Source organism: Oceanobacillus sp. FSL K6-2867 (genome assembly GCF_037963145.1).
Classification (GTDB): Bacteria; Bacillota; Bacilli; order Bacillales; family Amphibacillaceae; genus Oceanobacillus.
The window spans coordinates 1,499,459-1,614,801 of the sequence record NZ_CP150144.1 but is presented as its reverse complement, the minus strand read 5'-3'; the positions used below and the strand labels follow the sequence as shown (position 1 = coordinate 1,614,801).

Sequence of the window (115,343 nt, the reverse complement as noted above, 5' to 3'; positions counted from 1 at the left end):
ATGATATCCTTCAAGCTGTTCATAAAGTTATTTATGAGGTTCAGCACAATCATGTGGAATTAGAAAAGTTAGACGAATCGCTGTTCCAGCGGTTTTTATATACGAAGGAACTGCCAGATCCAGAATTAGTCATACGTACAGGCGGAGAGAAGCGGATGAGTAATTTCCTGTTATGGCAATGCTCGGCATCAGAGCTATACTTTAGTGATATGTACTTTCCAGATGTAGATAAGCAATTATTAGAGGATGCGATTGGTACGTTGCAGAAAAGCTGCTCTTTCGTTGAAAACATCCCCAAAACAGTGTAATGTTTTGGGGATGTTTATTTTAAATGACTTATATTTTTAGCGGAACCATACTAAAGGTCGGTTCCATGATATTTATAAGCTTTTCATCTGCATAAAAATCTGCAAGCTTTCCTTTGTATACGAGCTGAAAATTGCCTGTTTCCTGAATATCGTGAGGAGTTATTAAAGATACTGGCTTCGGGAAATCAAGAATATCACATTCCTTTAAAACAGATGCAACAAATTGCGAACAAAAAAATGCCTTTTCTCTGTTAATAGGCTTGTTTAAAATAACCCCAAATAAACCTAAGAAATTATAGCGATATTGCTCTTTTTCAGCTTCTATCTTTTGTAGAAATGCATTAATTTTTTGAAGCTGATCTTCATTAACTGTGCAGCTATAAATAGCTGCACTTGCATGCTTGAATAGACCTGATCGCATATTTTCCTGAACAAATCCACCAATGAAAGGGTTTCGAGGTTTTTTCCTGCCGAAACTATATGCATTTACTAACTGGGGATCAAAGGAAATGGATGCGTGGTTATATGGTTTTTTGGTATATGATTTTATTAATCTAGTAAAAACAGTTCCTGTATCGGTTAAAAGTATAAATAAATTCTTTTCGTTCATTATTAATCGCCCCTAAATTCATCATGAAACATTCAACTGCTGCCATCTTATAGACGAAATAAGCTATACATAAGTTTCACTTTTTATTGTTAATCTTTCTTAATAGTAATGCAGAATAGATAATTTCATAAGCAGCTTGAGAAATATTTCATCCTAGGTCTGAAGACGTATATACTTTAAATCCAATGCAGTGAACATAAACACGCCAAAGGCGAGCAGTTCTTCTGTAAAATTGAAATGTGCTCCCAGTAAAGGAATAATCCTTGTTCAATTGACATATGTATGTTAGAGTTGTAGATACTATAAACAGAAATGGAGGTTTTCCTTGTGGCAACTATCAGACTTCGAATCCGAGGATTGAACAATTAATTGAATATGTTCAGCTCTGCCTGTGCGCAGAGTAAATGGGATTGGTCTGCCTTTTCATAAGGAAAACTTTTATATGAGGTTGTTCAAAAGGTCCGGTAAAAATGACGCTTTGAGAGCAAATGACCTTCGACTAACTACCTTCACGTCCTGTGTCGAACGTCGAAGTCACCACATCCTGTGGAAGCCCGGTACGGGGAGCTACGCCGCTTCGAACTTCTTGGTCCTTTTTATCCTCCTTTTGACCACATATTATATACGGTTTTTTATACAGAAAAGAAGGGGAGTAGTCTACCTTCTTTTTTGCTGTCCAAAAAATGGCTGCTTTCGCAATTAGAAAATTAAATATCCCATTATAAAGCACAGGCAGGAGTCTATGCTTTATTAAAATTGGAGGAAATTAAATGAATAAAAAAGCAATATTAGTTGGCGTCAATACGTCAAAGCAAGAAGAAGAGTTTGCTTATTCCATGGAAGAATTGGGGAATTTAGCGGAAGCTTGTCATATTGATACGGTTGAGGAAATGAGGCAGAATTTGAATCGAATCAACCAAGGCTACTATCTTGGAACAGGTAAAATGGATGAATTGAAAGAAATGGTTGAAGCAGAGGAAGCCGATATGCTTATCTTTGATGATGAATTATCCCCTTCACAAATTCGGAATATTGAGGAAGCAACGGAATGTCAGGTTGTTGACCGCACGATGCTGATTCTGGAAATTTTTGCGAACCGGGCTAAAACGAGGGAATCCAAGCTTCAAGTTGAAGTAGCTCGCCTTAAATATATGCTGCCGCGATTAATTGGCAGCCGTGAATCACTTGGTCGTCAAGGCGGTGGATCTGGCTTGATTAATCGTGGGTCTGGTGAAACAAAACTGGAGACGGACCGTCGTAAAATTGAAGAACAAATCGCTAAATTAAACCGCGAGCTGGAAAACCTCGTTAATCAACGGAAAACACAGCGGAAACAGCGTGAAAAAAATGATGTACCTGTCGTCTCGCTTGTTGGCTATACAAATGCAGGAAAATCAACAACAATGAATGCTGTATTAGATATTTATCAGACGGGAACAGATAAACAAGTATTTGAAAAAGATATGCTCTTTGCAACGTTAGAAACCTCGGTACGAAAGGTTGAGCTGGAAACGAATCAAACCTTTCTGCTAACGGATACGGTAGGATTTATTAATAAGCTTCCACATCATCTTGTAAAAGCATTTCGCTCTACATTGGAAGAAGTTATAGAAGCTAATCTTCTGATTCATGTATTGGATATATCGAATCCGAATTATAAAGAGCATTGCAGGCTAACGAATGAAATTTTAACTGCAATTGGAGTTACAGATATACCGATGATCTATGCCTATAATAAAGCCGATCAAACGGAAATGAATTATCCAGTAGTTGAGAACAATCACATTTATTTGTCTGCCAAAAAGCGTACCGGTATTCGTGAATTACTCGATTTGATTAAAGTGAATGTTTTTAAAGACTATGTGATTTGTGAGTTGTTAATACCTTATTCTGAAGGACAGATTGTATCCTATCTAAATGACCAAGCAAATATTCTTGAGGAAGTGTTTGAAGAAAAGGGAACTAGGTTAAGAGTAGAATGTAAGCCTTCAGATGCAGAAAGATTTCAGCAATATCAAATCGATGAGGATAAATAATAAGAATTAAAATGAGAAAGTGGTGAATCACATGACATTAACAAACACACAAGTAGTTGATAAAGCAAGAGCGCATGGACTCTATATCACACCGGAATCTTTGAAGTACAATGAATCGGGCCTTGACTTTCAAGTGGTATTCGCAACAGATGAAAAGGGAGACCATTGGGTATTGCGCTTTCCGAGACGTAGTGATGTCATCCCATCTGCCAAACAAGAAAAGCAAATACTTGATTTAGTCGTACCTGAGATTGCTTTTCAAGCGCCGAAATGGGAGATTTTTTCCGATGAATTAATTGCTTATAAACTTTTAATTGGAATACCAGCAGGAACGATTGATCCAGAAAAGAAAGCATATGTATGGGAGCTCGATGAGAAAAATCTGCCTGAAGCGTACGTAGAAACATTAGGGAAGGCTATGGCTGAATTGCATCAAATAAATCATGAAAAGGTTAAAAAAGCAGGTTTAACGGTGCAAACAGCGGAAGAAATTAGAGATGTAATGCGTGAGAGAATGGGAAAAGTAAAGGCAACATTTGGAGTGAGTCAACCGCTTTGGGACCGTTGGCAAAAATGGCTTTCGAATGACTCGATCTGGCCGCAGCAAACTGCTTTCATCCATGGTGATTTGCACCCTGGGCATATTTTAATTGATGAAGAAGCTCGTGTGACTGGGTTTATTGACTGGACCGAGGCAAAAGTGGATGATCCAGCAACCGATTTCGTATCCCACTTAATGGCGTTTGGTGAGGATTCGCTTAAACAATTGATTGATGCATATGAACGCGCTGGTGGAAATGTTTGGCCAAATTTGTTTGACCATGTGGTCGAGCTTCAAGCAGCATATCCAGTTGGAATCGCTGAGTTTGCAGAGAAATCAGGTTTAGACGATATGATGGAAATGGCGAAGCAGTCGCTCGGAGTAGGCGATGAATAAAAAGAAACAAGGAAATATGTCCCCGCTAGTTTATACTGGCGGGGACTTTTCTGCATTCAGACAGAAGCTAATGTAATTATCTGTCATGAAATTCCTCCAGCTTCTGTTTGAAAATCTCCCTAAACATCTCTCTATCCTCATGGGTAAAAGCTTTCGGTCCTTTTGTACGTTGCCCACTTTTTCTCGCCATGGCACTTAAGTATCTCGTTTGCAGGAGCTGATCAATATTGTCATTCGTATAGACAAATCCTTTATGGTGCAACACAATACATCCTTTTGCAAGGCCAAGTGATGCTAATCCATAGTCCTGAGTAACGATGAAGTCGCCTCTTTCTGCAAGCTTCATAATGCGGTAGTCAGCTGCATCTGCACCTGAATCAACATAAATGGTTTCCACACCAGTGGGATTTTCAGCACGGGAAAAATGCGACAGGCTTGTGACTAAAATAACTGGAATTTTAAATATACCAGCCTCTTTCATAATGACATCCTTTACTGGGCATGCATCTGCATCAACATATATTTTCATTTTTTTCGCTCCTTAATTGATTGTGATAATAAGCGGATATCCTGTATTTGTCAACTAAAATATAATTTATTTTTTATAATAATATGCACTTTACAATAGTGTGCGACGTACACTATAATGAGTTTAGGAGTTGATAACATGAGCGATGAAAAAGAACACTTAGATAAATTAATGCAGGAATTGCGCCGGGGGACGATTACGATTGGGGTATTAAGTCAGCTTTCAAATCCTCAATATGGATACTCTCTCGTCACAATGCTCGCAGAGAAGGGAATTCAAGTTGAACCAGGGACATTATATCCATTGCTAAGAAGGCTGGAAAAACAAGGGTTGCTTGATAGTAAATGGGATACGAATGAAGCTAGACCACGTAAGTATTATCTGTTAAGTGAAACTGGGAAAAATGTGTATGATTTGCTTGTCGTTGAATGGAAAAACATCGTTGAAAGCTTGAATCATGTAATTGAAAATAAAGGAGATGGTGAAAATGGAGATGATTGATCGGTATATCTATGCGGTGACGCAAAAATTACGGCAGGAACAAAGGGAGGATATCGCAAAAGAACTGCGTGGTTTAATTGAAGATATGCTGGAGGAACGTGTTGGAAGTAGAGACATTAGCGATAAAGATGTTGAGGAGGTTCTACTGGAATTAGGAACCCCAAGAAAATTGGCAGATAAATACCGTGGCGCAAAAAAGTATCTAATTGGACCAGAGCTTTTTGATTCCTATTTGATTGTCTTGAAAATTGTACTTGTTACAGTTGCCTCAATATTAGGCGTGATATTTGTTGTGCAAACCATACTCGATCCTGTTTTGATACTCGATCATTTTGTTGATTTAATTGTATCGACTGTAACTGGAATTCCGATGGCTTTTGCCTGGACGACATTTGGCTTTGCACTGCCGGAGTATCTCGGTGCCTATCAAGCGAAGGATATCCAAATTGATACGGAATGGAAACCATCTGACTTGCCGCCTATACCAGATGAAAAACGACAAATTAAACGTGGAGAATCAATTGCCGGAATTATTTTTTACGCTATATTTATCGTCATTTTGGCATTTTCAAGTGATTATTTTGGTGTATGGGTATTTCATGATGGCTTTTCAGGAGTTGTTCCATTTCTAAATGAAAGAACATATGGTATGTATTTATTGTTTATCCTGCTTATATTTGGCTTTGGCATTATCAAAGAGTGTCTGAAGCTTGTCTCTGGAAAATGGACATATAAGCTAGCAGGGTATACGTTGATATTGAATGCAATCTCTATGGCTGTCATTTTGCTTATGGTTAGTGGACCCACCTTCTGGAACCCTGATTTTATGAATGAGTTAGCTCAAGCTGGTGTTGTCACAGCTGGCAGTGAGGAATATGAAGTCGGACAGAAAATCTGGGAACAATCTACATTTTGGATTTTCGTATTGCTTGTCATTGGATTAATTTGGGATGCGATAGATGGATTTATTCGAGCGCGAAAAAAATAGAGGAAGTGTATATTTTAAGACGCAGAATGGTTTATAGCCATTCTGTGTCTTTTACAATTTCCCTTTTATAGACGTAGAAAAGTCTTGACTCAACAAGGAATACATATACATATCATCAAATTTACCACAGGTAAATTCATAATTTCTCAGTAACCCTTCTCTCATAAATCCTTGTTTCTCTGCTAGCTTTATTGAAGCAATATTAGGTGGTTCTATTAAGGCTTGGATCCGTTGGAGCTTCAATTGTTCAAATCCGTAAGCTATTACAGCCCCAAGCGCTTCACTTGCAATACCCTTACCCCAATAATTTCTATGTAATTCGTAACCAATTTCACTTCGGTAATGCTGTGAAGCAATATTAAGAAAGCCGCAGCTGCCAATAACCACATCTTCTTCTTTTAATGTAATTCCCCATCTAATCCCTGTTTTTTGTTTTAAGGTCGATTGATACCATGAGATTTCATCAAAAGCTTCTTCTATTGTTTGAAAAGGATCAAGCCCGTAGTGTTTCATTACTTCTTTATCAGAAAGGTATTCCAACATGCTCGCTGCATCTGTTTCTTTAATTTCTCGTAATCTTAATCGGGTTGTTTCAAGTATTGGGAAGGAATTCATAGCAATATTCATGAAAATTACTCCTATTTTTATTTAGATTTAATAACTCTAATTTTACCATAATACTGAAAAATGTTACTGACTATATTGCAATTATCTAATTTAAGTAATATACTAAGTTACACGAGTAATGCACTAGTTTAGAGAGGGGGTTGCAGGATTGATTCTTAATGCGAATGGGTCCAAGCCAATCTATATTCAAATTTCTGAATGGATTGAAACGGAAATACTGAATGGCAACCTTACAAAAGATGATAAAGTTTATTCGCAATATAAGCTTGCGGAGTTATTTACCATTAATCCAGCAACAGCAGCCAAAGGATTAAACCTTCTGGCTGATGAAGGAATTCTGTATACGAAGCGAGGTTTGGGGAAGTTTGTGACAGCTGATGCACTCACAATCATTATGAATAAACGGAAAAATCAGACACTAAAAGGATTGCTTCAGGAGGTTGCTTTGGAAGCAGAGCGATTACATGTTACGGAAAATGAATTAGTGGAAATGCTTAGGCAAATTATGAAAGAGCGCAAGGGGGATTCGCGGTGAATGTAGTGGAGTGTAAAGATTTAACCAAAAAACAGGGGCAGCAAAACGCTTTAAATGACCTATCAATTACAATTAAAGAGAATACGATAACTGGATTGATTGGACGTAACGGGGCAGGGAAGACAACGCTTTTAAAAATTCTTGCAGGGTATTGGTATGAAACAGCAGGGGAAGTCCGCGTATTTAATGAACAGCCGTTTCAAAATCTCTTCGTATCTACGAATGCGATTTATGTGGATGACCAAATGAGTTTCTCTGGAAGATTAACCTTAGCAGAAATTTTAAAGGAGGCTGGCAGGTTTTACCCGAATTGGGATGCTGGGCTTGCTGAACGATTATTTGACTACTTTTCATTTCACCCAAAGCAAATACATGTTCACCTGTCGAAAGGGAAGAAGAGTACCTTTAATATGATTATAGGTCTGGCATCGAGATGCGCGTTGACCATGTTTGATGAGCCGACAACTGGAATGGATGCCTCCGTAAGAAAGGATTTCTATCGTGCACTGTTAAAAGACTATTTAGCTCATCCGAGAACAATTATGATTTCCAGTCATCATTTAGAGGAAATTGAAGATTTATTAGAGGATGTTTTATTGATTGAACAAGGAAAAAAATATTTCCATCTTTCCATGGATGATCTGAAGGAATATGCTGTTGGTCTAACGGGAAGAACTGAGATTATTGAACAGTGGACTGCAAATAAGGAAGTCATCTATAGCAGGCAGATAGGAAAGGATACAACGTATTGTGTTGTAAAGCGGGATTATTTTCCGTTAGAGCAGGCGAAACAGCTTGGGATAGAGGTATCCTCTATAGCTGCTAGTGATCTATGTGTCTACTTAACTCGTAAACAGAAGGGCGGTATTGATGATGTCTTTAAATAAAATGAGTTTAGGAGTGATTGTGAAAAAACAATTTCAATATAAACTGAAGGCATATGCTGGAGTTTTTAGCTCATTAGCATTCCTGCAGATCTTTGCGATTCTTTTTTCCCTGGGAGGCAATGGATCTAGTGGTTCGTATAATAATAACTTATCTATAAATACGATACTTTATACCAACACAAGTGTCATTACGTTAACAATGCTCTGGATTGTCATTCATGCGATTATGATAACGACGAAAGCAGAACGGGAGAATGGATTTACGTTTGTGTCCAATCAATTAAGCAATAATCTGTCAAATGCTCTATTTTTATTGTTGGCTAGTACTATTGGTGGAATCACTACTATTCTCGCAGGCTTTCTGCTGCGTGTTATTGTATATTTTTTCATCGATACGAATCCAATTATAGGAAACGGATTTACGTATCAGTTAAACGATGTGCTTATCGGAATCGTAGCTATGATATTGTATTTAATACTTTTGGGTTCATTTGGATATTTATTAGGAATGATTACACAGCTGCACCGCATGCTGCCGGTAATTGTACCTGTTCTTGTGATTGGGATTCTAATTACCATTGCACAAACCGAATCAGCTATAATTATTAGATTCAGTGAATTTTACTATCAAGAAACGAATGCACTGTTCTTTATCTTAAAAATTCTTGTAACGTCAATACTCTGTTTTCTTGGTGCAATCCTAATTTCGAGTCGATTGGAGGCGAGACGATGAGTGTTTCTGAACTTTTTCCAATCATTTTTTTGGTTTTTATAATAGCGGCAATCGCCGTAGTGGCCGGAAAGCTGAGTAAACGATTTACTGCTAAAAGAGGATATTGGATGCTTTTAGGATACTTTTTACTATTAATTATATCTGTTGGGGTTTATTATTTTTTTCCGGTTTCAGAGGTAGAGAATGTTGAGTCTAAGGATAACGATATGAACCGTGACGATCTATACAATGTGCTTTATGAAGGAGCACCTATTGAATCCTACCAAAAATATCTAGAAACGGAATGGGAATTTCCATATGAGAAAGATACGCTTTATATTGATTATTTAGGTGACGATATGGGTACGATAAATGTTGTCGTTGAAAGATACGATGGGAATACAATTGAAGCGGCTTTTTATCAAACACCCATTTATGTGAATGGTGAAAGTGTACAAGAATACATGAATCCGATCGATCTTCAACTGTACTCTGATCAGTTAGTAATTGAACTAGCTGAATCAAGGGAATTAAGATTTTCCTCCTTTGCAAAAGAGTTTCCGATGCAGCAGTTTACGAAGAAAAATGATAAATGGTGGAGTGGCTTTGAAATAGAGTGGGGAACTCAGCTGCTTTATTTGCGTATACCTAATGGAATTGAGACTAGCAGTAACTATGATATTTATATTGAATATTTAAATGTAAGTGAGTGAAAGACAAAAAACGTGATACGTATTGAAGTATCACGTTTTTGTTATTTTACTGAGAACTACAAATTTTGAATGTTTGGATACCTTAGTTATTTTAAACAGCCTTGTGGAATCAAAGTACGGGGGGCATTCTGTATGTCGCTAACCGGGCGCTTCCACTTTTGAGGTTTGCATAACAATTCATTTTGTTGTGTAAAAATACATTTAACGCTATAATATTCTCATTCAAATATTAAATGCAGAATGGAGCAGCATATGATCACAGCATTTCTTACTTATTTTCTATTAGGACTCGCACTCTCGCTAACACCGGGTGCAATGACTGTTCAAATGGTTCAGCAAGCGCTGCGAAATGGTTTTTTAAGTGGTTGGTTTGTGGGTCTGGGCGGCATGACCATTGATTTTACATTAATTGTGCTTATTTATTTTGGCTTCTCCCAATTTCTGACGTATCCATTGGTAGAAACCGTGATGTGGTTTGTTGGATTTGTATTTTTATTAATTATTGGGATTGATAGTTTAAAAGAATCGAAAACACCGGTTGACTTCAGTGGGACGGCACCGAAGAAATCGATGGCAAAAGCATATGCATCAGGTTTCTTTATGGCAATTTCCCCAGCTAATATTGTCTTTTGGATTGGAATATTTGGCCCATTGCTCATATCTTCTTTAAGTGATGGAGCAGGCACACACTTTGTTGTTGTTGCAGCAGGAATCCTCCTCGGTATACTTGTACATGATATTGGACTAATGAGTGTCATTCATTATACGAGGCGGTTTCTGAATCAAAAAATTCTAAAAGGTGTTTCCATCCTCGCTGCTTTTATTTTATTTGGGTTTAGCTTGTATTTTGGCTATGAGTTTATGAGTCAATTTTTATAGGAACTTAAAAAAATCTTGCTTCATATTAATTGAAGCAAGATTTTTCAAGCAGGCTTTTTTAAAATCCTAACCGCCCTGCGTATTCTACTGTTTCCCAGTCTTGTCTTATTGTTCTTCGTTGATTCTCTTGTAAGTCTTTGACAATTTTCTCGACGTTTACCTGCTGTTCATAATGCCACTGGAGAGCAATTGACATATAGAGCTCATTAAGCTGGGCAATAGATAATCCTTTTGTTTGCTTTGCTAATTCGTTAATCGTTGTTCCGTCTAAAAATTGTGTTAATCCTTTTTTATGCAGGTATTCATTTCGTAATGGTTCATCAGGCTGTTTGATCTCATAAGCACGGTCAAAACGTCCTGCTCGATTAATTAAGGCAGGATCGATTTTTTCTGGGTAATTTGTTGTCCCAATCAAGAAGATGCCTTCCTTAGATGTTGCACCGTCTAATGTATTCAGGAATACAGAACGTGCTTCTTCTGGCATAGAATCGATGTCTTCAATGATAAGAATCATCGGTGCCATTTTTGTAACAGTAGAGAAAACCTCTTTTATCGAGTAGCTGGATGTATACTCGGTAATCTGCCAATAAACAACTGGAGCGGCAACACTACCTGCGATGGATTTGACAAGTGTTGTTTTGCCATTTCCAGGAGAGCCATATAATAGAATGCCACGTTTATATGGGATGTTATAGGTTTTGAAAAATGATCCGCTCTTTAAGAAAAATTCATCGATGGAACGATAAATATCTGTTTTTACATCTTCCTCTAAAAGGATGTCTTCTCGTTTAATTTGATAGGTAATTTGTTCTCGTGAACGCTCTAAGCCATCCTCTGTATCGGTGAGCACATTAATACCATCAAGCATAAATTCCCTTTGCTTTTCAGTGATGAAGTTAAGGAAGCTTAGTAAAGCATCATCGTTCCTTGCGAAGGTGAATTCCCTTTCATATTCCATATGACTTTGATAGATAGGTATTTTGACGATAGCAACCTCATAGTTTGGAAAATAAAAAATATTATTTGTGAGAGACGGTTTAATCATGTATTTTTCTGTATCGTTATATGTAATAGCAGACGTACCGATAGCATCATAGACACTTGCTAAAAGCTCAATATCGGTCTCATTTCGGGAAAGGATTTGTTCAATTGTGTCATCTATTTCAAGTCCTTCTTCGGCTTCATAAAGCTTTAATTCAAAGCCAAGTTTTTCAATGAATAACTCTTTTACTTTGTCGATTGCAACTGCATAGTCATAGTAATGGGGAATCGTTACACTATCTGTATCACTGAATTTAATTAATGATGGATTTTTTTTCAATATAGATTTCCACTCGCCTTCTGTTGAGTCTGTATGTAATTCATTAAAAATTATTCTAATAGTTATCACCATCATCATACCATATAGCGGTGAAGCTGTAATGAAATTATTACCATTAATCTGAGATAAAACTCTGTTTTTATTTCGGCAGAAGATGGGTCTTTCTTTTGATTAATTGCAAAATAAAAAGGGCTCTAAAAAGCCCCCGATATACATTAGTCAAAGCTTGAAAACAAGTTATTCAATGCTTCACTCATGGATGGATGTGTGAAAATATTATCCTTTAATCGTGTGTATGGTAATTTAGCCTCCATGGCAATTCTCACGGTATTGATTAATTCGTGTGAACCTGCGCAAAATAAAGTACACCCTAAGATTTCATCTGTGTCCGGGTCAATAAGAGCCTTCAAAAGTCCGTCTGTTTGTTTGACAATACGAGCATAAGGAACACCTGCTGCAGGAATAGATGCTGCTCTATAGTTAATACCCTCTTCTTTAGCTGTCTTTTCATTTAAACCTACATGGGACAGAACAGGTTCAATGAAAACGGAATACGGTATATTTTTTCGTTGTTTTTTTGAATAAGAGCCATCATCAAATAGTTGATCACGAACAATACGAAAATCATCTAATGAAATGTAAGTAAACTGCGGACCACCATTAACATCCCCTAATGCCCAAATATGATCGGCATTTGTCTTCAGGTAATCATCTGTAATAATTGCTCCTTTATCATCCATTTGAACGGAAGTATTTTCTATCCCAAGTCCTTCTGTGTTTGGCTTTCTGCCGGTTGCAACAAGTAGGGCAGATCCAGTTATCTCTTTTGCTGTATCGCCCCTCTGATAAGTGACAGCAACGCCGCCATCTTTATTCTTAACAGATTTTACCCTGCTTTCTAGTTGTAAGGTAATTCCTTTTTCTTCAAATATCTTTTGTACTTTATCGGCAATATCACGATCATCATTCGGCAAGAATTCCTCAGAGCTGTCAATTACAGTAACCTTTGAACCGAAGTTTGCATACATCGAAGCAAATTCTAAACCAATATACCCACCACCGATGATAACAAGTTTTTCGGGCAGTTCATGACGCTCTTGGAGTGTTGTAGAAGTATAGACATTTTCTGTATCATCAATCCCATCAAGCGGTGGAATGATTGGAGATGAGCCGGTGTTTATAAAAAAATTATCCGCAGTTAGCTCAAGAGATTCAGAATCTGATCTAAGCCTGATTTTTTTATCATCGATAAACGTAGCTTTTGCGGTATATACTGTAACTGTTTCCTGATCATCAAGCATCTTAAAATTATTCTCTCTTAAAGTAGAGGTTAACTGATCCTTTTCCTGTATTGCTTCTTGGTAATAGTCCTCTTTGGATTCGCCGGACTTTGCTTGCTGTTCGGATTGAAAAGCAAGCGATTTTGTTGGGATACAGGCAATGTTAATACATGTGCCACCATATTGTTCAGCAGATTGCTCTATCATAGCAACTTGCTTTCCAGCCTTAGCAAGGGATGCTGCTAACGTTTTACCACCTTTACCAAAGCCGATAATAATTGCATCAAAATGTTCCATCAAAATCACCCTTTCATTAAACTATTACCCTAAAGGTTTGGAATTAAACAAATAAGTTCTTTTAGTAAACAGTTGGCGATAAAATTGATAAACTTTTCATAAAAGGGAGTGAGGCGCATGAAACGAAAAGTGATTATAAATGGATATGAAATTGATGGACTGCAATTTCATATGGAAAAACAGCCAAGCGGAAATCGAAAAGTGAGCTTTGATTTTAAAGTGACTAGTGAGGAATATCATGATATAACTACTTTGCTCTATAAAAATGATTTTATAGTTCAGATTCCTGAAGAGAATCTTGAATTTCGAGCTACGATTTATAATTATGCTACATCCATTACAAATTTATATGAAGCTGATGCCGTAGGAGATTTTCGTCTTGAATTAGTGGAGCAATCCTAGCTTTTTATCCGACAGCTTGCGTTAATTACAGGTCACATGCGATAATGTGTAAAAATGGAATAGGATGAAAATATGGCTAATATTGTGGAATTGAAAATAAAACCAGATTTTACTAAACACTATAAAAATAAATTTCCGTTAATTTTGAAAGATGCAATCACAAATCCAGGGACTTTGTCTGAGGAAGGAAAAATTGTTCATTTAGTGGACCAGCATGGACAGTTTTTTGCAAAGGGATACTATGGCAAGCAAAACAAAGGTCTGGGATGGATACTATCTTTTAATGAAAATGAAAAAATTGATACCGTCTTTTTTAAGCATAAAATACGAACTGCATTTAATAAAAGACAGTCCTATTATAACGACGAGAATACGAATGCATTTCGTGTCTTTAATGGAGAAGGCGATGGTATTGGCGGTTTAACAATTGATTATTTTGCTGGGTATTATGTAATCAGCTGGTACAGTAAAGGGATCTACTCCTTTAAAGACAAGGTTATTCGTGTGCTTGATGAGCTCGTCGATTATAAAGCGATTTATGAAAAGAAGCGCTTTGACACAAAGGGACAATACCTCGATGATGATGACTTCGTAAAAGGGGAACGGGGAGAGTTTCCAATTATCGTTAAGGAGAATGGTATAAACTATGCGGTTCATCTGAATGATGGTGCAATGGTGGGAATCTTCCTTGACCAACGCGGTGTGCGAAAAGCAATTCGCGATAAGTATGCAAAAGGAAAAAATGTCTTAAATACGTTTTCCTATACAGGAGCATTTTCCGTCGCGGCCGCACTTGGTGGTGCTGCAAAAACCACTAGTGTAGATCTTGCAGGGCGTAGTAAAAGTAAAACAATTGAGCAGTTTGCTGTAAATGGTATTGATTACGAACAACAGGATATTATCGTGATGGATGTGTTCGATTATTTTAAATACGCAAAACGGAAAGAACTGAAATTTGATTTCGTTGTCCTGGATCCGCCGAGCTTTGCTCGCTCAAAAAAGCATACGTTTAGTACAGCAAAGGATTATCCAGCTTTAATTCAAGATACATTAGCGATTACCGAAAAGAACGGCATTATTGTAGCATCTACAAATAACGCTTCTTTTGGAATGAAGAAGTTCAAAGAGTTTATTAATAAAGGATTCAATGGAATGAAGTATAAAGTTCTTGAAGAATTTTCCTTGCCGGCTGATTTTCAAGTAAACCGCAATTTTAATCAAGGGAATTACTTGAAGGTTGTCGTTGTGCAGAAATTAAGTTAGCTAAAAAACCTGCTTTGATTCGTTCAAAGCAGGTTTTTTAGGTGGTTGGACAGATAGCTGGCAAAGGGGTAATACATGGGAGTTTTAGTTTTTTTATAAAAAACAAGTCAGTGTTTAAATTTATTGAGGTTGCTCGTTCAGCGTTTGATAATGCTTATTCTGACATTGGCTAATTTATTATACTAACCATTATACATATATTAAAATGTGAAAATAATATAAAAACACTTGTATATTTATTCTAAATAATGCATAATAATTCATATACAAATTACAAGAGGATGTGAGTTTTATCATGACAATGGTTAAAGAAGCGGATTTGATAAAACAGGAGCTAAAGGGACGGGACTTTTTAACACTTGCCAATTATTCGAAGGAGGAAATTAACTATCTGCTGGATTTAGCGGATTTTATTAAAAAGCAGAAGCAAGAAGGTATTCCTTTTGAACCCCTAAAAGGAAAGACATTGGGAATGATTTTTGAGAAGTCGTCAACGAGAACGCGTGTGTCGTTTGAGGCTGGCATTTATCAATTGGGCGGTATGGGAATTTTCTTGAACTCAAAAGATATACAGATCGGCAGGGGCGAGACAATCGCTGACACGGCACAGGTTTTGTCTGGTTATTTGGATGGAATTATGATTCGAACATTTTCTCAAGATGTGGTTGAGGAGCTTGCAGCGTATGCCAGTATCCCTGTTATTAATGGACTGACAGATTTGTATCATCCTTGCCAAGTGCTTGCAGATTTGCAAACAATTAAAGAAGTAAAAGGAACATTGGAAGGCAAGAAGGCTGTTTATATTGGGGACGGGAATAATATGGCACATTCTCTTATGCATGGAGCCGCTAAAATGGGGATGGAGCTGGTGATTGCTGCACCTGATGAATATCAGCCCGATCCAGATGTCACAGCAAAGGCACAGGAAATAGCTGCTGAACATAATGCGAAAATTAGTATTGAAGTGGATCCTGCTGCAGCTGTTCAAGATGCTGATGTTATTTATACAGATGTATGGGCAAGTATGGGGCAGGAGAAAGAACAAGCAAAAAGAGAAAAAGATTTTGACGCATACCGTGTCGATGCAGCGCTACTGGCTAAGGCGAAAGCAGATGTTACATTTATGCATTGTCTGCCTGCTCACCGCGGTGAAGAAGTAACTTCAGAAGTAATTGATGGGGCACATTCTGTTGTTTTTCAACAGGCTGAGAATCGACTGCATGCACAAAAAGCATTGATGACAGCATTAATGAGCTAATACTTTAAAGAGGACTACCACCCTGAACTGCCCCTTGTCAAGTAGACAGTGGAAAAACAAAAAATGATTTAAGCGGCTTTAGTCCTGTATTCAACAGGGCTAAGACCGTTTAGTCTTTCTTGATATCTTTCATAGTTGTAAAAGCGAATATTCATCAATTGCTTTCGTGAGTTCCTCAAATGTCCCATACTTATGGAAGTAATACTTCTCGCATTTGAGAGTTCCCCAAAACGATTCCATTGGTCCATTATCAATGCATTTTCCTACACGAGACATACTATGTGTCATTTCCACTTCATCTATCCTTCGTTTAAACCCACCCTACGGGGAGCATATCACCCAGGTGGTCCTTTTAGTTTGCAGAAGTATCTTCTACGATAGTAAAGCTAAAGTGTGTAATCTTAATAACCCCTTTTAAGTTGTCAGTTCTAAAAAACGTAAGAGTATCCAATTTTCTGGATTGATTTCTGAAAATAAATACTATATAATTTTTTGTTATAATCAACATTTGCAAGAAATGTTCGAAAAATAAAAGGGGAGGAATGGAAAATGGCGACAACATCTGAGGAAATTTTACTATCTTATTTAAAGTCATACCGAGCATATGAGCCAGCTGTAATCTCAGGTCAACAAGCAATTACATTTCTAACCAATAAAACTGGATTACCACAGGTTTGGAAATGGGACGGCCAAACATCCGAGATCCAACAATTTATCGAGCTGCCGGACAGAGCGCTCACTGTAAATCATTCACCATCCGGAACGAAGACGATAATAGGGTCGGATATTAATGGGAATGAGAAACAGCAATTTTACTTAATCAGTGAACAAAGCGCAAGAGTAGAGGAGCTTGTCATCTCAAAAGAGCATTTCCATCATTTTGGCGGCTGGTCGCCAGACGAAACAAAAATCGCTTTCTCCAGCAATCGCAGAAGTCCAGGATATTTTGATGTGTATATTATGGATATTGCAACAAAAAAGGAAGAAGTAGTATATCCGTATGATGGTAATTGTACTCCGGTTTGTTGGACAAAGGATGGAAAAGGAATCATTTTAAGTATAGCAGAAACCAACATAGACAACTCCCTGTATATATTTGACTTGGAAACAAAAGAAATGACGAAGATTGGCAAAGAAAATATAAGCGCGAGGTATCATTCGATACAGCTGACAAAGGATGGAAAAAAGGGCTATCTTGTAACAGATGAAGGACGTGATACGTTAGCTATTCATTCCTTTACATTCGATAATCCTAGTGAATTGGAACAACTTTCGAAAATTGAAAAATGGGATATTGAAGAAATAAAATTATCTCCCAACGAAAAATTACTTGCATATACGGTAAATGAGGGGGGAGTTTCAAGACTGCGATTTTATCAAATAAAAGATAAAGCGATGTTTGAAGCGACAGGGCTTCCATTTGGTGTATACAGCTCTTTATCATGGATGGATAATGCAGAGCTTGTCCTAGAAATAAAAAGTGCGATTCTTCCAGGAGATATATGGTCAGCAGACTTAAAAGAGCAAAATACGAAGAGGCTTACTTATGTGGGTGAAAATAAGGACATTAACCATTTATGGACAGAGCCGGAATTATGTCATTATTCTTCTTTTGATGGGCTGGAAGTACCTTATTTCCTTTATGGTAAGAAGGAACACGAACAGCCCCTCATGATTTATGTGCATGGTGGTCCGGAGAGTCAGATTAGGAATGAATATAATCCTGTCATACAATTTCTAGCAGCTCAAGGCTATGCAGTAGTTGCGCCAAATGTACGGGGCAGTATGGGCTATGGAAGGAAATACGTGCAATTAGATGATGTACACAAACGGATGAATGCTGTTGCTGATTTAAAATGGCTTGTAGAAGACCTTACTAGAGAGCATGGTGCTAATCCAGGAAAAATCGCCATTATGGGACGTAGCTACGGAGGTTTTATGGTACTGGCGGCAATTACACACTATCCTGAATTATGGGCGGCGGCAGTAGATATTGTTGGTATTTCACATTTTAAGACTTTCCTTGAAAATACAGGTCCTTGGCGCAGGCGATTAAGAGAGAAGGAATACGGTTCACTGAAAGAGGACCTGGACTTTTTCGAAGAGATTGCCCCATTAAATCATACAGATAAAATGACAGCACCTTTGCTTATTTTCCATGGCAAAAATGACACGCGAGTCCCTGTCAGTGAAGCAGAGCAATTGCATAGGGATTTACAGAGACAAGGAAAAGAAGTGGAGCTCATTGTTTTCGAAGACGAAGGGCATCAAACAGAAAATATAAAGAATCAAATTGAAATGAATACGAAAATCGTTGCCTTTATGAAAAAGCACTTGCAATAGACGTCAATTATACTGGGGGAACAATTATGAAAAGAGTATCGAGAAATTGGCTGTACACATTTATTGCTATAACACTTATAAGTATCTTTCTTGCAGGCTGTGCTAGTGAACCAGATGAAGCGGGGGGTACAGAAAATGATGGGAAACAGCATGGTGGAGATTTAGTTATTGCTACGGTTTCTGACGCAATCTCATTAGATCCGGCTGGAGCAAATGATGTTCCATCGTTCGATATCCAATTTAATATTTTTGAAAAATTAATTAAGCACGATGAGAATATGGGTCTGGAGTCTAGCCTAGCAACAAGCTGGGAAGCGGTTGATGATACAACATGGGAGTTTAAGCTTCAGGAGGGAGTAACCTTCCATGATGGAACAACGTTTAATGCAGAAGTAGTAAAGGCGAATATTGGGCGTATTATTGATGAAGATGTGGCAGCTCCTACAGCCTATTTGCTCGATATGATTGATGAAGTAATTGTTATTGATGATTATACAGTACAAATAAAGACGGCATATCCATTTTCAGGTCTGCCAGCACATCTAGCACATTCATCTGGAGCAATGATCTCTTTAGAGCAAATTGAAGCAGATTATGCAGCGATGGAAGAAGGAGCGGATCCTGGAAGTGTCATTAATGAAAAACCAATTGGGACAGGATATTTTAAATTTGATGAATGGAGTCCTGGACAATATATCCGCTTAGTTAAAAATGAAGATTATTGGGATGGGACAGCATTACTAGACTCGGTCACATTTAAGGTTGTTCCTGAAGACCTTACTCGTATTGCTGAACTAAATACAGGTGATTCGCATGTCACTAATCAATTAAGTTCTTCTGATGTAGCACAAATTGAATCAACAGAAGGATTAGCGATGCTGCAACAAGGAAGTGTTTCCCTGGACTATCTTGGTTTTAATACACAAAAAAAGCCATTTGACGATGAGCGTGTTCGGCAAGCAATTACGATGGCAATTAATAAAGAACAGATTGTAGATGGTATTACGAATGGCTATGCTATTCCTGCTGCAGGGCCACTTGCGCCAAATGTATTTGGTTATAATGAAAATTTAGAAGGAATTGCCTATAATCAGGAAGAAGCAAAGAAGCTATTGGCTGAAGCTGGTTACGAAGATGGATTCTCCACTTCAATTTGGACCAATGAAACACGAGAACGACTGGATATTGCAACCAATATTCAGTCTCAGCTTTCAGAAATTGGGATTGATGTAGAGATTGAGATTTTTGAATGGGGTGCATATTTGGAGAAAATTGGAGAAGGTGAGCATGATATGTTCATTTTAGGATGGTCTAATGGAACAGCTGATGCGGATAACGGGTTGTATCCACTATTCCATTCTGAGAATATGGGACCGCCTGGAAACAGAACCTTTCTTGATCATGAGAATTTAGATTCTATCTTAGAAGAGGCACGGCAAACAATAGATGAATCGGAGCGGCTAAAATTATATAATCAAGCACAAGAATTGCTCGTGGAATTAGCCCCGATGGATTATTTGATGCATAAGGATTATTTATCAGGGCTGCGTGAAGAAGTAAAAGGATTATCAATGTTACCTACAAAATTCTTGCTTCTTAAAGATGTATATATTGAAGAATAGAACTTTAAGGGCTGGTGGAGAATTCCATCGGTCCTCTTTTTTAGCGTTTCAATATAAAATTTATACGTTGAAGCGTGTTTTGCCACCGCAATAAATAGGTTATAATGAACACTACAACTTAGCTAGAAGGAGTACGAAATACATGCAAACATTACAGAAGCTTTCCAATCGTCTTTTTTATCTCCCGTCATATCAAAAGACAGACCGGCCAATTTTAGCAGCTGTTGCGGGGGATAATCAAACATTGTTGATTGATGCTGGGAATTCATCCAATCATGCACAGCTATTTAAGGAGCAATTGGCTCCGCATAATATCACTGGAGATATTCTAGCCTTAACACATTGGCATTGGGATCATGTTTTTGGCTTACATGAAATGGACATGCCATCCATCGCTAATTATATGACTTATAATAATATAAAAGAGTTACAAAGATTTTCATGGGAAGATAAGGAGCTAGATGAGCGTGTCGAAGCAGGAATTGAAATTTCATTTTGTGCGGATGCGATTAAATTAGAGCTTGGGGAAGCGCGTGATGTTAACATCACGGATCCTACACTTATTTTTGAAAATCGAATGCAAGTCAATCTTGGCGGGGTCAATTGTATTATTGAGCACGTCGGAGGGGATCATTCACCAGACTCCAATCTTATTTATATACAGGAGGAAAAAGCGCTATTTCTTGGAGATTGTCTTTATGCAAATATGTATGCAGAAAAATGGCATTATACAATGGAAAAGATGGGGACGCTTTTAGAGAAGATAGAGACCTATGATGCAGAGTTGTTTTTCCTATCCCATCATCCAGCACCTTTATCAAAAGAAGAATTCGCAAGCTTTTTTGAATTACTGAAAACAAGTGCAGCATTAACAAAAAGGTATGAGGGGAGGCAGGAGGCGATTGTAAAAGCGATGACCTCACATTTTCAGCGAGAATTAACAGAAGAGGACTTGGAAATTATTGGTTATTTTGTAAATGGGTATGCTAAATAAGAAAAAAAGGAGAGCCTGGGGTTCTCCTTTTTGTGAATAAATAATACAAGGTATTCTCCTAAAGCAGTATTGGCGAATACCTTGTTTTTTAATTATTACTCTACAGTTAATCCTAGCATATCAATCATCATTACGCTCACATGATAATCCGGGAGTATTCCTTGCAATGGTTCAGCTATAGCTTGTCCTTCACCTTTTGGAGCAAAAGAAATCATCGTTGGACCAGCACCGCTAATAACAGTTCCATAGGCACCATGGAACTTCGCTTCATTACGAATTTGATCATAGTTAGGGATTAGTGCTGAGCGATACGACTCATGGAACATATCTTTTTCCATCATTTTTCCGGCAAGAGTGTAATCACCTGTTAATAATGCGGCCACAACAAGATTGCTGATTCCACTGGCTGCTGCGGCATGGTCTCTCGTATATGAATCTGGGAGAACCTGTCTTGCAGCCTCTGTTTTCAGTTCAGTATTGGGAATATAGATAACTAGATCAACATCTAATGCTGGTGCTTGAAGCCAATTGATTTCATTGCCAGTTAAGGTTGAGATAATAAGTCCACCAAAGAGTGCTGGTGCGATATTGTCAGGATGGCCTTCTATTTCTGTTCCATACTGAAGTTTATCTGCAGCGCTTAAATGGAGCTTACAGGCTTGGTTTGCGAGTTCAATACCAGCTAGAATTGCGGATGCACTGCTGCCCAATCCGCGTGCTAGTGGAATTTCGCTCGTTTCGGCAACCCTGCATACAGGTAATGTCGTATGGTGGCGTTCTGCAATTTTTGCGGCAATCTGATAAATAAAATGATCCGTAAAATTATCTGGAGAAGAAAGAGAAGGGGAGATGAACTCCCACTTCTCCGATTCTGTTACTTCTAATGTAAGATAAAGATTAACTGCTAGTCCCATAGAGTCAAATCCGGGCCCGATATTTGCTGAGCTTGCTGGTACGGAAATACGAAACGGTCTCATCGATTGACCAGCTCTTCTATATAATGCATTACGGCAGCTTCATCATTTTCTAAGGAAACTGGATTAATTTCCAATTGGTCAATAGCTGTTTGCGGATCCTTCAGACCATTTCCGGTTAAGACAGCGACAACCTTGCTGCCTTTTTTAATGGTTCCTTGCTTGCATTGCTGAATAACACCTGCAATGGATGCGCAAGAGCCTGGCTCTGCAAAGATACCTTCCTTGCTTGGTAAGAGTTTAAACGCATTAAGGATCTCTTCATCGGTTACAGACTGGATGAGTCCGCCAGATTCTTCTTTCGCATTTACTGCAAGTTCCCAGCTGGCAGGGTTGCCGATTCGAATCGCCGTAGCGACGGTTTCCGGTTGTGTAATGACTTTGTTTTGAACGATTGCAGCAGCACCTTCTGCTTCAAATCCAAACATTTTTGGCAGGCCAGTTTGCTTTTCCTCGTGATATTCTTTAAAACCTTTCCAATAGGCACTGATGTTTCCAGCATTGCCGACTGGTATCGCCAGAATATCTGGGGCAGCTCCAAGCTGATCACAGACCTCAAATGCTGCCGTTTTCTGTCCCTCCAGACGATATGGATTAACAGAGTTTACTAAGGTAACTGGTGCTTTTTCGCTAACTTTTCGCACCATTTGCAAGGCATCATCAAAGTTGCCATCAATTTCTACAATTTCTGCACCGTACATAACAGCTTGGGCCAGCTTGCCAAGTGCAACTTTGCCTTTGGGAATCACAATAATTGCGCGAATACCTGCTCGTGCAGCATATGCTGCAGCCGCTGCAGAAGTGTTTCCAGTAGAGGCACAAATAATGGATTTGCTTCCTTCTTCGATTGCTTTTGCTACTGCTGCAACCATCCCTCTATCCTTGAATGATCCGGTCGGATTGGCTCCTTCGACCTTTCCATATAATTCAATTCCTAATTCCTCTGACAGTGTCGGGAAATGAATAAGTGGTGTATTCCCTTCCTGCAGAGTGAGTGCAGGTGTTTGATCGGTAACTGGTAAATATGCTTTGTAATGACTTAGAAGTCCTTGCCAGCTCATGAAATAGCATCTCCTTCAACTTTGTAATAGCTTTTTACTTCCAAAACAGCATCAAGACCTTTAAGCTTTTCTAAGGCATGCTGGAAGTTTTGGAGTGATGTTTGGTGTGTAATGAAAATAATTTCAGCTACTTCATCCTTGTTAACAGGTGTTTGTAAAATACGTTTAAAGCTAATATCCTGATCGTGGAATAAAGCCGAAATGTTTGAGAAAACTCCAGCTTCATCTTTCGCATAGAGCCGTACATAGTACTGTGCATAACGCTTATCAGGTGTTTTTAATTCTTTTTCGAAATGAGGTTCAACAAACTGATTTCCGGTTACACCTAAACGCATATTTTTAATAACCGTAACGACATCAGATACGATTGCGGTTGCTGTTGGCAAGCTACCAGCACCTGGACCATAGAACATTGTCTCGCCAACTGCCTCTCCATAAACATAAACAGCGTTAAATTCATTTTTAACAGCTGCAAGCGGATGACTTTTTGCAAGTAATGTCGGCTGTACATTGACCTCCAGCTCATGATTATCAAAATTTGCATAACCAATCAATTTCATCGTGTAGCCTAGTTTATCACCATACTGCAAATCTTCTAATGCAATTCCTTTAATCCCAGATACTTCAACATCCTCGAGATCTACTGGCGTTGAAAATGCAAGTCTTCCTAGAATTGCCATCTTTCTGGCAGCATCAAGGCCCTCGACATCTGCAGTAGGGTCTGCCTCTGCGAAGCCAAGCTCCTGTGCTTCTTTTAATGCATCCTCGTAGCTGACCCCTTCACTATCCATTTGTGTTAATATGTAATTTGTTGTACCATTGACAATCCCCATTACTTGTTGGATGCGGTCGGATGCAAGTCCATCGACAATCCCGCGTAGAATTGGGATCCCGCCGGCGACACTAGCTTCATAGTAGAAGTCGCTTTTATTACGCGTAGCAGCATCCTGTAATTCTGGACCGTGCAATGCTACAAGGTCTTTATTCGCTGAAACAACATGTTTTTTAGAAGCAAATGCTCTTAAAATATAATCCTTTGCTTCTTCAACACCACCCATTACTTCTACAATAACATCAATTTCCGGATCGTTTAAAACGTCATCCGGATTTGTTGTAAGAAGATCTTCCTCTATATCAACATCACGGGATTTCTCCAAGTTTCGAACTAATACGCGTTTTACCTGTACATTACAACCCAGTTGATGTGCAAGCTTTTGCTGGTGGTTTTCAATCAGCTTAATTACACCAGAACCTACAACTCCTAACCCTAAAAGACCAACAGTAACTTTCTCACTCACATAATCACCTCGTATTTAGCCCTTCTGGAAAGAACTAATTTGTATATTTAATTCATTTAAACACGAATACTAAAGTATAGCAATAGCGAATTTTGAAACAATTCAATAAAGCGTTTTCAAGAGTCTATTAATGTTGAAACCATATATCTATTATTAGAAATCCATAAAACGATTATAACATTATTGAAGGTATGATGAACAAAAATGTGGATTGAACAATAAACTAATATATATCACCCGGTGATGAGGAGGAGTAACATGAGTGAATCAATTGCAGGTGCAATTTTTCTTATTTGCTTATTAATTGGAATTACTGTTGGATATTTCATTGGGTATGTGGAAATAGGTGGCTCCATCGGACTTGGACTTGGCTTAATCAGTTTGCTTTTTTGGCGAAAAAAAAAGCGATATAGATGAAACTAATTAAACTTCTATCCGTATTGAAAATCATATAGGATAGAAGGGGGCATGGACATGCAGCCATTGAAATATACGTGCAAAGATGTTCTTTTTTTTTCCAAAAGTCATAAAATGATTGTTTATGACAAAGATGGACAGGAAATCGGTGCTGTCATTCGAACACATGAAGAGGAAGTAAGAAATGAAACGGTTCGAAAAGGGTCTTTCTATGCATTTGAGGATGAGAATGAAACACTGCGGAGTTCTATCAGTGTGAAAAAGCAAGGCTGGAAAAGTCTTGAAGGATATAGCTACCATTTATATGATTATCAGAAGGATCAAGTATATGATATCCAAGATGTGAAATGGGCTTCCACCATTTACTTTCATATTAAAGGATCCATTCAGGCAATTAAGTTTGAAGCTTATCAGGATTGGGATGGATCCCTCATATTGAAAGCAGATAAAAAGAAATATGCTGCTATCAGTTTTAATGAAATCACATTTAATGTAACCTTTAAGGTGATGGAGAAACCTAATGATCTTTTAATTTCGCCAGCATTCTTGACGCAGATTTACTGTATGTATCGTTTGTATAATATGGAGAGTAAGGTGATAGAGGAGTTGCTGTTTTAAGAATTATAGTTTTAATGAAAGTTGTTTTAGATAGGAAATTGAAATCCAGCACGAATCAATTTTTCCATAAAATTAAGATGCTTGTCCTCGCTTCCTTTTATCTATTTAAAGGAAGCGAGGACGTTACAATTCAAATAAACGCTTAGCTAATCTCCTGACAAGCAAAATGATAAAACTGTAAAGCCTGCTCACTTGAAGCAAATCCCGCTTGTGCAGAGTGAGCACTTCCGCCACCCTTGCCATTAAATGCTTTAAGATGTTCTTTGAAAAAAGCACCACATGAGAATGTATGGGGACCGTTATGTGCAAGGATAACTTTGTTTTCTGCTGTTGTTGCAAACAGAATAGTTAACTGGTATTCTGTCGCAATTTTGGCAGCTAATTTTTGCATATCCTTTAAAGATTTATTCGAGAAAACGTGGGTAAGAACAGATCCATCTACATTAGAAAGGAGCTCTTTTGTCAGATACATATCATGCTCCTCTTTCAATTCCGAAAGCTGTGATTGCAGCTGTTTATGCTCTTGCTCCCATTTCTCGAAGCGATCAAGGATATCCTTCTTACCGGTATTAAACCTTTTCGATAGCGTGTCCGTAATATGAAGTGTTGCCTCGTAGTCAGCTAATGCACGATATCCGCATTTGAAATAAATTCTTGTTGCTCCCTTTATTTTTTCAGCATGAAATAATTTAATTAAACCAATTTCGCCAGTTCGAGACACGTGTGTGCCACCACATGCATTGTATTCAATTCCTTCAATCTCAACGATGCGGATATTTTCCGTTACTTTTGGCAATTTCACTAATGGGATTTCCTTTAATTGTTCATTGGTAACAAAGTAGGTCTGTATTGAACGATTTTGATAGATCTGCTTGTTTACTTCAGTTTCAACTGCTTGCAGCTGTTCTTTAGTTAATGCCGTCTGATCAATATCAATTGTGACATCTTCTACTCCAAGATGAAAGCTTATCGTATTAGCCTGAAGAAGCTCCCTGAATATTGCTGATAATAAATGCTGCCCGCTATGCTGCTGCATATGATCAAATCTTCGTTGCCAGTCGATTGTGCAAGTGATTATTTCCTGCGTTCTATCTGGCAGCTTTTCTATTTTATGCAGGACTACATTTTCTTCTGTAAAAACGTCAAGAACTGGAATTCCATTGATATTCCCTAAATCACATGGCTGACCGCCACCGTGAGGGTAAAACGCCGTTTCTTCTAAAATGATAAATAAATCTTCATCATGCTCAATTGTGTTAGCTATGTTTGTATTCCATGTTGTTATATAGGCTGAGTTGTAATAAAGTTTTGTTGTCATAATTTATTCCTCTCATTTACTATGTTTTATATGGATGATATGTAATTGATCTTATGATACCATTAATCATCTCATATCCTGTAACGCTTTCCTTGAAAAATCGACTAAGGAAAGAAGGGAGATGATCAACATGTTTCGTATATTTGTGATTTTATCTTTGTTATTAACTGTAGTTGCAGGATGTGCAACTAGTTATTCAAAAGAACAGGCGGAAAATGGAGAAGAAGCAAATCATTTTACTTCTCCGCCACAGTTAACCTTAATAGTTGATGGTGAATCATACGCTGTTGCTCAGGGAGGGTATAGCTGGTCATATGAGAACTCAGACGGCACAACTGTCAATGTGGAGGCAGACTCTATGTCTCCTAGTGAAATGGTGCATGATGGAAATCCAATTGAAGTGGATGAAGATACAGAAATAACGCTGCAGTTTGAAATGGATCCTACCGATTATAAAGTTAAAATCTGGGATAAAGATAATACTGTGAAGGCAGTGTATGATAAAATAGATCTATCAGAGTACAAAGGAAATGTCATTTATGAAGTTTCTGCAAACTGGGAGCAAGGTTCAGCTAGCTATGCGTTCTTGCTTTATATAAGGTAATTAATCGTAAAACTTCGCAGAGACAGATACTTAATAGAGTGGTGATAATATGCAGAGGCTACAATATGAGGCTTCATGGGATAAGGCTTTGCCAGCTAAAGACCGTGAAATAATTGAGGCTGTTTTTCAAGAAACGAAACAATCTGGTAATCAAGCAGTAGCATTTACGCAATTGTGGCAGGCGATGAACTATAAAGGAGAATTATTGGTAACCGTAATCGTTCATAATTTTACGGATAATCCGTTCTCTTTTCAAATGGAACCAATTTGCTATGTTGAAAATAGTGAGCTTGTTGCTGCTAAGGAATTTACAATTCCTGCACTGACAATAGAGGCGGAAACAAGTATGCCATGGGCGTTCATATTTCCAGTAGAAAGCTTGAAAGCTCAGCCTGTATTAGAGGATGGGAGATTAGAATTCATCAATGCCTATTGATGAATTAACTTTAACTCTATTTTAAAAGCCCAGAAACAGCTCGTTTGCGTGTTTCTGGGCTTGCTTTATTGGGAAGCGGCTGTGTCACGTCTTGTTGCAAACATTGCAGTTACAAGTCCAAATGCAATGATAAAGCCTCCGACAATCGCATTATATTCGATGCTGACACGATCAACGACAATACTGCCGATAAATGATCCAACCGCAATACCAAGATGCAGTGATGAATTATTTAAGCTGATCAGAATATCCGAATTTTTTGGTGACAGTTCAATTAAATAGCTCTGCATCGGTGGTGTTATTGCCCAGCTCATGCTTCCCCAAACAATCATAACGAAAAAGAAAAATGGTACAAAGAATGTTGAGAATGGTACCGCGATAATCGCGATGATAAAAATGATAATGACAGAAAGAATCGTACGCTTCGTCCCAAAGTAATCGGCGAATGTACCCCCGATTGCACCCCCGCTAACAGCTGCAATACCAAACACTAAATAAACAATACTAATCCATATGCCTTCCAGTCCCATTGTTACTTGAGAAAATGGAGTGAGATAAGTATACAGTGTTGTATGCCCTGCAAGTACAAGAAATGTAGTAGCATGCGCGAGCAGTACCTTGCTGTTTTTCAATGTACGCAGCTGCTGGCCGATGGAAACCGCACCTTGGACAGGGGTTATTTGTTTCATGAAAAAGTAAACACCAGCCATGGAACACAATGTTAGGATGGCAATCATAATAAATGGGGCACGCCACCCGAATGTATTCCCAAGCATTAATCCAAATGGGATGCCAAGCACAAGTGAACCGCTAACCCCCATATTCACAATCCCAATCGCACGCCCGCGGTATTGCGGCTCGACAATTGTGGAAGCCATTGTCACGCATAATACAATGAGCAATGATGCACTGGCAGCTGATATAATTCTACTAATGAATAGAACACTATAAACAGGACTGAAAATGGCAAGAACATTGCTTAAAAAGAAAATAAACAATGTAATCAATGTCAGTTTTTTTCGTTCTATCTTTGCGGTTAGAAATAATAATATTGGTGAGGCTATTGCAAACACAAGTGAAAATATCGTGATTAACAGTCCGGCTTGCCCAACGCTAACCTCCAAGCTTTCAGCAACTAAATCCAATATACCGCCTATAATTAATTCGACCATTCCGACGACAAAAGAAACAATCGTTAATAAATATACTCGTTTGTCCATATATTTACGCCTCTCTATTAAAACTGCAATAGTACAATATTAGCTTCTATTCGACATCACTGCAAGGGGAAATAACATTATCTCTATTTTTCTCGGAACACTTTCTTCGTAATAACGAAAAGTGACAGTCCCGATTGGGTTTGTTATACTTATGGTACCTCGTATTGGTTAAAGGAGGAGAAATTTGTTGAGTGGTCAAGCAAGGTTGGACAAAGAAGCAATGCGTGTGCTGAAGCTTACTAGCAGAACGTTTTATATACCGATTAAATTATTAAATCCAACATTACGCAAAACAGTTGGATCTGCTTATCTATGTATGCGTGCAATCGATGAGATAGAGGATCATGAACAGCTGGATGCTGAAACTAAGCAACGGTTGTTGTTAGAAACAAGTGCTTTATTACAAAAAGAGTTTGATTCACAAGCTTATGAAGCATTGATAACCCCATATAAATCAAAATTACCAGAAGTGACCTTAAGACTTGGCGACTGGCTTGAATTTTGCCCGGCTGATATTGTTGATAAAGTAAAAGCATCAACAAGTGAAATGGCCGAAGGTATGGCGAAATGGGTTAAGAAAGACTGGGAAGTAAGAACAGAAGAAGATTTAGATGACTATACATATTATGTAGCTGGTTTGGTTGGCGTTATGCTCTCCGATATTTGGACATGGTATGACGGAACTGAAACTGACCGTGATCTGGCAATTGGCTATGGACGAGGACTACAGGCGGTCAATATTTTACGCAATAAAGATGAAGATGCCGAACGCGGTGTGCGATTTTTTCCAGACGGATGGAGCCGGGGAGATATGTTTCGATACGCAGAGGGAAATCTTGCAAAAGCAGATGATTATATGAAGCAAATCGAAACAAAAAACATTACATTATTTTGCAAAATACCATTATCATTAGCGAAGCGAACACTTAAAGCATTACAGAGCGGCAAAGAAAAAATGACTCGTGCTGAAGTAGAATCGACAGTGGACGAGATTATAAATGAATAATGTTGTTTTGGAAAGAATGACAGCAAGCAGCAATATGCTCGCAGCAGTCATTCTTTTTTTATTATGTAAAGAATTGCTATTAGTCAACAGTAAATATAAATTCGTCCTGAAGTGTTGAAAATAAATTAGCCTAATATTATTTGCGTAAATAATAAATGAAACCTATAATAGTGAACTGTGTTAAAAATATGAGCAAGTTGGTGGAATACTAGTCATTGGTTGTTCTGTAGATAGATATTAGGTATTGTAATCAAATTCCATCCGACGGTCTTTAATGACAAAACGGATTACTATATTATAGACGCTTGTTCCTAACAAAATTAGGAGGAAAACGTGGATACAAAAAAGAAGAAACTAGATTGGCCGGTATTTATTGCAAGTGGAGGGTTTCTGATTCTGTTTATCTTATTATCGTTATTTGATAATGAGATGGTAGATGGTGCGGTGAATACATTATTTGCTTATTCTTCAGACCTTTTCGGTGCGTATTGGCAAATATTATTGCTTGGGAATTTTTTCATTGGACTAGGGTTAGCTATCTCAAGGTATGGGAAAGTTAAATTAGGTAAAAAAGATAAACCAAAATATAGCAATTTTGGCTGGGTTTCTATGATTTTAGTTACTCTATTGGCAAGCGGCGGTGTATTCTGGGCTGCCGCGGAACCGATGTATCATTATATGTCTGCTCCCCCATTAGTCGGCGGTGGGGAGTTTAATAATATAAATGCTGCATTTGCTCAATCATTTATGCACTGGGGATTTACCGCTTGGGCAATCCTAGGTACACTTTCGGTTATTGTAATGATGTATGTACACTATAATAAAGGCTTACCACTCAAGCCTAGAGGATTACTATATCCAATTTTTGGTGAAAAGATCTATCATAATAGTGTGCTTGGTTCGTCGGCTGATATCTTTTCCATTATTGCAACAGTTGCTGGTACATTGGGACCGCTTGGGTTCTTAGGATTACAGATATCTTATGGGCTGAATCATTTATTCGATGTACCAAATACATTAACTGTAAGCATTATTGTTGTGCTGGTACTTGTATTGATTGCTGCGATATCAGCTGCTACAGGGGTGGATCGAGGGATTTACCATCTGAGCAATTGGAATGTCAAATTTACAATTTTTCTAGCAGCTTTAATACTCGTTATTGGTCCTACAATGTTTATTATTGATGCATTTGTAGGTGGCACTGGCTTTCATTTGCAAAACTTCTTCACAATGACCATGTATCGTGGAGATGAGGGCTGGCTTTCAATATGGACGATATTTTTCTGGGGGTGGTTTATCGGTTATGCCCCTATGCTGATTGTATTTATTAGCAGGATATCTCGTGGAAGAACGATTAGACAATTAATCATAGCTGTATCTATTATTGCTCCTTTAGTTAATAACTTTTGGTTTTCAATTGTAGGTGGTACAGGTGTATTCTTTGAAAATGAAAATGCTGGCTCTATCTCGACTGCTTTGAATGAGGGTGGAATGCCAGCTGCAGTAATGGCCATTACTGACCAACTCCCAATGGCAACACTAATGGGGTTAGGATTTTTGGTTGTATCAATTATCTTTGTTGCAACAACAACCGATACAATGGCTTATACTGTAGCAGCTACACTAGAGGGAAATGATAATCCCAAACGCTGGTTACGTGTTTTTTGGGCATTAATCTTTGGTGCTACTACCGTAGTAATCCTATCGATTGGTGAGGATAGTATTGCATCGATACAGAACTCAATTGTTATAACAGCAGTTCCAGTTTCACTTCTGTTATTGCCGCCATTGTGGAATGCCCCAAGAATAGCGAAGAAAATGGCACTAGAGCAAGGACTGATCTGGCAGCGTGAAATGAGAAAAAAAGTAGATAAAAAAGATGAATAACGAAATGGGCCATTTAGCTTTCCGTATAGGAAACAAAATGGCCCTTATTCTTAGTCTTGATTTTCCATATATGTTAGGGAAACCTTAAGGTTTGCATTTTTCTCACGAATCCGATCGAGTAAGTCTTTATCGTTCACTGCATTTTTACTGCGGATGGCATAGGTGTACATAATCATTGTTCCAAGATTCGTTGTCTCAACCTGGCGCAATGCATGACTAATTGTGAATTGCTCAAAAACATCATCCAATAGATTTTCGTGGTTTAAGTTTTCTGGCACAGTCACTTTTAAAATCTGTGAATCTTTTCCTTTCCCATATTCGAATTTATAAAGCAAGTAGAATATGATACTGGCAAAAAAGGTTAACATAATCGCCAAATCAAATTGGTAGAGGCCGCTCGTCATGCCAACCGATAATCCGAAGAAGATGTAGGCGATATCCTTTGCATCTGTAACCGCACTTCTAAAGCGAATTAAAGAAAATACTGCAAATAATCCGAATGCCACTCCAGCATTTCCGCTTACAACATTCATGACAACGGATACAACGACACTCATTATAATAATCGTATGGACAAAGTTCTGTGAGTAGCGATCTCCGGTAAATGTTAGCTGGTATACCTTTGTAATAACAATACTAAGGATTGTAGCGATTGCCATCGCTAATAGACTCATAAATATTGGTGATTCATTACCATTAATTTGAAATAATGTTTCCATCTTAAATTCCTCCTACTGTAACATTTTCTTTAGCTGCTCCAATTGGGAGTGCTGGATTTTTTAGCAATTCCAGACTGGTGCAAAATTTTGAAGCACTTCTTTGTTCGCAATTGAAATGCTGCAAAATGCGAGTAAGCCACAGTGGAACACTGTCATTCACTTTTACTTCAAGTACAACGAGATTGGAATCGATAAAACTCGCTCCATATGAACCATTCTCCAAGTAAAGATCATCATTTCTGCATCTCAGATTAAAATCAAAAGTAATCCGCAACTCGGGGTCTGTTATGCAATGCAGTGCATGGCGATCATAGCTGACAACCATTTCAGGCTCTAAGCGATATAAATGACGAAAATAATCAATTTCACGCAAAACTTGTATATTCGATCCTTCATAATTATCAATACAAGACTCCTGACGGTTAATATAGCGGTAAGCTTCGGACAATGAAAGAAGCATTCGTCTTTTATTGACAACCTTTTTATGTTTTTGTTTCACTTCGAAAAATGCAATTCCGTGAATGTCGATATTATCGTAAACTCGCAAACGAAGTTTTTGCCGATACTTCAGTTTGTTCTTTGTTTCGAAGTAAATTTTGTGGTCATCACTTTCGAAGTATAGGCTCGTAACAGTGTACTTTCCATCCTCACCAAACTTATCAGGCCGCATATAAGGTGAGATTTGCTGAATTAGTTGTTCATATTGTCCAATTGTGATTAAATATTTTTGCTCTTTCCTTCTAAAAATTTCAATTGCCATATATTCCATCCTCCTTACTTGAAACCTATTCTATAATTCTTCTATAAGATACCAATGTGAAAGGGATTAGAAATAGATGAGAATGTGATGTGAATCTGAAGTTTGGAGAGGTTCTGTTATTTATCAGTGTGCATAAAATGATAGGTAAGGATTATCTGATAAGATTATAGAGTCATCTAGCTGAAGCAAAACATTTTAATAAAGCAAAAAAGCCACTCCAAATTACCTCGGAGCGGCTTTTAAAATTAAAGTGATGTATTTTCTTCAATTGCATTTTTGTCATTAAATGTTTTCAGGTTTAAATTCTTTAATATACGTGATGTTAATGTTCCGGAAACCATACTTCCATTAACATTTAAAGCTGTACGTCCCATATCGATAAATGCTTCGATTGAAATTAACAGCCCAGCTAATGCGACTGGCATTCCCATAGAAGAGAGAACGATAATTGCGGCAAAAGTTGCCCCACCACCAACACCAGCAACACCAAATGAGCTGATACCGATAATGAGAACCAGTTGGATAATAAATCCTGGCGAAAGAGGATTTATTCCAATTGTTGGCGCAATCATGACAGCTAGCATGGCAGGATAGATTCCTGCACAGCCATTTTGCCCCATTGTTGCTCCAAATGAAGCTGACATATTGGCAACACCTTGCTCAACACCAAGTGAATTCCTTTGTGCTTGAATATTCAAAGGAATTGTTCCTGCGCTGGAGCGTGATGTAAATGCAAAGCCTAATACTGGAATTGCTTTTCTTAAATACGTAAACGGATTTAAGCCGAATACGCCGACTAAAACTAAGTGAAGAATAAACATAGTCAGCAATGCAACATAGGAAGCAATAACAAATTTACCAAGCTCCAGGATACCTGCAAAATTGGTGCTTGCTACTGTATTTGCCATTAATGCTAATACCCCGAATGGAGTTAAGCGTAATACTAATGTTACGATACGCATGACAACGGCATAGACAGCATTAACCATCTTCGTGAACATCTCTGCTTGTTCCGGATTTTTTCTGCGAACACCCAGTACTGCAATCCCGACAATAATAGAGAAAATAACAATAGCAATAACGGATGTTGGTCTTTCGCCTGTCATGTCCAAGAAAATATTAGATGGAATGAAATTTAGAATTCGTTGTGGGGCCGATTGCTCTTGTACATCCCCTAACTGTGCTTCTAACGATGTGGCACGCTCTGACTCTGCTTGCCCCATTTCAATTTGATCAGCATTCAGGTCAAACACGACTGCTGTTCCAATTCCGATTAAAGCGGCAACCATTGTAGTAGAGATCAGGATTCCGATAATCCACGCAGACATCTTACCAAGTTCTGCGGTCCTTTCCAAGTTAATAATGGATTGAATGATGGAAACCATAACAATTGGCACTACAATCATCATGAGGAAACTAATATAGCCTCGCCCAACAATATTGTACCATTCCGTTGTTTCTGTCAAAACTTCGGAGCCAGCACCATATATTAATTGTAATACTGCCCCGAGCACGATTCCTGCCCCTAAACCAGTGAATACGCGCTTTGTAAAAGAAAAATGCTTTTTCTGCATCCATATTAATAAACCGATAAGTGCCAGCAGCACAACTATATTTAATAGAATATAAATAGAGTCCATTTTGATAAACCTCCTTATTGGTATTTTCTTGTTTGTGAATAAAACTATACAAAAATACTAATATTATGCTTGTTTATTATTCCGATAATATTAGTATGACTTAATTAAGATACACTCGTTTAAGAGAAGTGTCAAGAAATTAATTTATAGTGGGTTTATCATACATTAGCATACTCCATTTAACTATGTAGTGAGCAAGCAATCAAGCTTACCCACTATGCTGAGCTACCTCCAGTTTTTCTGGAATAAAGCTTTAATGGAAATATAGAGAATTGCAAAGGCAAATACGATGACAGCAATTGCTCCTACAGCAATCAAGAAATTGACGATTGTTGTCGAAGTAATAAATGAAGACGCTAACGTCGTTACAACAATTAATCCAAAACCAGCCAGGATTGCTGTAAGAAAAAGTAAAGCAAGTTGATTCATCATCATCCCTCCTTTATTTAAAATATGAATGAAGTAGGGATATGGTTTATGTTTTTTAATAAGTAAAAGAATGAAGAAGGAAAAGACCGCTGAGGATAAGCGGTCTTTGTGACTAGTAACATTGAAAAGATTGAATTTGATTGAGGTCAATACCGAAATACACCCATCTGAAACCGGTCCATCTGAATCCGGCAATTGAATTTCTGCCAACAAATGTTGGGAAGAACCAAAAAGCGTCTCTTCTTAACCAAATATAGGTGAACCGGAATAAACAGCCGCGGATGCCGCCTGGATCAACCGCGAATGTTTGGAACTGTGATTGTTCAGGTGTGAAATTCGGAGGTGGAGAATTGGGTGGTCCGGCCTGTTGTCCGCCACCACCAGGGAATCCTCCAGGACCTCCAGGGCCGCCTGGTCCCCCGGGAAAACCACCGGGGCCACCACCAGGAAATCCTCCAGGACCTCCAGGGCCGCCTGGTCCCCCAGGAAAACCACCGGGACCTCCAGGACCTCCAGGAAATCCGCCGGGAAACCCTCCGGGGCCACCTGGACCACCACCAGATCCAGGGCCAAAAATCTGACCAAGTATATTCCCCGGAAGATTAAACTGTCTTTCATCCTCATCTTGCGGTGGCTGATATGGATTATTATGATAATTCATCTATTCTTTCCTCCCTTTTCTACTCATAAAAAATTGCTCCCTTTACTATATGGGGAATTCGTCTAATGTGGGATTGATTTCATAAGATTGGGCGGCTTATTCGTTTATTCAGAAGGAATAAATAGTTGCTGCTATACAACACTATAAAAATGAACTGTTTGCTCTGTTTTTAATCCATAAAATTATACTTAAAAATTGCTTGTCATGATAAAACAACAATGGTAATATTAAAAGGTTGTCAAGAGGCAGTGGATAAAGCAAACAACAGATCAGGCCAGAATAACCAGGCTGATTCTGTAATTATAAACAGGTATGAGCAAAAAAATTAGTAAAGGAGTTTTTCTATGGCGGATCACAACAATCAACAAGAAAAATATGAATATCTTGCTGATAATCCTAATGTGAAGGTTATGCCAATTATGCTTTCGTTAATTATTGGAGCTTTCTTTGCAATATTAAATGAAACTTTATTAAATATAGCGTTAACAACATTGATGGCTGAATTTGGTGTAACCCTAACAACTGTGCAGTGGATGGCAACAGGATTTATGCTAGTTATGGGAATTATTATTCCTGCATCAGCTGTATTAATGCAATGGTTTACAACACGTCAGCTATTTTTAAGTACAATGATCATTTTTACAATCGGAAGCACAATAAGCGCGCTTGCTCCGAACTTTCCAATATTGCTTGTAGGACGACTGATTCAAGCAGTTGGTACAGGACTCTTGATGCCGATTATATTTAATGTGTTCCTGTTAATTTTCCCGCCGCACCGAAGAGGGAAGGTGATGGGACTAGTTGGTCTAGTAATCATGTTTGCACCGGCAATTGGACCAACCTTATCTGGAGTAATTGTTGAATATTTGGGATGGCGGTTTTTATTTATTTCCGTAATTCCTTTTGCGCTTTTTTCGATTGCATTTGCATCTAAATACTTGGTGAATGTATCGGAAGTGACAAAGCCGAAAATAGATATCATATCTCTTGTATTTTCAACAATCGGATTCGGCGCAATCGTCTATGGGTTTAGTTCCGCTGGGGAAAGTGAAGCTGGTTTTTTAGATCCTAAAGTATATACAGTGATTATAATTGGCTTTATTGCAGCGGCACTGTTTACTTGGAGACAATTGAAGCTGGAAGAGCCATTGATTGATTTGCGTGTATTTCGTTATCCAATGTATACGCATGGGATATTAATGTTCTTAATCATTATTATGGCTATGTTTGCTTCAGAGATTATTTTACCAATTTACATGCAAGGCCCCCTAGCGTTAACAGCTGCTTCAGCAGGGTTAGTTCTTCTTCCAGGCAGTATTCTGAATGGTGCAATGTCACCAGTGATGGGTGGACTTTTCGATAAATTTGGTCCGCGTGTATTAATGATTCCGGCAACACTTGTTTTATGTGGAACAATGTTTATGATGAGCAGATTAGATTTAAACACACCTGTATGGGTAATTATTGTCGGTTACATATTACTTATGTTATCTGTTTCTGCAATAATGATGCCTGCTGAGACAAATGGGCTAAACCAGCTTCCAAAGCACTTATACCCACACGGTACTGCAGTAATGACAACATTGCAGCCTGTTGCAGGTGCAATTGGGGTATCTGTTTTTATCAGCATTATGAATGCAAGACAAAATGGTTTCTTGCAAAATGTAAGCAATCCTGCAAATCCTGATACAATCAGAGAAGCAATGGTAGCTGGTGTAGAGCTTGTTTATTTTATTGCTTTTGCAATATCCATTATTGCTGTAATCATGGCATTTTTCGTTTATCGTGCTGCCCCGAAGGAATCGGAAGAGGAGCCAGTTAAAGAGAATTAATAAGTTGAAGGAAAAAATAAGCTTTTATTCTGAGGGATTCAGAGTGGGGCTTATTTTTTTATGGTTTTTAATGATTGCTCACTATCTACTATCTTTACATGAATGATATGTTGCTGTATATTATAAGTGAGTAATCACTCACTTATAATATAGGCGAGGTGAAATGGATGAGTAAACGAAAATCATGTATTTCGATTCAACATGTGTATAAGAAGTTTGGTAAGCATGTGGTGTTAAAGGATATCAATCTTGAAATTGAAAAAGGTGAGATTTTTGGACTTTTAGGTCCGTCTGGTGCTGGAAAATCAACTTTAGTAAAAGAATTAGCTGGACTGGATATTCCAACGTCAGGGGATAATTATATCTTTGAAGAAAAAATGCCAACCCTCAAATTAATGGAGCGAATTGGGTATATGGCTCAATCGGACGCGCTTTACGAAGACCTGTCAGCAAATGAAAATTTACAGTTCTTTGCAAGCTTATATGGGTTAAAAGGCAAAAAGAAAAAGGAAAGAATTAAGGAAGTGATGCAGCTTGTTGACTTATCAGATCATTTAAATAAGCTCGTATCCAATTATTCTGGTGGAATGAAAAGAAGGCTGTCACTGGCGATTGCACTTCTTCATGAGCCAGAAATTCTTATTCTGGATGAGCCAACAGTAGGAATTGATCCTGTTTTACGAAAGAGTATTTGGGATGCTTTTTATGACTTGAATAAGAAAGGGACAACAATAATCGTTACAACCCATGTGATGGATGAAGCGGAAAAATGTGACCGGCTGGGACTTATGCGAGATGGAGCAATGATTGCTGTCGGCACGCCAGAATCATTGCGAAATGAGACAAATACAGAAACGATAGAACAAGCATTTCTTGTTTATGGAGGTGCGACATCATGAGAGTAATTGCATTAACGAAAAGGATTTTACAGCAGCTCATACGGGATAAGCGGACATTGGGATTGCTTATCTTTGCGCCGATTTTAGTCCTGACTATGCTTCACTTGGTTTTTAATGGAGATGACTATGTACCGAAAGTGGGATTAGTAGAAATTCCTGAAGCTATTGTTGACCAAATTGATGCGACAGATGCTGAAGTAACCATATACACGAATGAAAATGATGCGCAGCAAGCTGTCCACTCTGAGGAAATTGATGGTTATATTTTACTTGATGATGCCACTACTCCAGCTGTCTTTCTTGAAGGTAGTGACCCAAGTGTGAATAGTGCAACATTGAGATGGATCCAATCAGCATTTGATTCACTGAAGCAGAGTGAAGGTGATGCACAACATGAAATTGATTATTTATACGGCTCAAGTGATATGGGTTCATTCGATTATTTTGGCCCAGTACTGCTCGGATTTTTTGTGTTTTTCTTTGTCTTTATTATTGCTGGCGTTTCGTTTATTCGGGAGCGGACAACAGGTACGCTGGAGCGGCTGCTATCTACACCATTGCGTAAATGGGAGATTGTAATGGGGTATGTTCTTGGATTTGGAATCTTCACGATTATTCAATCAGCAATTATTGCATGGTATGCTATTTATGTACTGGATATGATGATGGTAGGAGCATTTATTTATGTGCTTTTAATTACATTATCACTTGCACTCACAGCACTAACATTAGGGATACTCATTTCTTCATTTGCGAACAATGAATTGCAAATGATTCAATTTATTCCGATTGTTGTTATTCCGCAAATATTCTTTTCCGGTCTTTTTAATTTAGAAACAATTTCCGATTGGCTAAGCTGGGTTGGTCCGTTTACACCCCTTTATTATGCAGCAGATGCTCTGCGGGACGTTATGGTGAGGGGACATGGCTGGAATGAAATATATTTAAATTTAATTATTCTGTTTGGCTTTTCACTGCTATTTATGCTATTAAATGGCTTGACGCTCCGTAAGTATCGAAAAATATAAATTATGCTTTTCGTTGCTACCTGTGACACTTATTCGATATGATGTTAGATAAGAGGAATGTTTAACTTGATAAGAGGCGAAATTTGATGACAAATAGTGAAACGAAATTAACTAAAAAACAAATAGCGATATTAGAGGCAGCAACAGAGTTATTCGCAGAAAAAGGCTATGCAGGTACTTCCACGAGTGAAATCGCTAATAAAGCAGAAGTTGCAGAGGGGACAATTTTTAAACACTTTAAATCGAAAAAGGGGCTTTTGTTATCGATTGTTTCACCGATGATGGTGAGGCTGATTGCTCCAATGGTAAAAAAAGATATGAACAAGGTTCTTGATCAGGATTTTGAACGTTTTCAAGACTTTATTCGAGCAATGATTGAGAATAGAAAAGAATTTATTAAAAAAAACCTGCCCCTTTTACGGATACTGATTCAGGAAATTCCTTTTCATCCAGAGTTAAAGGAGCAGTTTATTGAGTATATCGGCAAAGATATTTTTGGTAAACTCAGAAACATTGTTGAACATTACCAGGCTAAGGGCCAGCTTATAAAAACCCATCCCGATACAATCATTCGAATCGTTGCCTCGTCTATTTTTTCTTATATTATCGCACGATACGTTATTATTCCTGAGGGAGATTGGAACGATGAGGAAGAGGTTGATCGAATAATTCAAGTTCTGGAAAATGGGATTGTGCCAAGGGAATAGGCGTTTCTAGCTTTTAATCCTTTTCTATGGGAAACGTAGAAAAGGATTTTTTATGTTCTGTCGTAAGCAGTTAAGGCTAATTTATTTAGCTGACCACTAATTATTAACTAAAAATAAACTTTTGCGTTGTCGTTAATAAAGTGACTTATACTTGAGTTGGAGAAGGGGAGGACCTATGGCAGAACAAAGCAAAATTCTTATCGTGGAAGATGATTATGAAATTGCCTCGATTATGAGGAATCACTTAGCTAGAGAAGGATTTGAAGTGACTTGGGCATCAACTGGGGTAGAAGGCTAGGAGGATTTCAAAGAGGATAATTATACCTTAGTGCTTATTGATCTTATGATGCCAGAGATGGATGGTTTTACATTATGTGAACAGATTCGATTAGAAAGTGATATACCATTATTAATTGATAGTGCTAAAAGTGAGGATGAAAGCAAGATACGAGGATTAGGTCTTGGTGCGGATGATTGTCTAACAAAGCCGTTCAGCCTGAAAGAATTGGCTGCTCGGGTACATTCTCACCTAAGAAGATACCAGCGCTATACAAATAAACATTATAATGAGCAAGTCTTTCATTATAAACATGGGCTGGGCGTTGATTTTTTAATGAAGCTGTATTTTTAGATGAAGAAATTCTCTTTCTAACCGCCAAAGAGCGGGAAATTTTGTTTTTTCTTGCTAAGAATCCATTTATTACGTTTGAAAAAGAAAAAATTTATGAGCATGTATGGCAACTGATGAATGTTGATGGCAATAACACAGTAACAGTTCATATTAAAAGCTTTCGCAATAAGCTGAGGGATACTATTTTTTTCTATTTATAGTGATTGTTTCCTGTTTGTTGATGGGGATGACTTATCAGGAAAAGTGTTAACTTGATAGTTTGCTTCCTTTGTTAGGTTACGGATTAAAGAATATCCCAGTAGTTAGACTCTGGGATATCTTCTCCTAAATAGTTTTCACAGCTCCAGCAATATCCTCTGCCTGTGTAACCACAGAAATAAATGAAACTCCATCTGCCCCAGCTTGCAGAACAGAGCTCGCATTCTTCGTATTGATCCCACCAATACCGACAATTGGCAGCGTTGGAAATTGGGTGCGTAATGTCTGAATCCATTCCAAACCAACAGCCGCTTTTGCATCTGTTTTGGTTGTTGTGGGAAAAATTGGACCTGCACCAATATAATCGACAAGATCTAGTGGACTTCTTTCAACTTCACCCATGTTAGAAAGGGAGAGTCCGATGATTTTAGTTGGAAAAGCCAGACGCAACTCCTTTACCGATTGATCGTCCTGACCAACATGAATTCCGTCCGCATCCAGTAATTCAACAAGCCGGGCATCATCGTTTACAATAAACGGAATCTCGTACTGTCTGCAAATGGCTCGTAACTGCTTGCCTAATTCCAGTTTCGCATTACCATTAAGTGATGCAGGTCCCTTTTCGCGGAATTGAAATGCTGTGATTCCAGCTTTGGCTGCAGCTTCCAGTATTTTTGCTGGGTCACGATTACAGTTTTGACTGCCCATAATAAAATATTTTCGTAAAAATAACATTGCTTATTTTCCCTCCAGTTGTTCTACTTCAAGTGAAAGGGCATCGATGAATGGCGCAACAAATGTCCCTGAGCCATTTACTGATGGACTAGCGGCTGCATGGGAGGCGGCTAATCCGTAAAATTGAACAGCTGTCAATGCTTGCTCTTCAATTGGGTCATCGGTTGTTAAACAGGCAGTCAGTATAGAGCCTAGCAAACAACCAGCTCCTGTTACTTTAGCTAAAGTTGGGTGCCCCGTATGATTTAGGATACAGGACTCTCCAGTACAAATAATATCTGTTTTACCGGTAACAACGGCAGTCGTTTCGTACGCCTTTGCTACACGCTGAGCAATTTCTTCTGCATTACCATCTCCGATAGATTCTACGCCTTTTGTTTGCCAAGGGATATCGGCTAGATATGCTAATTCACCTGCATTTCCTTTGATAGCAGTAGGCTTTACCTCTTTTAAAATTTGTTTAACAGCAGCTGTCCGAAATGTCGTTGCAGCAACACCTACTGGGTCGAGTACAACGGGAATTCCTTTTTCATTTGCCTTTTTACCAGCAAGTATCATTGCATCTAGATCGTTTGCTGTTAAGGTACCAATATTTATTAAAAGACCATCCGCAATAGAAGCCATATCCTCTGCTTCCTCTTCGGCTTTTGCCATTACGGGAGCGCCGCCAAAGGCTAATAGACCATTTGCGGTAAAATTCATCACAACTTGGTTCGTTAAATGATGAATGAGTGGTGTCTTTTCCCGTACGCTTTTAATAATTTGTGAATTCATGTTTAGCACCTTCTTTCCGTATTGCCCAATGGTTTGTTGGACCACTTCCAGATCCAAGATCGAAGGAATGCTTAATTGCCGCAGTGACAAATTCCTTTCCATTTTTAACAGCGTCATACAAAGATAATCCTTTACTTAAATAGGCAGTAATTGCAGCTGCATACGTACAGCCAGTTCCATGCGTGTTTTTTGTATCAATTCGCTCTGCTGAGAAGCTGTGTATGTTTGAGCCGTCATACAGGAAATCAATTGCTTCGCCTTCTCTGTGCCCGCCTTTGATTAGGGCAGCGCCAACACCGAATTTCTTAACAAGCAGCTCTGCGGCCTGTTTCATATCAGCTGTTGTTTCAATCGGTTCTTCAATTAGAAATTCCGCTTCTGGAATATTTGGAGTTACAAGTGTGGTGAGTGGTAAAAGCTGCTTGCGTAAATAATCACGTGCCTCTTCTTCTATTAAAGCATCTCCACTCGTCGCAACCATAACAGGGTCCATGACATATGGAACTTGAAGGGCTGCTATTTTTTTCTGGATAACTTCCATCATATCTTGATTGGCGATCATTCCGGTTTTTAGTGCGTGAATAGGCATATCGGAAATCACGGAGTCCAGTTGCTGTTCAATAATTTTAAGTGGTACATGGTGAATTGCTTGAACACCTGTTGTATTCTGGGCTACAACCGAGGTAATAACGGACATTCCATAGCTTTGCAGCTCTTGGAATGTTTTTAAATCAGCGTGGATACCTGCTCCACCGCTTGGATCTGTTCCGGCAATTGTAAGTGCACATGCTACTTGTTTCATTGGTTATACACCGTCCTATTGAAAGATTTCTCACATGTAAGTGTTATTTTTATTAATCCTTGTATAAATCGTGCAATTTAATGACGAATTAAACGTTTACTTGCAACTCTTGAAACGATAAATAAGCCAATCAGGGAACCAGTAATACTACTAACTAAAAAAGGTGGGATAAAGGCAAATGCTCCGGCAGAGCTTCCCATAAAGATAGAAGCAAATGGTACAGCGAAAAGTGCACCGAAAATCCCGCTTCCAACGCCTTCGCCAACAGCAGCCAGTGCATTTTTTCCGGATTTTTTATAAAGGTAGCCTGCTAAAAAGGCACCAACCATTGCACCTGGAAATGCTAATAATGTACCTAGCCCGAGCATATTGCGAAGTAAGCTGATCATAAAAGCGATAACGACGGCTGGTCCTGGTCCGAGCGTAACTGCTGTCATGACATTAATTGCATGCTGAACAGGATAGGCTCTAGCGATTCCAGCGGGAAACCATAGCAATTGAGCAGTAATCGTGCCGATTGCAATAAATACAGCCATGGTAGTTAATAAACGTGTTCGATTCATCAGTTCCTCCATTTCTGGGGTAATACAAAAGGCAGTGATATAAATCAGTGCACTTCTGTACAGCAAGTCCTGGTCACTGAATTTTGGAATTCAGCTGCGGCCGCGTTGCTGGAATTGGACGCAAAAAAAGCTAGATCCATTGGGACCCAGCTTGATACGTGTGAAAAATAGTTTGGACATATGTCAGACTACTTCCCTCCGCTGGCATTAACCAGATCAGGTCCATAAGAGTCGGGAATTGGTACGCTTCCCTCTCAGCCCATATTTTGGGCACCCCTAGTAGTTTAAATAACGATATACATTTGAATTCAACTCTAAGCTTAACAAATTTTTTAACTTTTGTCATTATTAACATGGAAAACATGGTATAACTAATGTAGTCTGCTATACAGAAGAGTTATAAAAGTAACATACTGAATACTGTTATAAACAAATGTTTTACACAGTCAGTTGCCCATAGAGGATAATTACATCATCAATTCCTACATCCACAAAAGACGGAATAATGAAAGGCTGATAAAATGACAATTTTAACAATGAAAAATATAGAAAAACATGAAAAAGATACACAGCTGTTTTCCGCTTTTAATTTAGAAATTGCTGAAGGACATATTACAGCAATTTATTCATCACTAAATGTTCGGAGTACGCTTTTAAATATGATTCTTGGAAAAATCCCTGTGGTAAATGGGGAAATTCGGGTTAAAAATGTAACCATTGCAGAAGACAAACGGAGATTTTTGAACAACCTTGGCATTTGTTTTTTTGAAGAAGGGATGTATGAGAGATTAACGGTTTCTGAGTATTTACGTTTTTTTAATAAACTATATGAAGTGGAACTGGAGTTAGAACAAATTATCCATTTAACACAGCTGCAAGAAAAGAAGAATAAAAGAATTAGAGACTTAACATTTTCGGAGATGAAACGTGTGCAATATGGACGTTTACTAATTCAGGCACCTTCTTTATTTGTTTTTGAGGAGCCGGACTTGAATGTAGACATGGAAACAAAACGTGTATTTATTAATATCACGAGAAAAATACAAGAAATAGGCAAAAGCATACTTATATTAACTGGAAATATGGAGAGTGCTGTTACGGTCGCTGATTGTGTTTATCGGCTGGATGAAGATGGACTACGAATTATTGAGACAGAAACAGAGGAAGATGCAGCAGAAGAAAAGGATACAGAATTAATTCCAGCAGAAGAAACAGATAATGAGAAAGGTCCAAAGCCAATTCAATTGAATAAAATTCCAACGAAGGTCAATGACAAAATTGTTTTATTTGACCCACCCGAGATTGACTACATTGAGAGTAATGATGGTCAAGCAAATATTTACATAAAAGGAGAAGCATTTCCAAGCTCACTCACCTTAACCAATTTAGAAGACCGCTTGCAGCATTTTGGATTCTTCAGATGTCACCGATCCTATATTGTAAATTTACAGAAGGTTCGCGAGGTAATTACATGGACCCGAAATAGCTATAGTTTGATTTTGGATGATAAGGAAAAGTCACAAGTGCCACTTTCAAAAACAAAAATGGCAGAATTAAAAGATCTGCTCGGCCTTAAATAAGCTCCGTTCATTGGAAAAAGCGGAAAATCAAGGCTTACTAATTAGATAATTCACTGCAAAATATACTCCATTCACCTTGAAAAATACTCTTTTCATTAGAAATATGCTGTTTTCACTTCATTTTCCATTTAATCTAGAGTCACAAACAAAAGTGATTTACGGGGAGGAAGAATTTTGGAAAACATTATTGAAGTGAAATCATTAGCAAAAATTTTTGGCAATAAAGCTGCATTGGAAGATGTAAGTTTTCAAGTGAAAAAAGGAGAGACATTTGGTTTTTTAGGTCCGAGTGGTTCCGGGAAGACGACAACAATAAAAATTCTCACTGGACAATTGATCCAGACCTCTGGAGATGCTTCTGTATTTAATATACCAGCAGCTTCCTTAAATAAGCCATCCTATCGAAAAAAAATTGGGGTTATTACAGATAATAGCGGGTTATACCAACGTTTATCAATTTATGACAATTTGAAACTATATTGCGATCTTTATGATGTACCAACAAAACGAATTAATGAAGTCCTTGGGATGGTTAACTTGACGGAGGATACGAAAAAGGTAGTTTCAAAGCTTTCCAAAGGAATGCTGCAGCGTGTAACGTTAGCAAGAGCTTTCCTGCATGAACCGGAATTGTTGTTTTTAGATGAACCAACATCTGCTTTAGATCCCGCAAACTCCAAGCATATTCATGATGGACTCCGCAAATTGAATGAAAAAGGAACAACGATTTTTCTGACTACACATGATATGAGCGAAGCAGAAGCACTATGTAAACGCGTTGCATTCCTGCATAAAGGGAAAATCCAATTGCTCGATGAGCCAAGAGTGCTGCGCAGACAATTTTCGGATACCTCTGTAACAGTTGAATTAAAAGATGGCCGGAAGTTAAATTTACCAGGTGGATCAAAAGGCGCGGATGAAATTTATAACTATTTATCAACCGATCAGATTGTATCCATTCATTCAAATGAACCAACATTGGGAGATATTTTTGTAGAAGTAACAGGGAGGGAATTAGTATGACTTTTTCAATGAAGCGTGTAATTGCAATTTTCCAAAAGGATATGAAGGATTTATATAAGAATATGTATGTCTCCACAACAATTCTGATGCCGCTCATTTTTGCTTTCTTCTATAGTAGGATGGAAAATATTACGGTAGAAGTTCACTTTTTAGTAATTAACTTGACCTTATCGCTTGTAACAGCATTCCTGCAATGTTCGATTATAGCTGAAGAGAAAGAAAAGAATACACTGCGTGGACTGATGCTTTCACCAGCAACTATACCGGAAATCCTTGGTGGCAAAAGCTTAGTAACCTTTATTTTATCTGCAATAACAATTATTCTTTGTACAATGATAATGGGTTATGAACCTGCGAATATAGGTATTATAGTAATTGCGATTGTTATTTCCAGTTTGTTTTACATTGCTTTAGGAACACTGATGGGATTAGTCTCTAGAACCGTTATTGAAGCTTCTGTACTCATTTTACCAGTTATGTTTATTTTCGGTTTTGGGTCGATGTTCCAAGCGCTTGTGGAAGAGTATCCTATCCTTTCTGTCATTGATTATTTACCAAATATTCAATTGATTGAGCTAGCCAATGCTGTTGAAGCAGGATCAGGTTTTGGTGATGTACTTGGAAACTTAGGTATCATTGTAGCTTGGGTGATTGCAGGGATAGTTGCAACCGTTATTGTATTTAAAAAACGGGAGCTGGATGAGTAAGTATAAGCTGCAGTGAATACTCACTGTTATTTATAAAATAAAGAACAGCTTATATGGTAAGTTTGCTAAAAAATGGTTCCAATCATTAGATGGATGATCGGAACCATTTTAGGCTGCTTTGGGCTGATTTTGGGGACAGGCAAAGTATAAAATCTACTTAATCCTCCTGAGTTTTCGACCAATTAAACTAGACCTCCATTTCTATTAAATATTTATTATTTACAAAAATGACGTTTTAGTAGTATAATAGAAAAGCAATTTATATGCATCGCTTAATCTTATTGTAAGAACGGGGGACCCAATCATTACTGCGGAATTCCGCGTGGGGTGAATCCTATTTTACGGAGGGGCTTACTGTTTCCATAGTCCTAACCCGAAAGCTAACCTCGTCAGCGTTTAAAGGAAACATAAGAGTATATGATATCGTGCGAATTGACACAACCCGTGTCTTTTTTTGTTCGTCAATTCCCGTTTTTAGTCAAATCGTCTTTGTTTCCCTTGCCTAGGCACTCACAAATAACTAACAAGAAGGTAGGGTAATCAATGAAAAAGTTTAAATTAAGTTTGGCCAATCAAATTTTTATTGGTCTAATTTTAGGTGTTATTGTTGGTGGTATCTTTTACGGAAGTGAAACAGCTCAAAGTGTTTTACAACCATTTGGTGATCTGTTTCTTCGTTTAATTAAAATGATTGTTGTTCCAATTGTACTATCTAGTATTATTGTTGCAATTGCTGGTGTTGGAGATTTGAAATCTGTTGGTAAGCTGGGCGGTAAATCGTTAGCTTACTTTATTGGTATGACATTGGTTGCAATTGCGGTCGGCTTAATCTCTGCTAACATATTCCAGCCTGGTACCGGACTGAATATGGAAAGCCTGCAGCAAAGTGATATTTCAGGCTATGTCGAAACTTCAGAAGAGCAAGAAGGTAAATCGATAGCAGACACGCTTTTGCATGTAGTACCTACAAATCCAGTACAGGCGATGGTTGAAGGGGACATGCTGGCGATTATCTTCTTTGCTGTTGTTTTTGGTCTTGGAATCGCTGCAATTGGAGATAAAGGTAAGCCAGTACTTCGATTCTTCGAAGGTACAGCAAATGCTATGTTCTATGTTACAAACCTATTTATGAAGTATGCACCAATTGGTGTATTTGCTTTAATTGGTGTAACGATCTCTAAATATGGTTTTACCTCGTTGATTCCATTAGGCAAGTTAGCCCTTACTGTTTATGGAACAATGATTTTCTTTGTCATTGTTGTGTTAGGTTTGATGGCTAAAATCGTTGGATTAAATATCTTTAAATTATTAAAGCTGATTAAAGAAGAATTAATTTTAGCTTTTTCAACATCAAGTTCGGAAACTGTGCTTCCGAGAATTATGGACAAGATGGAGCAGGCTGGGAGTCCAAAACACATTGCTACCTTTGTTATCCCAACGGGTTACTCTTTTAACCTGGATGGATCAGTTTTATATCAAGCAATTGCTTCGCTGTTTATTGCACAGATGTTTGGTATAGAATTAAGTATTTGGCAGCAAATTACATTGATGTTAGTCTTGATGGTTACATCTAAAGGAATGGCTGGTGTACCAGGTGTATCATTTGTCGTGTTACTAGCTACATTTAGCACGATTGGCCTTCCTGCCGAAGGGTTAGCGTTTATTGCTGGTATTGATCGTATTCTTGACATGGGACGTACAGCGGTTAATGTTGTAGGGAACTCATTAGCAGCACTGGTAGTTGCTAAATGGGAAGGTCAATTTAACCCTCCAGTTAAGGAACATGAAGAAATAGCAGATCAAGCGATATAATATATTTAAAAAACACTCACAATGCTAGTATATGCTGTGAGTGTTTTTTAAAAGTAAATTAGTAGCAAGAAAAAAACACTTGATAGCATAGGCGTCAAGTGTTTTTAATATATGGAGCATGCGGGGCTCGAACCCGCGACCTCTTGCATGCCATGCAAGCACTCTCCCGGACTGGTTGGTTTCACTACCGTAATAATTATGAGGCTCTACAACCTTCTTTTAAATTAAAAAAACTCCTCTCATTCTGTTATTAGAATAAGTAAGAGTGTTAAGATGTGATCGAGAACTTAGTTATTTAAATTATTAATTTTGATGTTTGGTCAAGAGTGGAGCTGACGGGATTCGAACCCGTGACCCCTTGTCTGCCAGACAAGTATTCTCCCACTGAACTACAGCCCCGTGATAAAATTAAATAGGTAAAATTCGTAATGCAACTTTATTATATAATTTTGATGGTATTGCAGCAAGTTTTTTGTTATAGGATAAGTAAAAATATAATATTTAAATACAATTATTTACTATAAAATAAAATATGACCATTATCTTTAATGTGGAAAATAGGGATGTAAACTTTGAATTAACATTTTGTATTTAATATCATTCAGAATTCCTTCCTATACATCAGATTTAAATCTGATTTAATTTTCGTTTTTAAAAAGAGTTTTTTCTGAAAAAGTAGTTTAGTTAGTGTAAACTGAATTTATAAAAATGCTTGAAATAATATATGGAGTTTGTAAAAAAGTACACTTAAACTAACTGCAGAAGAGTTTAATAAGCAATATTAAACTACTTTTAACCGATTTCAATTGACAGAAGTAACTGAAGAAAGGGTGAGAAACATCAGTCCTAATAAAGTTATTAGTAGTATATTACTCTTGATAGGTTACATTATTTTAATTCTTATTTATTCTACTGTATGGACTGAATTTTATATTCATCTTCCAGAATTTGAACCACTGCCAGTTGGTATATTGCAACAATACTGAATACAAATTAAATATGCCATTCTCGTAGGGATTATAATATTTACCATTGTTCTTATATTAAATAGGAAAGTTGTTTGGAAGTTGTCTATATATTTATCTGTTTTAGGATTAATAATTTTGACAGTCCCATTTATGTTATATTACTTACTTGAACTTTATTCGTTCTTAATAGATATGAGCAATTGAATCGTTATTTCGCTATAGGGTGCTTTAATACAACAATCCAGATCGTCATTATGGCGATCTTTTTTACTAAAGGGCAGAAGAGTTTAATTAGAATAGTGTTTATTAGGGGGGTGATTAAATGAAGGTTTTAGAGAAAATTATTGTTGCTGTACTTTCCTCGATAATCCTTTCTCTATCTTTAGCTTTTTTGATGTATACACCAGTAGCTGAACAACAACCAGGCGTTGGATATTCTTCTATTATATATTTGATTTATTCATTACCTGTATATTTAATTGGTGGTGGACTATATTCTGCCTTCGTAGACGTATATATAGAATCAATACAGTTTCGTAATAAATTTATTAAATATATTGTTGGTTTTTTTGTATACGGGGTAGGTGGTTTATTAATTATGGGATTATTATTCTTATTCGATAGTAATCCCTCATTGTTAGATATATTTAAAGTATTAATATTTGGTGCATTGGCAGCTTTATTATTCTTCCACATATCTATTATATTGAAGAAAGCCTTCGGATTTTTAGATGAAAATTAGTCTCCTTTTTACTAAATGATGCAGTAATGGAGTAGAGTACACTTTTTCTGAAACGGGCACGATTTTTGAAACAAAAACTAGGAGAGGAGTTAATATTTTTGATTCTTTTTGCGGAAATTTTACGTGTGATTTCTTATGTAATACTTATTTTTTGTTCCGGAATCTATTTAAGGCATTTAGAGAAAGCAAAAAAGCATCGAAAACTTACATCTCTTGAGTTGACAATGTACATAGCTATACAGTTTGCATATGTTCTTTTTACAATCAGTTTACTAATTGGGCTATTTCTTAGATAGAAGTTGATCAGCTAACTTTTGCATTTTTTAAAATGAAGTAGTTGGGCAGTGGATTGAAAATGGGGTGACATTATGTTTATTATTCTTATTTTTATTATTCTAATCGTATTTTTATTTGATTTAACAAAATTTAGAGGACAAAATCAAAAGCTAATTGAACAAAATGACCATATCATTAGTTTATTAGAAGATATAAAAAATCATGGAAAATTAAAGTAGTAGATATTTCCTTCTTCAAGTATTTGGTGCCTTAGGGTAAGAAAAGGAGAGAAAATAATTTGAGTAATGATAGTTCCTCAAAATTAGCAAAGTGGAGAGAAAAATATGGAGCGATAGTTATTGCATTAAGCTGTTTATTAAGTGCAATCACAATATGGGGGGGTAATTGGATTCTTACAGGCATTTTAGTATTAGGTGTTTTGATATGTGGAACGATAGGAGTTTTTGATGTAAAGCGAGCTATAACGAAAAAGAATTAAAAAAAGTTTTCTCTATGTAGAAAAAACCTAAAATAAAGACTTTGTGAATTTTTATACTTTATATAGTTCCCTACCAAAATCCCTACCAACTTATTTTTTTGTAGGGATTGTTTATATAGGTTTTCGGATTATCGTGTGGAATTAATTTAGATTCAAAATACTTTTCATTACCTAAACGCCCTTTTAATTGATTAGTTGTACTAGGGTTTATAGGATAAGTACACTTTTGTTTCTTCATGGATAACATGTTTAAAGAGGAGAGAAAATAGTGAATTTACGTTTTTTACAATCAACTTTTTGCTATATCATATGATTCTAAAATACTATTTTGTTGTTTTGTTAGTTCTTATGTAATAAATTTGCGATATATTTACATTTTTTTAATAGTAACGTTTCGTCTCTTATGTCATATTTAAAGGGAAGCTGGAGAGAATTTTGTCATAAAGTGAAACTTTATTCAGTGGTTCTTTTCCACTGAATAGCAGTTGAACAGAATCAGGAATTTATGGGCTGTTTACCCCCGTTCATTATACTTTATTAGTTTTCTCAATCGTTAGAGGGGGATTACAGCCCGTTGATACGTGATAAGTCCTCGTATCTAGCAAATAATATCCTAAGAGATGGAGGATCGTGATGAAAAGTGTTGCTTTCAGAAAAGTTTTCAGTATATTCCTTATTTTGGTAATGCTATCAGTAAACCATTCACCTGGCTTTGCAACAACTGTATCGGCGCAGAGTGATGAAACGGCAGCAAAGGATTTATTTATTTCGGAGTATATTGAAGGTAGTTCCTTTAATAAGGCAATTGAAATTTATAATGGTACAGGAAGTGCAGTAGATTTATCGAGCTATCAAGTGGAGCTGTATAGTAATGGCGCTTCTTCGGCAAGCCAGACCCTAACACTTTCTGGGACACTTGAAAACAATGATGTGCTTGTTCTTGCCCACCCTAGTGCAGATCAAGCAATTCTGGATCAAGCAGATGAGGAAAATGGATCGGTTATCAATTTTAATGGCGATGATGCATTTGCGTTGAAAAAAGGTGAAGCGCTCATCGATGTGCTTGGTGAAATTGGCGTTCGTGATAATTTTGCCGCTGACGTTACGTTAGTAAGGGATGCATCAATTACTGCACCATCAGAAACATATAATCAAGAACACTGGAATGATTATGCAAGCAATACATTTGCATATCTTGGCAGCCATACGATGGATGGTGCTGGGGAAGTCGTTCCTCCAGAAGAACCGGAAGAACCTGCTGTTCCTGATGAGGTATCTTCAATCGGGGACGCACGAGGATTAAGTGACGGTACGAATGTAACGGTAGAAGGAATTGTAACAGTAGATAATGCTGCAATCAGTAACGGAGCACAGTTTACGACATACATACAGGATGAGACTGGCGGTATTAATTTGTTTTCATATGAACAAGGGGATTTACCTGATCTTGTAAAAGGTGATCGAGTACAAGTTGTTGGGGAGCTGGCTAGCTATAATGGTTTAAAAGAGATTGTGCCAGCTTCAATCGAAGTATTAGAGTCAGAACAAGCATTGCCGGAAGCACAATCAATAACCTTGGAAGATCTTCAAGATCCGGCAATTGCAGAATCGTATGAAGGACAGCTTGTGCAAGTGAATGGTTATATTAATACTATTCCAGATAGTCCAGCTGGCGGTGGATACAATGTGTCACTAGTTGATACTGAATTCAATGGAACAACATTGCGTATAATGGAAAATGCGCTTGATATTTCTCAAGTGGAGTCTGGTTTATGGTATGACATTACCGCAATTGTAAGTCAATATAATACGTATCAGCTGATCCCTACTGAACAGGAAGATTTGCAGGCAACTGCTGATCAGCCAGACCCACCGACTTCTGCTGGCTACTATGAAACGACTGTAGAAAGCGTAACAGATGGGGATACAATCCGTGTTGCATCTCCTGTGTTTGGAGAAACGAGAGTACGCTTTTTGAATATGGATACTGCAGAAACGTATGCAGCGAAAAATAAAGATCCAGAACGAGCGGAAATCAATGAAAATCAAAAATATTATGGAGATCTAGCGGCAGATTATATACGTGAACTGATTCAGCCTGGTGATGAAATTTATTTAAAGGTTGGAGATGAGCCAACAGATGATTATGGGAGAATTTTAGCAGAAGTAATTCGCAAGGAAGATCAATTAAATGTCAACCTGGAAATGGTCGAGTCGGGCTATGCATCTACTTATTTTCTTGCGCCAGTTGATGAAGAAGCATATCCAGTATATCAACAAGCCGTGAAAGAAGCGAAGGATGCAGGATTAGGAATTTGGAATCGAGAAGACCCTCTATTGGAGCTTCCGTTTGCATTCCGCGCGAACGATGATCAAAAAGGGTTTTTAAGATATGTTGGAAACTCAGAAACAATGGAGTATGTAGAACCGAATAGTTGGGAAGACGTTCCTGTTGATAAACGTATTTTCTTTACAAGTGCAGAGGAAGCAGCGTCCTATGGCTATACACCATTTGTCGAGGAGGAAGCTCCAGATGTGGGTGAGGACGTAATAGAACTTCAGCTGCTAAGCTTAAATGATTTACATGGAAAAATTGATCAGGAATATTCGCTCGACCCGGATGGAGATGGCGCATATGACATGTATGGGCGTATGGACTATACAACAGCAGCAATGAAAGAACGGGAAAATGAAAATACGTTAATCGTCCATGCCGGAGATATGATTGGTGGAAGCTCTCCGGTTTCAGGATTGCTTCAGGATGAACCAACTGTTGAAATTATGGAAGCAATCGGATTTGATGTTGGAACCGTTGGAAACCATGAATTTGATGAAGGATTAGATGAATTGCTTCGAATGGTAAATGGTGGTGACCATCCAGAAGGTAAAGGTACAGAAGGGTATGCTGGAATGAGCTTTCCAGTACTTTGTGCAAACTGTGTTTATGATGATACAGGAGATCCCTTTTTAGATGCATACCATATTGAGGAAGTAGATGGTGTTAAAGTTGGATTTATTGGTGTTAACACAGTTGAGACAGTAAATATGGTTATGCCTGCTTCGTTGGAAAATGTAGCATTTACAGATGAAACGGAAGCAGTGAATGCTGCGGCGGCTGAACTGACAGATCAAGGTGTGGAAGCAATTATTGTCCTTGTCCATCTGCCAGCCTATCAAACTGGTGATGCTGTTACAGGGGAAGCAGCAGACCTGGCGAATAGTATTGATGATGCGGTAGATGTCGTTTTTTCAGGACATAACCACGTTGTTAATAATGCGGTTGTGGATGATAAATTAATTGTCCAAGCATCTGAGTATGGAAAAGCTTTTGCGGATGTTGATCTCGTTATTGATCGTGAGACAGGGGACATTGTAGAAAAGGAAGCAGAAGTTGTATTTGTAAAGCAAGCTGATTATACGCCAGATGAAGAAGCAGCGGGAATTTTAGATACGTATGCAGAGCGGATTGCGCCGATTATTAATGAAGTGATTGGCTATAATGCGCAGGATTTAACTGGCAGCTATACAAATGACGGTGATCATGGACTGGGAAATCTTCTTGCGGATGCGATGAACTGGTCGATGGAAAGTGACTTTGCTATGATGAATGGCGGGGGAATTAGGGACAGCTTGCTTGCTGGCGAAATTACATGGGGCAATCTGTATAATATTCAGCCATTCGGAAACACATTAATGACGTTGGAGGTCACAGGCGCAGACCTTTACCCGATTATTAATGAACAATTGTCTCCAATTTATGGACCGGATTATAGTGTAGCTGGGTTGCATTATATATGGAACAAGGAATTGAATGAAGTTGTAACAATTACTTTTCCGGATGGGACACCAATTGATGAAGATGCGGTTTATACATTAACAGTCAATAATTATATGGGGACTTCGGAAGGCTCTATAAAGGATTTAGGGAAAAACCCAATCATGGGACCTGTAGACATTGATGCAACAGTTGATTTTGTTAAGTATTTAAACAGCACAGAATCAAATCCAATTGTATATGAAGCAGAGGGCAGAATTGCGGAAACGGATGAAATTCCAGGAGATTCGGAAGAGCCAGGAAACCCAGGAGAGAACCCTGATCCAGAAAATCCGGAGAAGCCCGGCGATGACGATAAAGAAAATCCAGATCAAGATAAAGACGGAGATGAAGAACAGCCAGGAGATTCAGATAAAACGATAACAGTTAAACCAATTGTTCAAAAAAACCAAGCGACTCTTGGTGACGATGCGCTAGATACAATTGCGGACAATGGAACAGTTATTATTGATTTAAATGAATCAGCAGACCTAAGCATGATAGAAATTATATTTAGCAGTGAACAAGTAAAGGAATTGAAAGCTAAAAATGCAGTTCTTCTTATTGAAAAAGGAGATGTTTCATTAGAAATTCCAGCTTCCGTATTTGCAAATGGGAATGAAGCGGTAACGATTGTAATTGAAAGACTCGATGCGGTAGCAGATGCGCTGAGCAATGCTTATGATTTTGCTATTATACAAGGAGATCAGCGAATAAGTGAGTTTGCAGATGCGATAACTTTAACATTCCAAGTAGATGCAACGCAGGTAGAAAACAAAGAAAATGTGAAGCTATTTTATCTGAATGAAGCTGATAATCGCTGGGAGGTTATTGGTGGCAATTATGAAAATGGTAAAATAAGTGCAGGAACGAATCATTTCAGTACATTCGCCGTTTTTGAATTAGATGCTTCTACGGATGATGAAAACGAAAAGGGTGTTCTTGGTGACCAAAATACGATTGGTGGTTCAAATAACTCGAACGGATCGACTGATACGGGAATCGGAAATATATTACCGAATACAGCAACGAACATGTTTAACTATGTAATTTTAGGAGTGATTTTAATCTTAATTGGTGGTGCTATCTATCTTAGTAAACGAAAAAAAATGGCACAGTAAATGAAACTAGCGACTTCATAATCAGGGGGCTTAATCGTTTAAGTATGATTAAGCCCCTTATATTTTTGCATAAGATTTCTATTTGTATACCAATTCCAGCATAGAATAAACGTCCAATGTTTACATATCCCTTCCAGTTAATATAATATGGTTAGTATGAAAAGGGGGGACCTTTAAGATGAGAGAAACAAAAATGAATCAAGATGATTATCAATTTAAGATTGCAAATAGAGAAGCATTGATTGGAATAGGAATTGTCATTTTTAACTTTATTTGGTGGTATGGTTTTGCTTACGGCCTAGGAAGCAAAGACCCTGCTGAATATACTTATGTTCTTGGGTTACCTGCTTGGTTTTTTTATAGCTGTGTACTTGGCTTTGTTATTATGGTGCTATTGATTTGGCTCGTTGTAAAAATGTTTTTTACAGAAATTCCGTTAGATGAATTAGATGATAAGGAGATTTAATAGCTATGAATTGGCAAGCTGTTTTACCATTAGTGCTATTTTTAATTGTTGTTTTTACGGTTGGGCTTTGGGCAGGAAAATATGTAAAGCGAACCGATTCTTTTTTACAGGAATACTTTCTTGGGGGTAGAAGCTTAGGCGGCTTTGTACTAGCAATGACATTGGTAACGACGTATGGAAGCGCTAGTAGTTTTCTAAGTGGACCGGGAGCGGCCTATAATCAGGGGCTTGGATGGGTGCTTCTTTCCACCACTCAGATTGCTACAGGTTATTTTGTATTAATGATTCTTGGGAAGAAATTTGCGATTGTAACACGTAAATATAAAGCGGTGACAATTGTGGACTTTTTAAAAAGCCGTTATGAATCTAAATGGGTAGTGCTATTGTCTTCATTAAGTATTTTAATTTTCTTATTTTCTGCGATGTCTGCCCAATGGATTGGCGGTGGACGTTTGATTCAATCCCTAACAGGACTATCCTATATTGCGTCATTATTTATATTTTCGGTATCTGTACTCGTATACGTTATTATTGGCGGTTTTCGGGCTATCGCAATAACAGATGCAATTCAAGGAATTGTGATGTTTGCGGGGACGCTAATTTTACTCATTGCAGTTATTATTGCTGGTGGAGGAGTGCCAGCAATAATTGCGGATCTTGCAGCGGAAAACCCAAATTTAATTACACCGTTTGGCGCAAATGCTGATTTAACACCTGCATATGTATCCTCGTTCTGGGTGCTCGTTGGCGTAGGTGTAGTTGCGCTTCCGCAAATCGCTGTGCGTGCAATGTCTTATAAAAATTCAAGGTCGATGCATCGTGGAATTATTATCAGCACAATCGTGGTTGGCTTTATTATGCTCAATATGCACTTAATTGGTGTCTTTGCAAGACCTGTTATACCTGGTGTGGAAGTTGGAGATACAGTAATGCCCCTACTTGCACAAACTGTATTGCCAAACTGGTTGTCTGGTATTGTTCTTGCGGCTCCGATGGCTGCTATTATGACTACTGTAAATTCATTATTATTACTAGTCAGCTCTACGATTGTAAAAGATGTTTATTTAAATTACATAGAACCGACCGCAAAGGAAAAAAAGGTGAAGCGTTTAAGTATGTGGGTAACTGCATTGCTTGGTATCGTTGTGATTGTGATGTCCTTAAACCCACCAGACCTGGTTATCTGGTTAAATCTATTCTCAATGGGTGGTCTTGAAGCAGCGTTTATTTGGCCGATTGTTATGGGGTTATATTGGAGAAAGGGGAATAAATATGGTGCGGTTGCATCTATGATTTTTGGGGTGACAAGCTATATTCTATTTGAATCTTTCTATCCACAGCCATTTGGAATGCATTCTGTTGTAACATCTATTGTTATCGCATTTATTGCATATGTTGCTGGCAGTCTAGCCTTTAGGGAAAAAGATTACTTATAATTTTGGTTGAAATACCAGCCTTGAAGTGCTGGTATTTCTTATAAACAGCACCACACCTCCCAGAAACAGCACCACACCTCCCAGAAACAGCACCACACCTCCCAGAAACAGCACCACACCTCCCAGAAACAGCACCATCCATTTCTCAATAAAAAGCTCTCCTGCAGCTATTAACTAACAGGAGAGACAACATTATACCTGCATTCTATCTTTTGCAAATTGTATAAAGTATTCCAATGACTTTTCATTACTCAGTGACCCTTTATTGACAACTTGTTCAACCGATTTACCCATTAATATTTTTTTAATAGGTATTTCCAGCTTTTTCCCGTTAAGTGTTTTGGGTATTTCGCTGACTTGATAGATTCCAGTTGGTACATGACGCGGTGAGCATTGTGTACGAATTTGTGTTTTAATACGCTTTACTACTTCTTCTGTTAATTCAGTTCCGTCTTTCATTACGACAAAAAGTGGTGTAGCTGAATCCCCGCCCTGATTTGGAATATCGACTATTAAACTATCAGCAACCTCTTTTACTTGATCGACAGCTCGGTAGATTTCACTCGTGCCAATACGAACACCGCCACGGTTAATTGTTGCATCTGAGCGACCGTAGATAATACCGGTATGTCGATTTGTAATTTTTAGATAGTCACCATGACACCAGATTCCTGGAAATACATCAAAGTAGCTTTCGTATAGTCGAGTGCCATCAGAGTCATTCCAGAAATAAACTGGCATAGAAGGGAACGGTTCCGTTAGTACAAGTTCTCCAATTGTATCTATTTCTGGCTTTCCTTGATCGTTAAAGCTCTCTACCTTAGCACCAAGTCCCATACACTGCAGTTCTCCTGCGTATACTGGGAGAATTGGTGCACCTAAAATAAACGCAGAGCACACATCTGTTCCTCCGCTGACAGAAGCAATCCATAGATCGTTTTTAACGTGGCTATAGCACCACTCGAATGCTTCGGGGGGCAAGGGAGAACCAGTAGAACTGATATTGGATAAGTATGTTAAATCAAACTCTTTTCCCGGCTCAAGATTATCTTTCATACTTGCTGTAAGAAAGCTGGCACTTGTGCCAAAAGCAGTCATTTTTGTCTGTTCAGCAAATCTCCAAAGCCACTTATTGTCTGGATAAGATGGGCTTCCATCATAGAGGATAATTGTACTTCCAGTAAGCAGACCGCCGACAAGGAAATTCCACATCATCCAGCCAGTCGTGGTAAACCAGAAGAAACGTGAGTTCTCATTTAGGTCCATGTGAAATGTTGCAGCCTTTAAATGCTCCAGCAAAATACCGCCCTGGCTTTGAACGATAGGTTTCGGCTTTCCTGTAGTCCCTGAAGAGTACAGGACCCATAAAGGATCATTAAATGGAACATGCTCGTACGTTAAGTCTCCACCACTACTATTTGTAGTTGCCTCTGACCATTGAATTGTTTTTTTTAGCTTGCTAAAATCGGCTTGTTCATTCAAATATGGAATCGTGATGGTGGCTTCAATTGTTGGTAATGCTTCTTGAATGTTCGCTGCAACTTGCATGCGGTCGAAATTCTTTCCATTGTAGCTGTAGCCATCAATTGTAATCATCACTTTTGGTTCGATTTGTTTAAAACGATCAATCACACTTTGTGTGCCAAAGTCTGGAGAAGCACTTGACCAAATTGCTCCAAGGCTCGCTGCCGCCAGAAAAGCTACAACTGTTTCATAAATATTTGGCATGTAGGCAACAATTCGATCGCCCCTTTGAACGCCTAATTTCTTTAATGTCTGTTGTAAAGCAGCTGTATCTTTATATAATTGTCCCCATGTCATTTCCTGTGTAGCTCGATGTTCCGACGCATGGATAATAGCGGGTTTGTTTATATCCCGATTTCTGAAAATATGCTCCGTGTAATTAATTGCAGCGCCGGGAAACCATTTCGTACCTGGCATATCACGAGAGGTGAGGATTGCATCATAGGATTGGGTCGCACTAATGCTAAAATATTCCCATTGGGACTCCCAAAATGCTTCCAAATCCCGGACAGACCATTCCCATAAGGAATGATAGTCATCGAAGGAAAGCCCTTTTTCTTTCTTTAACCAATTTATATATTGATACAGGTTTGATTGCTTTATTCTTTGTTCGTCCGGCTTCCATAATAGCGTACCTTCTTTAACGCCTTCCACTTGATCCCCTCCTGAAAATTAAGATGATTACTATTATTATATGAAATCGCTTTCCTTGTGTAAAGAAACTATAATTCTATGTTATATTACGAGGATGTATATGAATAAAAGCTGATTGGCACATATGGCTCAATCAGCTTTTTTGTGTGTAGCTTGTGTCATTTGATGCCAGACAGATCCTTTTGCTTCCTCTCCGCCTTGAATTCGTTCCAATGCAAGTTTGATTTGCATTCGTACTTCGAATTCAGGATCATCTGCAGCAGCTACTAGAGCTGGAATGGCGGTTTCATCACCTAGTTCATATAAGAACATAGCTGCACGCCAGCGTACAATTCGGCTAGGGTCCGAGAGTGTTATGATCATCTCAGATGTTGCTTCTTTGAAACCAAGATCAGAAATACAATCTCCAGCAGTACGTCTAACTGTGACAGACTTGTCTTTTAAAGCCTTATACAGATAAGGGAGCACTTCTGGTTCTTCGATCATTCCGAGATATGCTGTCGCGAGTCTTCTAATGGATGACTTTTCATCAATTAGCGCTTTATCAAGTAGTGGCAAATCATCTGGTGTTGGATCGAATCGGTCAAGTGCCGCATAGCGTACCTTCCAATCTGGATCATCAAGGATTTTAAGTGATAATTGCTTTTTCGGTTTTGACTCTTCCAGACTTGCTTTTTCTTGATCCTCAAACGCGAGCTTTACCAGCCCATCCAAACGTTCTTGATCATAGCTCGCAGAAAGCTCTTCAACGATCTCTTCTTCTATTTCTTCCATTGTTCCATACCTTGGATGCTGTTCAATCCATTTGCGCTCCATTATTACATTTGGCGAGGCAGGGGAGGCTTCCATAATTGCTTGGCTAAAACGTTCAGGAAGACCAACTCGTTTTTCCTCTGAATCCTCTTCTAATTTTACTTGCATCGGTATGCGGCGAAACATTTGAATAAAGACTTTAATTTCACCAAATCCATCTTCTATTTTCTGCTGCATGTTTGATGACAGGTTTTCAGCCGCTTCCTCTGTCCCTAAAACCCCACGAACTTTCGGAAGCAATTCTTCCCAAGAAGTTTTGGGGTTTCGTGCTAATGCTATAAAATCAACGACCCGATAAATATTTTTGACACCTTCGATAGCAAAAAGCTCTTTGACATAGCTTGGTGCATCCTCAAGGCTGTCTTTCTCGCTGTAATTATAATTTTCGCCTGCAGGCAGGGTTTCATTGACGTTTATTTTCATAGAGTGTGGACTTGGTGTAGGTTCGATAGATACAATTTTCATTTAAAACACCTCGATCAGAACAATTATGCTTCTGCTAGCTTATCAGCAAAAGCTTTCATATATGCTGGTAAATCTGGTGGACGGCGACTGGAGATGATATGTCCGTCAACGACAACCGCTTCATTACTCCATGTTGCACCTGCATTTGTCATATCGTCTTTTATTCCTGGAGTACTTGTTACATGCTTGCCTTGTAAAATGTTTGCAGAAATGAGTACCCAGCCCGCATGGCAAATCTGTCCGATAGGTTTTTTGGCTTTATCCATATCACGGACAAATTTCAGCACCTCTGGATAACGTCTTAGTTTATCTGGTGCCCAGCCGCCAGGTACAAGAATGGCGTCATAATTTTCTCCCTCAATATCGGAAAATGCAAAAGCAGATTCAGCAGGAACCCCATATTTACCAATATATTTGTGATTGGCTTTCTCACCTACTAGATCAACTTGCGCACCTTCCTCTTGAAGGCGTAAAATTGGATACCAGAGCTCGAGATCCTCGAAATCATGTTCAACAAGTGCAATTACTTTTTTGTCCTTTAATCGCATGTAGATCCCTCCATTTCATATTATAATCAGTGTAACAGAGGTTGCGTATCATTTCGATTATCAAGCATTATTTCAAATTGAAGCAGATTTTTGAATTCAATTAATGCTCACGTGCATTTTCATTTCTTTTTTTTAATTCCTCATTTAAAGAAGTCTCAAGTCTCTTATAGTAGAGGTAATACCCCGTGCCAAATATGGCATAAATAGCAATAAATGCTAGAAGGCTTCCTATTACTGGCCAAAAACCAAATGGAACCCAGCCAACGGAAAAGGCAATTGAAAAATAGAAAATAACAGAGACGCTAAAATGCACGATAGTTCTTTTTATATAACTCCATTCATTTCCCATGTAAATAAAAGAAGACAGTCCAAAATAAACACCGATCGTCATACTGGCAAGCATATGCATCCATACCTCTGAGACGGAGGTGGAATGATTGTTAACAACAATAATGGTTAAGGCGATAAATGTAAAAATACACGCAAATCCTAGTCCGATCATCGTTCTTTTAAGAATTTCAATTATCATTTGACTGACCTCCATTCATCAGTTTTTCTTTAATGGGTGCGACATATTTTCTTGTGATATAAGCCTTATTCCCTGAACGAAAGTAGACACAAAGATTACCATTGAAGGATAATTCGAAGCGTTCAATATGATTCAGGTTACCAATTACAGATTTTGAAAAACGCATATAATCGTACGGGGCTAAAATCTCTTCTGCTTCATACAATTTCATTTTTAGTTCCAATTGGCGGTTTGCAAGGCTTGCGTATACTCTGCGTTGTTCTGCATAGATAAAATCAATTTCTTTCGGATCAAGCAAGATTGTTTGGTCAGATTCACTGGCAAATAATCGAGGGGTTCTACGTTTTTTAATGACTTTTACAATTTCCTCCAGTTCTTCTGTCCATTCTTTTGTATGGATCGTTATTTGCGTTACCTCATGCTTATCGTCAATATCGATATTAATTTTCAAGTGCCATTCCCCCTTTGGCATATGGATACTGTTATTATATAGCAAAAGCAAGAATGGCGAATTATATTTACATGCTCTCTTGCTTTTTCCGAACAAATGCAGAAATTGCCATGAATCCTATTAAATAGCCGCTTAAGACAAGAACACTTTTAAAACTTGGGGCATTTCCGCGAATAATATCCCATGCGCCGTTTCCGAAATGATAGGATGGGAGCCATTCCGCGAGGTTTTGCAGGAAAGTAGGGAAAATATAGATGGGAAACCACATCCCACCAAGAATAGCTAATGCTAAATAGAGAATATTGCTAACACCGCTTGCAGTTTCAACTTTCCCCATCGCGCCTACAAGTGTTCCGATGGCGAGAAATGGCAGAGAGGCAACCAAAATCCATAATCCAGAGAAGAACCATTGGATGAACGTTAACGAGACACCATTGATCAAATAACCCGCAACAAAGATTAGAATTATAGAAAACAGATGCATAACCGTTTGCCCAAACATCTTAGCAGTAAAATAAGCCCAAGCTGGTAATGGCGTGATTTTCATAAAGGAAGACCAGCCCTGTGTGCGTTCTTGCACCATACGAATGCCAAAAGTCATAATGGCTGATCCCATAACACTGAATGCAGTCATTGACATTAGATAATGTGCTTGCCAGAGCTCTGTATCTGGAACATCGGTATTCACAATGTTGGTAAAAATAAAATAAAACACAATTGGCATAAGCAGGCTCCAAAATACAAAATATGGATTACGGAAAATGCGAAGCACCTCTGCTTTACATTGCATTGTAATGCTGTTCATTTATTTCTGCCTCCTCATTTTGTTTCGTTAAATATTCAAATACCTCTTCCAATCGCCCTTGTTCAATTTCGATGCTTCTTGCGTTTAAATCAAGCTTGAAAAGTGCTTTAAGAACGGCATCTGTGTCTTCTGTTACGACGTAAATTCGTTTATCTTTTTCATAGCACTGGCTAACTGTCGGGAGCGATTGTAATTGTTGGATCGCTTTATCTGTGTCATCTGATTGGAAGGAAACATTTCGGATAGCAAGCTGTTGCTTAATCGTATTTGGGTGTCCGTCCGCAATAATTTCGCCACGATTAAATAGGATAATTCGCTCCGCTGCATCGTCTGCTTCTTGTAAATAATGTGTCGTAAAAATAATTGTTTTTCCTTTTTTCTTTAATGCATTTACTTTTTCCCAGAATAATCTCCTTGCAGTAATGTCAAGCCCGACTGTTGGTTCATCAAAGAAAATAAGGTCTGGATTGCCGGTAAGCGCTAGAGCAAAACCAACCCGCCGTTTTTGACCTCCTGATAATTTGTCGGCCCATTTGTTCAAGTCGTCCTTCTCTAATCCGGTTAAAGCAATTAATTCCTCCATGGAGAGCGGGGAAGGGTAGTAGCTGCGAAAGAGGGCAATAACCTCATGAACCTTTAATTTATCAACGACACTTACATCTTGAAGCATCGCACCTATTTTTTCACGAGCGGCAATATGCTTCGGGTTTTTATTGAATAAGTGAATATATCCGGCAGTAGGTTCGATTAATCCAAGCATCATGGAAACAATTGTTGTTTTTCCTGCACCATTTGGTCCCAGGATTGCTACAGTAGATCCCTTTTCGATGGAAAAAGAAACATTATTAACTGCTGTTGTCTTACCGAATTTTCTTGTTGCGTGCTGCACTTCAACAACGGTATTAGACATGATATCTCCTCCAGGTTTTTGATTTTGATTTATTACCGGAAGTATAGCAAGAATAATCTTTTATGAATTCTGAACTGAACTAACATGATCTGTTTAATGTATGAGTGAACAGATTGCATGTATGAAAGTTTGTTGAGTGGGGGGAGAAGGGTTGTTGAATAATATGGAGCTATGCTTAGAGTACTGTACATAAAAAAAGACCTAGCGAACTGCTAGGCCTTGGTAATTCAGTCTGTGAAAAGAGGCAGTTTCTCAATAAATAAAATATCATCACGATTTGCTGCATCACCTTCAGCTAGGATTGCGGCTTTTGCGGCAACATTTCCACCAGCCTTTTCTACTAATTCCTCTAGAGCTTTTAAGGATTCACCGGTGCTTATTACATCATCAATTAGAGCTACGCGCTTTCCTTTTATTTGCGCCACATCCTCTGTGTCCAAGCATAAGGTCTGTGTTTTTTGTGTTGTAATTGATTCAACTTCATGGATGATAGGATTGTTCATATACGGCTTTATGCTTTTTCTGGCGACAACATATTTTGCCATGTTTAATTGTTTCGCAACTTCATATATAAAAGGGATTCCCTTTGCCTCTGCTGTAACGAGAACATCAACCTCTGGCAATTTATCTGCAATTAATGGTGCAGTCGCAGCAACCATTTCTGTATCACCTAAAATAACAAAGCTTGCTATTTTTAAATTATCTTTAATTTGAATAATTGGTAAGTCACGTTTTAAACCAGCAACTTTAAGTTCATATGTATCCATTTGAATTCACGCTCCTGCAATTTATTTAAATACCAAAAATACCTAATAGCCATTCCATGATTACGCCTGCTAGCAGACCGAAAAATGGATCGGAAATGGCGGTTATAATCATCGTAATACCACCGACAATATTAGAGCCCGCAGCATCCGCTGAAAGTGCTGCCTCGGCGTTGCCAGGTAGTGTAACGATTGCTCCAAGCACAAATAGAAATCCTGCAATTGAAGAACTCGGTACATACTTTCCGATTTTGGGAAGCAGTTTAAAAATAAGGATAAAAGCCATTAGTGCCATCATCAACACACCAGCCCATACAGCATGCGGTGCACTGGCTGTCGCGGATATAATTACTTCAACTGGTCCGCCGCCGTATAAAGCGGATGCCATATCTGCTAAGCTGCTAATGATGGTTAATGTATCTATATTTACATCTTGTGAAGCAATTTCTCCATTAATTTTTCCGAAAGCAATATTAGCGCCGATATTCAAACAAACTAAAGCTAAGGCACCACGGATTACCATTAGATTTAACGTTAATTTTTGCAATTTAAAACGGTCATCGATTTTCTGTTTTAAATGATCGGGAGTATCTTTTTTCATAAAATAATAAACAATACTTGAAAGAATAACTGAAATTGTAATTGTGTATACAAGATCCTTTGTTACAATGTACACGACAAGTGCACTAATAAATGAAGATATACCAATTAAACGGTCTTTCCTTGCCATATCCCAGGCAACTTTTGCAAGCATAAAGCCAACACCGGCCATCATTCCATTTGTAATTACTGGACCAATCCAGGAAACGATTTGTTCCATAAGACCAAATAAGCTAATAATAATTAAAATAAATGCACCGTAGAAGATCATTGATAACCGTTCACGCATATTATTGCCCATTGTTCCGGCAACGGTTATTGTCTCTGCTTGGAATGATACAACAGCAACATTGCTTGTCATGGCATTTCCGAATGCGCCAATAATAAATGCTAACGCAGTCGGTACGGAAGCAAATCCAAACGTTAGAGCTAGTAATCCTTGTGGGAGTCCGTTAAGCACACCACTGATTGCTGCTAGAATATCTTTAAGTATAAGTTCCATCTTGCTGCTCCTTTTTTCCTCAAGTTCATGAATGGTGGCTGTTCCCATAAAAAAAGCCGTTTGAAAAAAACGGCCATTTCATAAGAAGCACCGTTCATAGTAGAGTAATTTACGGTTACTCCGTAGAGACTCTCAGACCATATTACTGAGATTATATGAGGTATTTTTTGTAATTCACGTACGATAATTTAATTATATTATAAAACGTATGATTTTTGAATGATAGAAGAGGAAAAAAATAATAATAATAATTTTTGTTGGGTTAATTACATATTATAAAGGGATAGAAATGAAACTAAAATAGACCGCAGCACATTTTATTGTGCTGCGGTCTATAGTTTTCTTAGGAACCAAACCATTTCTTTATTTTTCCGAGAAAGCTCTTCGGCTGTTCTTTCGTTTCCGTTACTTTCTCATCTGGCTGCTCATCTTCAATAAAGATATTCTCTTTATCAATGGCGTAATCATAAGTGAGTACGGCCCCGATATTTGTATCACTTTCATTATTCGTAATGGTTGTATACGAAATATTATATTTATTGGCAAGTCCTTTTTCTTCTTTTAAAAAACGGAAAGGAACATGACCATTAATAAGCAATGTTGCTTTAGGGTTCTCTTTGATAGCTTCTTCCAATTTATGAAGGCCGGAATCGGACATAACTTGTCCAATTGTTAGCGCTAAAACGATTCGTTCTCTAAGCGTGCCTAGAAACTGTATTCTTTCATGATCTTTTGGTAGCCGTGTCCCGTACATTCCTTCTGTTAAATAATCATCGATGCTTTTGTTAGTCATTGCCTTTTCATCCTTTAGAAATGTTATGTTCTACTTATAATGTTATAACATTCTCATCAAAACTTCCAATGTTTACAGATGGAAAGCCAGTAAATGCTAACAAAATTAGACATAGATGTGACTTGGGAAATTGCTGCTACTTCTTTGCACGTTTATCAGCAGCGCGGCTTCTTGCTTGAGCTTCTTTGTCTTCAGCATCTGCTAGCTCTTCGGAAAACTCAACATCGATACCATCTGATTTTTGATTTTTAGGTGTTTGAGCCAAATAATTATTGTGCTTTTTTTTATGATCATCTCTACCCATTCTGTTCACCTCGTAATTGTAAGATTAGTGTGTGTAGTTCTAAAAAAGAGGATTGCTGCAGGAATACGGCAACAATATATCAAGGCCCCTATAATAAAAAGCTTGAGAGCCTTGAAGCCAATTAATGCTGCATTGGATTCTGAACGGGAGCATAGCTGTTCATATAAATTTGCATCTCTTCTTGCTTTAATTGTGGTACTTGATAATACTGGCGTTTATTTTGGTATAAGAATATTTCGTAAGCCATTTCGACAAGATTCGGAATGCTGTCAGCAAACACTCTTCTTAATACTGGGTTAGTTGTTTCCAGAGCAGTCATTGTAAAAGCAGAAGCAGATGACTTTAAATTTGCCATCATAAAACTAGAAATACATTGATCATTCAATTCTGTCACTGCCTGTGCAGGTGTTTTAGGCTGAGTTGGCTTCATCCCATAAAGCACATTATTGCTATCTGACATCATATACGTCTGGGTTTTTTGGGATGGTTCTTGTCCTGTACTTAGGGCTTCTACAATCGTATTGTACATTTGAGTAAGGAATGTCTTATGCTTTTGCAGCATTGTTTTTAATTCAGGATCCTGAATATGCTGTTCATAAAGCAGACCTTGTTCTAAACCGCCAACAAGACCTGAAATTGCTTCATGCGCATCAAACATTTCGTGACCACCATGGCTTTGCTGATCAGGCATTTGTGATGAGCCTTGGAAATTTTGATTCTGCTGTTGATTAAACAATTAAAAAAACCTCCTTTTATTTGGTGCAAATGTGCTGTCCCAGGTTTATCTAAATTGAAGAAATAATAATGCACATTATACATCTGTATTTTTAACAGGTTTACTATACTTATTCGCTTTCATTTCGTCTTTTTATATGAAATCGAAGGATAATTGTTTAAGTTGCATTAGAGAGCATGCTCTAGTAAAAAATGATGTGAAAGAGGGAATTTTGTGATAATATGAACGTAAAAGTATGTGCTTACATTTTCCGGAGGGGGAAATTTTATGAAGCAAAGAGATCCAATTCGATTGGATGATCGTATTCACTTAATTGATGGATTTGACTTAGATGTAGCTAACCGGACAGGAACTTACGTTATCAATGAAGAGGCGTTAACACTGGTTGAAACTGGACCAAGTCCATCGGTGAAGTATATTAAAGCCGGATTAGCAGCGCTTGGACATTCGCTGGATGAAATAAAGTATATTATTGTTACCCATATTCATCTGGATCATGCTGGCGGAGCCGGTTTATTGCTAAAGGAGTGCCCGAATGCAACCATCATTGTGCATCCGCGTGGGGAAAGGCATTTAATTAATCCTAAAAAACTTGCTGCAGGAGCAAGAGCAGTTTATGGTGACAGCTTCTCTGAATTATTTGAACCAATTGTACCTGTGCCTGAAGATCGATTGCTTGTAAAAGGTGAAGGGGACTCCTTGGAAATAGGGCCGAATTGTACATTGGAATTCTGGGATACACCTGGGCATGCGAAGCATCATATTAGTATTTATGATCCTGTGAGCAATGGAATGTTTACTGGCGACACAGTAGGTGTTCGTTACGAACAGCTCGTACCAAATGGTGTTGATTTGTTTTTGCCTTCTACTTCTCCAAACCATTTTAATCCGAATGACATGGAGAACTCCATTAAGCGAATTCGCGACAAAAACCTTGACCGTATTTACTTTGGTCATTTTGGGATGACACAAAACATAGAAGAGGCATTAAACCAGACTCTAAATTGGCTTGATGTATTTATGGAGGTTGGGGAGCGGACAGTACTTGAAGGAAAAGGCTATGATGTAATTTCACAGCGATTGCTCGCTAATATCCGTGAACATTTAAGAACGAAAGGGATTCCTGATGAGCACGAGGTTTATATTTTAATAAATCTCGACCTGCAGGTAGGATCTCTTGGTATCATTGATTATTTTAAAAAACTAACGCAATAAATGTAAATAAACGGCATGGCATCATTCTATTATGATGCCATGCCGTTATAATTTGTGGCTTAAAGTTACATTTTACGTTTTCAGTTTCTGCAGTTGTCTGATAAACGGCTACCAGTGCTGTGCTCCAGTTCTCCTGTTTTCATAAATGTTAAAATAAAAAAGAATACAAAGCTTATTAATAATACTGTTCCACCGATAATAAAAAAGCTTGTTGTAAATGTGTCCCCGATATTAAATGGACGTACGAAATAAAGCCACATGCCAATCGTTAAACCGAAAGTGCCAACAATTGTTGACCACACATGGATTGCTGCCAGCATTCGATTTGCTGGGGTGAATAGTTTATAAAAAACTGCAAAAGCAAACAAAGACAACCAACCGACAACCAGGATATGTGCGTGAACCGTTTTAAATTCATATCCACCTGCACCTGCCATATGGGAGCCGATAACTGCTCCAAGCAGTGCGAAAAAAGCTGAGAAACGTAATAATATTGTACTGTAATGTTTCACACTTATCTCTCCTTTGCGCTGTATTTAGTGTACAAACAGAATGTGAACAGCGTATGAACAGACGGTTACAGTATTTAATCGGCACTTAGGAAAATTATCCCTTTCAAAGAAGACTTGTCGAATGTGAAATCTTCTACAGGTTGTTTAATTCCAGCACGATTGGACAGTGATCACTCCCCATGATTGACGTATCTGCTCGTGAATCCCTCAGAACTGGAACGAGTCTCTCAGAGACGATAAAGTAATCAATCCGCCAGCCAACATTTCTTTCGCGAATCGTTTTCATATAGGACCACCAAGTGTAAATATCTGTTGTGTCAGGGTGAAAGTGCCGTAACGTATCAACAAATCCTGAACCAAGTAAACGAGTCATTTTCCCGCGCTCTTCTGTTGTAAAGCCGGAATTTCCATGATTGGTTTTAAAATTTTTCAGATCGATTTCTTGGTGGGCCACATTGAAATCTCCACAGTAGATAACAGGTTTAACTGCATCTAATTCTTTTAAATAGCTATATAATTCATCTTCCCATTCCAGTCGATATTCAAGTCTGCTCAAGTCTCTTTTGGCGTTTGGAGTATAAACGTTTACTAAAAAGAATGTCTCAAATTCCAGTGTGATAATTCTGCCTTCATCTTGAACCTCTTCGTTATTTAAGCCATATGTGACCCGAATCGGCTTTTTCTTCGTGAAAACTGCTGTCCCCGAGTAGCCTTTTTTAACAGCATAATTCCAGTACTGCTCGTATCCTTTTAAATCAAGATCGATTTGACCTTTCTGTAATTTGGATTCCTGAATACAGAATATATCAGCATCTACCTCGTGGAAATAATCAAGAAAACCTTTCTTAACACATGCACGAATACCATTAACATTCCAAGAAACAACTTTCATCGCAAATATTCATTCCCTTTGTTTAATCTGTTTTGTCTATTTTACCATAGGGAGTTATACAACACGGTTTTTTTGACAGAAAATAAGGTGGAATGTCATACGGTGTTGAATAATATTTCCCAGGAAATAGTCTACAAAAGCTTGTCGAAAAATAGTTATTGACAGTTTATGTGTATGAAGCATATAATACACGATAGAGCGTATCAACCACTTAATACACAATTTTATTGTTTGTGTATTAAGTGGTTGATACAGGTTATGAACTTAGGAGAAGTATAGGAGCGTGTGCTGATGAATGTAAGCTTTAATAAACGGGATCCCGTATATCTGCAGGTTGTTCGCCAATTTAAAGAAAGGATAGCAACAGGATCATTTGAACCCGGACAAGAGATTCCATCACGGCGTGAGTTAGCCAATCAGTTAAAAATAAATCCAAATACTGCACAACGAGCATATAAGGAAATGGAGGAAGAAGGATTGATATATACGGAAGGCAACAACCCAAGTAGGATTACGAAGGATGAACATGTACTTGCTGCGGTTAGAGGAGAGTTGCTTGAGGAAGCGGTCGATTCTTTTATTACATCGATACGACGCATCCAAGTTCCTTTTGATGAGCTTGTAGAAGTAATGAAAGAAAGTTATCAAAGACAGAGTGAGGAAGAAGGGGGGAAATAAGGTGATTGAAGTTAAAGATATTACGAAAAAGTTTGGCCGAAAACAAGTGCTGAGGGGTGTAACATTTACTGCCGCCAAGGGAGAAATTACATGTCTAATTGGCATTAATGGCGTTGGGAAAACAACGATTTTAAACGCCATTATGGCATTAACACCGATCAACAGTGGTCAAATCCTTATTGACGGGGCAAAAATCAATAAGAAAAGCTATGAAAAAATTACGTTTATCCCAGATGCAATTACCATGCTTCCGCAAATGACAATTGGACAATCGATGCAATTCATGCAGGATTTTTACGAGAGCTGGAACCAAGAGCGAGCAACGGAACTGCTTGGATTTTTTAAATTAAAACCAGAAGAAAAAATTTCGAGTCTTTCAAAAGGGAACACTGCCAAAGTAAATCTCCTTTTAGGCTTAGCATTAGATGTTGATTACCTTTTAATGGATGAGCCTTTCTCTGGAATTGATATTTTCAGCCGTGAGCAAATCGCTGAGGTATTTACAAGTCATTTAGTAGAAGATCGCGGGGTTATCATTACAACACATGAGATTAATGATATTGAGCATTTAATTGATCAGGTAATTTTATTGGATGATGGTATTGTGGTAAAAGCATTTAATTCCGAAGAGGTACGTGAAAATGAAGGAAAATCAGTTGTTGATGTGATGAGAGAGGTGTACCAGCAATGAATAGATATGTAAAGCTTTTAAATTTTGAGCTTGGTCGTTTTATGAAGATCTATATCGCTTTAATTGGAATAACGATTGTTTCGCAACTTGCTGCAGTAATTGTTGTCTCTAAAAGCTATTTAAATAATGCCAATCAAGCGATGAATGTAGACCATATGTCAATCGAGACGTTTATTGAGCAGTATGGGAGAATGTCTTTCAATGATGTCACCAATTCAATCTTGTTTGTCGGCCCAATCGCACTTTGTATTGTAACGCTATTGATTTATTCACTTTTTATTTGGTATCGTGATTGGTTTGGCAAGAATACGTTTATTTATCGGCTGCTTATGCTGCCAACTGCACGTTTAAATGTATATCTGGCTAAGGCTTCAGCAATATTTCTTTTCGTTCTAGGGTTGGTTGGTTTGCAGATCATATTATTACCGTTGGAGCGCATGGTTTTACAATGGATGGTACCAATTGATTTGCGCTGGGATTTATCGATTAATGAGATGATTCGTAACTTTGATCGTTTGGGAATTATGTTTCCGTACTCAATTGCAGAATTTGCCATCCATTATGGTCTCGGTTTTATGGCTGTGTTTGTACTTTTCACAATCATTATGTTTGAGCGCTGCTATCGTTTAAAAGGGATTTTATTAGGTATTGGATATGGAGCACTAGCTCTGATTGTATTTTTCTTACCGATATTCGTCCAGGAATTTATGCTTTATAACTATTTCTATCCAGAAGAGCTGTTTATGCTTATGTTAGTGACCGGATTACTTGTTACGGCTGGATCCATATGGATGAGCAATCATTTATTAACAAGAAAGATACGGGTTTAAGGAGGGAGGATCAGGATGAAACGTTATTGGAAGTTAATTTTACTTGTTAGTTTCATTGTGCTTGTGATTGGGGCATTCTATATACAAACAAGTACAGCTACAAGCAGATTGCCGGAATTTGTTTTTGAAACCGTAAGTGGGGACGAAAAGGAGATAGAGAAGCTTACTCTAGAGGCTAGTTTTATTCAAGAGGGCATAGGTGATTCATTTCAGCTGAACGCTGATGGCACAACATATTGGGGTGAATATACTTATTTTGAACGCATGTTAGGAGTAAATCAAAGCCCTAAAATGGAGCGACTCCAGAAAGACTACAGGGGTTTCATGCGTGGCAAAAGTATGACTCCGTATCATTTCTATGAGGATGAAAACTTGCTCGTATATGTCAATTTAACATGGGATACAATGAATGGCTATCAACCGAATGATTTTGAACTTGATATAGGCATATTAGACAAAGTGTCGAAAGAGGAGACTTCTTTTCAAGCGCCTATTCCAGTGAATAAAAATAGCATGATTTATTCGATGGACGTAGAGGGAATTCATATCATTGATGGACAATTAAAAGTTATATCGCGTAACTATAGCTATGATAAGCAATCGGAGAAAGATATTACAGCTTACCAAGTTTATCTAGTCGATATTGCAGCAGAAACAATTCAAAGCGAAGCTATCATTACAGCGAAAGAAGATGAAGTTTCATCCAACCAATACAGGGAAATTCGAATAGTCGATAATAAATGGGAGGATATCCAGCAGCCAATGGAACAGGTTGTATTTGGAGAAGAACTTATAGAGGAAAGTGTCATTGATGAATGGGAGTCAACCTATGAAACGATCGATCGTGAACTCTTTCATTACAACTTGGTGACAGGGGAAAAAGAGCAAATAAAATTACCGAAAGGGATTTCAAATAATGCATTTCCATATACAGCGAATGATGAAATGATTTATTTTACAGAAGATGTCGAAGGGAAACTGGAGATAACTTCTTTTAACATGGAAAATGGAAAAATCGAAGCGAAGCAAACGATAGCAATTCCGGAAGTCACCGATGAACTAGGTTATATGTATAAAATATATGGCGAGAAGGTGTATGTTGTTCCTGCATCAAAACTTCCAAAACAGGATCTGTCTTTGTACATTATTCATTTAAGAACAGGAGATACACTATACGAAGGAAAGATTACAATGAAGAATCCAAAGAAACAGGATATCGATTACGATCTGGATATCCATTCAATCGAATTGGATGAATAATGGGGGACTTATTTTGATTACAGTAAAACAATTAAGCCATCATTTTGTACTAGGCAAGAAAAGGCAGGAAACAACGTTACCAGTTCTTCAGGATATCTCATTTCAAGTGAATGAAGGTGAAATAGTAACGATTGTTGGAAAAAGTGGTTCAGGAAAATCTACGCTACTGAATTTGATTAGTGGCTTTATTCGTCCAACAGAGGGCGAAATCTGGATAAATGATCAGAGAGTGAGTGACTTATCGGAGTCTGGATTTGCAGATTTTCGTTTAAAGCATATGGGATTTATTTTTCAAAGCTTCCAGTTAATTCCCAGTATGACAGCTTTTCAAAATATTGAATTGCCATTAATTTTAAATGGTGAAAGTGAATCATCACGCAAGGAAATAACGCTTGCTATTCTGGAGAAGGTTGGCTTAATAGAATTCGCCGATCATTATCCAAGTGAGTTATCTGGTGGTCAGCAGCAACGTGTCAGTATTGCGAGAGCATTAGTATTAAACCCACCGTTAATCCTCGCTGATGAACCAACCGGAAGTTTAGACAGCGAAACAGAGGCAGAGCTGCTGCAATTGATTAAACAGCTCAATTTGGAAATGGGGATCACATTTCTTATCATTACCCATGATGACGAAGTAGCGGCAATTGGTGACCGAACCATAACGATAAGTGACGGACGAATTGCAGAGGGGGTTAGATCCCAATGAAAATAAAAGATCAATTTCGCTTCGTTCTGCAGAATCTTAAAAAGAATAAAGTAAGAACAGGGATGACTATTCTAGCAACGGCAATGGGATGTGCCTTCCTTATTGTTTTAGCATCTGTTGGATATGGGCTGCAAGAGAGTATTATTAAAGAGACGTTGGAACAGCAAATTGTTACAGAAATTGATATCCATGGACATCTAGAAAAGGATGGTAACTATCGCTCCCTAACGATGGAAGATATTGATTACTTAGAGTCTATTGATAATGTTAATGCTGTAACACGGAAAAATCAACTGCGTCAATTTCCGACTTTTTCCCTGGATGAATATGGATCAGAAACAACTGCTGTATCAGCACATTTTCCGTCTGAGGTAGATGCGGGGTTGGAGCTTGATAAAGGAAGGCTGCCGGAAAAGCCGAATGAAGTAGTTGTAGGCTATCATTTTCTGGATTATTTTGTACAGGATGTGAAAGGTGAGGATATATATGATGAAGCATCTGGAGAAATTAAAGGGGAATATCTGTATCAAGACAATTTAATTGGACAAACGTTAAATATGACAGTGAAAAGGAATTTAGAGGTTGATGGAGAGGAAAAGGCTGTACCGCTTACTGTTGTTGGAATTTTAAAAAAGCCAACGAAAGATTGGATACAAGATCAGAATGTATATATTTCTGGTGAGGTTTTTACTGATGTGGAAGCTTATACCGGAGCACCTGGTGGAGAATTAGGTGTTGATGGAGACCAGCTTGATTCAGCAACTCTCAATGCATTTGATGAAGTAAAAGTGTATGCAACGAACCTGGAAGCAGTTCAGGTTATTGTGGATGAACTAGACGATGCAAATTATGCTTCATATTCTGTTGTTAGTGAGATGAAGCAGATCAACATGCTGTTTACAATCATGAAAGCAGGCTTAATTCTAATCGGTACAATTGCGATTCTTATTGCTTCAATTGGTATTTATAATACGATGACAATGGCGGTAACAGAACGTGCCCCAGATATTGGTATTATGAAGGCAATTGGTGCAAATCCCAAGACAATTAAACAAATTTTTCTGCTGGAAAGCAGTTATATCGGAATTGTTGGAGCGTTCATAGGTACCTTAGTAGCTTACGTGGTCAGTTCCTTAGTAAATATAGGTTTGCCAATTATTATAGAGTTTGCCTTTCAGGAAGAGCTGCCAGAACAACTGCAATTTTCGATGATACCTGTTAGCCTTGTTCTCATTTCTGTGGGAATTTGCTTGCTTGTGACGATTTTATCTGGTTTGCGCCCAGCAAACCGTGCCACAAAAATTGATGTTTTAATGGCAATGCGAAGAGAGATATAGCAATATGTAAAAATGTGCTTGAATCGTTAGGATTCAAGCACATTTTCATAAATTCTGCGTATCTTTTCTTCTAATAAATCCAAATGTACAATTCGTGCTTCCCGTATATATTCTTTTCCATCTACAAAAAACAATAGAACAGGGATGGTAAAGATTGAAAAACGTCCAGCTGCCATTTGAACTTCCTCTACATTAATATGAGCTGTATTTATTTGTGGATAGGATTCCATCAATTTTTCAACCTGTGGTAATAGCCCATGACAAACACTGCAATTTGGCCGGGAAAAATATAGGAAAGAAAGCTGGTTTTCTGTTATAAATCTTTCTGCATGTTCGATGGTTTTAATTTTCATAAATTCGCTCATTGTAATAAACCTCCGTCTGCCTGTCTTTCTTAAAGTATAGCAAGAAAAAGAAGTTTTTTCATGATTAGGTTTAATAATAGTGCTGAAAGGAAATGAAAATAAAAAGAGACAATGAGGTGAGAAGTCAATGCGCGATAAAGATAAACGTTCTACCAGTAATGAGAAGCCGAAGTGGAATGAAGAGAGAAGAACGAAGCTGGATGAACAGGAAGAGCAAAAGTTTGTGGATGATATACCGATGGAAGATTTAAAAATAGAAACACACGACGAAAAAAAGAAGACGAAAACGAAGGACGATTCCCAAAGTGAAAGAAAGTATAAACGGAAAAACATTACGGAGAATTCAGAATGAAAGACCCTAAGCCGATGCTCAGGGTCTTTTTGTTGCTGCGGTAAAAACCTTTCTTTCATATACTAACATGTACAAGAATGATGGCCCGGTGGTAATGGTCTAATAGGATCTAAGCAAGTGATAGCGCAAAAGCATTCTAAATCTAGTGTGATACAGATACCAGTTTTTTTGAAGTCTACTGTATGATGATGAGATTTACTTTCAAAGAAATCAACTAGTTTTTCTCCTTTATGCGTTACTGGAATACAATGTTCATTTACAGGCTGTAATAATTCAACCTCGACACAGCAGCTGTGTGGAATAAATCGTATAGCCCGCAAGACTGGTGTTTCGATTGCAGCAAATGTATCATAATCATGATGGCATCCTTTTTTTTCTTTTTTATGAACACCGCTTGCAATAAATGGTTTAAGGCTGCCTTTGTTAAATAGAACAAATGGAATGGTTGTGTTCATATTTTTGCTTTTAGAATGTGATGAAAGTAATTGTTTAATAGAATTTTCACAGCTGCTGCTGCAGTGTTTGTTTTTGTCTCTATCGGATACTTCTTTCTGTGCACAGACTATCTTTCTTACTACTTCACAAACACAATTATGATGATTGCATGGATGGGGATTATGACTCATGAATTGTCGCTCCTTTCTCTGTTGCTGTATTTACTATCAAGATATGTTGATACTCTCGCGATGCCTGTATAATAGTCTAATAAATTTTGGGAAATGAAAATTGTACGGATGAAGTAGGGTAGATGCATAATAAGCTCGTGATGGAGAAGGGAAATTTTATGTTAGAAGGTATAATTTGTGGGAAGGCTGTCGGATTGAGAGTGAATGTGTCGATAAATCCCCCCTAACGAATTATTAGGAGGGATTTTTTAAATAACATGTATTTAAAAGTTTAAAAGTGAAAATCAACTTGTTTATTCTCTTGTGACTCATAGCCTTTCATATATTTAATTCGTCTTTGTGCTGAAGATTGGCTTACTTGTTCATCAGCATGGTAAGAAGAGCGTACCAATGGACCAGACTCACAATGTGAGAAGCCTTTCTCGAGAGCGATTTGTTTCAATTCTTCAAATTCATCTGGATGGTAATACTTTTCAACGTTTAAGTGCTTTTTCGTTGGTTGTAAATATTGTCCAATTGTAACGATATCCACATTATGGGCACGCAAATCATCCATTGCCTCGATGAGTTCCTCTTTTGTTTCTCCCAGTCCGACCATAATACTGGATTTTGTAGGAATAGCTGGTGCAATTTCTTTCACACGTTGAAGCAGCTGTAAGGACCGGTCGTATCTTGCGATGGCTCGAACGCGTTTTGTTAATCGTCTAACGGTTTCAATATTATGATTGAAAATATCTGGTTCGCTATCCATCAGCGTATGTAAGCTTTCATAATCACCTTTCATATCAGATGGCAGAACTTCTATCGTACAGCCTGGGTTCTGATGACGAATTGCCCGGACAGTATTGGCAAAAACAGCTGCTCCTCCATCTTCCAGGTCATCACGCGCAACCGCTGTCACAACAACATGTTTTAGCCCCATAATGGAAACAGAGTCAGCAACTCGCTTTGGTTCACCCAGGTCAAGCCCGCTTGGAAGACCTGTTTTCACTGCACAAAAACGGCAGCCCCGAGTACATGTATCGCCTAAAATCATAAACGTGGCTGTTTTTCGTTCGCTCCAGCATTCATAAATATTGGGACATTTTGCTTCTTCGCATACTGTATTCAGTCGTTGATCACGCATTAAGTGCTTTAGTTTTTTATAGGATTCATTTGTGTTGATTTTGGTTTTAAGCCATTCTGGTTTACGAATATGTTCTGCCTGTTTAGCCAATGCTAGCACGCTCCTTATTTTGAGTTAGATTCCATGCTTTCGATTCATATTTTGATTGTGCTAATTGCTGTACTTCTTGCCATTGGGTTTCTGTTAATTGCAAAGGATGGAGCTCAAGATTTAAACCTTTCTTGAAACCCGCTTTAAATGCTTCCGTTAACATGTCATAATGATACTTTCGATTTGTCAATTGATTAATTGTGACGGCTTTTTTGAAAAAAGCGTCTCGACTCCGTTCTCGTAAACGTTCGGAGGAAAATAAGAATAAATCAAAGAGCATCTCTGTATCCATGCTCATTGGAATTGAGCCATGCTGCATAAGTACGCCTTTTTTTCTTGTTTGAGCATTTCCAGAAAGCTTTTTCCCTTCTACAACCATTTCGTAGAATGCAGGTTTTTCAAAACATATTGCTGTTCTGCCTCTGGCCTTTTCCCTGTCTGGAATTGCGTACTCAGCGGGGATGCCTAAGTTGTGATAACCTTCAAATACCCCTTTGGATAGTACGTGGTATGCTTCTTGAACGGACACAGGAATATCTGGGTCATTCTCTGAAATAACAAGGCTGTACGTTAATTCATCGTCATGAAGCACTGCACTGCCACCGGTTAATCGTCTGACAAATTGGCATTTATGCCGTTCTATTGCATCGAAATCAATCTTTTTGTCAACCTTTTGAAAGTAGCCGACAGATAAACTAGGTGCTTTCCAGCCATAAAATCGTAATGTTGGTGGGATTTTACCTTCATGATGCCAGTTGATTAAGCACTCATCAAATGCCATATTCCACGAAGCATCCTGAAAGCCGGTATTAATAAAAGCCCAATGTTTCTTCAATGTAGACACCTCCGATGAAAAGAATACCTTTTTGAGAGCTGCTAGATGCTGAGATATAAAGCGTCAATGCTGCAGTGAGCGCTTACGATTCTTTATTTAAAAAAGACTGCATCAAATAGAATGCAGTCTTTAATAAATTTATCCATCGATAACATATTAGATCCATTTTCGACTGCACATTCCCCACGCTAGTATTACCTAGTTCGGGTTCAAAGGGTCAGGCGCGGAACGTCTTTCTCAGCCAAGCAGCTCCCCTAGTGCGTATTTATTTATTCGAATTACATGCTAAGCTTACTGCTTATTGTAATAATTGTAAAGATAAATACAACAATTAGCGTTAAGAATTTTTATACTAGTTCGTATTCACGTACAAACTAACCTGATATGTGTGTTTTACCGAACTTTATGCATGTTTGTTTGAATGCTTCCTTTTATTAGCTGCTGGATGTTTTTTCGTTTTCCCTCATGCAGCAGCTGAACAATTTTACTTCCAACGATGACACCATCACATGCTTCTGAAAGCTCCTGTGCCTGCTCGGAATTTGAGACACCGAACCCTGCAAGAACAGGGATAGAACTATTCTTCTTAAGAAGTTTCAAATAATCATGCACTTTCATATCGTGTGATTCACGCTCTCCTGTTGTCCCTTTAACAGCAACCGCATAGAGAAACCCTTCTGAACGTTTTGCTAATTCTATTAAGCGTTCTTCTGAACTTGTCATTGCTGCAAGGCGAATAAAAGCAATGCTCTGATCATATAAAGCACCAGCTACAATCTCTTCTTCTTCCATCGGTATATCAGGTATAATGACGCCATCAACCCCGGCTTCAAAGCAATCCTTGGCAAATTGGTCAACCCCGTATGCTAGAATTGGGTTTAAATAAGTCATGATAACAATAGGAATTGAACGATTATCCTTAAAGGCTGCTAGTTTTTTTATAACTGTTGCTAGAGTTGTTCCATCCTGTAATGCACGGATACCAGCCTCTTGAATAATTGGTCCATCTGCAACAGGATCGGAGAAGGGGATACCAACTTCAATTGCTGCAGCCCCACAATCTTGTAGGAAGTGTATTGTTTCTTCTAAGTGATTGAGTCCGCCGTCCCCAGCCATCATATAAGGAACGAAGATTTTCTCATTCGCATTTATTCTGTCCTCCAGTATACGTTCTAACTTTGCTTTACCCATTACATGTTCCCTCCAATCCTGTTTTTTACCTGTTCGACGTCTTTATCTCCACGTCCTGATAAGCAAACGACGATATTGTCTTCTTGTGGCATTTCTTTCGCAAGCTTCATTGCATATGCAATTGCATGTGCGCTTTCTAGTGCAGGAATAATTCCTTCTGTTTTGGATAAAAACTGGAAAGCTTCAAGTGCTTCATCATCTGTAATGGATGTGTAATTCACCCGATTTATTTCATGCAAGTGACTATGCTCAGGCCCAACACCAGGATAGTCAAGTCCGGCAGAGATAGAGAAGGCTTCCTCGATTAATCCTTCTTTATCTTGGAGTAAGTAAGTTAAAGTACCATGCAACACACCGACTTCGCCGCCAGTTAGAGTTGCGGCATGCTGATTTGTTTCAAGACCAGCGCCTCCAGCTTCTACACCGAATATTTTTACATCTGTATCCTCAATAAATGGATAGAACATCCCCATTGCATTACTGCCGCCACCGACACAGGCGATGATTGCATCTGGCAGTTTACCAGTTTGATCGAGGATTTGTTTTTTTGTTTCTTTCCCGATAATAGATTGAAGATCACGAACGATCTTCGGAAATGGGTGCGGACCAACAACAGATCCGATAATATAGTGGGTATCATCGACATGATTAACCCAGTAACGCAATGCCTCATTAACAGCATCCTTCAAAGTTCCACTGCCTTGAGAAACTCCACGCACTTCAGCACCTAACAATTCCATACGAAACACATTGAGCTTTTGACGACGGATATCTTCTTCACCCATAAAGACAATACATTCTAGCCCAAGTAATGCACAAACGGTTGCTGTTGCGACACCGTGCTGGCCCGCTCCTGTTTCAGCAACAACCTTTTTCTTGCCCATTCTTAAAGTTAGCAATGCCTGCCCAATCGTATTGTTAATTTTATGTGCACCTGTATGGTTTAAGTCCTCTCGTTTCAAATAAATATTAGCACCACCAAGTGCTTTGGTGAGTTTCTCTGCATAATATAATGGTGTTTCCCGCCCGACATATTGCTTTAAATAGTAGTTTAGCTCCTGGATGAATTCAGGATCCTTCATTGCCTTTTCATAGGCTTCTTCTAATTCGATGACTGCTGGCATTAATAGCTCTGGAACAAACTTTCCTCCGAATTGGCCATACTTTCCAGCCTCGTTTGGCATGGTATAGATTGACATTTATGACACCCTTTCTTTTGTTTTTGCATTTTTTATAAATTTTTCTATTTTATTTAGGTCCTTCTCTTTATTTGTTTCCACACCGCTGGAAACATCAACGGCAGCAGGGCGTACGGTGCTGATCGCTTTGGCCACATTGTCCGGAGTAAGCCCGCCTGCCAGCATGATTTTTTCACGATTGATGGATAGCTGATCAGCTAGACTCCAATCGAAGGCAATTCCGCTTCCGCCTCTTCGGGAATCTACGAGACTATCAAGCAAATAATAGTCGCAAGGATAAGTACGAATGGAAGTTAGTGTATTTTTGTTAACAGGAAATGCTTTAATAATTTCATATGGCAGTTGCTGAGCGATCGCGGGAGGCTCATCTCCATGCAATTGAATCGTATTTAAGCCGACCATCTGGGCAATCTCCTTCATCGTTTCGGCAGCTTCATTGACGAAAACACCAACTTTTTTAATGGAAGAAGGGATAGAGTTTGCAATAATCGCAGCTTCCTCGGGAGAGATTTGCCTCGAACTCCTGGCAAAAACAAAACCGATATAATCAGCTCCAGATTTTACTGCAGCAGCAGCTGCCTCCTTTGTAGTAATGCCGCATATTTTGACGATCATTTAGTTCACTCCTCTTACTGGCAGGGGAATTTGCAGCTGTTTGAATGTCTCATCTACATTGTCTGATCGCATCAGTGTTTCGCCGACAAGGACGACATTTGCTCCTGCATCAGCAGCCCGCAATACATCCTCATTTGTCTTCATTCCACTTTCACTAATCAGAATCGTTTCTTGTTTTGTTATCAGCTTTGCAAGCTTATCGGTTGTCTCAAGGTTGACTTCAAATGTTTTCAAATTCCGATTATTAATGCCGATAATTTCTGGATCTACTTTCAATGCCCGCTCTAATTCTTCTTCATTATGAACCTCGCAGAGTACTTCTAGATTATGGCTCGTTGCATAGTTGTATAACTCAGTAAATTGTTCTTTGGATAAGGCGGCAATAATAAGCAAAATAATGTTTGCCCCGGCAGCTTTCGCATAATCAATTTGAACCGGATCAATGATAAAGTCTTTACATAGAATTGGAATAGCTACAGCTTCTCGAACAGCTCGTAAATCGTCCATTGAGCCATTGAAAAAAGGTTCGTCTGTCAGTACAGAAATAGCAGCGGCACCGGACTGTTCATATTGCTTCGCTTGTGTAACGGGATCCACCGACATATGAATCGCTCCTTTTGATGGGGAGGATCGTTTAATTTCAGCAATAATATTCATATGTGCTGCACCTTTTACCCTGCTTTTGAAAGTAGGAACTGGAGAATGATTCCTTTGCTCAATTGTTTTTGTTTTCAATTCTGCAACTTCTTTTGCTTTTTCGGTTAAAATTTTTGCTAAGAAAGTCATTTAATACACCCCACTTGGAATTTTTTTGCTGTATGCTACTAAATGCTGTAAACGTTCTAAGGCTGCACCTGATTGGATGCTTTCTCGTGCTAATTCAATTCCATCCTGAGGACTGTTTGCTTTGCCATTTGTAAATAAGCCAAGTCCTGCATTTAATAAAACTGTATCCAAGTATGGCCCGGGGGTCCCGTTTAAAACAGATTTGAGGATTTCTGCATTTTCCTTCGCGTTCCCACCGCGGATACTTTTATTTGGATAAACGGATAAGCCAACCTCTTCTGGATGGATGGTTGTTTCAGAGAGTTTCCCATTCTCGAGGATAATCAAGTGATTGTCTCCAGCCAGGGAAGCTTCATCCATTGAACCAGCACCGTTAACGACAACAGCTCGACGTCTGCCTAATTTCTTTGCAGCTTCAGCGATAATGGGCAGTAAATCTTTACGGTATACACCGATCAGCTGGGTATCAAGCTCAATTGGATTTGTCAGTGGGCCAATTGCATTGAATATTGTTGGCAGTCCCAAATGCTTCCGAACGACTGAAAAAGGGCGAAGTGCTTCATGAACATGTGGAGCGAATAGAAATGCAATTTTATTTTCTGCAAGCATTTCACTGACATGGTCGTTGGAAAATGAAAGGGAGACACCTAGATGTTCCAGGACGTCGGCACTTCCAGTTTTGCTGGAGATGCTTCGGTTTCCATGCTTTGCAACTGTAACGCCAGCCCCTGCGATAACAAATGCAGAGGTGGTACTAATATTAAAACTGTTGGACCCATCTCCACCGGTACCACAGTTATCCATTGCATCTTGGATTGGACTCGTTTGGAAGGAGGACTTCTCCCGGATTACTTCAACAAGTCCAGCAATTTCATCTGCGGTTTCTCCTTTAATCTGTAACGCAGTTAGAAATCCAGCAATTTCGGATTCAGTCACATCGGTTGTAAAGCAGTAATTTGCAGCATCCTTCATTTCTTCTGCTGTTAAATGTTCACGATTCATCAATTTTTTAAGATACGGTTTCATTTGTTAAATACTCCTTTCTGATTTCTTTCATAAAGTTTTGAATCATTGTTTTTCCTGATAGTGTACCGATCGATTCTGGGTGGAACTGCAGGCCGTAAAGTGGAAATTCTCGGTGCTTGAGTCCCATAATCTCTCCATCCTCAAGTGCATGGGCTACAACCTCAAGTTCTTGCGGAAGTGAGTCACGATCAACTACATAGGAGTGGTAGCGCATGACTTCAATTGGGTTTTGCAAACCTTTGAAAGCCCCAGCATTCTGATGAGCCACGAGAGAGGTTTTGCCATGCATAATTTGCTTTGCAGGAACGACTTTTGCTCCTAATGCTTCTCCAATAACTTGATGGCCGAGACATACTCCTAATATTGGAGTAGATTTGTAAAAGTGTTTTATGAGATCAATACAAATACCTGCTTTGTCTGGTAAACCAGGTCCAGGAGAAATAATAATCGCTTCCGGTTCCAGCGTTTCAATTTCGGCAATGGGAATTTTATCATTGCGAATAACCTGGATTTCAAGGTCTAATTCCGAAAAATATTGATATAGGTTATATGTGAATGAATCATAGTTATCAATTAAAAGAATCAACTTTCTGCACCTCCATTAGTGATCTTGCTTTATTTAATGTTTCCTGATATTCATTTTCCGGTATCGAATCGTACACAATACCTGCACCTGCTTGTAAATATGCTTTCTTATTTTTAAGAATAAGCGATCGAATTGTAAGGGCAATATTCAAGTCATGGTTAAAGTTTATGTAACCAATTCCGCCACCATATGCGCCGCGTTTTTTATCCTCAAGGTCGTTTATAATTTGCATCGCCCTTATTTTAGGGGCTCCGGAGACTGTGCCAGCAGGCAGGCAGGAAATAAGAGCATCAATTCCAGTTAAATGCTTCTTTAATTTTCCTTTAACTTCAGAGACGATATGCATCACGTGCTGATATTTCTCGATTTTCATGTAGGTCGGAATCGTGATGCTGCCGATTTCACAAACGCGGCCAAGATCATTTCTGCTTAGGTCAACAAGCATCCGGTGCTCCGCGATTTCCTTTTTGTCGGCAAGCAGTTCTTCCATCAGTGCCTCATCCTCTTCCGGTGTGTTTCCACGTGCTCTGGTACCTGCAATCGGATTTGTAATAATTTCATTACCAGTCGTTTGAATTAAACTTTCTGGGGAAGCACCTAAAATTACATAATCTTCAAAGTCGATAAAAAACATATATGGTGAAGGGTTTGCTGTTCTGAGCTTTTCATAAAAATAAAAAGGAAATTCAGGATGCTCATCAATCGTCGCTGTCATACGCTGTGATAGAACCACTTGGAAAATATCGCCTTCTTTAATATGCTTTTTTGCTATTTTTACTTTTTCTTGAAAGCTTTCTGAAGTCGTTTCTGCTTCGAACTCAATTGGACTGAATCTCAGTTTGCTATGAATTTCCGTGTTGTTTAATGATTTCTCTAATGACTCAATACGTGCATCTAATACGGTTTCCGGCTGATTATCCAGATTCATAGCAATCAAATAAATTTCATTATCTGTATGGTCAAATACAATAACATTTTGATAAAGCATGAAATGAATATCAGGCATATTCAGGTCATCTGGCAGGGACTTACCAATGTCTTCAAATTGCCGAATTGAATCGTAGCCGATATAGCCAATGGCTCCCCCGAAAAAAGGGAGTTGCAAGTCTGTTTCAAATTTAGGCATATGCTTTTTGATATGGTTGAGCGCATGTTCTGGCTGGATTTCAATCGTGTTTTTTTCACAGTGATGAACTGTTGTTTTATTTCCCATACCAACAATTTCTTGGTAAGGATCTACACCAATAAAGGAATATTTTCCCTTTTGTTCATGTTGGAACGTGCTTTCCAGCAGGAATCTTTTTTTACCTGCGAGATTTTTGAATATGTGTATCGGAGTTAACCCAGCAGCATCTATTTTCTTATACGTATAAGCTTTATTGGTTACCTGCATTCTGTTCATTCCTTTCTATTTTTGAAAATAAAAAAATCCTCTATAAACACAAATCGAATGTGTCTATAGAGGACGTATGTGACCGCGGTGCCACCTCACTTGAAAGAAAAACCTTTCATCTTTTTCGGATACGGGATGCCAACATTGCAGCTTAACTTCATCCGATATCCTATCCGTATAACGGCGGAATTCCGTGTTTCCATACTCAAATGTTCAGGAAACCTCTCGTAAGTCCATTCAACAACAATCCACGTACTGGAATTCCACCTGCACCAGCTCTCTGGAACGCTTTAATTGCTGCCTACTCCTCTTACTCAAAGATTTAGGTATTTAGTTTATTAGAAACGCAAAAAAATCCCTTATCCAAAAAAGGACGAGGGACCGTGGTACCACCTTTATTAGCTGAAAACAGCTCACTTTAGCAATATCAAGCAACCATGCTTGATATCTGTCTCTTGTAACGATGAGACATTTCGCCAAAGCCTACTGCAATTGGTTCGGTTTGGAAGCTCAGAAGCCCATTCATCTAAACGATCACACTGGTTTGCACCAACCACCAGCTCTCTAAAGTGTCAAAATAGATTACTATTCTTCGTCATTGCTTAAGTTGATTTAAGTTATTGGAATCAATACTAGAATAGTTTGAAATAAAAGTCAAGGGTTATTTCTGACTTTTTCTTTTTATAAATCGTATTTGAAAGAAACTCCGGATTAGTGCAATTACGGTATGTGCGTATACCCGCTCCGGAAACACACTCCGCTTTTCGCGGGTGTCCCGGCGCTCTTCGAACTCCGTTCTTCAGAGTCTCACTCTGGCCACGTATCCCGCAGGAGTCTGCGTGTGTTACCTCCGCTAATTTTGCTTTGCTACATTCCACAGTAGTAACATAAACAAAGTTTTCATTTTAACCAGTCCGGGTGAGCGGAAGGCGGTGACTCCTCGAAAATAGGATGTAAATGCTGACGAAGCATTCCTTGTCCTGTGGGAACAGCACGTGTCTGAAGACTCGCAGGAAGTGGTTTTCTTCCGGAGAGGCTGAAGCCGTGCCCACGGAAAGCATCCGCCCGAAGCAATCCCGGACGGCGGGGCTTACTCATACCTTAGCAGTTAGTTAGAAGTTTATATATATTATATAGTCAATTAATTTGTAATGACTCGATTAGATACATACCAGTTTTGAAATGAGGGCTCAATTAAAAAGTTAACTTATAAAAAGAAACAAAAAATTTTTATAATTTTAGGTAATTTTCTAGTATAATAACATGTATACATATTTATTGGTCAAAGGAGTCTATTATGAAAAAAGCAATCATACTTTTATTGTGTTTTCTATTTGTTTTTTCTGCTTGCAGCAAATCGGAAGAAGACGCGGAATCAGACGATAAGAAGCAAGTGGAAGAAACAGAAGCAGAGACAGAAGAAGCGGAAGAAAAAGAGGAAACTGAATGGTGGCAAACAGAAGTTGAATCATATTCATTAGAAGATCTGCCCCGCGATTTAGACGAGCTGGAACAGGAACTGATTGTGGAACCTGGATTATACAGTGGGGACAAATATGATTTAGCTGCTGCAAAGGAGATGCTCGCTCAATTGCCAGATGATTTGACAGAGGAAGAGCTGGAAGCAGCGCTTTTACGATTAATCCGTGAAGATTATCATAAGGAAGTGGAGACATTTGTAACGTTTGATCCAACGGTTGAGATTAATGTGGATAAACCGGATGAAGACCTGGAGGAACCATCTGATGAGATGGCTACCTCAACATCTCACTTTGCGATTTTATTAGATGCAAGCGGCAGTATGAATAATCAAAGTGATGGCACAACACGCATGGAATTGGCAAAAGAAGCAATTGGCAATTTTATTGATATATTACCAGAGAACAGTACCGTTTCATTGCGCGTTTATGGTCATGAGGGAACAGGAGCAGATGCTGATAAAAAGCTATCATGCAATGCGACAGAGTCCCTATACAATGGGGAAATGAATGAAAAGAAGTTTATGAATGCACTTCAATCAGTCCAGCCGGCTGGATGGACACCAATTGCAAATGCCCTGGAAGCAGTAGAAAAAGATATTCCTGAAAATGCGTCAACTGCTATTGTTTACGTTGTAAGTGATGGGATCGAAACCTGTGATGGAGATCCTATTAAGGCTGCTGAAAAATTAAATCAAAAGGGTGTTCAGCCGATTATTAATATTATAGGTTTCCAGGTTGATGATGAGGCCCAAGAACTATTAGAGCAAGTTGCAAAAGCCGGAAAAGGTGAATTCACATATGCGGGCAATAAGCAGGACTTAGAAGATTATTGGGAAGAAGAATATAACCGGCTGCAAGAGGCATGGGAAGCATGGCAGCAAGAAGGTATGAAACGGGCTGATGAGCTTTCAAAGCAATTGATGGAGCAAGCGGATGAAACAGGTTACGCTATTATGGAGAAATCTGAGCTGGAATTTGACCGGGCAGAGGAACTGATAAACTATTTAACAACTGAACGACAAATCGAAAACGCGGATAATCTGTGGAGTCTATTCTACGATCGTTCGACAACGATTTGGAGCTATGGATACGATAATCAAACAGAAAACTGGGGAGCGGCCTATGAAAATGGAAATGCTGCATGGCGCTATTTTTATGAGACCGGAACAGAGAAATGGACAGAGTATTATAATAAAATGAATTAACACTGCAATCCTTATGGTTTCAGATTAAAAGATTTAGGAAAAGGGAATAATGCATAATGAGGTGAGGGTGATGCCTGTGGAATTAATTGTGAGATTTGCTGTAACCATCATTATATTCATCATCATTATCATTATTTTGAGCAAATTTAGAGCGAAAAAATCCCAAACGAGGGAAGATGATTCGCTGGAAATGATGAAAAAAAGATTGGAAAGCGGAGAAATTACCGAGGATGATTTTGAGGAAGCTAAAAGAAGACGCGGGAAATAAATGAGCGGCAGTGATTATACCTAATCTTAGCCGCTCGTTTTTTTGCCATAATTAACCTTTGAATAAACTGAATTTTGCTTTTGCTGAAATTCTGTCTTTCGTTTCTGGAAGCTGATCAAAATAGCCCATATGGAGAAAACCAACAATTTTTTCGTTAGCATTTACACCAAGGATTTCTTTTACTTTTGGATCATAAATATGTGGGTTCGTCTTCCAGACAACACCAAGCTTCTTTTCCCATGCAAGAAGCCAAAAGTTTTGAATCATGGCAGACATTGCGCCGTAGTTTTCATCCCATTGTTTCGGAATATCCGGCTCATCCATAATGACAACCAAAATAGCGCTTGGCTCATTCAAATAATCTTCTCTGTTTTGCTGTCTTTCCTCAGGATAAGTTGAAGCAATTTTTTTCGCAAAGCTAGGCTTTTGATCGGCATTAACGAAAATAAACCTCCATGGCTGTCTCATGCCGTGGTTTGGTGCCCAAATGGCATCATCTAATAATTCCAGTACTACTTCTTCTGTTACTATTTTATCATTATATCCTTTTTTTATTGCTCGTCTTTCCCGGATAATTTTTGCTAATTCTGATTTTTGCATATATAGCGACCCCTATATTAGTTAATTGATAACTGTTATCATTTAAATTGTATCTGATAAACTAATAAAAAGCAATTGGTTGATTAAAGGACTTTTCCAAGTGATATAAAGAGCTAAGTACGTCTTTTTTTATAACAAAGGTTTATTGTGGTAAAGAGGGAGAAGATATGATGTATTAACAAAACACTGTACTTCAAAGCGTTTTTTATGATATTTAGTAAGTAATGTGCTTTTGGGGTGACAGATATCACAGCCTCCACCAATTAAATAGGTGTATGATAATGGGTAGAGGAGGTTGTATTAATGTCATTTTATGGATTGCTACTATTTATTCATATATTTTCTGCCATATTAGGAATGGGACCAGGTCTTGTGATGGCTGTAATCGTGAATAAGGCAAGCAATATGACGGAGCTTCGCCATGCATTTGTTATCCGTAACCAATTACATATTTATACTATGGTCGGTGGTACATTATTACTCGTAACTGGGATTTGGATGGGTTTCCTTAATCCGTATTTATTTGCACAGGGATGGTATTGGCTCAGTCTCAGTTTGTTTTTGATTGCATTAGCATTTGGACCACTTGTATTATCTCCAAAATCGAAGCCGATAAAAGATCTGTTAAGAACCCATAGGGGAGAAATAATCCCAGAGAGTTATTATTCGTTGGCTGGTAAACTATTCTTTTATGAACATATAACCAATATTATTTTCTTAATCATTATTGCATTAATGATTTTGAAGCCATTTTAAAGAAAGACGCTGTTTATCTCAGATGGGCAGCGTTTTTTTGACTGTACGCATATAGCTGATATACTGGAACGGCCCCTACGAGAAATGCTTATTTTCGTATAACAATTCCGCTTTTTAGACGATGTTTTAAAATAATTTAATCGGTTATTATTGCAAGTAAGTAAGATTTATGATATAGTCGTTGAAATTTTAACTACAATAATTACATCGAAAGGAGAGCGTTCAGATATGAGAAATGTAACATTGGAACATGTTTTCGTTCACCCAATTACACAGAAGTACCTAAAGCGTTCAGGGATTGCCCACGCGATTGCTGTAGCTGAATATGCGTATATGTTTTCAAAACAGTTTGGTGTGAATCCGGACTTAGCGACGAAGGCAGCACTATTACATGATATTGGGCATTACACATGGTATCGAGATGGTGAATGGGATTATGATCTTTACAGAGAGAATGACATTCATGCAATTAAAGGTGCAAGTCGTGCACATAAGCTGCTTATTCGGATAGGCGAAGACCGACAAGCAGCAAAAGAAATAGCAGTTGCAATTCTCCTGCACACTGATTCATATCTGCCAAAGGGCGAGCTCGAACTAAAGCCGCTTCAGCAAGTAGTAGCGATGGCAGATGAAGCAGATGAAGAGAACGGTGGCAAACATCATTATAAAACGATTGAAGACTCGTATGCATTGGAAAGAATTCGTGTGTTAGACGCACAGATTGACCTGGATTTGCACAAAGAAATCTCTTGGATTAGGGAGGTGAAATAAGATTTCCACTATAGCCAGGGACTAATAAAAAATCCTGTTTACAGGAAACAGGATTGCAATTTATTTATTCATTTGCTTCTAAATATTCCTCTAATGTTATTCCTTGTGACATAATCTCCTGAGCAGCTTTTACGCCAACATAACGGAGATGCCATGGTTCGTATTGATATACTGTTATGTCTTCTTTTCCTTCTGGATACCTGATAATAAACCCGTAATCTGCAGCGTTTTCTTTAATCCATTGACCTTCTTTTGTTTCGCCAAATTCGATCACTAAGTCAAAATTGACTCCTGGACTTGTAACATCCATTGTCAGGCCGGATTGATGCTCACTTTCTCCTGGACGAGCGCTGAAGTTATTTGCCGCTTCTTCACCATGTGCATCTACATTTGCTGCAAAGATCGCGTCCTGTCTTTCGTAAGAACGATACCCAGACTGTGCGTAAAGTTCAAGCTCTGATTCCTCTGAAGCTTCAAAAAGCTCTTCCAAGGCTGTGGCTGCCGCTTTCCGCATTTGTTTTTTTGGAAGATCCTCTGCAAATGGGAACGGTACATCCGGGATTACGAGATCTTCTGGTATATAATCATCTGGTAATGCATGTTCTTTATTTATGAGACCAAGTTGATCATATGGATTCGCAATAATTTCTGTTCCCGAATTTGTAAACGCAGGCTCTGCTTTCTGTGGTAGGCCATCACCAGCTTTAATGATATCATTATTTTTAATGAGCTCTTCTAATAGCTGTTTTGTTTCCTCATCATAGATCCCTGAAACGAGTATGTTATCATGTTGTAATTGAAAATCCGTAATTGCCCATGTTGTCGTTTCGTCATACTCACCAGTGGGGTTAAGCTCGTATCCAATTTCATTTAAAGCGAGCTGAAGCTGTTTTACTTCTTCCCCTGAATCTTTTTTTTGCAGTGATTCATCAGGGATTTCGCTGAACTCGTCTGTATCTGTGGGATTAGATTCTGAATGTGCAGGTTTTTCTTCAGGCTCTTTTGAATTGCTATTTGGTTGTTCGGGAGTATTACACGCTGCCGTAATGAATGCTATCATTACAATTTGAAATAGAATCAACATAGGTTTCTTAAACATTAAAATTCTCTCCTTGTGTTTCTGCTGCTAGAGTGCGCCCAAAAAGTCACTACTATTAGTCTATGTGTTTATGACGACAGGCAGAAGTAAAAAAGCTTTATCTATTTTCTCATACATGCTACCCCAAGGGCAATATACGAGGAAAATGCGAATCATTCAGAAAAATTATAGATAGAGAGAATTGCTGCTAAGTTTCTCTAAGGGCTTTTGGAAAAAATCAGACCCAACATGTGGGCCTGATTTTAATACGTCTTATTTAGCAGCAAACAATTTACTGATTTCGATAATGACATGTGATGCCTTCTCCATATTGTCTACTGAAATATATTCAAATTTTCCATGGAAGTTTTCCCCGCCTGTAAAGATGTTTGGCGTAGGCAGTCCCATATAAGAAAGCTGCGAGCCATCTGTTCCACCCCGAACCGGCTCAATAATGGGTTCGATGTTTAAATTTCTCATCGCTTGGTCTGCGATTTCTACAATTTCCTTCACGGGTTCAATTTTTTCGCGCATATTATAGTATTGATCTTTCATTTCTAATTGGACAGCTGACTCCCCATACTGTGCTTTTATTTCATTTACGAATTGCTCTACGGTTGCTTTTCGTGCTTCAAACTTTTCACGATCGTGGTCGCGAATAATGTAGTAAACCTTTGTCTCTTCTACATCCCCATTAACAGAAATAAGATGGTAGAAGCCTTCATAGCCTTCTGTATGTTCTGGGGATTCATCATCTGGAAATTTGTTAATGAAATCGGCAGCTAATTTACCGGAGTTAACCATTTTATTTTTAGCTGTACCCGGATGAACACTATTACCACGGAAAGTTACTTTAGCTGCCGCAGCATTAAAGCTTTCGTATTGTAATTCACCTAACGGACCGCCATCTACCGTATAGGCATATGATGCGTCAAAGCGGGGGACATCGAATTTATGTGGTCCGCGGCCAATTTCTTCATCTGGTGTAAATGCTATACGAATCCGTCCATGCTTGATTTCCGGATGCTGAATTAAATAGTTCATCGCAGTCATAATCTCTGCAATTCCTGCTTTATTGTCTGCACCAAGTAAGGTTGTACCGTCGGTAGTAATTAACGTATGGCCTTTATAGCTTGGTAACTCCGGGAATTCATTTGCCGATAATACAACATTTAATTCCTGATTTAATACGATATCGTCCCCATCAAAGTTTTCTACGATTTGTGGATTGACATTTTCACCTGTAAAATCTGTAGCAGTATCTACATGTGCTAGAAAGCCGATTGTTGGAACATTTTTATCGATGTTGGCAGGGAGGGTAGCCATTAGATAGCCATTCTCATCAATTTCCACGTCTTCCATTCCAATTTCCTTTAATTCATCTGCTAACAGGTTAACAAGCTGAAGCTGGCCTTCTGTAGTCGGTATTGTTGTTGAATCTTCATTTGATTGTGTATCTATTTTTACGTATGTAGTAAAGCGTTTAATGATTTCTTCCTTCATCTGTGATTCGCTCCTTTAATTTCGATTATGTTTATTTTAACATAATAAATAACGGAACTCGAAATAATTAGAAAAAGGAATAAGTGGCTTTTTGTCGAAATAAGTTTAGGATAGGATAGTAACCGAATAGATGCTATATACTTGATAAAATAATACAGTTTTTTGCAAAGCTAGAAATCCAGTTTTGATAATATGAAAACCTATGAGGAGGAGAATCATGAAGCATTTAATTAGTGTCAGTCGTTTAAAAAAACGGTTAGAAAATGGCCAAAATAACACAGTGATTGTTGACGTGCGTTTCCAATTGGATGATCCCGATGCAGGGAGAAAAATGTATTTAAAAGGTCACTTGCCTGGAGCTGTATATATGGATTTAGATAAGGATTTATCAGCTCGCACAGAAAAGCATGGGGGAAATCATCCACTTCCAGATTTAAAAATGTTTGCTGCAAAAGTGGGGAACATCGGGGTCGATAATGATACGACAGTAGTTATTTATGATCAGGGGAATGAGATGTTTGCTGCAAGACTGTGGTGGTTATTGGAATCTATAGGACATGAAAAAGTATATATTTTAGAAGGTGGCTATCATCGCTGGGTAGAGGAAGGCAATGAAGTAACAGGTGAGATACCTTCTTTAAAAGCAAAAGAATTCCAAGCTGTGCTTCAAAGTGAAAACACAGTAAATATGGAAGAAGTGAAAGAAAAAACAGAAACAAATACAGCTGTACTGATCGATTCCAGGGCGCCAGAACGTTACCAGGGAAAGACAGAGCCATTATATCGCAAAGCAGGGCATATACCGGGAGCTGTCAACTATTTCTGGAAAGACTTACTAGCTGATGATGGCACATGGAAAAAAGAAGAGGATCTTGAACAGCATTTCTCTGATCTATCAAAGGATGATGAAATTATTGTATCCTGTGGTTCTGGTGTGTCAGCATGCCCGAATATTTTGGCGCTGAAATCAGCCGGCTTCACGAATGTCAAGCTATATCCGGGGAGTTTCAGCGATTGGATTTCCTATGATGAAAATGAAGTTGAAGCTGATGGATAAACAACGATGTGCGTGGGTGACAACAGACCCGCTTTATATAGAGTATCATGATCATGAATGGGGGAGACCTGTTCATGATGATAGAAAATTATTCGAAATGCTCACGCTGGAAGGTGCGCAAGCAGGGTTAAGCTGGATTACAATATTAAAGCGCAGGGAGCATTACCGGGAAGCATTCGATTATTTTGATGTAAAGAAAGTCAGCATGTACGAGGATGCTAAAATTGCTGAACTTGAGCAAAATGAGGGGGTTATACGTAACAAACGAAAAATAAGATCAGTGATAACAAATGCACGTGCATTTATTAAGGTCCAAGAAGAATTTGGGTCGTTTGATCATTATATTTGGAAATTTGTTGGAGGAACTCCAATCTTAAATAAATGGTTATCGGGTGAAGATGTACCGGCAATAACGACTGAATCCGAAAAAATGAGCAAGGATTTGAAAAAGCGTGGCTTTACATTTGTTGGTCCAACGATTTGCTATGCATTTATGCAAGCAACTGGCATGGTAAACGATCATACAAAGGATTGCTATTTGTATAAGGACGACTAATGTTACGTTATAACTTTTTATGCTGGAAAATTATTTATTGTTAGATCTGCAATCAAAAGCAATAGGCAGACTCGATTTGTGGTCTGCCCTTTTTATAATACTAGAGTTTAAAGCTGGTTAGCTGTTCATTTAATTGTTCTGCAAGACCAGCAAGCTCATCGGCACTATGAGAAACTTCTTCCATAGAACTTGCAGTTTGCTGTGCTGAAGCGGCTGCTTGTTCAACTCCTGCAGCAGACTCTTCTGATACAGAAGCAATTTCTTCAATAAGATGGTTCATGGAATTACTATTTCCAGCTATGTCTTTTAAATTAGCTGAAATAGAACTGATTTTAGTTGCCATTGCAGTAACCGCCTCTTGAATAGTATCAAAACTTAATCTTGTTTCTTCTATATGACTAGACCCGGTCTGTACTTCGTCATAACCAGAAGACAGTGATTCAACAACATGCTTTGTATCGGATTGGATGGCATTCACAATAGAAGTAATTTCTAATACAGATGAAGCTACCTGCTCCGATAACTTTCTAACTTCATCAGCAACAACAGCGAACCCTTTTCCATGCTCGCCAGCCCTGGCGGCTTCAATTGCTGCATTCAATGAAAGTAAGTTGGTCTGATTTGCAATTTCCTTAATAACAGAAACAAGATTTGATATTTCCTTTGACTGTTTATCAAGGTTTTTCACCCGATCAACCGATTCGGAGACAATTGTATTAATCCGTTGCATTTGCTGGACAGATTCATTCATTAATGTTGTGCCATCTGTTGTCAAGGCGAGTATACCTTGTGATGCTACAGCAATTTCCTGACCGCTCTTTTCAGATTGAATAACCGTTTTCACAAATTCATTCATGTTTTCTGCTAAGTCAGATGCCCCATTTGCCTGTGTCTCTGCACCAGAAGAAAGCTCCTCCATCGTTACGGCAATTTGTGTGTTCCCTTCTTTTACTTCATTAGCTGCTTGTGTTAGTTCTTCACTTCGACTTGAAACAGCACCACTAGCGGTTGTTACATTTTGCAGTACTCGCTGCATATTTTCCTTCATCAGATTAACAGATGAAGCTAATTGTCCGATTTCATCTTTTCCATTGTAATTAAGTTTTGCAACAGTTAAATTACCGTTTGCTACCTCTGAAGTAATTTTAACAATTCGCTTTAAGTTTAATGTCACATTTCTGCTTATGAGTGTAAAAATAATAATTCCAGCGACGATAGTAGTTATATTTGCAATGAACAGGATTGCGGTAACATTTTTCATGCTTCCAGCTGCATTTTCCGTTGCTTCCAATTGTTCGGATTTCGTCATCTGAACAAGCCCCTCTACAATCTCTACATTACCTGTTCGAAATCTGTATGTCGTCTCGCGTAATGTATTAGCAAGCGTAGCCTGATCGTTTTCCATATATGTAACCATTTTATCTGTAAATGTAGAGTTAATCGCTGCATCAGATATAATAAGCTCCTGATACATGGAACGTTGTTCATCATTTGCCAGCATCGGTTCAAGTTGTTCGACAATTGCATTAAACTGGCTTTGGTAGTTTTCAAAAGCCTCTATGTAAACTGCATTTCTTGTTAGCAGGTAGTCAGCTATTTGAACATCTTTAGCTTGAATGATAGATGATAGCTCTGTTAGTGTATTCACACGGTCAATATATTCATTAGCTGATTCTACGTCTCTCTGTCCTTGTTCCAATTGGAAGTAGACTAAAAGACTTGAACATGTAAATAATAGGATTGTTGCTATAAATGCATATAAATATTTTTTGCCAATCTTAATATTATGAATGAAAAATATCCGCTGTCTTCCAGTTTTTTTGGCTGAATTCTGCTTTTTTGTTCGTTGATTCTTTTTCATTTGCATTCTATCTCCCCCTTAAGCTCCGTTTAGTATATCGGATAATAGGTCAAAAGTATGAAGGGAATTATTTAAAAATTTTTACAAGGGTGAAAAAAATCTAATTCACCGAAATGCTGAGTTCAGAATAATGGTTAATTTATCGTTGGTTAGGTAAAATAGTTTTTGTATACTGATGGAAGGGAAGATGAGAAATGCAACATGTAACGTTGAATAATGGTATACAAATGCCACAGTTAGGTTATGGTGTTTGGAAGGTTCCAGACGAAGAGGTGTCAATTCCGGTTGACCAAGCATTACAAGCTGGATACCGCTCGATTGATACAGCTAAAATATATGGAAACGAATCTGGCGTTGGAAAAGCAATTGCAAATAGCGGTATTGCCCGAGAAGAGCTTTTTATTACCACGAAAGTATGGAATAGTGATCAAGGTTATGAAAACACATTAAATGCATTTGACGCAAGCTTAGGAAGATTAGGACTTGAATATGTTGATCTTTATCTCATTCATTGGCCAACACCGAAATTTGACCAATATGTTGAAACATATCAGGCATTAGAAAAGCTATACAAAGACGGTCGGGTAAGAGCGATTGGTGTTTGTAATTTTGATATCGAGCATTTGGAACGAATTTTAGAAGTGTGTGAAATAGTACCAGCAATCAATCAAGTGGAATGTCATCCATATCTACAGCAGAAGGAGTTACGTGCTTATTGTAAGGAACATGGAATTCATGTTGAAGCATACAGCCCGCTGATGAATGGAAAAGATGTGCTGGAAAACGACCTTATACAAGAGATAGCGAAACAAAAGGGAAAAACAGCTGCACAAATTATTCTGCGCTGGCATTTACAATCGGATATGGTTGTGATTCCCAAAACCGTTACACCATCAAGAATGAAAGAGAATTTGGATGTATTTGATTTTGAATTAAGCAATGAAGAAATGGAAAAAATCGCATCGCTGGATAAAGGGATCCGTAGTAACGCTGTTCCAAATGAGATGAATAAACGATAAAGAAGTAGATCGACGTGGCAGAAGCTGCGTCGATTTCTTCTGTATAAAGGCGTGGATTGATATCGTCATTAATTGTGGCATGTATGTATTTGTAGTAATATAAAGTTTAATAAAGTTCATCCATTTTGAAAGGAGTGATGTTTTATGATTTACACGCTAAAGAAACAATATCAGAAAACAAGTATCAAAATGGAGGAACGGTCGGTATAAAATGACTTTTCCTCCAGACAATTAGGAGGAAAATTAAAATTGGATCAACTTCATAAACTTGGTTGGGATCAGTCCAGCCAATTAAATAGTCCTGAAAATATAGCTCGTGTAATTACGGTACAAAAAAATAGCTATCGCATTTCTGATGGAAAAATGGAGTATATGGCCCATCTAAGCGGGAAGCTGTTGAATGAAACCAATGATACACTGGATTATCCTGCGGTTGGTGATTGGGTTGAAGTCCAGAAACTTGAAGAAGAGAAAAAAGCTGTTATCAGAAAGGTTTTACCACGTATAAGCCAATTTGTGAGACAGGCAGCGGGTTTGAAAACTGAAGCACAAATTGTGGCAGCGAATATGGACACTGTTTTTATTGTTAATTCATTAAATCACGATTTGAATGTTAGGAGAGTAGAACGCTATATTTTAGCAACTTATGACAGTGGAGCAACACCAGTTATTGTACTGACTAAAAAAGATGCTTGTTCACAGGATGAGATGGAAGCTGCTATAACAGCAGTAGAGGAAGTTGCGATAGGCATACCTATTATTGCAGTAAGCAGTGTTACAAAAGAAGGTGTTTCCGAATTAATGGAATATTTGCCAGCTGGCAGCACGGTTGCATTATTAGGGTCTTCTGGAGTTGGCAAATCGACATTAGTAAACATATTGCTAGGAAAAGAAGTCCAGGCTACCACAGGGATTCGCGAATCGGATAGCAGGGGCCGCCATACAACAACACATCGGGAAATGTTTAGTCTGCCAAATGGAGCATTGTTAATTGATACGCCAGGCATGAGGGAGCTGCAATTATGGGATGGCGAATCAGTGATTGATACAACATTTCAAGATGTTGAAGAGCTTGCTTTTGAATGCCGGTTTACGGATTGCAAACACGATACAGAACCAGGTTGCCGTGTTCAGGATGCTTTAGTGAATGGCGAACTATCTGAAGCGCGTTTTGAAAGCTATTTAAAACTGCAGCGTGAGCTTGCTTATGAGAAAAGAAAACAAAATCAGAAGGCAAAACAGGATGAGAAAAGCAGATGGAAGCATATTTCAAAATCCCAAAAGGTGTATTATAAACATCATAAAAAGCGATAAGAAAAGCACCTTTCTTAATTTTAAGAAAGGTGCTTTTGTATATGAGGAGTTATCGCTATTTACAAACTCAGAAGGCGTCTATTTAGTTGAATACACGCGCTACAGCTTTCTCAAAGCATTGGAAATAATCAGGAACCACCTCGTTATTTAATCCGGCGTACATATTGGAAGCAATCGATTTGTTATACCATCCTTGCTTTTCTCTGCCAGCATTAAACTTTTCCCAGACAGCTTCACCTTGATCCTTCAAGTCTTTTTCTAAACCAAGCAGGTTATCAAGTTTATCTGCTACAACTAAATATTTCACCTCCGGATCAGCGTTTTTTATCATATCGATTGTGTGTTGTTTACGCTCTTGCCAAGATTTTGATTTATCTTCCGTGTGTGCTGCAACGAGACGAGCTATTTCGGGACCAAATTCGCGTTCAATATCCTCCAGTTCTACCAGTGTATCTTCTACAACATCATGCAGATATCCGGCACAAACTAACTCCTCCCGAAATCCAGCCGCCTCTAACCGTTCAGCAACACGAACAGGATGGGTAATATAGGGGGCATCCGAGTTCTTTCGTTTTTGTCCTTCATGTGCTTTTGCTGCGAATTGTTTAGCCTTCTTCTTCAATGTGATTGCCTCCCTGTCAGGATACGGTTTGTTTCTTTTAATATAACATATAATAAAAATAGAATACGGATATTAAAAAAACATATTGTGTCCTGTCAATTATACCTATTGAAATGATAAGCGTCACTTCGCTTTCTTTTCACCAAGGAAACAAGTAAACTAGAAGGTAACGTTAATTTAAATTTTGCGGGGGTACTTCACATGGAACAAGGAATCAATCAACGTAAGACTGAACATATTCGTCTTTGTCTAACTGGAAATGTTGAAGGAGTTAATAAGTCAACTGGTCTCGAAGGAATCAGTTTTATACATAACGCGTTGCCGGAAATAAACTTTGCTGATATTGCACTGGATACGAGCTTTCTTGAAAAGGACCTCAAAGCACCATTTTTAGTCAGCTCCATGACAGGTGGTTCAGAGCTTGCAACGACGATTAATCAGAATCTCGCGATAGCTGCTGAAGAGAAACGCTGGGCATTTGCGATTGGTTCAACACGAGCTTTCTTAGAGAGTGATGCACATAAGGAATCCTTTTTAATCCGTGAGCAAGCTCCATCGATTCCAATCATTGCCAATATCGGAGCAGTTCAATTTAATTATGGCTATGGAGCGGATGAATGTCAGCGAATTATTGATAAAACTGGTGCAGATTCAATTGTACTGCATTTAAACAGCTTACAGGAAGCAGTTCAGGATGGCGGAGATTTAAACTTTGAATCCCTTCTTCCAAAAATTGAGCAGGTTTGCAAAATTTTAGATAAACCTGTAGGAGTAAAAGAAGTTGGTTTTGGGATTGATGGTACAGTCGCTCAACAATTATATAATGCAGGGATTTCATATATTGATGTTGCTGGTGCAGGCGGCACGTCCTGGAGCCAGGTGGAAAAATTACGTTCTCGTGATCCGCTACGCAAAGCGGCTGCAGAGGCATTTAATAATTGGGGCATACCTACAAAAGATTGTATTGTCTCAGTTCGTAGCAAGCTTCCTGAAGTTCCATTAGTTGCCAGTGGGGGGATGAAAACAGGGGTCGATGCCGCGAAGGCTATTACAATTGGTGCAGATGTGATTGGCTTTGCACGTCATTTGCTGCAGGCAGCAACAGAATCTCCGGAAGCAGTAATTGAAGCAATGGAGCAAATTGAACTCGAATTAAAAATGACAATGTTTGGCATTGGAGTAAAAAACTTAACGGAGTTAAAAAATACAAAACGCGTCAGTATTATGGGCCAGTCTTTATTAGAAGAAAACAGCTGAATGATAGCTGTTTTTTTCTTGTTTACATTTAAATAACAGTCAATGAATGACTCACACCTCATGTTTTTATAACAGATAATAAGGGAATCGTTATGAAAACTTAAGGGAGTGATTAGAGTGCCTTGGACACTAGGTGATTACCCTTCTTCTATGAAAAATTTGAATGAGGTTACAAGAAAGAAAGCAATTGATATTGCCAACTCTATGGTGGATGAGGGCTATCCAGATGACCGTGCAATCCCAATAGCTATTACACAAGCAAAGGAATGGCGTGAAAATGCCGAAAAAGAAGAGGTTGAAGACTATAAACGGCATGGTAAACCGACGGAGAGGTCAAAAGAAGGTAAAAAATATGACAGTAATCCAGAGCGATTGGAAGAAGGAGAGCAGGTTATAGCGCATGAAGACGGATGGGCAGTGCAATCAAGCGGTGCAAATCGTGCTAGTAAGGTTTTTGATAACAAAGACGAGGCAGTTAAACGAGCCAAGGAAATTGCTCAAAATAAGGGCACTTCATTAACAATTTATAAACAGGACGGTACTGTTCAAGATAAAAAGACGTTTCATAAATAAGACTTTCAAATAGAAAAGTGCAATAACAAAGGCTGCCCAAATAGGCAGCCTTTGTTTATTATCATCAGGAAAATATTTTTATCAGCAATCGTAAAACCTAATCAAATGAAACCGGCTGCTAATGACTCTGTACAACACTTCAGGTCTTCAATGAACATCATAAAATCAAGCACATTAGTTTTAGATCGTATGCTACTATGGTAAACTATTTTACAGGAAAGCGAGGTGCTAAAAATGAAAATCGAAGTATGGTCCGATTTTGTTTGCCCGTTTTGCTATATCGGAAAACGCAGGCTAGAACACGCAATGGAAAAATTCCCGCATAAAAATAAGATTACAATAGAATATAAAAGCTATCAGCTGGATCCAACAGCCGAGCATATACCAGGAAAAAATTTCTATGAAACATTTTCTGAATTAAAAGGGATTCCTATTGAGCAAGTTAAAACAATGAATCAGCAGGTTGGCCAACAAGCTGCCATTGTAGGATTAAATTATAATTTTGATGATATGAAATATGCAAATACGTTTGATGCCCATCGAGTAGCTAAATATGCTGAAGAGAAGGGAAAAGGAAAAGAAGTTACCGAGCGTTTCCTTCACGCATATTTTACCGAATCTGAGCTGTTAAGCGATCATGATACACTGGTTAAGCTTGCGGCTGAGGCAGGTTTGAATAAAGAAGAAACGGAAAACATTTTGCATTCAGATAAATATCGAAATAAAGTGAATGAGGATATTGATGTTGCACGTCAAATCGGGGTGCAGGGTGTTCCGTTCTTTGTGTTTAATGAGAAATATGCTGTCTCTGGAGCCCAGTCTTCCGAAGTATTCGAAGAGGTGCTTAACAAGGTTTGGGAAGAAGAAAAAGAGAAGCCGGTTCTTCAATCGCTAAATCCAAAGAAGTCTGAAACGTCGTATTGTACGGATGAAGGATGCAATCAATAAGGGAGCGTGAAAATGACGACCCCGTTCTTTTTATCCTTCTTTTGAATACGAGCTAACAAGAATAAAAAATGAAAAGCATGTTGCAATGAACTGCCCTCAATTGTTAGACACACTCTAACAATCGGGGGCAGTTTTTTATTATTTATCCGTAATGTCGATAAATTCGAAAACCTTCAAGTTCGTAGGATTTTATTCAGGTATTCTAATTACCAAAAAACTTTTTAATATCATCCACGGAATAAAAAAATATCATAATACTGTTGGCATCATAACCATTCTTTGTGAATTGTTGACGATTGATGAGAAAGGTGAAAGCTAAGTTTACGGTAGATGTTGCTTAACGCGGCATAGCCAAAGTTGAAATAAATTTATTATTCTGAGCTGGATTATAGATAGAAACATTGATTTTAAAATGCGTGTCATCTATAATATAATTAATAATGATAATCATTATTAATTATATTATTAGCTCCGTCTAGTAATGAAACGCAGCACTAATGTTGTTCAATAATGAAATATCTCTACAAAAATGTACATGGGAGCTGCTGGTAACTTCTTTCCAAATACGGGTAGTAGGGAGATGAAACTTCACAGATGAAGAGAGTCACCTTTCAATGGAAGCTGATTCTTAGAAAAATACTTGGACAACGTTATGAAAATTTCTTGTGCTACATGTCTTAATTTAAATATAACATACAATACCTTCAGTAAATATTACTGGTGATAATTATCTCATTTATTTAATACTTAAAGAAAGCAGGGCTACGACATGATCGAAATAAAAGGTTTGACAAAGAAGTATGGAAATAAATCTATCGTAAAAGATGTATCGGTTCAAATTAAACCTAACAAAATTACGTCGTTTATTGGACCAAACGGTGCAGGGAAATCAACGCTACTTTCTATGGTAAGCCGATTGCTTGATGCAGATACTGGAGATGTATTACTAGACAAAAACAATATAAAAAATATGAAATCGAATGAATTCGCTAAGCGTATTGCCATTTTAAGACAAGCGAATTTTTTAAATGTGAAACTAACCATTAGACAATTGGTATCGTTTGGTCGATATCCTTACTCGAAAGGTCGTCTAAATGCTGAGGATAATCGAATCGTCGACCAGGCAATTGAATATCTGAATTTAACAGATATTCAACATAAATTCTTAGATGAACTGTCTGGCGGTCAAAAGCAACGTGCATTTATTTCTATGGTTATTGCCCAAGACACAGAATATATTTTACTGGATGAGCCATTAAATAATTTGGATATGAAGCATTCTGTACAAATCATGAAAATATTACGGAAGCTTGTCGATGAGCTAGGTAAAACAGTTGTGATTGTATTGCATGATATTAACTTTGCTTCTGTTTATTCAGATCACATTGTAGCTTTAAGAGATGGACGTCTCGTGAAAGATGGCCCAACACACGAAATTATTAATTCAGAGTCATTAAACGAAGTCTATGATATGCACATTCCAGTTCATATGCAAAACGGTTGTCGTTTTTGCGTATACTTTGACTCTCATATCGTTTAAAAGAAGTTAACAAATACAATCCAGATGCCAAGTTGTCCAAATCACATTCATTCTCAATGCATACATCTAGGGGAAAATATTCTGTACGGCAATTTAACTTGATGCTGGTACAGCTAGCAGAAACGTTAAATCTTCATGCGTGCTTCAATCATAGGGAGCACGTATGTTTATGGTGTGGAACATAGTTTTCAATCAATTCGTTGGAACTTTCCAAGAAGCTTGTGTATAAGCTGTTTCTTTCATTGTTTAAGTAACTATTCTCATATGAATCATTTTAGCATGACATCTGCAATTGAGAACGGAATGGGATTTTTAAACTGATGATTATACACAGTGCAAGATATAAGTTTAAATAATGAAAGCTTTCAAAACACAGTTGACAACGCCTTTTGATTTGGTATACTTTAAATGGAGTTATTGAGATTGATTATCAATATCAATGTTTCGTATTGTAGCTGTGCACTATAGTAAAATAGAAATAATTAATATTTAAATCATGCACTGAAATATAACATAGATATTAATTTCATCAATTCAATAGTCTGCTGGTCTATAAAACTTACATAAGGGAAGAGGTAGAAGAAATGAGAAAGTCTAATTTTAAATCGGCATTTATTATAGCAATTTTCGCAATTTTCGCTTTGATGTTGGCAGCCTGCTCAGATTCAGGCAATGAAACGGATGAAACTGATGAGCAAGTAAATGATTCTGCTGAGAAAGAGGATTCTGCTGAAGATGCAACGGTCGAAATTAAGGATGCTCATGGAACAGTTACAGTTCCAGTAAATCCAAAGAATGTTGTTGCTTTAGATAATAGAACTTTTGAAACATTATCTGATTGGGGAATTGAATTATCTGCTGCTCCAAAGGATGTAATGCCTGCAGATTCACCATATGTAGATGATGAGTCAGTTCAAAATATTGGAAATCACCGTGAACCAAACCTTGAAGTTATAGCAGCTGTAGACCCTGAAGTTGTAATTGTCGGTCAGAGATTTGCTAGCTATTATGAAGATATAAAAGAAATAGTACCAAATGCAGCTGTTATCGATCTTAATATTGATGTTTCCGAGGAAGCTAATACACCTGGAGAAAACTTAGTAAATGGATTTAAAGATTCTACGCTCTCTTTGGGGCAAATTTTTGATAAAAATGAAGAGGCTGAACAATTGGTAGCTGATTTTGATCAGGCTATTGAAGAAGCTAAGTCTGCATATAACGGGACAGATACAGTCATGAGTGTTATAGTATCTGGTGGAGACATTGCTTTTTCAGCTCCTCATTCCGGTCGTGTTTGGGGACCATTGTATGATATTTTCGAATGGACTCCAGCATTAGAAATTGACCAAGCTTCTTCAGATCACCAGGGTGATGATATTTCTGTTGAAGCTATTGCACAAACAAATCCAGATTGGATTTTTGTACTAGATCGTGATGCTGCGGTATCATCATCCACAGATGCAGTCCCTGCTCAGGATGTTATTGATAATTCACCTGCCCTTCAAAACACAACTGCCGTTTCTGAAGGACAGTTAGTTTATGCACCGGCAGACACGTATACAAATGAATCAATACAAACTTTTATAAAGTTATTTGAAGATCTTGCAAATACTTTTGCTGAGTAGTATAGAGGAGTATAACTATAGTGCCTAAAAATACAATACAAGGAACCTTCGGGGCTGAGAACTCTCAGCCCCAACGTTCTAATCATCATAAAATATGGACGAAACCTTTTATAGTAGCCATTATAATTGTTATTATTCTTGGTATTATTTCAATGTTTACTGGGGTTTATGATATACGGGGACAAGAGGATGGAATGGATATGTTTTTCATCACTCGTATTCCAAGGACAGCTGCATTAATGCTTACTGGAGCTGCAATGGCAATGTCAGGACTCGTCATGCAACTTATTACACAAAACCGCTTAGTTGAACCAACTACAACAGGAACAATTGAATGGGCAGGCTTGGGATTAATTTTTGCTTATTTAGTATTTCCTGCGCCAACTTTAGTCCAAAGAATGACAGGGGCAATCATTTTTTCCTTTATAGGAACGATGGTTTTCTTTTTGTTTTTAAGAAGAGTTAAACTTCGTTCGTCTTTAATTGTCCCGATTATTGGGATAATGCTTGGAGCGGTTATTTCTGCAATTTCCACTTTTATTGGACTCGTTTTTCAAATGTCCCAAAATGTTGAAACCTGGTTTGTAGGTTCTTTTGCGTCGATTCAAATTGGAAGATATGAATATCTATGGCTGATTGTTTTAATTACTATTCTTATTTTTATCTATGCTGATAGATTGACTTTAGCTGGGTTAGGGGAAGATGTTACAACAAGTCTTGGAGTTAGTTATAATAAGATTGTTCTTATTGGTACAGGTCTTATTGCTCTTGCAGTTGGAATTGTCGCAGCTGTTATTGGAAATTTACCTTTTTTAGGTTTAATTGTACCAAATATTGTTTCCATGTTTAGAGGCGATGATCTTAGGAGTAACTTGCCTTGGGTTTGTGTGTCTGGAATGGGTGCCCTAACCATTTCTGATATAATATCCCGGACAATTATCATGCCGTTTGAAGTACCTGTCTCTTTGATACTTGGAACAGTCGGTGCAGTCGTATTTATTGTTATTTTATTGAGAAGAAGGAGGCTAGGATAACGAATTGGATTATACTAATGAAAAAAATGTCAAAATTAATTCTAGCCTTCCTAATAAAAATAGAGCAGCTAAATCTTTTCGTTCTAAGAAAGATGCAAGAACGTATTGGATAATACTGACAGCATTGATTTTATTAGGGCTTCTTTCTTCGTACGGACTTTTAGTTTATAACAATCCAGTTCCAGTAGATTCCCCTTCCTTTATCCCAGTTGTAGAAAGAAGAATGGTAGCTATTATTGCAATGATTATTGCAGCAGTTTGTCAAAGCTTGGCGACCGTTGCTTTCCAATCGGTTACGAATAATCGGGTTATAACTCCTTCACTTTTAGGATTTGAAGCCCTTTACTCCACCATACATACGGGTACAATGTTTTTCTTTGGTGCCAGTGTATTTATAGGTTACAGTGGTACTGGACCATTTTTATTGCAAGTGGTTGTAATGGTCTTGATGTGTTTAATACTTTATGGATGGTTACTATCCGGAAAGTATGGAAATTTACAACTGATGCTTCTGGTTGGAATCATTATTGGAACTGGATTAAGGTCTTTGTCAACTTTTATGAGAAAGCTGCTTGCACCGGCTGAATTTGATATTTTACAGGCAAAATTGTTTGGCTCTGTCAATAATGCGGACTCAGAATATTTTCATATAGCGATTCCAATCGTAATAATTGTTGCATTACTTCTTCTTGCTTATTCTAAGAACTTAAATGTATTGTCGCTTGGAAAAGATATTTCTAGTTCTTTGGGAGTTAACCATCAATTTAGTATCATTTATGTTCTTGTATTAGTTTCTATTTTGATGTCAGTCTCAACGGCGTTGGTTGGACCGCTTACTTTCTTTGGATTTTTAGTTGCAACATTGAGTTATCAGCTGGCGCCAACTTATGATCATAGATATATTTTTCCTATGGCTCTTGCTACCGGGTTTTTGATACTGACTGGTTCCTATTTTATTATGAATCATGTATTTAACGCTCAAGGTGTAGTTTCAATTATTATCGAAATTGTTGGTGGATTAACGTTTTTAATTATAATTTTAAAGAGGAAGACTTTATGATAATTTGAGTTTACCAATACTTTTATATCCTCATCTGTTAAATGTAATGTGTAATTGCCTTCAACAGATTTGAGGGTATTTTTTTTGTCTGCCATAGATAGTGTGACCGTTGTCCCAATACAAAGCAAAAGTAAGTAAATTTTGTTATCCAACTGTAAATAAGCTCCCCAAAACCCCGATGTGACAGCGATGACTGGATAAATCCCCATTTTGTTTCTGCTTGAAATCATATATAGATATGTGGTTGAATGAAAGAAGACTTAATAGAAATGAGGGAGTCCATTATGAAAAAGTTAGGTATGCTGTCGTTAGCATTTGTTATTATTATCATGCTAGCTGCATGTGGCGGGAATGATGAAAAGAAAGAGAATGAAGATACACAAGGCAGCAAGAATTCAGAGCAACCTGCACAACAGGAATTAGAGTTCACAGAGAAAGAAAAACTGGATGAAAAAACTCCTGTCGCTGTTGTCAATGGAGAAGAAATTACTGGATCGGAGTATAATCCAATATATACACAAGTAAAAACAACGATGTACCAATACGGACAAGATGTCAGTAACACTGATTCAATCAAAGACCAAACAGTTTCCATTCTTGTTGAACAAGCACTTATTAAACAGGACGCTGAAAAACAGGGTATTGAAGTGACAGAAAAGGAAGCGCAAAAAGAACTGGATACCATTAAAGAAACAAGTGGAAAGCAATTTTCCACTCTGCTAGAACAGCTGCAATTGTCAGAGGATGAATTCAAAGAGCAGCTGATGGGTGATTTAGTTACACAGAAATATATGGATAAGGAATTTGAAGTTGATGTTAAAGATAAGGAAGTACAGGAATATTATGACCAGCTGAAAGAGCAAAATGGAGAAATTGGAAAACTTGAAGAGGTTGAAGGACAAATTAAAGATGTGCTTACGAATGAGAAACAAAGTGAGCAGCTGCGTACAAGAATTGATGAATTAAAAGAAAATGCAGAAGTTGAAAATGTATTGTAAAAGAAAAGCATCGCACCTATTTTTTGGGCGATGCTTTTTTAAAATTATAGTATTGTATCGAGCATATTGAAAAATTGTGCCATCTGTTCATCTGTGCCAATCGTAATCCGAACATGATTGTCAATCATAGGTACTTTAAAGTATCGAATAAGTATATCTTTTTCTTTTAAAGCTGCATATAATTCGCCTGCGTCTTGGTTAGAATGTGCTGCAAAAATAAAATTCGTTTGGGAGGGAAGGACAGTAAATCCGCGTTTTTCCATTTCAACAATAGCCCATTCCCTCGTTCGAATAATTTTTTCTGTCGTATCGTTAAAATAAGACACGTCAGCTATAGCAGCTTCTGCTCCAGCAATAGCCAATCGATCTACTGTATAGGAATTCACGGAGTCTTTAATGCGGGTCAAACCTTCAATTAGGTCAGGATGCCCCAGTGCAAACCCAATCCGAAGTCCTGCCAGTGATCTTGACTTCGACATCGTTTGAATAACAAGCAAGTTTTCATAGGAATTAATTAATGAAACAGCAGACTCCGCAGCAAAATCGATATAGGCTTCATCAACAATGACAATTCGGTCAGGGTTGTTGTCCAAGATTTTCTTCACTGCATCGAGTTCCATATAAACACTTGTTGGCGCATTTGGATTTGGAAAAATAACGCCTCCATCTGATTGGTAGAAATCCTCTATAGGTATCGTAAAATCATCCTGAAGGGCAATTTCTTCGGCCGGAATAACGAACAGCTTCGCATATACGGGATAAAAGCTATACGAAATAGCTGGGTAGCGAATCGGTCTATTCACATCAAAGAAAGCCATGAACGAAAATGCCAGAACTTCATCTGAGCCGTTACCAACGAAAACATTTTCTTTAGATAAGGAATTGAATGCTGCAATATCCTCCTTTAATTGATCTGTTGTAGGAGAAGGATAGAGATTTAAGGCTTGCTCGCTTTCCTTTTGAATTGCCTGGATAACCTTTGGCGATGGACCATACGGATTTTCATTCGTATTTAATTTAATTATATTTGCACGATTGATTTGTTCCCCGGGAATATAGGGTGTACAGCGCTTTGCCATGTCACTCCAAAATTTACTCACGTTGTTGACCTTCCTTTTGAATATGTCTTTTAACTAATTCATTTTTTATATCTGACAGAGATACATCCATAATTTCCATTAATACGAGTGTATGATACGTAAGATCAGCAATCTCGCTTGTTAGTTCCTGTTTGTCATTGTTTTTTGCGCCAATAATTACTTCTGAAGTTTCTTCTCCGACCTTTTTCAAGATTTTATCGACCCCTTTTTCAAAGAGGTATGATGTGTATGTGCCATCAACAGGGTTTTTACTTCGATCCTTGATTTTTGCGATTACTTGATAAACGATATCATATGCTGGTATATCATTTGAATACAGCTTATTGTAAAAGCAGCTTTCATTCCCAGTATGACATGCAGGGCCGAGTGGATTAACCTGAACTAATAATGCATCAGCATCACAATCATAAGAAACTTTTACGATTTGCTGTTTATTTCCTGATGTTTCCCCTTTATTCCATAGCTCCTGACGCTTTCTTGAAAAAAACCATGTTTCATTCGTTTCAATTGTTTTATTAAGTGAATCTTGATTCATATATGCTAATGTTAATACTTCTCCTGTGGCAGCATCCTGAACAATGGCAGGGATTAAGCCATTTTCATCAAAAACGAGTTGTTCGATATTTACTTTCATTTGCTTTCCCTCCTGACGATGATATTATGCTCCTGAAGATATGACTTGAGGTCAGGTATCCCGATTTCATCATAGTGAAACACAGATGCAGCCAGTGCCGCATCAGCACCTTGTTCTAACACAGCAAGAAAATGCTCCTGTATTCCAGCGCCCCCGCTTGCAACGACAGGAATATTAACAGTAGCCGCAATTATCTTCGTTAATGGAATATTATAGCCGTCCTTCTCGCCATCTGAATCCATTGCATTAATGACAAGTTCTCCAGCGCCAAGTTCTTCCCCCTGCTTCGCCCATTTTATCGCATCGATTCCAGTGTCATGACGGCCACCTTTCGTAAAAACATTCCACTGGTTCGGTGCGACCTCCTTTGCATCGATCGATAAGACAATGCATTGACTGCCAAATTTCAAAGCAGCGTCTTTAATTAGCTGCGGGTTTGTCACAGCGGCGCTATTGATGGACACTTTATCTGCCCCAGAACGAAGCACTTTGTGTATATCCTCAATGGTTCGTATTCCACCACCAACGGTAAATGGAATAGCAATTTCCTTTGCAACCTGTTCAACGACATCGAGGAAAATATTGCGTTCTTCATTGGAAGCAGTAATATCATAAAAGACAAGCTCGTCTGCGCCGGCTGCGTTATATCTTTTGGCTAATGAAACTGGATCGTCAACATCCCGGATATTTTGAAATTTTTTCCCTTTTACAACACGACCTTTATCCACATCAAGGCAAGGGATAATTCGTTTAGCGAGCATAGCTGTCATCCTCCGTTAATTCTTCAAAATTTAATGTGCCGTCGTATAATGCTTTGCCAATAATCGCGCCGTACATGTTCATTGATTTTAGCTTGTTTATATCTTCCTTCGTTGAAACGCCACCTGATGCGATAACATCCATACTTGTCGCTTCGTTTACTGCCTGCAGTTCTTCAAAGTTCGGCCCTTGCAGCATGCCATCCTTCATGATATCCGTGTAGACAATTGTTTCGACACCAAGCTGTTCGAGTTCCGTGACAAGATCAATGGCCTTGATGGAACTCGTTTCTGTCCAGCCATCTGTAGCGACGTAGCCATTCCGTGCATCAATGGAGACAGCGATGCGAGATCCGAACTTTTCCACTGCATCTTTTAAAAAGACTTTGTCTGTGATAGCTGCTGTACCAATAATTACACGAGCGATACCAGCGTTAAGATAATCCTCTATGGTATCTAAGGAACGAATGCCTCCGCCGACCTGTACAGGAATGTCCGTTTGTTTGGCTATTGCTTTAATGGCATCTCGATTAAGAGAGTCACCAGTTTTAGCACCATCCAGGTCAACGGTATGCAGATATGCAGCTCGCTTATTTTCCCATTGCAGAGCCATATCTGTTGGGGAGTTGCCATAAACTTTTTCTTTGTTATAATCGCCTTGGATAAGGCGGACACAATTTCCGCCGCGAATATCAATTGCTGGGAATAGAATCATGAAATCATCTCCTCATAGTTTGCAAGTAATTGAATACCGATATCCCCGCTTTTTTCCGGGTGAAATTGCATTCCTGTAATGTTTCCCTGCTGGACTATAGCAGGAACACGGCCGCCGTATTCGGTGCTGCCAACAAGTGTTGCTTCCTCAAGTTTCTCAACGGCATAGGAATGAACGAAATAAACGTAAAAATTATCTGTTAGATTAAGCGTTAATGGACTTTCCGCACGCTTTGCAATTGTATTCCAGCCCATATGCGGAACTTTTACTTGCTCTTTAATGCGACTTACATTTCCTCTTAGCAGCCCAAGGCCTTCCCATTCTCCATCCTCATAGCTTTTATCATAAAATAGCTGCATGCCAAGACAGATGCCGAGAATTGGTTTTCCTGATTGAACCTCTTGTTTAATCACATCTGTTAATCCAAGTTCATTAATAGCATCCATTGCATCCTTGAAGGCACCTACGCCAGGAAGAATGATTGATGCAGCATCCTTGATTACTTGTGGATCAGTTGTTAAGATGGATTCTTTATTTAGTTTTGCAAGCGCAAATTGCAGACTTTTAATATTTCCTGCACCATAATCAATGATTGCAATCATCTTGTTTCTTCCTCTCTGTTAAAAATCGTTGTGAACTGCTACGTCCAGCTTCACTAAAGCCGCAGCGAGCCTTAATCACACTTACACCCTTGTGGTGAAGACGGGCATCGTCTCCAAGTAAAAGGATGTGGCAAAAATCAGGCTACGCTTAACGCCGATAACCTCCTAAAAGGGCATTTTCCTTTAGATGAACTTGACTTTTCGCCCATAAAGACAAAAGTTATCGTTCATCTTATACTCTGGAGTGAATCTTCTCGCAGGAATGCTCGACAAATCGAACCAGCCCCACTGTTGGGGGGCGCAGTCGGTAAGTTGTTACGACGCACAGGACGTCGCAACGCCTGTAAAGGTGTTTTCCGCTTTTGTTCTTTTACAAACTCCCCTTTGTGGAAGGGATTCCTTTCACTCTCGGGTTTAGCATAGTCGCTTGATCTAATGCACGCCCAAATCCTTTGAAAATGGATTCTATCATATGGTGCGTGTTTTTCCCGTATGCAAGGTTGATATGAAGTGTTACCTTAGCATTGCTGACGAATGCTTGGAAAAATTCTTCAACCAGCTCAGTATCAAAATTTCCTACTTTATCTTTTAGGCCCTCCACGTTATATACGAAATAAGGGCGCCCGCTTATATCTAAGGAGATTGTTGACAGGGCTTCATCCATTGGAGTTGTTACGGTTGCATATCTTGTAATTCCTTCCTTGTTTCCTAGTGCCTGCCGAAAAGCTTCGCCTAAAGCAATTCCTATATCTTCCACAGAGTGGTGCTGGTCGACTTCCAAATCTCCATTGCATGTGACTTCTAAGTCGAATAGACCATGTTTGGTAAGTAATAAAAGCATATGATCCAAAAAGCCGACACCGGACTGGATAGCGGTATTCCCAGTACCATCAATTGTTAAATCTAATTCAATGGATGTTTCGGCTGTTGAACGTTCAATTTTTGCCTGACGCATTTTGTTCATCCTTTCGAAGCTCAATGGAATTGGCATGTCCA

118 protein-coding genes, 2 tRNA genes, 1 pseudogene, 4 riboswitches and 2 other annotated features (2 of these 127 running past the window's edge) are annotated in these 115,343 nt (G+C 38.3%); of the genes and pseudogenes, 62 read left to right on the top strand and 59 right to left on the bottom strand.

The window, feature by feature from the left end:
• On the top strand, nucleotides 1–308 hold the 3' portion of the coding sequence (gene uppS, locus NSQ77_RS07980; RefSeq protein ID WP_339230161.1) for a polyprenyl diphosphate synthase. The gene continues 409 nt to the left of window position 1, outside the view; only the last 308 of its 717 coding nucleotides appear in the window; its start codon lies off the left edge, out of view; its stop codon occupies nucleotides 306–308.
• A 28-nt stretch (nucleotides 309–336) separates the two neighbouring features.
• Here uppS and NSQ77_RS07975 read toward each other — a convergent pair whose 3' ends face one another.
• Nucleotides 337–918 (bottom strand): hypothetical protein, encoded by a 582-nt coding sequence (locus tag NSQ77_RS07975; RefSeq protein ID WP_339230159.1) that lies wholly within the window; start codon nucleotides 916–918, stop codon nucleotides 337–339.
• 770 nt (nucleotides 919–1,688) lie between these two features.
• Between NSQ77_RS07975 and hflX the strand changes: the two genes are divergently transcribed.
• Nucleotides 1,689–2,954, top strand: coding sequence for a GTPase HflX (gene hflX, locus NSQ77_RS07970; RefSeq protein WP_339230157.1), 1,266 nt, complete (start codon nucleotides 1,689–1,691; stop codon nucleotides 2,952–2,954).
• Nucleotides 2,955–2,985: 31 nt separating this feature from the next.
• Complete coding sequence (locus tag NSQ77_RS07965; RefSeq protein WP_339230156.1) at nucleotides 2,986–3,891, top strand: macrolide 2'-phosphotransferase; 906 nt, start codon at nucleotides 2,986–2,988, stop codon at nucleotides 3,889–3,891.
• Between the two features lie 76 nt (nucleotides 3,892–3,967).
• Here the strand turns inward: NSQ77_RS07965 and NSQ77_RS07960 are convergent, their stop codons facing one another.
• Nucleotides 3,968–4,420, bottom strand: coding sequence for a YaiI/YqxD family protein (locus NSQ77_RS07960; RefSeq protein WP_339230154.1), 453 nt, complete (start codon nucleotides 4,418–4,420; stop codon nucleotides 3,968–3,970).
• A gap of 138 nt (nucleotides 4,421–4,558) precedes the next feature.
• Here NSQ77_RS07960 and NSQ77_RS07955 point away from each other — a divergent pair, with 138 nt between their 5' ends.
• Both NSQ77_RS07955 and NSQ77_RS07950 read left to right on the top strand, forming a co-directional pair.
• The gene (locus tag NSQ77_RS07955; protein ID WP_339230152.1) at nucleotides 4,559–4,921 is read left to right on the top strand and encodes a PadR family transcriptional regulator; all 363 of its coding nucleotides are present in this window, start codon (nucleotides 4,559–4,561) and stop codon (nucleotides 4,919–4,921) included.
• A complete protein-coding gene (locus NSQ77_RS07950; RefSeq protein WP_339230150.1) occupies nucleotides 4,908–5,909 on the top strand; it encodes a hypothetical protein in 1,002 nt (333 codons plus the stop codon). Before NSQ77_RS07955 ends, NSQ77_RS07950 begins: the two co-directional genes overlap by 14 nt.
• A 51-nt stretch (nucleotides 5,910–5,960) precedes the next feature.
• Here NSQ77_RS07950 and NSQ77_RS07945 read toward each other — a convergent pair whose 3' ends face one another.
• Nucleotides 5,961–6,536: a GNAT family protein gene (locus tag NSQ77_RS07945; protein ID WP_339230148.1), complete on the bottom strand. Its 576-nt coding sequence runs from the start codon at nucleotides 6,534–6,536 to the stop codon at nucleotides 5,961–5,963.
• 148 nt (nucleotides 6,537–6,684) lie between these two features.
• Here NSQ77_RS07945 and NSQ77_RS07940 point away from each other — a divergent pair, with 148 nt between their 5' ends.
• From NSQ77_RS07940 to NSQ77_RS07920, 5 genes are all read left to right on the top strand, one after another.
• On the top strand, nucleotides 6,685–7,071 hold the full coding sequence (locus NSQ77_RS07940; protein ID WP_339230147.1) for a GntR family transcriptional regulator: 387 nt from the start codon (nucleotides 6,685–6,687) through the stop codon (nucleotides 7,069–7,071).
• A complete protein-coding gene (locus NSQ77_RS07935; protein ID WP_339230145.1) occupies nucleotides 7,068–7,958 on the top strand; it encodes an ABC transporter ATP-binding protein in 891 nt (296 codons plus the stop codon). Before NSQ77_RS07940 ends, NSQ77_RS07935 begins: the two co-directional genes overlap by 4 nt.
• Nucleotides 7,945–8,691, top strand: coding sequence for a hypothetical protein (locus NSQ77_RS07930; RefSeq protein WP_339230143.1), 747 nt, complete (start codon nucleotides 7,945–7,947; stop codon nucleotides 8,689–8,691). The genes NSQ77_RS07935 and NSQ77_RS07930 overlap by 14 nt, the downstream gene beginning before the upstream one ends.
• Complete coding sequence (locus tag NSQ77_RS07925; protein ID WP_339230141.1) at nucleotides 8,688–9,383, top strand: hypothetical protein; 696 nt, start codon at nucleotides 8,688–8,690, stop codon at nucleotides 9,381–9,383. Before NSQ77_RS07930 ends, NSQ77_RS07925 begins: the two co-directional genes overlap by 4 nt.
• A 252-nt stretch (nucleotides 9,384–9,635) precedes the next feature.
• On the top strand, nucleotides 9,636–10,262 hold the full coding sequence (locus NSQ77_RS07920) for a LysE family transporter (protein WP_339230139.1): 627 nt from the start codon (nucleotides 9,636–9,638) through the stop codon (nucleotides 10,260–10,262).
• A 58-nt stretch (nucleotides 10,263–10,320) separates the two neighbouring features.
• Here the strand turns inward: NSQ77_RS07920 and NSQ77_RS07915 are convergent, their stop codons facing one another.
• Nucleotides 10,321–11,583, bottom strand: coding sequence for an AAA family ATPase (locus tag NSQ77_RS07915; RefSeq protein WP_339230137.1), 1,263 nt, complete (start codon nucleotides 11,581–11,583; stop codon nucleotides 10,321–10,323).
• Nucleotides 11,584–11,798: 215 nt separating this feature from the next.
• Nucleotides 11,799–13,160 (bottom strand): FAD-dependent oxidoreductase, encoded by a 1,362-nt coding sequence (locus NSQ77_RS07910; protein WP_339230135.1) that lies wholly within the window; start codon nucleotides 13,158–13,160, stop codon nucleotides 11,799–11,801.
• A gap of 117 nt (nucleotides 13,161–13,277) precedes the next feature.
• Between NSQ77_RS07910 and NSQ77_RS07905 the strand changes: the two genes are divergently transcribed.
• The 3 genes from NSQ77_RS07905 (at nucleotide 13,278) to argF (ending at nucleotide 16,083) form a co-directional block, all read left to right on the top strand.
• Complete coding sequence (locus tag NSQ77_RS07905) at nucleotides 13,278–13,562, top strand: DUF3219 family protein (RefSeq protein WP_339230133.1); 285 nt, start codon at nucleotides 13,278–13,280, stop codon at nucleotides 13,560–13,562.
• A 72-nt stretch (nucleotides 13,563–13,634) separates the two neighbouring features.
• Entirely contained in the window at nucleotides 13,635–14,825 is a 1,191-nt protein-coding gene (locus tag NSQ77_RS07900; protein ID WP_339230131.1) for a class I SAM-dependent rRNA methyltransferase, read from the top strand.
• 295 nt (nucleotides 14,826–15,120) lie between these two features.
• A complete protein-coding gene (gene argF, locus NSQ77_RS07895) occupies nucleotides 15,121–16,083 on the top strand; it encodes an ornithine carbamoyltransferase (protein WP_339230129.1) in 963 nt (320 codons plus the stop codon).
• A gap of 68 nt (nucleotides 16,084–16,151) precedes the next feature.
• Here the strand turns inward: argF and NSQ77_RS07890 are convergent.
• A pseudogene (locus NSQ77_RS07890) lies at nucleotides 16,152–16,401 on the bottom strand (IS3 family transposase); the annotation flags it as partial.
• Between the two features lie 231 nt (nucleotides 16,402–16,632).
• Between NSQ77_RS07890 and NSQ77_RS07885 the strand changes: the two are divergent.
• The 3 genes from NSQ77_RS07885 to NSQ77_RS07875 all read left to right on the top strand — a co-directional run bounded on the left by NSQ77_RS07885 (nucleotide 16,633) and on the right by NSQ77_RS07875 (nucleotide 21,042).
• The gene (locus tag NSQ77_RS07885; RefSeq protein WP_339230127.1) at nucleotides 16,633–18,426 is read left to right on the top strand and encodes an alpha/beta fold hydrolase; all 1,794 of its coding nucleotides are present in this window, start codon (nucleotides 16,633–16,635) and stop codon (nucleotides 18,424–18,426) included.
• A 26-nt stretch (nucleotides 18,427–18,452) separates the two neighbouring features.
• On the top strand, nucleotides 18,453–20,048 hold the full coding sequence (locus tag NSQ77_RS07880) for a glutathione ABC transporter substrate-binding protein (RefSeq protein WP_339230125.1): 1,596 nt from the start codon (nucleotides 18,453–18,455) through the stop codon (nucleotides 20,046–20,048).
• Between the two features lie 142 nt (nucleotides 20,049–20,190).
• Nucleotides 20,191–21,042 carry an MBL fold metallo-hydrolase gene (locus NSQ77_RS07875; protein WP_339230123.1) on the top strand — a complete coding sequence of 284 codons (852 nt, stop codon included), beginning with the start codon at nucleotides 20,191–20,193 and terminating at the stop codon, nucleotides 21,040–21,042.
• A gap of 95 nt (nucleotides 21,043–21,137) precedes the next feature.
• Here the strand turns inward: NSQ77_RS07875 and thrB are convergent, their stop codons facing one another.
• From thrB to NSQ77_RS07860, 3 genes are read right to left on the bottom strand one after another with little or no spacing between them, the layout of a single operon-like run.
• Nucleotides 21,138–22,019 carry a homoserine kinase gene (gene thrB, locus NSQ77_RS07870; RefSeq protein ID WP_339230121.1) on the bottom strand — a complete coding sequence of 294 codons (882 nt, stop codon included), beginning with the start codon at nucleotides 22,017–22,019 and terminating at the stop codon, nucleotides 21,138–21,140.
• Complete coding sequence (gene thrC, locus NSQ77_RS07865) at nucleotides 22,016–23,077, bottom strand: threonine synthase (RefSeq protein WP_339230120.1); 1,062 nt, start codon at nucleotides 23,075–23,077, stop codon at nucleotides 22,016–22,018. The genes thrB and thrC overlap by 4 nt, the downstream gene beginning before the upstream one ends.
• On the bottom strand, nucleotides 23,074–24,375 hold the full coding sequence (locus NSQ77_RS07860; RefSeq protein ID WP_339230118.1) for a homoserine dehydrogenase: 1,302 nt from the start codon (nucleotides 24,373–24,375) through the stop codon (nucleotides 23,074–23,076). The genes thrC and NSQ77_RS07860 overlap by 4 nt, the downstream gene beginning before the upstream one ends.
• 258 nt (nucleotides 24,376–24,633) lie before the next feature.
• Between NSQ77_RS07860 and NSQ77_RS07855 the strand changes: the two genes are divergently transcribed.
• Nucleotides 24,634–24,792: a hypothetical protein gene (locus tag NSQ77_RS07855; RefSeq protein WP_339230116.1), complete on the top strand. Its 159-nt coding sequence runs from the start codon at nucleotides 24,634–24,636 to the stop codon at nucleotides 24,790–24,792.
• Between the two features lie 57 nt (nucleotides 24,793–24,849).
• Nucleotides 24,850–25,410, top strand: coding sequence for a hypothetical protein (locus NSQ77_RS07850; RefSeq protein ID WP_339230114.1), 561 nt, complete (start codon nucleotides 24,850–24,852; stop codon nucleotides 25,408–25,410).
• Nucleotides 25,411–25,552: 142 nt separating this feature from the next.
• On the opposite strand, the gene NSQ77_RS07845 is transcribed toward NSQ77_RS07850, so the two are convergent.
• Nucleotides 25,553–26,728 carry a DHHA1 domain-containing protein gene (locus NSQ77_RS07845; protein ID WP_339230112.1) on the bottom strand — a complete coding sequence of 392 codons (1,176 nt, stop codon included), beginning with the start codon at nucleotides 26,726–26,728 and terminating at the stop codon, nucleotides 25,553–25,555.
• Nucleotides 26,729–26,858: 130 nt separating this feature from the next.
• Between NSQ77_RS07845 and NSQ77_RS07840 the strand changes: the two genes are divergently transcribed.
• Complete coding sequence (locus NSQ77_RS07840; protein ID WP_339230110.1) at nucleotides 26,859–27,332, top strand: hypothetical protein; 474 nt, start codon at nucleotides 26,859–26,861, stop codon at nucleotides 27,330–27,332.
• Nucleotides 27,333–27,381: 49 nt separating this feature from the next.
• The gene (locus NSQ77_RS07835; RefSeq protein WP_339230108.1) at nucleotides 27,382–27,768 is read left to right on the top strand and encodes an SLAP domain-containing protein; all 387 of its coding nucleotides are present in this window, start codon (nucleotides 27,382–27,384) and stop codon (nucleotides 27,766–27,768) included.
• A 65-nt stretch (nucleotides 27,769–27,833) separates the two neighbouring features.
• Here the strand turns inward: NSQ77_RS07835 and NSQ77_RS07830 are convergent, their stop codons facing one another.
• Complete coding sequence (locus NSQ77_RS07830) at nucleotides 27,834–28,988, bottom strand: MFS transporter (RefSeq protein WP_339230106.1); 1,155 nt, start codon at nucleotides 28,986–28,988, stop codon at nucleotides 27,834–27,836.
• A 187-nt stretch (nucleotides 28,989–29,175) separates the two neighbouring features.
• On the opposite strand from NSQ77_RS07830, the gene NSQ77_RS07825 reads away from it, so the two are divergent.
• Nucleotides 29,176–29,994 carry a phytoene/squalene synthase family protein gene (locus NSQ77_RS07825; RefSeq protein ID WP_339230104.1) on the top strand — a complete coding sequence of 273 codons (819 nt, stop codon included), beginning with the start codon at nucleotides 29,176–29,178 and terminating at the stop codon, nucleotides 29,992–29,994.
• A 333-nt stretch (nucleotides 29,995–30,327) separates the two neighbouring features.
• Nucleotides 30,328–31,881: a BCCT family transporter gene (locus tag NSQ77_RS07820; RefSeq protein ID WP_339230103.1), complete on the top strand. Its 1,554-nt coding sequence runs from the start codon at nucleotides 30,328–30,330 to the stop codon at nucleotides 31,879–31,881.
• Between the two features lie 50 nt (nucleotides 31,882–31,931).
• Here NSQ77_RS07820 and NSQ77_RS07815 read toward each other — a convergent pair whose 3' ends face one another.
• The 5 genes from NSQ77_RS07815 to NSQ77_RS07795 form a co-directional block, all read right to left on the bottom strand.
• The gene (locus tag NSQ77_RS07815) at nucleotides 31,932–32,600 is read right to left on the bottom strand and encodes a DUF4956 domain-containing protein (protein ID WP_339230101.1); all 669 of its coding nucleotides are present in this window, start codon (nucleotides 32,598–32,600) and stop codon (nucleotides 31,932–31,934) included.
• Nucleotide 32,601: 1 nt separating this feature from the next.
• Entirely contained in the window at nucleotides 32,602–33,360 is a 759-nt protein-coding gene (locus tag NSQ77_RS07810; protein ID WP_339230099.1) for a polyphosphate polymerase domain-containing protein, read from the bottom strand.
• Between the two features lie 245 nt (nucleotides 33,361–33,605).
• On the bottom strand, nucleotides 33,606–35,000 hold the full coding sequence (locus tag NSQ77_RS07805; RefSeq protein ID WP_339230097.1) for an L-cystine transporter: 1,395 nt from the start codon (nucleotides 34,998–35,000) through the stop codon (nucleotides 33,606–33,608).
• A gap of 225 nt (nucleotides 35,001–35,225) precedes the next feature.
• The gene (locus tag NSQ77_RS07800; RefSeq protein ID WP_339230095.1) at nucleotides 35,226–35,429 is read right to left on the bottom strand and encodes a hypothetical protein; all 204 of its coding nucleotides are present in this window, start codon (nucleotides 35,427–35,429) and stop codon (nucleotides 35,226–35,228) included.
• A gap of 112 nt (nucleotides 35,430–35,541) precedes the next feature.
• Nucleotides 35,542–36,090 (bottom strand): hypothetical protein, encoded by a 549-nt coding sequence (locus NSQ77_RS07795; RefSeq protein ID WP_339230093.1) that lies wholly within the window; start codon nucleotides 36,088–36,090, stop codon nucleotides 35,542–35,544.
• Between the two features lie 344 nt (nucleotides 36,091–36,434).
• Here NSQ77_RS07795 and NSQ77_RS07790 point away from each other — a divergent pair, with 344 nt between their 5' ends.
• The 7 genes from NSQ77_RS07790 to NSQ77_RS07760 all read left to right on the top strand — a co-directional run bounded on the left by NSQ77_RS07790 (nucleotide 36,435) and on the right by NSQ77_RS07760 (nucleotide 41,387).
• Nucleotides 36,435–37,922, top strand: a complete 1,488-nt coding sequence (locus NSQ77_RS07790; RefSeq protein WP_339230091.1) for an MDR family MFS transporter — start codon at nucleotides 36,435–36,437, stop codon at nucleotides 37,920–37,922.
• 167 nt (nucleotides 37,923–38,089) lie between these two features.
• Nucleotides 38,090–38,821: an ABC transporter ATP-binding protein gene (locus NSQ77_RS07785; protein ID WP_339230090.1), complete on the top strand. Its 732-nt coding sequence runs from the start codon at nucleotides 38,090–38,092 to the stop codon at nucleotides 38,819–38,821.
• Entirely contained in the window at nucleotides 38,818–39,849 is a 1,032-nt protein-coding gene (locus NSQ77_RS07780) for an ABC transporter permease (RefSeq protein ID WP_339230088.1), read from the top strand. The genes NSQ77_RS07785 and NSQ77_RS07780 overlap by 4 nt, the downstream gene beginning before the upstream one ends.
• An 86-nt stretch (nucleotides 39,850–39,935) precedes the next feature.
• A complete protein-coding gene (locus tag NSQ77_RS07775; RefSeq protein ID WP_339230086.1) occupies nucleotides 39,936–40,556 on the top strand; it encodes a TetR/AcrR family transcriptional regulator in 621 nt (206 codons plus the stop codon).
• A 175-nt stretch (nucleotides 40,557–40,731) separates the two neighbouring features.
• Entirely contained in the window at nucleotides 40,732–40,854 is a 123-nt protein-coding gene (locus NSQ77_RS07770; protein ID WP_339230084.1) for a hypothetical protein, read from the top strand.
• Between the two features lie 30 nt (nucleotides 40,855–40,884).
• Entirely contained in the window at nucleotides 40,885–41,187 is a 303-nt protein-coding gene (locus NSQ77_RS07765; protein WP_339230082.1) for a response regulator transcription factor, read from the top strand.
• A 41-nt stretch (nucleotides 41,188–41,228) separates the two neighbouring features.
• Nucleotides 41,229–41,387, top strand: coding sequence for a helix-turn-helix domain-containing protein (locus tag NSQ77_RS07760; protein ID WP_339230081.1), 159 nt, complete (start codon nucleotides 41,229–41,231; stop codon nucleotides 41,385–41,387).
• Nucleotides 41,388–41,511: 124 nt separating this feature from the next.
• On the opposite strand, the gene thiE is transcribed toward NSQ77_RS07760, so the two are convergent.
• The 4 genes from thiE to thiW all read right to left on the bottom strand — a co-directional run bounded on the left by thiE (nucleotide 41,512) and on the right by thiW (nucleotide 44,259).
• Nucleotides 41,512–42,120: a thiamine phosphate synthase gene (gene thiE, locus NSQ77_RS07755; protein ID WP_339230080.1), complete on the bottom strand. Its 609-nt coding sequence runs from the start codon at nucleotides 42,118–42,120 to the stop codon at nucleotides 41,512–41,514.
• 3 nt (nucleotides 42,121–42,123) lie between these two features.
• On the bottom strand, nucleotides 42,124–42,894 hold the full coding sequence (gene thiM / locus NSQ77_RS07750; protein ID WP_339230078.1) for a hydroxyethylthiazole kinase: 771 nt from the start codon (nucleotides 42,892–42,894) through the stop codon (nucleotides 42,124–42,126).
• Nucleotides 42,875–43,696, bottom strand: coding sequence for a bifunctional hydroxymethylpyrimidine kinase/phosphomethylpyrimidine kinase (gene thiD, locus NSQ77_RS07745; protein WP_339230076.1), 822 nt, complete (start codon nucleotides 43,694–43,696; stop codon nucleotides 42,875–42,877). The genes thiM and thiD overlap by 20 nt, the downstream gene beginning before the upstream one ends.
• Before the next feature lie 77 nt (nucleotides 43,697–43,773).
• Nucleotides 43,774–44,259, bottom strand: a complete 486-nt coding sequence (gene thiW, locus NSQ77_RS07740; RefSeq protein WP_339230074.1) for an energy coupling factor transporter S component ThiW — start codon at nucleotides 44,257–44,259, stop codon at nucleotides 43,774–43,776.
• Nucleotides 44,260–44,435: 176 nt separating this feature from the next.
• Nucleotides 44,436–44,547, bottom strand: a riboswitch (TPP riboswitch).
• 233 nt (nucleotides 44,548–44,780) lie between these two features.
• Between thiW and NSQ77_RS07735 the strand changes: the two genes are divergently transcribed.
• The 4 genes from NSQ77_RS07735 to NSQ77_RS07720 all read left to right on the top strand — a co-directional run bounded on the left by NSQ77_RS07735 (nucleotide 44,781) and on the right by NSQ77_RS07720 (nucleotide 49,381).
• Complete coding sequence (locus NSQ77_RS07735) at nucleotides 44,781–45,839, top strand: LytTR family transcriptional regulator DNA-binding domain-containing protein (protein WP_339230072.1); 1,059 nt, start codon at nucleotides 44,781–44,783, stop codon at nucleotides 45,837–45,839.
• 174 nt (nucleotides 45,840–46,013) lie between these two features.
• Nucleotides 46,014–46,862: an ABC transporter ATP-binding protein gene (locus NSQ77_RS07730; protein ID WP_339230071.1), complete on the top strand. Its 849-nt coding sequence runs from the start codon at nucleotides 46,014–46,016 to the stop codon at nucleotides 46,860–46,862.
• Nucleotides 46,859–47,569: an ABC transporter permease gene (locus NSQ77_RS07725; protein WP_339230069.1), complete on the top strand. Its 711-nt coding sequence runs from the start codon at nucleotides 46,859–46,861 to the stop codon at nucleotides 47,567–47,569. Before NSQ77_RS07730 ends, NSQ77_RS07725 begins: the two co-directional genes overlap by 4 nt.
• 259 nt (nucleotides 47,570–47,828) lie before the next feature.
• Nucleotides 47,829–47,979: riboswitch (cyclic di-AMP (ydaO/yuaA leader) on the top strand.
• 133 nt (nucleotides 47,980–48,112) lie between these two features.
• Nucleotides 48,113–49,381, top strand: coding sequence for a cation:dicarboxylase symporter family transporter (locus tag NSQ77_RS07720; RefSeq protein WP_339230068.1), 1,269 nt, complete (start codon nucleotides 48,113–48,115; stop codon nucleotides 49,379–49,381).
• A gap of 112 nt (nucleotides 49,382–49,493) precedes the next feature.
• Here the strand turns inward: NSQ77_RS07720 and NSQ77_RS07715 are convergent.
• Both NSQ77_RS07715 and NSQ77_RS07710 read right to left on the bottom strand, forming a co-directional pair.
• Nucleotides 49,494–49,558: transfer RNA gene (locus NSQ77_RS07715), tRNA-Ala, on the bottom strand.
• 150 nt (nucleotides 49,559–49,708) lie between these two features.
• Nucleotides 49,709–49,780: transfer RNA gene (locus NSQ77_RS07710), tRNA-Ala, on the bottom strand.
• Between the two features lie 891 nt (nucleotides 49,781–50,671).
• Here NSQ77_RS07710 and NSQ77_RS07705 point away from each other — a divergent pair.
• The 5 genes from NSQ77_RS07705 to panF all read left to right on the top strand — a co-directional run bounded on the left by NSQ77_RS07705 (nucleotide 50,672) and on the right by panF (nucleotide 58,703).
• Nucleotides 50,672–51,091: a hypothetical protein gene (locus NSQ77_RS07705; RefSeq protein WP_339230066.1), complete on the top strand. Its 420-nt coding sequence runs from the start codon at nucleotides 50,672–50,674 to the stop codon at nucleotides 51,089–51,091.
• A gap of 574 nt (nucleotides 51,092–51,665) precedes the next feature.
• The gene (locus NSQ77_RS07700) at nucleotides 51,666–51,866 is read left to right on the top strand and encodes a hypothetical protein (protein WP_339230065.1); all 201 of its coding nucleotides are present in this window, start codon (nucleotides 51,666–51,668) and stop codon (nucleotides 51,864–51,866) included.
• Nucleotides 51,867–52,499: 633 nt separating this feature from the next.
• Complete coding sequence (locus tag NSQ77_RS07695; RefSeq protein WP_339230064.1) at nucleotides 52,500–56,801, top strand: 5'-nucleotidase C-terminal domain-containing protein; 4,302 nt, start codon at nucleotides 52,500–52,502, stop codon at nucleotides 56,799–56,801.
• 193 nt (nucleotides 56,802–56,994) lie between these two features.
• Complete coding sequence (locus NSQ77_RS07690; RefSeq protein ID WP_339230959.1) at nucleotides 56,995–57,267, top strand: YhdT family protein; 273 nt, start codon at nucleotides 56,995–56,997, stop codon at nucleotides 57,265–57,267.
• Between the two features lie 5 nt (nucleotides 57,268–57,272).
• Complete coding sequence (gene panF, locus NSQ77_RS07685) at nucleotides 57,273–58,703, top strand: sodium/pantothenate symporter (protein ID WP_339230062.1); 1,431 nt, start codon at nucleotides 57,273–57,275, stop codon at nucleotides 58,701–58,703.
• Nucleotides 58,704–58,895: 192 nt separating this feature from the next.
• Here panF and NSQ77_RS07680 read toward each other — a convergent pair whose 3' ends face one another.
• The 12 genes from NSQ77_RS07680 to NSQ77_RS07625 all read right to left on the bottom strand — a co-directional run bounded on the left by NSQ77_RS07680 (nucleotide 58,896) and on the right by NSQ77_RS07625 (nucleotide 69,101).
• Complete coding sequence (locus tag NSQ77_RS07680) at nucleotides 58,896–60,881, bottom strand: acetoacetate--CoA ligase (protein WP_339230060.1); 1,986 nt, start codon at nucleotides 60,879–60,881, stop codon at nucleotides 58,896–58,898.
• A gap of 129 nt (nucleotides 60,882–61,010) precedes the next feature.
• The gene (locus tag NSQ77_RS07675; protein WP_339230058.1) at nucleotides 61,011–62,159 is read right to left on the bottom strand and encodes a conserved virulence factor C family protein; all 1,149 of its coding nucleotides are present in this window, start codon (nucleotides 62,157–62,159) and stop codon (nucleotides 61,011–61,013) included.
• Between the two features lie 23 nt (nucleotides 62,160–62,182).
• The gene (locus tag NSQ77_RS07670) at nucleotides 62,183–62,707 is read right to left on the bottom strand and encodes a type 1 glutamine amidotransferase domain-containing protein (protein ID WP_339230057.1); all 525 of its coding nucleotides are present in this window, start codon (nucleotides 62,705–62,707) and stop codon (nucleotides 62,183–62,185) included.
• Between the two features lie 100 nt (nucleotides 62,708–62,807).
• On the bottom strand, nucleotides 62,808–63,236 hold the full coding sequence (locus NSQ77_RS07665) for a DUF3021 domain-containing protein (protein WP_339230055.1): 429 nt from the start codon (nucleotides 63,234–63,236) through the stop codon (nucleotides 62,808–62,810).
• The gene (locus tag NSQ77_RS07660; RefSeq protein WP_339230053.1) at nucleotides 63,226–63,687 is read right to left on the bottom strand and encodes a LytTR family DNA-binding domain-containing protein; all 462 of its coding nucleotides are present in this window, start codon (nucleotides 63,685–63,687) and stop codon (nucleotides 63,226–63,228) included. Before NSQ77_RS07660 ends, NSQ77_RS07665 begins: the two co-directional genes overlap by 11 nt.
• Nucleotides 63,688–63,754: 67 nt before the next feature.
• Nucleotides 63,755–64,492 (bottom strand): ABC transporter permease, encoded by a 738-nt coding sequence (locus NSQ77_RS07655; protein WP_339230051.1) that lies wholly within the window; start codon nucleotides 64,490–64,492, stop codon nucleotides 63,755–63,757.
• On the bottom strand, nucleotides 64,467–65,402 hold the full coding sequence (locus NSQ77_RS07650) for an ABC transporter ATP-binding protein (protein WP_339230050.1): 936 nt from the start codon (nucleotides 65,400–65,402) through the stop codon (nucleotides 64,467–64,469). Before NSQ77_RS07650 ends, NSQ77_RS07655 begins: the two co-directional genes overlap by 26 nt.
• A 227-nt stretch (nucleotides 65,403–65,629) precedes the next feature.
• Nucleotides 65,630–66,169: a phosphoribosyltransferase family protein gene (locus NSQ77_RS07645; protein ID WP_339230048.1), complete on the bottom strand. Its 540-nt coding sequence runs from the start codon at nucleotides 66,167–66,169 to the stop codon at nucleotides 65,630–65,632.
• 25 nt (nucleotides 66,170–66,194) lie between these two features.
• Entirely contained in the window at nucleotides 66,195–67,268 is a 1,074-nt protein-coding gene (locus tag NSQ77_RS07640; protein WP_339230046.1) for an NCS2 family permease, read from the bottom strand.
• A gap of 77 nt (nucleotides 67,269–67,345) precedes the next feature.
• A riboswitch (purine riboswitch) is annotated at nucleotides 67,346–67,447 on the bottom strand.
• Nucleotides 67,448–67,611: 164 nt separating this feature from the next.
• Nucleotides 67,612–68,061 (bottom strand): YueI family protein, encoded by a 450-nt coding sequence (locus tag NSQ77_RS07635; protein ID WP_339230044.1) that lies wholly within the window; start codon nucleotides 68,059–68,061, stop codon nucleotides 67,612–67,614.
• Nucleotides 68,062–68,197: 136 nt separating this feature from the next.
• Nucleotides 68,198–68,365, bottom strand: a complete 168-nt coding sequence (locus NSQ77_RS07630; protein WP_339230043.1) for a YfhD family protein — start codon at nucleotides 68,363–68,365, stop codon at nucleotides 68,198–68,200.
• Between the two features lie 121 nt (nucleotides 68,366–68,486).
• On the bottom strand, nucleotides 68,487–69,101 hold the full coding sequence (locus tag NSQ77_RS07625) for a spore coat protein (protein ID WP_339230041.1): 615 nt from the start codon (nucleotides 69,099–69,101) through the stop codon (nucleotides 68,487–68,489).
• A 267-nt stretch (nucleotides 69,102–69,368) separates the two neighbouring features.
• On the opposite strand from NSQ77_RS07625, the gene NSQ77_RS07620 reads away from it, so the two are divergent.
• Complete coding sequence (locus NSQ77_RS07620) at nucleotides 69,369–70,316, top strand: MBL fold metallo-hydrolase (RefSeq protein ID WP_339230040.1); 948 nt, start codon at nucleotides 69,369–69,371, stop codon at nucleotides 70,314–70,316.
• Nucleotides 70,317–70,396: 80 nt separating this feature from the next.
• On the opposite strand, the gene NSQ77_RS07615 is transcribed toward NSQ77_RS07620, so the two are convergent.
• Nucleotides 70,397–70,828 carry a hypothetical protein gene (locus NSQ77_RS07615; protein ID WP_339230038.1) on the bottom strand — a complete coding sequence of 144 codons (432 nt, stop codon included), beginning with the start codon at nucleotides 70,826–70,828 and terminating at the stop codon, nucleotides 70,397–70,399.
• A 133-nt stretch (nucleotides 70,829–70,961) separates the two neighbouring features.
• Nucleotides 70,962–71,720 (bottom strand): exodeoxyribonuclease III, encoded by a 759-nt coding sequence (locus tag NSQ77_RS07610; protein WP_339230036.1) that lies wholly within the window; start codon nucleotides 71,718–71,720, stop codon nucleotides 70,962–70,964.
• Nucleotides 71,721–72,011: 291 nt separating this feature from the next.
• Between NSQ77_RS07610 and NSQ77_RS07605 the strand changes: the two genes are divergently transcribed.
• From NSQ77_RS07605 to NSQ77_RS07580, 6 genes are read left to right on the top strand one after another with little or no spacing between them, the layout of a single operon-like run.
• Complete coding sequence (locus tag NSQ77_RS07605) at nucleotides 72,012–72,398, top strand: GntR family transcriptional regulator (RefSeq protein WP_339230035.1); 387 nt, start codon at nucleotides 72,012–72,014, stop codon at nucleotides 72,396–72,398.
• 1 nt (nucleotide 72,399) lies between these two features.
• A complete protein-coding gene (locus tag NSQ77_RS07600; RefSeq protein WP_339230033.1) occupies nucleotides 72,400–73,089 on the top strand; it encodes an ABC transporter ATP-binding protein in 690 nt (229 codons plus the stop codon).
• Nucleotides 73,086–73,919: a hypothetical protein gene (locus NSQ77_RS07595; RefSeq protein WP_339230032.1), complete on the top strand. Its 834-nt coding sequence runs from the start codon at nucleotides 73,086–73,088 to the stop codon at nucleotides 73,917–73,919. The genes NSQ77_RS07600 and NSQ77_RS07595 overlap by 4 nt, the downstream gene beginning before the upstream one ends.
• 15 nt (nucleotides 73,920–73,934) lie before the next feature.
• A complete protein-coding gene (locus NSQ77_RS07590; RefSeq protein ID WP_339230030.1) occupies nucleotides 73,935–75,179 on the top strand; it encodes a hypothetical protein in 1,245 nt (414 codons plus the stop codon).
• A gap of 13 nt (nucleotides 75,180–75,192) precedes the next feature.
• Complete coding sequence (locus NSQ77_RS07585) at nucleotides 75,193–75,885, top strand: ABC transporter ATP-binding protein (RefSeq protein ID WP_339230028.1); 693 nt, start codon at nucleotides 75,193–75,195, stop codon at nucleotides 75,883–75,885.
• Entirely contained in the window at nucleotides 75,882–77,222 is a 1,341-nt protein-coding gene (locus NSQ77_RS07580) for an FtsX-like permease family protein (RefSeq protein ID WP_339230027.1), read from the top strand. Before NSQ77_RS07585 ends, NSQ77_RS07580 begins: the two co-directional genes overlap by 4 nt.
• Before the next feature lie 26 nt (nucleotides 77,223–77,248).
• On the opposite strand, the gene NSQ77_RS07575 is transcribed toward NSQ77_RS07580, so the two are convergent.
• Complete coding sequence (locus NSQ77_RS07575) at nucleotides 77,249–77,587, bottom strand: thioredoxin family protein (RefSeq protein ID WP_339230025.1); 339 nt, start codon at nucleotides 77,585–77,587, stop codon at nucleotides 77,249–77,251.
• A 127-nt stretch (nucleotides 77,588–77,714) separates the two neighbouring features.
• Between NSQ77_RS07575 and NSQ77_RS07570 the strand changes: the two genes are divergently transcribed.
• Nucleotides 77,715–77,939 (top strand): hypothetical protein, encoded by a 225-nt coding sequence (locus tag NSQ77_RS07570; RefSeq protein ID WP_339230023.1) that lies wholly within the window; start codon nucleotides 77,715–77,717, stop codon nucleotides 77,937–77,939.
• A 62-nt stretch (nucleotides 77,940–78,001) separates the two neighbouring features.
• On the opposite strand, the gene NSQ77_RS07565 is transcribed toward NSQ77_RS07570, so the two are convergent.
• The 10 genes from NSQ77_RS07565 to trpE form a co-directional block, all read right to left on the bottom strand.
• Nucleotides 78,002–78,565, bottom strand: coding sequence for a CotY/CotZ family spore coat protein (locus NSQ77_RS07565; protein ID WP_339230021.1), 564 nt, complete (start codon nucleotides 78,563–78,565; stop codon nucleotides 78,002–78,004).
• Between the two features lie 271 nt (nucleotides 78,566–78,836).
• The gene (lipA, locus tag NSQ77_RS07560; RefSeq protein WP_339230020.1) at nucleotides 78,837–79,781 is read right to left on the bottom strand and encodes a lipoyl synthase; all 945 of its coding nucleotides are present in this window, start codon (nucleotides 79,779–79,781) and stop codon (nucleotides 78,837–78,839) included.
• Nucleotides 79,774–80,562, bottom strand: a complete 789-nt coding sequence (locus NSQ77_RS07555; protein WP_339230958.1) for a lipoate--protein ligase family protein — start codon at nucleotides 80,560–80,562, stop codon at nucleotides 79,774–79,776. The genes lipA and NSQ77_RS07555 overlap by 8 nt, the downstream gene beginning before the upstream one ends.
• 216 nt (nucleotides 80,563–80,778) lie before the next feature.
• A riboswitch (TPP riboswitch) is annotated at nucleotides 80,779–80,882 on the bottom strand.
• Between the two features lie 127 nt (nucleotides 80,883–81,009).
• Complete coding sequence (gene trpA / locus NSQ77_RS07550) at nucleotides 81,010–81,807, bottom strand: tryptophan synthase subunit alpha (RefSeq protein ID WP_339230018.1); 798 nt, start codon at nucleotides 81,805–81,807, stop codon at nucleotides 81,010–81,012.
• A complete protein-coding gene (gene trpB / locus NSQ77_RS07545; RefSeq protein WP_339230017.1) occupies nucleotides 81,807–83,006 on the bottom strand; it encodes a tryptophan synthase subunit beta in 1,200 nt (399 codons plus the stop codon). Before trpB ends, trpA begins: the two co-directional genes overlap by 1 nt.
• On the bottom strand, nucleotides 83,007–83,621 hold the full coding sequence (locus tag NSQ77_RS07540; RefSeq protein ID WP_339230015.1) for a phosphoribosylanthranilate isomerase: 615 nt from the start codon (nucleotides 83,619–83,621) through the stop codon (nucleotides 83,007–83,009).
• Nucleotides 83,622–84,407, bottom strand: a complete 786-nt coding sequence (gene trpC / locus NSQ77_RS07535; protein WP_339230014.1) for an indole-3-glycerol phosphate synthase TrpC — start codon at nucleotides 84,405–84,407, stop codon at nucleotides 83,622–83,624.
• Nucleotides 84,408–85,433 (bottom strand): anthranilate phosphoribosyltransferase, encoded by a 1,026-nt coding sequence (trpD, locus tag NSQ77_RS07530; RefSeq protein ID WP_339230012.1) that lies wholly within the window; start codon nucleotides 85,431–85,433, stop codon nucleotides 84,408–84,410.
• Complete coding sequence (locus tag NSQ77_RS07525; RefSeq protein ID WP_339230011.1) at nucleotides 85,417–86,019, bottom strand: aminodeoxychorismate/anthranilate synthase component II; 603 nt, start codon at nucleotides 86,017–86,019, stop codon at nucleotides 85,417–85,419. The genes trpD and NSQ77_RS07525 overlap by 17 nt, the downstream gene beginning before the upstream one ends.
• On the bottom strand, nucleotides 86,003–87,412 hold the full coding sequence (trpE, locus tag NSQ77_RS07520; RefSeq protein ID WP_339230009.1) for an anthranilate synthase component I: 1,410 nt from the start codon (nucleotides 87,410–87,412) through the stop codon (nucleotides 86,003–86,005). Before trpE ends, NSQ77_RS07525 begins: the two co-directional genes overlap by 17 nt.
• A 65-nt stretch (nucleotides 87,413–87,477) precedes the next feature.
• Nucleotides 87,478–87,739 (bottom strand) — a binding site (T-box leader).
• Nucleotides 87,740–87,778: 39 nt separating this feature from the next.
• Nucleotides 87,779–88,020, bottom strand: a binding site (T-box leader).
• Nucleotides 88,021–88,709: 689 nt separating this feature from the next.
• Between trpE and NSQ77_RS07515 the strand changes: the two genes are divergently transcribed.
• Together NSQ77_RS07515 and NSQ77_RS07510 are read left to right on the top strand one after the other, a co-directional pair.
• Nucleotides 88,710–90,098 carry a VWA domain-containing protein gene (locus tag NSQ77_RS07515; RefSeq protein WP_339230007.1) on the top strand — a complete coding sequence of 463 codons (1,389 nt, stop codon included), beginning with the start codon at nucleotides 88,710–88,712 and terminating at the stop codon, nucleotides 90,096–90,098.
• A gap of 76 nt (nucleotides 90,099–90,174) precedes the next feature.
• Nucleotides 90,175–90,366: an SHOCT domain-containing protein gene (locus tag NSQ77_RS07510; protein WP_339230005.1), complete on the top strand. Its 192-nt coding sequence runs from the start codon at nucleotides 90,175–90,177 to the stop codon at nucleotides 90,364–90,366.
• A 51-nt stretch (nucleotides 90,367–90,417) separates the two neighbouring features.
• Here the strand turns inward: NSQ77_RS07510 and NSQ77_RS07505 are convergent, their stop codons facing one another.
• Nucleotides 90,418–90,966, bottom strand: coding sequence for a nitroreductase (locus tag NSQ77_RS07505; RefSeq protein ID WP_339230003.1), 549 nt, complete (start codon nucleotides 90,964–90,966; stop codon nucleotides 90,418–90,420).
• A gap of 303 nt (nucleotides 90,967–91,269) precedes the next feature.
• Here NSQ77_RS07505 and NSQ77_RS07500 point away from each other — a divergent pair, with 303 nt between their 5' ends.
• Nucleotides 91,270–91,722 (top strand): DUF2269 domain-containing protein, encoded by a 453-nt coding sequence (locus NSQ77_RS07500; protein ID WP_339230002.1) that lies wholly within the window; start codon nucleotides 91,270–91,272, stop codon nucleotides 91,720–91,722.
• Nucleotides 91,723–91,950: 228 nt separating this feature from the next.
• Nucleotides 91,951–92,493, top strand: a complete 543-nt coding sequence (locus tag NSQ77_RS07495; RefSeq protein WP_339230000.1) for an HD domain-containing protein — start codon at nucleotides 91,951–91,953, stop codon at nucleotides 92,491–92,493.
• Between the two features lie 64 nt (nucleotides 92,494–92,557).
• On the opposite strand, the gene NSQ77_RS07490 is transcribed toward NSQ77_RS07495, so the two are convergent.
• Together NSQ77_RS07490 and pepT are read right to left on the bottom strand one after the other, a co-directional pair.
• Complete coding sequence (locus tag NSQ77_RS07490) at nucleotides 92,558–93,592, bottom strand: D-alanyl-D-alanine carboxypeptidase family protein (RefSeq protein WP_339229998.1); 1,035 nt, start codon at nucleotides 93,590–93,592, stop codon at nucleotides 92,558–92,560.
• 252 nt (nucleotides 93,593–93,844) lie between these two features.
• On the bottom strand, nucleotides 93,845–95,074 hold the full coding sequence (gene pepT, locus NSQ77_RS07485; RefSeq protein WP_339229997.1) for a peptidase T: 1,230 nt from the start codon (nucleotides 95,072–95,074) through the stop codon (nucleotides 93,845–93,847).
• Nucleotides 95,075–95,291: 217 nt separating this feature from the next.
• On the opposite strand from pepT, the gene NSQ77_RS07480 reads away from it, so the two are divergent.
• Complete coding sequence (locus NSQ77_RS07480) at nucleotides 95,292–96,131, top strand: sulfurtransferase (RefSeq protein ID WP_339229995.1); 840 nt, start codon at nucleotides 95,292–95,294, stop codon at nucleotides 96,129–96,131.
• Nucleotides 96,103–96,687, top strand: a complete 585-nt coding sequence (locus NSQ77_RS07475) for a DNA-3-methyladenine glycosylase I (protein ID WP_339229994.1) — start codon at nucleotides 96,103–96,105, stop codon at nucleotides 96,685–96,687. The genes NSQ77_RS07480 and NSQ77_RS07475 overlap by 29 nt, the downstream gene beginning before the upstream one ends.
• 100 nt (nucleotides 96,688–96,787) lie before the next feature.
• Here the strand turns inward: NSQ77_RS07475 and NSQ77_RS07470 are convergent, their stop codons facing one another.
• Nucleotides 96,788–98,554, bottom strand: a complete 1,767-nt coding sequence (locus tag NSQ77_RS07470; RefSeq protein ID WP_339229993.1) for a methyl-accepting chemotaxis protein — start codon at nucleotides 98,552–98,554, stop codon at nucleotides 96,788–96,790.
• A 188-nt stretch (nucleotides 98,555–98,742) separates the two neighbouring features.
• On the opposite strand from NSQ77_RS07470, the gene NSQ77_RS07465 reads away from it, so the two are divergent.
• Nucleotides 98,743–99,567, top strand: a complete 825-nt coding sequence (locus NSQ77_RS07465) for an aldo/keto reductase (protein ID WP_339229991.1) — start codon at nucleotides 98,743–98,745, stop codon at nucleotides 99,565–99,567.
• Between the two features lie 249 nt (nucleotides 99,568–99,816).
• Nucleotides 99,817–100,881 (top strand): ribosome small subunit-dependent GTPase A, encoded by a 1,065-nt coding sequence (gene rsgA, locus NSQ77_RS07460; RefSeq protein ID WP_339229990.1) that lies wholly within the window; start codon nucleotides 99,817–99,819, stop codon nucleotides 100,879–100,881.
• 82 nt (nucleotides 100,882–100,963) lie between these two features.
• Here the strand turns inward: rsgA and NSQ77_RS07455 are convergent, their stop codons facing one another.
• Nucleotides 100,964–101,503 (bottom strand): HD domain-containing protein, encoded by a 540-nt coding sequence (locus NSQ77_RS07455; RefSeq protein WP_339229988.1) that lies wholly within the window; start codon nucleotides 101,501–101,503, stop codon nucleotides 100,964–100,966.
• A gap of 201 nt (nucleotides 101,504–101,704) precedes the next feature.
• Here NSQ77_RS07455 and fni point away from each other — a divergent pair, with 201 nt between their 5' ends.
• From fni to NSQ77_RS07415, 8 genes are all read left to right on the top strand, one after another.
• Nucleotides 101,705–102,760 carry a type 2 isopentenyl-diphosphate Delta-isomerase gene (fni, locus tag NSQ77_RS07450; protein WP_339229986.1) on the top strand — a complete coding sequence of 352 codons (1,056 nt, stop codon included), beginning with the start codon at nucleotides 101,705–101,707 and terminating at the stop codon, nucleotides 102,758–102,760.
• A gap of 117 nt (nucleotides 102,761–102,877) precedes the next feature.
• On the top strand, nucleotides 102,878–103,333 hold the full coding sequence (locus tag NSQ77_RS07445; RefSeq protein WP_339229984.1) for a DUF2188 domain-containing protein: 456 nt from the start codon (nucleotides 102,878–102,880) through the stop codon (nucleotides 103,331–103,333).
• A 234-nt stretch (nucleotides 103,334–103,567) separates the two neighbouring features.
• On the top strand, nucleotides 103,568–104,281 hold the full coding sequence (locus NSQ77_RS07440; protein ID WP_339229982.1) for a DsbA family oxidoreductase: 714 nt from the start codon (nucleotides 103,568–103,570) through the stop codon (nucleotides 104,279–104,281).
• A 769-nt stretch (nucleotides 104,282–105,050) separates the two neighbouring features.
• Nucleotides 105,051–105,821, top strand: a complete 771-nt coding sequence (locus NSQ77_RS07435) for an ATP-binding cassette domain-containing protein (RefSeq protein ID WP_339229980.1) — start codon at nucleotides 105,051–105,053, stop codon at nucleotides 105,819–105,821.
• A 584-nt stretch (nucleotides 105,822–106,405) separates the two neighbouring features.
• Nucleotides 106,406–107,446, top strand: coding sequence for a siderophore ABC transporter substrate-binding protein (locus NSQ77_RS07430; protein WP_339229978.1), 1,041 nt, complete (start codon nucleotides 106,406–106,408; stop codon nucleotides 107,444–107,446).
• A 35-nt stretch (nucleotides 107,447–107,481) separates the two neighbouring features.
• The gene (locus tag NSQ77_RS07425) at nucleotides 107,482–108,480 is read left to right on the top strand and encodes an iron chelate uptake ABC transporter family permease subunit (RefSeq protein ID WP_339230956.1); all 999 of its coding nucleotides are present in this window, start codon (nucleotides 107,482–107,484) and stop codon (nucleotides 108,478–108,480) included.
• A 4-nt stretch (nucleotides 108,481–108,484) separates the two neighbouring features.
• Nucleotides 108,485–109,540, top strand: a complete 1,056-nt coding sequence (locus NSQ77_RS07420; RefSeq protein ID WP_339229976.1) for an iron chelate uptake ABC transporter family permease subunit — start codon at nucleotides 108,485–108,487, stop codon at nucleotides 109,538–109,540.
• Nucleotides 109,541–109,824: 284 nt separating this feature from the next.
• On the top strand, nucleotides 109,825–110,538 hold the full coding sequence (locus tag NSQ77_RS07415; RefSeq protein WP_339229974.1) for a SurA N-terminal domain-containing protein: 714 nt from the start codon (nucleotides 109,825–109,827) through the stop codon (nucleotides 110,536–110,538).
• Between the two features lie 44 nt (nucleotides 110,539–110,582).
• Here the strand turns inward: NSQ77_RS07415 and hisC are convergent, their stop codons facing one another.
• The 7 genes from hisC to hisD all read right to left on the bottom strand — a co-directional run.
• The gene (gene hisC / locus NSQ77_RS07410; protein ID WP_339229972.1) at nucleotides 110,583–111,638 is read right to left on the bottom strand and encodes a histidinol-phosphate transaminase; all 1,056 of its coding nucleotides are present in this window, start codon (nucleotides 111,636–111,638) and stop codon (nucleotides 110,583–110,585) included.
• Complete coding sequence (gene hisIE, locus NSQ77_RS07405) at nucleotides 111,631–112,272, bottom strand: bifunctional phosphoribosyl-AMP cyclohydrolase/phosphoribosyl-ATP diphosphatase HisIE (RefSeq protein ID WP_339229971.1); 642 nt, start codon at nucleotides 112,270–112,272, stop codon at nucleotides 111,631–111,633. The genes hisC and hisIE overlap by 8 nt, the downstream gene beginning before the upstream one ends.
• The gene (gene hisF, locus NSQ77_RS07400) at nucleotides 112,269–113,033 is read right to left on the bottom strand and encodes an imidazole glycerol phosphate synthase subunit HisF (protein WP_339229969.1); all 765 of its coding nucleotides are present in this window, start codon (nucleotides 113,031–113,033) and stop codon (nucleotides 112,269–112,271) included. Before hisF ends, hisIE begins: the two co-directional genes overlap by 4 nt.
• A complete protein-coding gene (gene hisA / locus NSQ77_RS07395) occupies nucleotides 113,023–113,745 on the bottom strand; it encodes a 1-(5-phosphoribosyl)-5-[(5-phosphoribosylamino)methylideneamino]imidazole-4-carboxamide isomerase (RefSeq protein WP_339229967.1) in 723 nt (240 codons plus the stop codon). Before hisA ends, hisF begins: the two co-directional genes overlap by 11 nt.
• Nucleotides 113,742–114,347, bottom strand: coding sequence for an imidazole glycerol phosphate synthase subunit HisH (gene hisH, locus NSQ77_RS07390; protein WP_339229966.1), 606 nt, complete (start codon nucleotides 114,345–114,347; stop codon nucleotides 113,742–113,744). Before hisH ends, hisA begins: the two co-directional genes overlap by 4 nt.
• Before the next feature lie 370 nt (nucleotides 114,348–114,717).
• The gene (hisB, locus tag NSQ77_RS07385; RefSeq protein ID WP_339229965.1) at nucleotides 114,718–115,302 is read right to left on the bottom strand and encodes an imidazoleglycerol-phosphate dehydratase HisB; all 585 of its coding nucleotides are present in this window, start codon (nucleotides 115,300–115,302) and stop codon (nucleotides 114,718–114,720) included.
• Nucleotides 115,283–115,343, bottom strand: partial view of a histidinol dehydrogenase gene (gene hisD / locus NSQ77_RS07380; protein WP_339229964.1) — the 3' end only. 1,238 nt of this gene lie beyond the right edge of the window; only the last 61 of its 1,299 coding nucleotides appear in the window; its start codon lies off the right edge, out of view; the stop codon is at nucleotides 115,283–115,285. Before hisD ends, hisB begins: the two co-directional genes overlap by 20 nt.

What these genes read in the sequence shown, in the direction of transcription:
- NSQ77_RS07975 (WP_339230159.1), bottom strand. Translation starts at nt 918, where the DNA reads ATGAACGAAAAGAATTTATTTATACTTTTAACCGATACAGGAACTGTT.
- hflX (WP_339230157.1), top strand. Translation starts at nt 1,689, where the DNA reads ATGAATAAAAAAGCAATATTAGTTGGCGTCAATACGTCAAAGCAAGAA.
- NSQ77_RS07965 (WP_339230156.1), top strand. Translation starts at nt 2,986, where the DNA reads ATGACATTAACAAACACACAAGTAGTTGATAAAGCAAGAGCGCATGGA.
- NSQ77_RS07960 (WP_339230154.1), bottom strand. Translation starts at nt 4,420, where the DNA reads ATGAAAATATATGTTGATGCAGATGCATGCCCAGTAAAGGATGTCATT.
- NSQ77_RS07955 (WP_339230152.1), top strand. Translation starts at nt 4,559, where the DNA reads ATGAGCGATGAAAAAGAACACTTAGATAAATTAATGCAGGAATTGCGC.
- NSQ77_RS07950 (WP_339230150.1), top strand. Translation starts at nt 4,908, where the DNA reads ATGGAGATGATTGATCGGTATATCTATGCGGTGACGCAAAAATTACGG.
- NSQ77_RS07945 (WP_339230148.1), bottom strand. Translation starts at nt 6,536, where the DNA reads ATGAATATTGCTATGAATTCCTTCCCAATACTTGAAACAACCCGATTA.
- NSQ77_RS07930 (WP_339230143.1), top strand. Translation starts at nt 7,945, where the DNA reads ATGTCTTTAAATAAAATGAGTTTAGGAGTGATTGTGAAAAAACAATTT.
- NSQ77_RS07925 (WP_339230141.1), top strand. Translation starts at nt 8,688, where the DNA reads ATGAGTGTTTCTGAACTTTTTCCAATCATTTTTTTGGTTTTTATAATA.
- NSQ77_RS07920 (WP_339230139.1), top strand. Translation starts at nt 9,636, where the DNA reads ATGATCACAGCATTTCTTACTTATTTTCTATTAGGACTCGCACTCTCG.
- NSQ77_RS07910 (WP_339230135.1), bottom strand. Translation starts at nt 13,160, where the DNA reads ATGGAACATTTTGATGCAATTATTATCGGCTTTGGTAAAGGTGGTAAA.
- NSQ77_RS07905 (WP_339230133.1), top strand. Translation starts at nt 13,278, where the DNA reads ATGAAACGAAAAGTGATTATAAATGGATATGAAATTGATGGACTGCAA.
- NSQ77_RS07900 (WP_339230131.1), top strand. Translation starts at nt 13,635, where the DNA reads ATGGCTAATATTGTGGAATTGAAAATAAAACCAGATTTTACTAAACAC.
- argF (WP_339230129.1), top strand. Translation starts at nt 15,121, where the DNA reads ATGACAATGGTTAAAGAAGCGGATTTGATAAAACAGGAGCTAAAGGGA.
- NSQ77_RS07885 (WP_339230127.1), top strand. Translation starts at nt 16,633, where the DNA reads ATGGCGACAACATCTGAGGAAATTTTACTATCTTATTTAAAGTCATAC.
- NSQ77_RS07880 (WP_339230125.1), top strand. Translation starts at nt 18,453, where the DNA reads ATGAAAAGAGTATCGAGAAATTGGCTGTACACATTTATTGCTATAACA.
- NSQ77_RS07875 (WP_339230123.1), top strand. Translation starts at nt 20,191, where the DNA reads ATGCAAACATTACAGAAGCTTTCCAATCGTCTTTTTTATCTCCCGTCA.
- thrB (WP_339230121.1), bottom strand. Translation starts at nt 22,019, where the DNA reads ATGAGACCGTTTCGTATTTCCGTACCAGCAAGCTCAGCAAATATCGGG.
- thrC (WP_339230120.1), bottom strand. Translation starts at nt 23,077, where the DNA reads ATGAGCTGGCAAGGACTTCTAAGTCATTACAAAGCATATTTACCAGTT.
- NSQ77_RS07855 (WP_339230116.1), top strand. Translation starts at nt 24,634, where the DNA reads ATGAGTGAATCAATTGCAGGTGCAATTTTTCTTATTTGCTTATTAATT.
- NSQ77_RS07850 (WP_339230114.1), top strand. Translation starts at nt 24,850, where the DNA reads ATGCAGCCATTGAAATATACGTGCAAAGATGTTCTTTTTTTTTCCAAA.
- NSQ77_RS07845 (WP_339230112.1), bottom strand. Translation starts at nt 26,728, where the DNA reads ATGACAACAAAACTTTATTACAACTCAGCCTATATAACAACATGGAAT.
- NSQ77_RS07840 (WP_339230110.1), top strand. Translation starts at nt 26,859, where the DNA reads ATGTTTCGTATATTTGTGATTTTATCTTTGTTATTAACTGTAGTTGCA.
- NSQ77_RS07835 (WP_339230108.1), top strand. Translation starts at nt 27,382, where the DNA reads ATGCAGAGGCTACAATATGAGGCTTCATGGGATAAGGCTTTGCCAGCT.
- NSQ77_RS07830 (WP_339230106.1), bottom strand. Translation starts at nt 28,988, where the DNA reads ATGGACAAACGAGTATATTTATTAACGATTGTTTCTTTTGTCGTCGGA.
- NSQ77_RS07815 (WP_339230101.1), bottom strand. Translation starts at nt 32,600, where the DNA reads ATGGAAACATTATTTCAAATTAATGGTAATGAATCACCAATATTTATG.
- NSQ77_RS07810 (WP_339230099.1), bottom strand. Translation starts at nt 33,360, where the DNA reads ATGGCAATTGAAATTTTTAGAAGGAAAGAGCAAAAATATTTAATCACA.
- NSQ77_RS07805 (WP_339230097.1), bottom strand. Translation starts at nt 35,000, where the DNA reads ATGGACTCTATTTATATTCTATTAAATATAGTTGTGCTGCTGGCACTT.
- NSQ77_RS07800 (WP_339230095.1), bottom strand. Translation starts at nt 35,429, where the DNA reads ATGAATCAACTTGCTTTACTTTTTCTTACAGCAATCCTGGCTGGTTTT.
- NSQ77_RS07795 (WP_339230093.1), bottom strand. Translation starts at nt 36,090, where the DNA reads ATGAATTATCATAATAATCCATATCAGCCACCGCAAGATGAGGATGAA.
- NSQ77_RS07790 (WP_339230091.1), top strand. Translation starts at nt 36,435, where the DNA reads ATGGCGGATCACAACAATCAACAAGAAAAATATGAATATCTTGCTGAT.
- NSQ77_RS07785 (WP_339230090.1), top strand. Translation starts at nt 38,090, where the DNA reads ATGAGTAAACGAAAATCATGTATTTCGATTCAACATGTGTATAAGAAG.
- NSQ77_RS07780 (WP_339230088.1), top strand. Translation starts at nt 38,818, where the DNA reads ATGAGAGTAATTGCATTAACGAAAAGGATTTTACAGCAGCTCATACGG.
- NSQ77_RS07775 (WP_339230086.1), top strand. Translation starts at nt 39,936, where the DNA reads ATGACAAATAGTGAAACGAAATTAACTAAAAAACAAATAGCGATATTA.
- NSQ77_RS07770 (WP_339230084.1), top strand. Translation starts at nt 40,732, where the DNA reads ATGGCAGAACAAAGCAAAATTCTTATCGTGGAAGATGATTATGAAATT.
- thiE (WP_339230080.1), bottom strand. Translation starts at nt 42,120, where the DNA reads ATGTTATTTTTACGAAAATATTTTATTATGGGCAGTCAAAACTGTAAT.
- thiM (WP_339230078.1), bottom strand. Translation starts at nt 42,894, where the DNA reads ATGAATTCACAAATTATTAAAAGCGTACGGGAAAAGACACCACTCATT.
- thiD (WP_339230076.1), bottom strand. Translation starts at nt 43,696, where the DNA reads ATGAAACAAGTAGCATGTGCACTTACAATTGCCGGAACAGATCCAAGC.
- thiW (WP_339230074.1), bottom strand. Translation starts at nt 44,259, where the DNA reads ATGAATCGAACACGTTTATTAACTACCATGGCTGTATTTATTGCAATC.
- NSQ77_RS07735 (WP_339230072.1), top strand. Translation starts at nt 44,781, where the DNA reads ATGACAATTTTAACAATGAAAAATATAGAAAAACATGAAAAAGATACA.
- NSQ77_RS07725 (WP_339230069.1), top strand. Translation starts at nt 46,859, where the DNA reads ATGACTTTTTCAATGAAGCGTGTAATTGCAATTTTCCAAAAGGATATG.
- NSQ77_RS07720 (WP_339230068.1), top strand. Translation starts at nt 48,113, where the DNA reads ATGAAAAAGTTTAAATTAAGTTTGGCCAATCAAATTTTTATTGGTCTA.
- NSQ77_RS07705 (WP_339230066.1), top strand. Translation starts at nt 50,672, where the DNA reads ATGAAGGTTTTAGAGAAAATTATTGTTGCTGTACTTTCCTCGATAATC.
- NSQ77_RS07695 (WP_339230064.1), top strand. Translation starts at nt 52,500, where the DNA reads ATGAAAAGTGTTGCTTTCAGAAAAGTTTTCAGTATATTCCTTATTTTG.
- NSQ77_RS07690 (WP_339230959.1), top strand. Translation starts at nt 56,995, where the DNA reads ATGAATCAAGATGATTATCAATTTAAGATTGCAAATAGAGAAGCATTG.
- panF (WP_339230062.1), top strand. Translation starts at nt 57,273, where the DNA reads ATGAATTGGCAAGCTGTTTTACCATTAGTGCTATTTTTAATTGTTGTT.
- NSQ77_RS07675 (WP_339230058.1), bottom strand. Translation starts at nt 62,159, where the DNA reads ATGAAAATTGTATCTATCGAACCTACACCAAGTCCACACTCTATGAAA.
- NSQ77_RS07670 (WP_339230057.1), bottom strand. Translation starts at nt 62,707, where the DNA reads ATGCGATTAAAGGACAAAAAAGTAATTGCACTTGTTGAACATGATTTC.
- NSQ77_RS07665 (WP_339230055.1), bottom strand. Translation starts at nt 63,236, where the DNA reads ATGATAATTGAAATTCTTAAAAGAACGATGATCGGACTAGGATTTGCG.
- NSQ77_RS07655 (WP_339230051.1), bottom strand. Translation starts at nt 64,492, where the DNA reads ATGAACAGCATTACAATGCAATGTAAAGCAGAGGTGCTTCGCATTTTC.
- NSQ77_RS07650 (WP_339230050.1), bottom strand. Translation starts at nt 65,402, where the DNA reads ATGTCTAATACCGTTGTTGAAGTGCAGCACGCAACAAGAAAATTCGGT.
- NSQ77_RS07645 (WP_339230048.1), bottom strand. Translation starts at nt 66,169, where the DNA reads ATGGATACATATGAACTTAAAGTTGCTGGTTTAAAACGTGACTTACCA.
- NSQ77_RS07640 (WP_339230046.1), bottom strand. Translation starts at nt 67,268, where the DNA reads ATGGAACTTATACTTAAAGATATTCTAGCAGCAATCAGTGGTGTGCTT.
- NSQ77_RS07635 (WP_339230044.1), bottom strand. Translation starts at nt 68,061, where the DNA reads ATGACTAACAAAAGCATCGATGATTATTTAACAGAAGGAATGTACGGG.
- NSQ77_RS07630 (WP_339230043.1), bottom strand. Translation starts at nt 68,365, where the DNA reads ATGGGTAGAGATGATCATAAAAAAAAGCACAATAATTATTTGGCTCAA.
- NSQ77_RS07620 (WP_339230040.1), top strand. Translation starts at nt 69,369, where the DNA reads ATGAAGCAAAGAGATCCAATTCGATTGGATGATCGTATTCACTTAATT.
- NSQ77_RS07610 (WP_339230036.1), bottom strand. Translation starts at nt 71,720, where the DNA reads ATGAAAGTTGTTTCTTGGAATGTTAATGGTATTCGTGCATGTGTTAAG.
- NSQ77_RS07605 (WP_339230035.1), top strand. Translation starts at nt 72,012, where the DNA reads ATGAATGTAAGCTTTAATAAACGGGATCCCGTATATCTGCAGGTTGTT.
- NSQ77_RS07595 (WP_339230032.1), top strand. Translation starts at nt 73,086, where the DNA reads ATGAATAGATATGTAAAGCTTTTAAATTTTGAGCTTGGTCGTTTTATG.
- NSQ77_RS07590 (WP_339230030.1), top strand. Translation starts at nt 73,935, where the DNA reads ATGAAACGTTATTGGAAGTTAATTTTACTTGTTAGTTTCATTGTGCTT.
- NSQ77_RS07580 (WP_339230027.1), top strand. Translation starts at nt 75,882, where the DNA reads ATGAAAATAAAAGATCAATTTCGCTTCGTTCTGCAGAATCTTAAAAAG.
- NSQ77_RS07575 (WP_339230025.1), bottom strand. Translation starts at nt 77,587, where the DNA reads ATGAGCGAATTTATGAAAATTAAAACCATCGAACATGCAGAAAGATTT.
- NSQ77_RS07570 (WP_339230023.1), top strand. Translation starts at nt 77,715, where the DNA reads ATGCGCGATAAAGATAAACGTTCTACCAGTAATGAGAAGCCGAAGTGG.
- NSQ77_RS07565 (WP_339230021.1), bottom strand. Translation starts at nt 78,565, where the DNA reads ATGAGTCATAATCCCCATCCATGCAATCATCATAATTGTGTTTGTGAA.
- NSQ77_RS07555 (WP_339230958.1), bottom strand. Translation starts at nt 80,562, where the DNA reads ATGGCATTTGATGAGTGCTTAATCAACTGGCATCATGAAGGTAAAATC.
- trpA (WP_339230018.1), bottom strand. Translation starts at nt 81,807, where the DNA reads ATGGGTAAAGCAAAGTTAGAACGTATACTGGAGGACAGAATAAATGCG.
- trpB (WP_339230017.1), bottom strand. Translation starts at nt 83,006, where the DNA reads ATGTCAATCTATACCATGCCAAACGAGGCTGGAAAGTATGGCCAATTC.
- NSQ77_RS07540 (WP_339230015.1), bottom strand. Translation starts at nt 83,621, where the DNA reads ATGATCGTCAAAATATGCGGCATTACTACAAAGGAGGCAGCTGCTGCT.
- trpC (WP_339230014.1), bottom strand. Translation starts at nt 84,407, where the DNA reads ATGACTTTCTTAGCAAAAATTTTAACCGAAAAAGCAAAAGAAGTTGCA.
- trpD (WP_339230012.1), bottom strand. Translation starts at nt 85,433, where the DNA reads ATGAAACCGTATCTTAAAAAATTGATGAATCGTGAACATTTAACAGCA.
- trpE (WP_339230009.1), bottom strand. Translation starts at nt 87,412, where the DNA reads ATGCAGGTAACCAATAAAGCTTATACGTATAAGAAAATAGATGCTGCT.
- NSQ77_RS07515 (WP_339230007.1), top strand. Translation starts at nt 88,710, where the DNA reads ATGAAAAAAGCAATCATACTTTTATTGTGTTTTCTATTTGTTTTTTCT.
- NSQ77_RS07505 (WP_339230003.1), bottom strand. Translation starts at nt 90,966, where the DNA reads ATGCAAAAATCAGAATTAGCAAAAATTATCCGGGAAAGACGAGCAATA.
- NSQ77_RS07500 (WP_339230002.1), top strand. Translation starts at nt 91,270, where the DNA reads ATGTCATTTTATGGATTGCTACTATTTATTCATATATTTTCTGCCATA.
- NSQ77_RS07495 (WP_339230000.1), top strand. Translation starts at nt 91,951, where the DNA reads ATGAGAAATGTAACATTGGAACATGTTTTCGTTCACCCAATTACACAG.
- NSQ77_RS07490 (WP_339229998.1), bottom strand. Translation starts at nt 93,592, where the DNA reads ATGTTTAAGAAACCTATGTTGATTCTATTTCAAATTGTAATGATAGCA.
- pepT (WP_339229997.1), bottom strand. Translation starts at nt 95,074, where the DNA reads ATGAAGGAAGAAATCATTAAACGCTTTACTACATACGTAAAAATAGAT.
- NSQ77_RS07480 (WP_339229995.1), top strand. Translation starts at nt 95,292, where the DNA reads ATGAAGCATTTAATTAGTGTCAGTCGTTTAAAAAAACGGTTAGAAAAT.
- NSQ77_RS07475 (WP_339229994.1), top strand. Translation starts at nt 96,103, where the DNA reads ATGAAAATGAAGTTGAAGCTGATGGATAAACAACGATGTGCGTGGGTG.
- NSQ77_RS07470 (WP_339229993.1), bottom strand. Translation starts at nt 98,554, where the DNA reads ATGCAAATGAAAAAGAATCAACGAACAAAAAAGCAGAATTCAGCCAAA.
- NSQ77_RS07465 (WP_339229991.1), top strand. Translation starts at nt 98,743, where the DNA reads ATGCAACATGTAACGTTGAATAATGGTATACAAATGCCACAGTTAGGT.
- fni (WP_339229986.1), top strand. Translation starts at nt 101,705, where the DNA reads ATGGAACAAGGAATCAATCAACGTAAGACTGAACATATTCGTCTTTGT.
- NSQ77_RS07440 (WP_339229982.1), top strand. Translation starts at nt 103,568, where the DNA reads ATGAAAATCGAAGTATGGTCCGATTTTGTTTGCCCGTTTTGCTATATC.
- NSQ77_RS07435 (WP_339229980.1), top strand. Translation starts at nt 105,051, where the DNA reads ATGATCGAAATAAAAGGTTTGACAAAGAAGTATGGAAATAAATCTATC.
- NSQ77_RS07430 (WP_339229978.1), top strand. Translation starts at nt 106,406, where the DNA reads ATGAGAAAGTCTAATTTTAAATCGGCATTTATTATAGCAATTTTCGCA.
- NSQ77_RS07415 (WP_339229974.1), top strand. Translation starts at nt 109,825, where the DNA reads ATGAAAAAGTTAGGTATGCTGTCGTTAGCATTTGTTATTATTATCATG.
- hisIE (WP_339229971.1), bottom strand. Translation starts at nt 112,272, where the DNA reads ATGAAAGTAAATATCGAACAACTCGTTTTTGATGAAAATGGCTTAATC.
- hisF (WP_339229969.1), bottom strand. Translation starts at nt 113,033, where the DNA reads ATGCTCGCTAAACGAATTATCCCTTGCCTTGATGTGGATAAAGGTCGT.
- hisA (WP_339229967.1), bottom strand. Translation starts at nt 113,745, where the DNA reads ATGATTCTATTCCCAGCAATTGATATTCGCGGCGGAAATTGTGTCCGC.
- hisH (WP_339229966.1), bottom strand. Translation starts at nt 114,347, where the DNA reads ATGATTGCAATCATTGATTATGGTGCAGGAAATATTAAAAGTCTGCAA.
- hisB (WP_339229965.1), bottom strand. Translation starts at nt 115,302, where the DNA reads ATGCGTCAGGCAAAAATTGAACGTTCAACAGCCGAAACATCCATTGAA.